Annotated in this window: 106 protein-coding genes, 1 tRNA gene, 1 pseudogene and 1 riboswitch (2 of these 109 cut by a window edge); of the genes and pseudogenes, 50 read left to right on the top strand and 58 right to left on the bottom strand. The window is 40.6% G+C overall.

What is annotated here, in order from left to right:
• On the top strand, positions 1-44 hold the end of the coding sequence (locus IPJ16_05495; GenBank protein MBK7626645.1) for a sulfurtransferase. The gene continues 853 nt to the left of window position 1, outside the view; the window shows 44 of its 897 coding nt (coding positions 854-897); its start codon lies beyond the left edge, outside the window; it ends in the stop codon at positions 42-44.
• Positions 45-54: 10 nt separating this feature from the next.
• On the opposite strand, the gene IPJ16_05490 is transcribed toward IPJ16_05495, so the two are convergent.
• The 3 genes from IPJ16_05490 to IPJ16_05480 all read right to left on the bottom strand — a co-directional run bounded on the left by IPJ16_05490 (position 55) and on the right by IPJ16_05480 (position 3,985).
• A complete protein-coding gene (locus tag IPJ16_05490) occupies positions 55-453 on the bottom strand; it encodes a DUF1987 family protein (protein MBK7626644.1) in 399 nt (132 codons plus the stop codon).
• A gap of 238 nt (positions 454-691) precedes the next feature.
• Positions 692-2,134, bottom strand: coding sequence for a Gfo/Idh/MocA family oxidoreductase (locus IPJ16_05485; protein ID MBK7626643.1), 1,443 nt, complete (start codon positions 2,132-2,134; stop codon positions 692-694).
• Between the two features lie 114 nt (positions 2,135-2,248).
• Positions 2,249-3,985, bottom strand: a complete 1,737-nt coding sequence (locus IPJ16_05480) for a prolipoprotein diacylglyceryl transferase (protein ID MBK7626642.1) — start codon at positions 3,983-3,985, stop codon at positions 2,249-2,251.
• Positions 3,986-4,040: 55 nt separating this feature from the next.
• Between IPJ16_05480 and IPJ16_05475 the strand changes: the two genes are divergently transcribed.
• Genes IPJ16_05475 through IPJ16_05465 form a run of 3 tightly spaced genes read left to right on the top strand, consistent with a single transcriptional unit; the run spans position 4,041 to position 8,568 of the window.
• The gene (locus IPJ16_05475; GenBank protein ID MBK7626641.1) at positions 4,041-6,128 is read left to right on the top strand and encodes a DUF1080 domain-containing protein; all 2,088 of its coding nucleotides are present in this window, start codon (positions 4,041-4,043) and stop codon (positions 6,126-6,128) included.
• A 32-nt stretch (positions 6,129-6,160) separates the two neighbouring features.
• Complete coding sequence (locus IPJ16_05470) at positions 6,161-6,529, top strand: hypothetical protein (protein MBK7626640.1); 369 nt, start codon at positions 6,161-6,163, stop codon at positions 6,527-6,529.
• Complete coding sequence (locus tag IPJ16_05465; protein ID MBK7626639.1) at positions 6,526-8,568, top strand: TonB-dependent receptor; 2,043 nt, start codon at positions 6,526-6,528, stop codon at positions 8,566-8,568. The genes IPJ16_05470 and IPJ16_05465 overlap by 4 nt, the downstream gene beginning before the upstream one ends.
• Positions 8,569-8,612: 44 nt before the next feature.
• Here IPJ16_05465 and IPJ16_05460 read toward each other — a convergent pair whose 3' ends face one another.
• From IPJ16_05460 to IPJ16_05420, 9 genes are all read right to left on the bottom strand, one after another.
• Entirely contained in the window at positions 8,613-9,059 is a 447-nt protein-coding gene (locus IPJ16_05460) for a GatB/YqeY domain-containing protein (protein ID MBK7626638.1), read from the bottom strand.
• A gap of 38 nt (positions 9,060-9,097) precedes the next feature.
• Positions 9,098-9,946: a cation transporter gene (locus tag IPJ16_05455; protein ID MBK7626637.1), complete on the bottom strand. Its 849-nt coding sequence runs from the start codon at positions 9,944-9,946 to the stop codon at positions 9,098-9,100.
• Positions 9,943-11,064: a DUF362 domain-containing protein gene (locus IPJ16_05450; GenBank protein ID MBK7626636.1), complete on the bottom strand. Its 1,122-nt coding sequence runs from the start codon at positions 11,062-11,064 to the stop codon at positions 9,943-9,945. The genes IPJ16_05455 and IPJ16_05450 overlap by 4 nt, the downstream gene beginning before the upstream one ends.
• 12 nt (positions 11,065-11,076) lie before the next feature.
• Positions 11,077-12,057, bottom strand: coding sequence for a 6-phosphofructokinase (pfkA, locus tag IPJ16_05445; protein MBK7626635.1), 981 nt, complete (start codon positions 12,055-12,057; stop codon positions 11,077-11,079).
• A gap of 75 nt (positions 12,058-12,132) precedes the next feature.
• The gene (locus IPJ16_05440) at positions 12,133-13,008 is read right to left on the bottom strand and encodes a 4-hydroxy-3-methylbut-2-enyl diphosphate reductase (GenBank protein ID MBK7626634.1); all 876 of its coding nucleotides are present in this window, start codon (positions 13,006-13,008) and stop codon (positions 12,133-12,135) included.
• A complete protein-coding gene (locus IPJ16_05435; GenBank protein ID MBK7626633.1) occupies positions 12,998-13,693 on the bottom strand; it encodes a (d)CMP kinase in 696 nt (231 codons plus the stop codon). The genes IPJ16_05440 and IPJ16_05435 overlap by 11 nt, the downstream gene beginning before the upstream one ends.
• Complete coding sequence (gene porQ, locus IPJ16_05430; GenBank protein ID MBK7626632.1) at positions 13,690-14,553, bottom strand: type IX secretion system protein PorQ; 864 nt, start codon at positions 14,551-14,553, stop codon at positions 13,690-13,692. The genes IPJ16_05435 and porQ overlap by 4 nt, the downstream gene beginning before the upstream one ends.
• Positions 14,554-14,560: 7 nt before the next feature.
• Complete coding sequence (locus IPJ16_05425) at positions 14,561-14,719, bottom strand: hypothetical protein (GenBank protein MBK7626631.1); 159 nt, start codon at positions 14,717-14,719, stop codon at positions 14,561-14,563.
• A gap of 63 nt (positions 14,720-14,782) precedes the next feature.
• A complete protein-coding gene (locus IPJ16_05420; protein MBK7626630.1) occupies positions 14,783-15,706 on the bottom strand; it encodes a DMT family transporter in 924 nt (307 codons plus the stop codon).
• A gap of 569 nt (positions 15,707-16,275) precedes the next feature.
• Between IPJ16_05420 and IPJ16_05415 the strand changes: the two genes are divergently transcribed.
• From IPJ16_05415 to IPJ16_05390, 6 genes are all read left to right on the top strand, one after another.
• Positions 16,276-17,025 (top strand): electron transfer flavoprotein subunit beta/FixA family protein, encoded by a 750-nt coding sequence (locus IPJ16_05415; GenBank protein ID MBK7626629.1) that lies wholly within the window; start codon positions 16,276-16,278, stop codon positions 17,023-17,025.
• Positions 17,026-17,057: 32 nt separating this feature from the next.
• Positions 17,058-18,023: an electron transfer flavoprotein subunit alpha/FixB family protein gene (locus IPJ16_05410; protein MBK7626628.1), complete on the top strand. Its 966-nt coding sequence runs from the start codon at positions 17,058-17,060 to the stop codon at positions 18,021-18,023.
• Between the two features lies 1 nt (position 18,024).
• Entirely contained in the window at positions 18,025-19,344 is a 1,320-nt protein-coding gene (locus tag IPJ16_05405; GenBank protein MBK7626627.1) for a (Fe-S)-binding protein, read from the top strand.
• 111 nt (positions 19,345-19,455) lie between these two features.
• Complete coding sequence (locus IPJ16_05400) at positions 19,456-20,220, top strand: (Fe-S)-binding protein (GenBank protein ID MBK7626626.1); 765 nt, start codon at positions 19,456-19,458, stop codon at positions 20,218-20,220.
• 131 nt (positions 20,221-20,351) lie between these two features.
• On the top strand, positions 20,352-22,130 hold the full coding sequence (locus IPJ16_05395) for an acyl-CoA dehydrogenase family protein (protein MBK7626625.1): 1,779 nt from the start codon (positions 20,352-20,354) through the stop codon (positions 22,128-22,130).
• A gap of 158 nt (positions 22,131-22,288) precedes the next feature.
• The gene (locus tag IPJ16_05390) at positions 22,289-23,098 is read left to right on the top strand and encodes a M48 family metallopeptidase (GenBank protein MBK7626624.1); all 810 of its coding nucleotides are present in this window, start codon (positions 22,289-22,291) and stop codon (positions 23,096-23,098) included.
• 4 nt (positions 23,099-23,102) lie between these two features.
• Here IPJ16_05390 and IPJ16_05385 read toward each other — a convergent pair whose 3' ends face one another.
• Positions 23,103-23,774, bottom strand: coding sequence for a GPP34 family phosphoprotein (locus IPJ16_05385; GenBank protein ID MBK7626623.1), 672 nt, complete (start codon positions 23,772-23,774; stop codon positions 23,103-23,105).
• A 201-nt stretch (positions 23,775-23,975) separates the two neighbouring features.
• Between IPJ16_05385 and IPJ16_05380 the strand changes: the two genes are divergently transcribed.
• The 7 genes from IPJ16_05380 to IPJ16_05350 are packed head-to-tail and all read left to right on the top strand — an operon-like array spanning position 23,976 to position 30,090.
• Positions 23,976-24,332 (top strand): hypothetical protein, encoded by a 357-nt coding sequence (locus IPJ16_05380; protein MBK7626622.1) that lies wholly within the window; start codon positions 23,976-23,978, stop codon positions 24,330-24,332.
• A 30-nt stretch (positions 24,333-24,362) separates the two neighbouring features.
• Entirely contained in the window at positions 24,363-25,226 is an 864-nt protein-coding gene (locus IPJ16_05375; protein MBK7626621.1) for a hypothetical protein, read from the top strand.
• A gap of 19 nt (positions 25,227-25,245) precedes the next feature.
• Positions 25,246-26,247: a cytochrome c3 family protein gene (locus IPJ16_05370; protein MBK7626620.1), complete on the top strand. Its 1,002-nt coding sequence runs from the start codon at positions 25,246-25,248 to the stop codon at positions 26,245-26,247.
• A 10-nt stretch (positions 26,248-26,257) separates the two neighbouring features.
• Positions 26,258-26,872, top strand: coding sequence for a cytochrome b/b6 domain-containing protein (locus tag IPJ16_05365; GenBank protein ID MBK7626619.1), 615 nt, complete (start codon positions 26,258-26,260; stop codon positions 26,870-26,872).
• A gap of 27 nt (positions 26,873-26,899) precedes the next feature.
• Entirely contained in the window at positions 26,900-27,859 is a 960-nt protein-coding gene (locus IPJ16_05360) for a 4Fe-4S dicluster domain-containing protein (GenBank protein MBK7626618.1), read from the top strand.
• Positions 27,860-27,886: 27 nt separating this feature from the next.
• Complete coding sequence (nrfD, locus tag IPJ16_05355) at positions 27,887-29,194, top strand: polysulfide reductase NrfD (protein MBK7626617.1); 1,308 nt, start codon at positions 27,887-27,889, stop codon at positions 29,192-29,194.
• A gap of 20 nt (positions 29,195-29,214) precedes the next feature.
• The gene (locus tag IPJ16_05350) at positions 29,215-30,090 is read left to right on the top strand and encodes a hypothetical protein (GenBank protein MBK7626616.1); all 876 of its coding nucleotides are present in this window, start codon (positions 29,215-29,217) and stop codon (positions 30,088-30,090) included.
• 300 nt (positions 30,091-30,390) lie between these two features.
• Here the strand turns inward: IPJ16_05350 and IPJ16_05345 are convergent, their stop codons facing one another.
• Positions 30,391-31,557 carry a hypothetical protein gene (locus tag IPJ16_05345; protein MBK7626615.1) on the bottom strand — a complete coding sequence of 389 codons (1,167 nt, stop codon included), beginning with the start codon at positions 31,555-31,557 and terminating at the stop codon, positions 30,391-30,393.
• Between the two features lie 205 nt (positions 31,558-31,762).
• Between IPJ16_05345 and IPJ16_05340 the strand changes: the two genes are divergently transcribed.
• Together IPJ16_05340 and ccsB are read left to right on the top strand one after the other, a co-directional pair.
• Positions 31,763-32,458: a Crp/Fnr family transcriptional regulator gene (locus IPJ16_05340; GenBank protein ID MBK7626614.1), complete on the top strand. Its 696-nt coding sequence runs from the start codon at positions 31,763-31,765 to the stop codon at positions 32,456-32,458.
• 148 nt (positions 32,459-32,606) lie between these two features.
• Positions 32,607-35,333 carry a c-type cytochrome biogenesis protein CcsB gene (gene ccsB / locus IPJ16_05335; GenBank protein MBK7626613.1) on the top strand — a complete coding sequence of 909 codons (2,727 nt, stop codon included), beginning with the start codon at positions 32,607-32,609 and terminating at the stop codon, positions 35,331-35,333.
• A 73-nt stretch (positions 35,334-35,406) separates the two neighbouring features.
• Here the strand turns inward: ccsB and IPJ16_05330 are convergent, their stop codons facing one another.
• Together IPJ16_05330 and lipA are read right to left on the bottom strand one after the other, a co-directional pair.
• The gene (locus tag IPJ16_05330) at positions 35,407-36,411 is read right to left on the bottom strand and encodes a prenyltransferase (protein ID MBK7626612.1); all 1,005 of its coding nucleotides are present in this window, start codon (positions 36,409-36,411) and stop codon (positions 35,407-35,409) included.
• 34 nt (positions 36,412-36,445) lie between these two features.
• The gene (gene lipA / locus IPJ16_05325; GenBank protein ID MBK7626611.1) at positions 36,446-37,306 is read right to left on the bottom strand and encodes a lipoyl synthase; all 861 of its coding nucleotides are present in this window, start codon (positions 37,304-37,306) and stop codon (positions 36,446-36,448) included.
• 110 nt (positions 37,307-37,416) lie between these two features.
• On the opposite strand from lipA, the gene IPJ16_05320 reads away from it, so the two are divergent.
• Positions 37,417-38,100: an oxidoreductase gene (locus IPJ16_05320; GenBank protein MBK7626610.1), complete on the top strand. Its 684-nt coding sequence runs from the start codon at positions 37,417-37,419 to the stop codon at positions 38,098-38,100.
• Here the strand turns inward: IPJ16_05320 and larE are convergent.
• From larE to IPJ16_05275, 9 genes are all read right to left on the bottom strand, one after another.
• Positions 38,081-38,902: an ATP-dependent sacrificial sulfur transferase LarE gene (gene larE / locus IPJ16_05315; protein MBK7626609.1), complete on the bottom strand. Its 822-nt coding sequence runs from the start codon at positions 38,900-38,902 to the stop codon at positions 38,081-38,083. The two genes, IPJ16_05320 and larE, sit on opposite strands and share 20 nt — an antisense overlap.
• Positions 38,903-38,989: 87 nt before the next feature.
• The gene (locus IPJ16_05310; protein ID MBK7626608.1) at positions 38,990-39,913 is read right to left on the bottom strand and encodes a hypothetical protein; all 924 of its coding nucleotides are present in this window, start codon (positions 39,911-39,913) and stop codon (positions 38,990-38,992) included.
• Positions 39,914-39,926: 13 nt separating this feature from the next.
• Positions 39,927-40,976, bottom strand: coding sequence for a diphosphomevalonate decarboxylase (locus tag IPJ16_05305; protein MBK7626607.1), 1,050 nt, complete (start codon positions 40,974-40,976; stop codon positions 39,927-39,929).
• The gene (locus IPJ16_05300) at positions 40,973-41,923 is read right to left on the bottom strand and encodes a hypothetical protein (protein MBK7626606.1); all 951 of its coding nucleotides are present in this window, start codon (positions 41,921-41,923) and stop codon (positions 40,973-40,975) included. Before IPJ16_05300 ends, IPJ16_05305 begins: the two co-directional genes overlap by 4 nt.
• Positions 41,923-43,233: a hydroxymethylglutaryl-CoA reductase, degradative gene (locus IPJ16_05295; GenBank protein MBK7626605.1), complete on the bottom strand. Its 1,311-nt coding sequence runs from the start codon at positions 43,231-43,233 to the stop codon at positions 41,923-41,925. The genes IPJ16_05300 and IPJ16_05295 overlap by 1 nt, the downstream gene beginning before the upstream one ends.
• A 65-nt stretch (positions 43,234-43,298) precedes the next feature.
• Positions 43,299-44,462, bottom strand: a complete 1,164-nt coding sequence (locus IPJ16_05290; GenBank protein MBK7626604.1) for an acyl-CoA dehydrogenase family protein — start codon at positions 44,460-44,462, stop codon at positions 43,299-43,301.
• A 7-nt stretch (positions 44,463-44,469) separates the two neighbouring features.
• On the bottom strand, positions 44,470-45,270 hold the full coding sequence (locus tag IPJ16_05285; protein MBK7626603.1) for an enoyl-CoA hydratase/isomerase family protein: 801 nt from the start codon (positions 45,268-45,270) through the stop codon (positions 44,470-44,472).
• 11 nt (positions 45,271-45,281) lie between these two features.
• Complete coding sequence (locus IPJ16_05280) at positions 45,282-46,880, bottom strand: methylcrotonoyl-CoA carboxylase (GenBank protein ID MBK7626602.1); 1,599 nt, start codon at positions 46,878-46,880, stop codon at positions 45,282-45,284.
• 161 nt (positions 46,881-47,041) lie between these two features.
• Positions 47,042-47,118, bottom strand: a tRNA-His gene (locus IPJ16_05275).
• 175 nt (positions 47,119-47,293) lie between these two features.
• Here IPJ16_05275 and IPJ16_05270 point away from each other — a divergent pair.
• The 5 genes from IPJ16_05270 to coaD all read left to right on the top strand — a co-directional run bounded on the left by IPJ16_05270 (position 47,294) and on the right by coaD (position 53,556).
• The gene (locus tag IPJ16_05270) at positions 47,294-48,643 is read left to right on the top strand and encodes an oligosaccharide flippase family protein (protein ID MBK7626601.1); all 1,350 of its coding nucleotides are present in this window, start codon (positions 47,294-47,296) and stop codon (positions 48,641-48,643) included.
• A 132-nt stretch (positions 48,644-48,775) separates the two neighbouring features.
• Positions 48,776-50,002 carry a GNAT family N-acetyltransferase gene (locus IPJ16_05265; GenBank protein ID MBK7626600.1) on the top strand — a complete coding sequence of 409 codons (1,227 nt, stop codon included), beginning with the start codon at positions 48,776-48,778 and terminating at the stop codon, positions 50,000-50,002.
• A gap of 102 nt (positions 50,003-50,104) precedes the next feature.
• On the top strand, positions 50,105-50,368 hold the full coding sequence (locus IPJ16_05260) for a type B 50S ribosomal protein L31 (GenBank protein MBK7626599.1): 264 nt from the start codon (positions 50,105-50,107) through the stop codon (positions 50,366-50,368).
• A 246-nt stretch (positions 50,369-50,614) separates the two neighbouring features.
• On the top strand, positions 50,615-53,077 hold the full coding sequence (gene lon / locus IPJ16_05255; GenBank protein ID MBK7626598.1) for an endopeptidase La: 2,463 nt from the start codon (positions 50,615-50,617) through the stop codon (positions 53,075-53,077).
• Positions 53,074-53,556 (top strand): pantetheine-phosphate adenylyltransferase, encoded by a 483-nt coding sequence (coaD, locus tag IPJ16_05250; protein ID MBK7626597.1) that lies wholly within the window; start codon positions 53,074-53,076, stop codon positions 53,554-53,556. The genes lon and coaD overlap by 4 nt, the downstream gene beginning before the upstream one ends.
• 4 nt (positions 53,557-53,560) lie before the next feature.
• Here coaD and IPJ16_05245 read toward each other — a convergent pair whose 3' ends face one another.
• On the bottom strand, positions 53,561-54,175 hold the full coding sequence (locus tag IPJ16_05245) for an NUDIX domain-containing protein (GenBank protein MBK7626596.1): 615 nt from the start codon (positions 54,173-54,175) through the stop codon (positions 53,561-53,563).
• Here IPJ16_05245 and IPJ16_05240 point away from each other — a divergent pair, their 5' ends adjacent.
• Complete coding sequence (locus IPJ16_05240) at positions 54,176-54,808, top strand: orotate phosphoribosyltransferase (GenBank protein ID MBK7626595.1); 633 nt, start codon at positions 54,176-54,178, stop codon at positions 54,806-54,808.
• Positions 54,809-54,820: 12 nt separating this feature from the next.
• Positions 54,821-55,240, top strand: a complete 420-nt coding sequence (locus tag IPJ16_05235; protein ID MBK7626594.1) for a hypothetical protein — start codon at positions 54,821-54,823, stop codon at positions 55,238-55,240.
• Positions 55,241-55,578: 338 nt separating this feature from the next.
• On the opposite strand, the gene IPJ16_05230 is transcribed toward IPJ16_05235, so the two are convergent.
• The gene (locus IPJ16_05230) at positions 55,579-56,319 is read right to left on the bottom strand and encodes a biotin--[acetyl-CoA-carboxylase] ligase (protein ID MBK7626593.1); all 741 of its coding nucleotides are present in this window, start codon (positions 56,317-56,319) and stop codon (positions 55,579-55,581) included.
• Between the two features lie 156 nt (positions 56,320-56,475).
• On the opposite strand from IPJ16_05230, the gene rsfS reads away from it, so the two are divergent.
• From rsfS to IPJ16_05205, 5 genes and pseudogenes are all read left to right on the top strand, one after another.
• On the top strand, positions 56,476-56,856 hold the full coding sequence (gene rsfS / locus IPJ16_05225; protein MBK7626592.1) for a ribosome silencing factor: 381 nt from the start codon (positions 56,476-56,478) through the stop codon (positions 56,854-56,856).
• 5 nt (positions 56,857-56,861) lie between these two features.
• Positions 56,862-58,998 (top strand): annotated as a pseudogene (gene ftsH, locus IPJ16_05220) (ATP-dependent zinc metalloprotease FtsH).
• A 12-nt stretch (positions 58,999-59,010) separates the two neighbouring features.
• Complete coding sequence (locus IPJ16_05215) at positions 59,011-59,853, top strand: phosphatidate cytidylyltransferase (GenBank protein MBK7626591.1); 843 nt, start codon at positions 59,011-59,013, stop codon at positions 59,851-59,853.
• A 40-nt stretch (positions 59,854-59,893) separates the two neighbouring features.
• Entirely contained in the window at positions 59,894-60,553 is a 660-nt protein-coding gene (locus IPJ16_05210) for a phosphatidylserine decarboxylase family protein (GenBank protein MBK7626590.1), read from the top strand.
• 12 nt (positions 60,554-60,565) lie between these two features.
• Positions 60,566-61,810 (top strand): FprA family A-type flavoprotein, encoded by a 1,245-nt coding sequence (locus tag IPJ16_05205; protein ID MBK7626589.1) that lies wholly within the window; start codon positions 60,566-60,568, stop codon positions 61,808-61,810.
• A gap of 20 nt (positions 61,811-61,830) precedes the next feature.
• On the opposite strand, the gene IPJ16_05200 is transcribed toward IPJ16_05205, so the two are convergent.
• Entirely contained in the window at positions 61,831-62,256 is a 426-nt protein-coding gene (locus IPJ16_05200; GenBank protein MBK7626588.1) for an Hsp20/alpha crystallin family protein, read from the bottom strand.
• A 298-nt stretch (positions 62,257-62,554) separates the two neighbouring features.
• Here IPJ16_05200 and IPJ16_05195 point away from each other — a divergent pair, with 298 nt between their 5' ends.
• From IPJ16_05195 to cydB, 4 genes are read left to right on the top strand one after another with little or no spacing between them, the layout of a single operon-like run.
• Positions 62,555-63,751 (top strand): AI-2E family transporter, encoded by a 1,197-nt coding sequence (locus IPJ16_05195; GenBank protein ID MBK7626587.1) that lies wholly within the window; start codon positions 62,555-62,557, stop codon positions 63,749-63,751.
• Between the two features lie 39 nt (positions 63,752-63,790).
• Positions 63,791-64,012 carry a DUF4492 domain-containing protein gene (locus IPJ16_05190; GenBank protein MBK7626586.1) on the top strand — a complete coding sequence of 74 codons (222 nt, stop codon included), beginning with the start codon at positions 63,791-63,793 and terminating at the stop codon, positions 64,010-64,012.
• 11 nt (positions 64,013-64,023) lie between these two features.
• Positions 64,024-65,580: a cytochrome ubiquinol oxidase subunit I gene (locus IPJ16_05185; protein MBK7626585.1), complete on the top strand. Its 1,557-nt coding sequence runs from the start codon at positions 64,024-64,026 to the stop codon at positions 65,578-65,580.
• A 12-nt stretch (positions 65,581-65,592) separates the two neighbouring features.
• Entirely contained in the window at positions 65,593-66,723 is a 1,131-nt protein-coding gene (cydB, locus tag IPJ16_05180; GenBank protein ID MBK7626584.1) for a cytochrome d ubiquinol oxidase subunit II, read from the top strand.
• Positions 66,724-66,871: 148 nt separating this feature from the next.
• Here the strand turns inward: cydB and pssA are convergent, their stop codons facing one another.
• A complete protein-coding gene (gene pssA / locus IPJ16_05175) occupies positions 66,872-67,594 on the bottom strand; it encodes a CDP-diacylglycerol--serine O-phosphatidyltransferase (protein MBK7626583.1) in 723 nt (240 codons plus the stop codon).
• Positions 67,595-67,686: 92 nt separating this feature from the next.
• On the opposite strand from pssA, the gene IPJ16_05170 reads away from it, so the two are divergent.
• Entirely contained in the window at positions 67,687-68,139 is a 453-nt protein-coding gene (locus tag IPJ16_05170; GenBank protein ID MBK7626582.1) for a hydrolase, read from the top strand.
• 391 nt (positions 68,140-68,530) lie between these two features.
• Positions 68,531-69,247: a glutaminyl-peptide cyclotransferase gene (locus IPJ16_05165; GenBank protein MBK7626581.1), complete on the top strand. Its 717-nt coding sequence runs from the start codon at positions 68,531-68,533 to the stop codon at positions 69,245-69,247.
• On the opposite strand, the gene IPJ16_05160 is transcribed toward IPJ16_05165, so the two are convergent.
• Complete coding sequence (locus IPJ16_05160) at positions 69,237-70,190, bottom strand: diacylglycerol kinase family lipid kinase (GenBank protein MBK7626580.1); 954 nt, start codon at positions 70,188-70,190, stop codon at positions 69,237-69,239. The genes IPJ16_05165 and IPJ16_05160 overlap by 11 nt on opposite strands.
• Before the next feature lie 199 nt (positions 70,191-70,389).
• Here IPJ16_05160 and IPJ16_05155 point away from each other — a divergent pair, with 199 nt between their 5' ends.
• From IPJ16_05155 to IPJ16_05135, 5 genes are all read left to right on the top strand, one after another.
• The gene (locus tag IPJ16_05155) at positions 70,390-71,169 is read left to right on the top strand and encodes a ParA family protein (protein ID MBK7626579.1); all 780 of its coding nucleotides are present in this window, start codon (positions 70,390-70,392) and stop codon (positions 71,167-71,169) included.
• Between the two features lie 8 nt (positions 71,170-71,177).
• Positions 71,178-72,059 carry a ParB/RepB/Spo0J family partition protein gene (locus tag IPJ16_05150; protein ID MBK7626578.1) on the top strand — a complete coding sequence of 294 codons (882 nt, stop codon included), beginning with the start codon at positions 71,178-71,180 and terminating at the stop codon, positions 72,057-72,059.
• A 166-nt stretch (positions 72,060-72,225) separates the two neighbouring features.
• The gene (locus tag IPJ16_05145; GenBank protein MBK7626577.1) at positions 72,226-72,759 is read left to right on the top strand and encodes a hypothetical protein; all 534 of its coding nucleotides are present in this window, start codon (positions 72,226-72,228) and stop codon (positions 72,757-72,759) included.
• Between the two features lie 15 nt (positions 72,760-72,774).
• Complete coding sequence (locus tag IPJ16_05140) at positions 72,775-74,319, top strand: transglycosylase SLT domain-containing protein (GenBank protein ID MBK7626576.1); 1,545 nt, start codon at positions 72,775-72,777, stop codon at positions 74,317-74,319.
• A gap of 1,502 nt (positions 74,320-75,821) precedes the next feature.
• On the top strand, positions 75,822-77,291 hold the full coding sequence (locus IPJ16_05135; GenBank protein ID MBK7626575.1) for an MBOAT family protein: 1,470 nt from the start codon (positions 75,822-75,824) through the stop codon (positions 77,289-77,291).
• A gap of 1 nt (position 77,292) precedes the next feature.
• Here the strand turns inward: IPJ16_05135 and hydF are convergent, their stop codons facing one another.
• From hydF to IPJ16_05075, 12 genes are all read right to left on the bottom strand, one after another.
• A complete protein-coding gene (gene hydF, locus IPJ16_05130) occupies positions 77,293-78,522 on the bottom strand; it encodes a [FeFe] hydrogenase H-cluster maturation GTPase HydF (GenBank protein ID MBK7626574.1) in 1,230 nt (409 codons plus the stop codon).
• A gap of 161 nt (positions 78,523-78,683) precedes the next feature.
• Positions 78,684-80,120 carry an aspartate ammonia-lyase gene (locus tag IPJ16_05125; protein ID MBK7626573.1) on the bottom strand — a complete coding sequence of 479 codons (1,437 nt, stop codon included), beginning with the start codon at positions 80,118-80,120 and terminating at the stop codon, positions 78,684-78,686.
• 114 nt (positions 80,121-80,234) lie between these two features.
• A complete protein-coding gene (locus IPJ16_05120; GenBank protein ID MBK7626572.1) occupies positions 80,235-81,410 on the bottom strand; it encodes a sigma-54-dependent Fis family transcriptional regulator in 1,176 nt (391 codons plus the stop codon).
• Between the two features lie 99 nt (positions 81,411-81,509).
• Positions 81,510-82,877 (bottom strand): ABC transporter permease, encoded by a 1,368-nt coding sequence (locus IPJ16_05115; GenBank protein ID MBK7626571.1) that lies wholly within the window; start codon positions 82,875-82,877, stop codon positions 81,510-81,512.
• A gap of 30 nt (positions 82,878-82,907) precedes the next feature.
• On the bottom strand, positions 82,908-83,816 hold the full coding sequence (locus tag IPJ16_05110; GenBank protein ID MBK7626570.1) for an ATP-binding cassette domain-containing protein: 909 nt from the start codon (positions 83,814-83,816) through the stop codon (positions 82,908-82,910).
• Between the two features lie 195 nt (positions 83,817-84,011).
• Complete coding sequence (gene dnaJ / locus IPJ16_05105; GenBank protein MBK7626569.1) at positions 84,012-85,163, bottom strand: molecular chaperone DnaJ; 1,152 nt, start codon at positions 85,161-85,163, stop codon at positions 84,012-84,014.
• Positions 85,164-85,205: 42 nt separating this feature from the next.
• Positions 85,206-85,826: a nucleotide exchange factor GrpE gene (locus tag IPJ16_05100; GenBank protein ID MBK7626568.1), complete on the bottom strand. Its 621-nt coding sequence runs from the start codon at positions 85,824-85,826 to the stop codon at positions 85,206-85,208.
• 176 nt (positions 85,827-86,002) lie between these two features.
• A complete protein-coding gene (gene murA, locus IPJ16_05095; protein MBK7626567.1) occupies positions 86,003-87,307 on the bottom strand; it encodes a UDP-N-acetylglucosamine 1-carboxyvinyltransferase in 1,305 nt (434 codons plus the stop codon).
• Complete coding sequence (locus tag IPJ16_05090; GenBank protein ID MBK7626566.1) at positions 87,307-87,954, bottom strand: DUF4290 domain-containing protein; 648 nt, start codon at positions 87,952-87,954, stop codon at positions 87,307-87,309. Before IPJ16_05090 ends, murA begins: the two co-directional genes overlap by 1 nt.
• Before the next feature lie 39 nt (positions 87,955-87,993).
• Positions 87,994-89,283 carry a cyclic nucleotide-binding domain-containing protein gene (locus IPJ16_05085; GenBank protein MBK7626565.1) on the bottom strand — a complete coding sequence of 430 codons (1,290 nt, stop codon included), beginning with the start codon at positions 89,281-89,283 and terminating at the stop codon, positions 87,994-87,996.
• A gap of 42 nt (positions 89,284-89,325) precedes the next feature.
• Entirely contained in the window at positions 89,326-90,036 is a 711-nt protein-coding gene (locus IPJ16_05080) for a sulfite exporter TauE/SafE family protein (GenBank protein MBK7626564.1), read from the bottom strand.
• Between the two features lie 219 nt (positions 90,037-90,255).
• Positions 90,256-91,413: a CapA family protein gene (locus IPJ16_05075; GenBank protein MBK7626563.1), complete on the bottom strand. Its 1,158-nt coding sequence runs from the start codon at positions 91,411-91,413 to the stop codon at positions 90,256-90,258.
• A gap of 199 nt (positions 91,414-91,612) precedes the next feature.
• On the opposite strand from IPJ16_05075, the gene IPJ16_05070 reads away from it, so the two are divergent.
• The 3 genes from IPJ16_05070 (at position 91,613) to IPJ16_05060 (ending at position 96,671) form a co-directional block, all read left to right on the top strand.
• Positions 91,613-92,692 carry a DUF3810 domain-containing protein gene (locus IPJ16_05070; protein MBK7626562.1) on the top strand — a complete coding sequence of 360 codons (1,080 nt, stop codon included), beginning with the start codon at positions 91,613-91,615 and terminating at the stop codon, positions 92,690-92,692.
• Between the two features lie 72 nt (positions 92,693-92,764).
• The gene (locus IPJ16_05065; GenBank protein ID MBK7626561.1) at positions 92,765-94,711 is read left to right on the top strand and encodes a KUP/HAK/KT family potassium transporter; all 1,947 of its coding nucleotides are present in this window, start codon (positions 92,765-92,767) and stop codon (positions 94,709-94,711) included.
• Positions 94,712-94,721: 10 nt separating this feature from the next.
• Positions 94,722-96,671 (top strand): KUP/HAK/KT family potassium transporter, encoded by a 1,950-nt coding sequence (locus IPJ16_05060; protein ID MBK7626560.1) that lies wholly within the window; start codon positions 94,722-94,724, stop codon positions 96,669-96,671.
• Positions 96,672-96,728: 57 nt separating this feature from the next.
• On the opposite strand, the gene IPJ16_05055 is transcribed toward IPJ16_05060, so the two are convergent.
• The 5 genes from IPJ16_05055 to IPJ16_05035 all read right to left on the bottom strand — a co-directional run bounded on the left by IPJ16_05055 (position 96,729) and on the right by IPJ16_05035 (position 104,197).
• Positions 96,729-98,504, bottom strand: a complete 1,776-nt coding sequence (locus IPJ16_05055; GenBank protein ID MBK7626559.1) for a RagB/SusD family nutrient uptake outer membrane protein — start codon at positions 98,502-98,504, stop codon at positions 96,729-96,731.
• A complete protein-coding gene (locus IPJ16_05050; GenBank protein MBK7626558.1) occupies positions 98,494-99,315 on the bottom strand; it encodes a hypothetical protein in 822 nt (273 codons plus the stop codon). The genes IPJ16_05055 and IPJ16_05050 overlap by 11 nt, the downstream gene beginning before the upstream one ends.
• A 67-nt stretch (positions 99,316-99,382) precedes the next feature.
• On the bottom strand, positions 99,383-100,822 hold the full coding sequence (locus tag IPJ16_05045) for an NAD(P)/FAD-dependent oxidoreductase (GenBank protein MBK7626557.1): 1,440 nt from the start codon (positions 100,820-100,822) through the stop codon (positions 99,383-99,385).
• Positions 100,823-100,953: 131 nt separating this feature from the next.
• Entirely contained in the window at positions 100,954-102,123 is a 1,170-nt protein-coding gene (locus tag IPJ16_05040; GenBank protein MBK7626556.1) for a GNAT family N-acetyltransferase, read from the bottom strand.
• A gap of 301 nt (positions 102,124-102,424) precedes the next feature.
• Complete coding sequence (locus tag IPJ16_05035) at positions 102,425-104,197, bottom strand: long-chain fatty acid--CoA ligase (GenBank protein ID MBK7626555.1); 1,773 nt, start codon at positions 104,195-104,197, stop codon at positions 102,425-102,427.
• Between the two features lie 127 nt (positions 104,198-104,324).
• Here IPJ16_05035 and IPJ16_05030 point away from each other — a divergent pair, with 127 nt between their 5' ends.
• From IPJ16_05030 to IPJ16_05020, 3 genes are all read left to right on the top strand, one after another.
• Complete coding sequence (locus IPJ16_05030; protein MBK7626554.1) at positions 104,325-106,133, top strand: carbon starvation protein A; 1,809 nt, start codon at positions 104,325-104,327, stop codon at positions 106,131-106,133.
• Entirely contained in the window at positions 106,130-106,846 is a 717-nt protein-coding gene (locus IPJ16_05025; GenBank protein MBK7626553.1) for a gamma-glutamyl-gamma-aminobutyrate hydrolase family protein, read from the top strand. The genes IPJ16_05030 and IPJ16_05025 overlap by 4 nt, the downstream gene beginning before the upstream one ends.
• Positions 106,847-106,915: 69 nt before the next feature.
• Complete coding sequence (locus IPJ16_05020; protein ID MBK7626552.1) at positions 106,916-107,545, top strand: DedA family protein; 630 nt, start codon at positions 106,916-106,918, stop codon at positions 107,543-107,545.
• Here IPJ16_05020 and IPJ16_05015 read toward each other — a convergent pair.
• The 11 genes from IPJ16_05015 to IPJ16_04965 form a co-directional block, all read right to left on the bottom strand.
• Positions 107,531-108,292: a N(G),N(G)-dimethylarginine dimethylaminohydrolase gene (locus IPJ16_05015; protein ID MBK7626551.1), complete on the bottom strand. Its 762-nt coding sequence runs from the start codon at positions 108,290-108,292 to the stop codon at positions 107,531-107,533. The two genes, IPJ16_05020 and IPJ16_05015, sit on opposite strands and share 15 nt — an antisense overlap.
• A complete protein-coding gene (locus tag IPJ16_05010; protein ID MBK7626550.1) occupies positions 108,292-108,657 on the bottom strand; it encodes a cupin in 366 nt (121 codons plus the stop codon). Before IPJ16_05010 ends, IPJ16_05015 begins: the two co-directional genes overlap by 1 nt.
• Before the next feature lie 202 nt (positions 108,658-108,859).
• Positions 108,860-109,744, bottom strand: coding sequence for a pirin family protein (locus tag IPJ16_05005; GenBank protein MBK7626549.1), 885 nt, complete (start codon positions 109,742-109,744; stop codon positions 108,860-108,862).
• Positions 109,745-109,839: 95 nt separating this feature from the next.
• Entirely contained in the window at positions 109,840-110,802 is a 963-nt protein-coding gene (locus tag IPJ16_05000) for a hypothetical protein (protein MBK7626548.1), read from the bottom strand.
• Between the two features lie 60 nt (positions 110,803-110,862).
• A complete protein-coding gene (locus tag IPJ16_04995; GenBank protein ID MBK7626547.1) occupies positions 110,863-111,684 on the bottom strand; it encodes a 1-acyl-sn-glycerol-3-phosphate acyltransferase in 822 nt (273 codons plus the stop codon).
• A gap of 6 nt (positions 111,685-111,690) precedes the next feature.
• A complete protein-coding gene (locus IPJ16_04990; protein MBK7626546.1) occupies positions 111,691-112,506 on the bottom strand; it encodes an alpha/beta hydrolase in 816 nt (271 codons plus the stop codon).
• A 150-nt stretch (positions 112,507-112,656) separates the two neighbouring features.
• Entirely contained in the window at positions 112,657-113,226 is a 570-nt protein-coding gene (locus tag IPJ16_04985) for an aminodeoxychorismate/anthranilate synthase component II (protein ID MBK7626545.1), read from the bottom strand.
• Between the two features lie 10 nt (positions 113,227-113,236).
• Entirely contained in the window at positions 113,237-113,590 is a 354-nt protein-coding gene (locus IPJ16_04980) for a hypothetical protein (GenBank protein ID MBK7626544.1), read from the bottom strand.
• Positions 113,591-113,625: 35 nt separating this feature from the next.
• A complete protein-coding gene (locus IPJ16_04975; protein MBK7626543.1) occupies positions 113,626-114,162 on the bottom strand; it encodes a methylated-DNA--[protein]-cysteine S-methyltransferase in 537 nt (178 codons plus the stop codon).
• Positions 114,163-114,184: 22 nt separating this feature from the next.
• The gene (locus IPJ16_04970) at positions 114,185-114,382 is read right to left on the bottom strand and encodes a hypothetical protein (GenBank protein MBK7626542.1); all 198 of its coding nucleotides are present in this window, start codon (positions 114,380-114,382) and stop codon (positions 114,185-114,187) included.
• Between the two features lie 27 nt (positions 114,383-114,409).
• Positions 114,410-114,832 carry a hypothetical protein gene (locus tag IPJ16_04965; GenBank protein MBK7626541.1) on the bottom strand — a complete coding sequence of 141 codons (423 nt, stop codon included), beginning with the start codon at positions 114,830-114,832 and terminating at the stop codon, positions 114,410-114,412.
• 68 nt (positions 114,833-114,900) lie between these two features.
• Positions 114,901-114,997: riboswitch (TPP riboswitch) on the top strand.
• Between the two features lie 59 nt (positions 114,998-115,056).
• On the opposite strand from IPJ16_04965, the gene IPJ16_04960 reads away from it, so the two are divergent.
• Positions 115,057-115,343, top strand: partial view of a TonB-dependent receptor gene (locus IPJ16_04960; GenBank protein MBK7626540.1) — the 5' portion only. The gene runs 2,146 nt beyond the window's last position; the window shows 287 of its 2,433 coding nt (coding positions 1-287); it begins with the start codon at positions 115,057-115,059; its stop codon lies beyond the right edge, outside the window.

The raw sequence follows: 115,343 nt of genomic DNA, 5'->3' as shown, positions 1-115,343 counted from the left end.
TGGAGGAGTGGAGCAGTAAATCTGATCTTCCTATGGAAAAGTAAACTGATATTATCAGTAAGAGCTCTTTATCTGATCAGTCTTAATAAATTCAATCGGTATATTAAAAGTCGTTGAGATATATTCTCCCCTTTCGAGAAGATCATCATCATCTTCTTCAACATACCATTTGATTGATATTTTCTTCGATAGCTCATTGAGCTGATATAGCTTTCTGAGTATTGAAGCCATAATAATCGAATTAAAGCTGTTCATGTACTCAAGGGCAATTATAACTTCAGTTGAAACGGCAGGTTTAGTCAGATAATCATCTATCCAGATTAATATCTGTTCTGAAAACTTTGTTCTGCTTTCATCTATTGCCCTACCGATTATCTTAACACTGCCCTCGGGATTAAGAAAGACCTCAGGGGTCTTATTAGTCGGTAAAATATGAACTGCTGCTATACCCATATTGATAGATTAAATATGAATTTTACCTGTGAATACTGAAATGTACAAAATCCTAAGTATCAAATTTCAGCATTAAACTCTAATAAAACAAGTTTTCATTGAACTTACTGTCTAACAATGAGCTTTTATAATTGTTCATTTCCACAAAAACAAAACAGGCAACAAGTTTCCCTGTCGCCTGTCAATGTTCTTTCCATAACCCTAACTACACCCCCTTTAGGGGGCTGGGGGGCACTGGTTATAAATGATACGGTCTTCTGTACTCGTAATTCATAAGTCTGTGTTCAGAAGCCTCTTTATCATTAATAAAGGTATATGTAGCCGGATCCCATTTAACTGGTCTCTTGAGCTCATTTGCAATATTTCCGAGGCAGCAAGTGATTGCAGTACTGCAACCTACTTCAACTGAAGCAATAGGTTTCTGACGTGAACGTACTGAATCGATGAAGTTCTGCATATGTGGTGAACTGATTTCGAACTGCAATCCGGCCTGTGTCGGAGCGGGACGATTTGCAGCGGGAGCCTGTCCCTGTGCGTTTGCCGGACGAGCCTGTCCTGCCGGTCTGGTCTGTCCCGGTACTCTTGGCTGCGGACGGTTACCAGCTATCTCAGCCGGGATGAGTGATGCATCTGAACATGCTATATATCCGCGTGCTACCTCAATCCATCCTTTTGTTCCGATAAACTTAATACCCTGTGCACCTGCATTATCCTCAAGGTAAGGCTGCTCAGTCATAACAACACCTGTCTGATATTTGAAGGTCATGTACTCTGTTCCGTTATATCCTTTAGGTATTATCTCGCAAGGTGCTGAACCATCCATTCCTATTGCAGCCTGTGCAATATCGAACATATGAGCACCCCAGTCAGCTGTATAGCCGTTACCTGTCTCAAGATACCAGCGCCATGCACCCCAGAGGGTTTCATTCTGTACAGGGTCCAGAGTAATCTGAGGAGCGAGATCTGAATTGTAAACAATCTTGCCATCATTGAGCGGACCTAACCAGAGGTTCCAGTTCAGGTTACCCGGAATTGGCTGTGCAGGAAGATCGAGTGGCTTTGGTGGATCACCTACTTTTGCATAGATCTTCTCAATATGTCCAATCTTGCCGGCCCTTACAAGCTCAATAGCTTTCTGGAACTCCTTACTGGAACGCTGCTGACTTCCGACCTGTACGATACGTTTCTTTTCGTTCGCAACCTTTGTCATTGTAAGTGCTTCCTGGATAGTATAGGAAAGCGGTTTCTGAACATACACATCTTTCCCCGCCTGGCATGCATGAATAGACATAAGAGCATGCCAATGATCAGGTGTAACAACTTCAACCACATCTATATCTTTTCTTTCCAATAACTGTTCATACTGCTCATAGGTATCGCAACGTGGAGCAAGGCCTTTTGCCTTCTGCCACTCTTCAACAGTTTTCTTGTAACGTTGTTGTTTAATACTGTCAACATCGCAGCATGCAACTACCTGAAGTCCGGGAACTCCTGCGAATCCTCTGAAATCTGACAATGCCTGACGGCCAAGGCCGATGGTGCCCATTATAACTCTGTCGCTCGGTGCAACGCGGAAACCATTTATCACATAACTTGGAAGTATTGTCAGGCTGGTAACTCCAACAGCTGACAAACCAAGGAAGTTACGGCGGCTCATTCCTTTGTTTGATTTTTCTTTCATTGTACTATAATATTTAGGTTGATTGATTTTTTTAATTTACGAAAAATAGAAATATTATTCTGATTCACAGTACGCTTAGATTTAAAACAGGTGTTAAAAAAACTTAAAATCCTTCTAAGTGCTTGTAAGCCGTGCAAACCTTCTGTTCGATGAAGGGAAATCTACACCTGACGCAAACATTACTATTATTCCCATTAAAACAGCAAGAAAAACCGATTTAATATTGAACTGAAAAGTTATGGTACTTGTATCGTTAATAGTGGTACAGAGTGCTCCCAGCATAATATTTATTATTGCGATCCATTGATATATCCTCATCCCGGCCAGATATGGAGTCTGAGCTTCACCTCTTAGCGATTCCTCAACAAAACGGCCGAGCCCGTTCAGCATAAGATAGATCCCACAAATAAAAACCGCAGGCATTCCTGCATTATATAACCATATAAGAACTGTACCCGATATCAGATTGCAGGTTATTGAATAGAGCTGCGTCGGATGAAGGGCGACACCATTTAAACCGGAGATCTTATTTACTCTCGAGAGGGGATGAGTGAACCGGATCCCAATCGAAGGATCGGATGGTTTACCATGGCAGCAGCCCTGTACCAGGCATCTGAGCCGCCCTGTCGCCTGAATCCATGGCGCAGCCATTGCAAATGACGCCACAAGTTTGAAAAAACTGATTTGAAAGATCAGTGATGCCAGCAGACATGCTGTAAGTCCTCCAATCAATCCTCCATAGTAGCCATACGGCCTCAGTAATTTTGGCGATCCTTCAATGAACTGCGCCCACAATCCGGCTCCGATAATAACAAAAATCATTACTGTGAATCCAATAACAGTATACTCCTGTCCTAAAAAGAAACCTGCAATCAGGGTTCCGGCCAGTCCGGCAGCTCCGCCGTAAAAGCCATGATTTATGATCCTTACAGGTCCGATTCTCCATTCTCGCCAGCTGTTTGCAAGCTTCTCGGTCTGGCGTTTGATCAGATCCCAGATCCAGCCATTCAGCCTTAGACCGGTTGCAAAGTATCCGGCTACCACAAAAGCCCAAACAAGATTAAATGCCTTCATCGCAACCGGAAATGCAAAACATATAAGTCCGGCTATAATTACAGCAGTCCACATGCTGGTTATAAATATCCTGAGAAATACTCTGGTCCTTATGATAACAGGTACTGCCAGAGCAAGAAATAGCTCTACAATGTAGAATGCATTTGATAACTGTCTGATGCTAAGATCCTCTCCAAAAGGTAGTTTTATAACGTCGATCTCACCCGATGCTACTGAAAATGTCCAGGCATTATAAACAATAAGCAATGGTACAAATACAACCAGATATGACGAGATCCTTTCCATAACCGAAGGTTGGTTAGTGTCTTTCACCGGAACCGACAGAAAGGTTTTGTATTCCTGATCTCCAAACACTTCTTTGGTACGCTCATTCTCAAATCCTTCCACCCAGGCTGCTGTCATCAGGGTGAAGAAGGGACTTACCAGCCATAATCCTGAGGATGACTGAAAGCTCACTGATAATCCGAAGCTTACAAGTACTGCACCGGCATAGATCGGATGCTTTGTGAAAGCATATACCCCTCTGGTAACTAGTCTTTCAGGTGGGAAAGCATTCATTGGAAGTCCTTTCCCCAGAAACCATAAATGCAGCATACCTGCAGCGATAAGTGCAATTCCTGTTGCCAATAAGAGATAGCCTGGCCAGGTCTCCTCCAAAACCGGTAGTTTTATTATATCGCCTGACTGTTCTGCCCACAGAACTAAAAGCGAAGGAATTACTGCCACAAAAAGAAATCCATACAGGACTTTACCTGTGAGAACCTTTATTTTTTCCATTGTACGTGAAGATAAGAAAAATTGATAAATTCGGGTAATTAAATTGTCAGGCAATATGAAAAGGATTCAGGCATTAACAGGGGTTCTACTAACTGTAATTTTCCTGTCGTTTTTTACTCAGAAATCTTTGGCACAGGATAAGAAGATTGTTTTCGGGAAAGAGGTTAGTTATGGAAAATATATCTCAGATACAGGAGCAAAGGATGTCCCTGTCAACTGGATAAATGTAAATACTGCGCCCGATACCTGGCATACCGAAAAAGATATTCTGATATGCTCCGGACAGCCCATTGGCGTGATGCGTTCTGAAAAAATGTATGAGAACTTTATCCTTCATGTTGAGTGGAAGCATCTCGAGGCAGGAGGTAACTCCGGGGTATTTGTATGGAGTAACGCTAACCCTCCGGAGGATACACGTTTGCCTGATGGTGTGGAAGTTCAGATGCTCGAACTCGACTGGGTGAACCAGAATGCACGCGATGGCGTGAAACCTCCTGTGGCATATGTTCATGGCGAACTTTTCGGTGTTGGCGGTGTGACAACAGTTCCTGACAATCCGCGTGGCACAAGAAGTAAATCAATTGAAAACAGGTGTAAAGGGAAAGGGGAATGGAATACATACGATGTTGTTTGTATCGATGGTGTTATAAGGCTTTCGGTCAATGGCAAATTTGTAAACGGAATAACAAAGGCTTCCCAGAGGAAGGGATACCTTTGCCTCGAATCGGAAGGCGCTCCGATACATTTCCGTAATATCAGAATTATTGAACTTGCGCCTTCATCAAAGCCATTTTTGAGCCTGCATCCCCAGAATCCTCACTATTTCATGTTCCGTGGCAAACCTGCGATATTGATTGGTTCCACAGAGCATTATGGTGCAGTTATGAACCTCGATTTCGATTATGTTACCTATTTTAAGGAACTTGAAGCATCCGGACTGAATGTTACACGTACTTTTTCGGGCGTTTATGTTGAACCTGCCGGTGCTTTTGGTATTAAAAAGAATACAATGGCTCCCGGACCAAACCGTTTTATCTGTCCATGGGCAAGAAGTAATGAACCGGGCTATGCAAACGGCGGCAATAAGTTCGACCTTTCGCGCTGGGATGAGAATTATTTCAAACGTCTGAAGGACTTTTTAACTGAGGCAGGAAAAAGAAATATTGTTGTTGAACTTGATCTCTTCTCAAATATCTACGATACAATACAATGGAAGTTATCACCGCTCTATTTCAAAAACAACACAAATGGTACCGGTAAGATCAGCGACTGGAAAGAAGTCCTCTCTCTGAGACACCCTGAACTTCTGGCTGTTCAGGAAAGAATGGTAAGGAAGATTGTTTCCGAGCTGAGGGATTTTGATAATCTCTACTATGAAGTCTGCAATGAACCATACTTTGGAGATACCCTGGCGCTGAGGGAGTGGGAGGATTATATGACCAGTATAGTTGCAGATGCTGAAAAAGACTTTGATCAGAAACACCTGATCTCAAATAATGTTGCCAACCATCACCGGCTGGTTTCAAAACCGCGTGAAGGTGTTTCAATATATAATTTTCATTATGTCCGTCCTCCGAAGACTGTTGCGGCAAACTACCACCTCAACAGTGTAATAGGCGATAATGAAACAGGTTTTGATGGAATTAAGGATGCTACATATCGAAGAGAGGCATGGGATTTCATAATGGCAGGAGGGGCAATATTTAACCATCTCGACTATTCGTTTACTACCGATAATGAGGATGGTTCATTCCTGGTTGAGAAAGGTCAGCCCGGAGGGGGCAGCAAGGCTCTCAGGAGTCAGCTTAAGATACTTGCAGAATTTATGAAATCAATCGATTATATCAATATGAAACCTGTTGATGAGTCACAACTCAGGCTCACAGGAGAAGGGAACAAAACCATCAGGGCTCTGGGCAAGGATGGTTTTATTGCTGCTTATGTTTGCAGGAAAGATACTGCTTCTGGTCCTATTGGTATTGAAATAAACCTTCGAAGCGGATCGTATAAAATAACCCTCGCAGAAACAACTGCTCCATCTGAAAATGTGGCACATATCAGGAACCATCCCGGTGGATGGCTGAAGATAGCTTCAGACGGATACTTTGAGGATCTGGCAATAAAGATTGAAAGAGAGAAATAAAATAATACTTTTACGGGGCAAAAAAACTCTTTATGTACCGTTTCTTCTTTCGCTTTGTTGTCACAACACTGACAATTCTGACAGCCAATCTTATTACCACCGCAATCAGCGATTATATGATCACCTATAAAAATCATGTAAAGCCGCTCACTTTTACACTTGCTGCAATGGCAATAATTGTGGTTGTTTTTTATCCTCTCTTTCTCAAGATGGAAGAGTGGCTCAGGAAGATTTCAGTAAAGCTCATTAAATCAGGCAATTCTGTAGCAGGAAGATACATTGGATTATTCCTTACATTCATTGCCGGATTGTTGATCCTGTCATATTTCTATGCCAGAATGTGGTACCACATCGATTTGCTACGAATCATTTTAACTGGTAAAGTCGGGGGTTATATATGATAAGGGTTGTAACATTTTTATTTTGTTTCAGTTTTTACAATGTGGTATACGGATCGGCAAACCAGCAGGATCAGGATACAATCCTTTCAAGAAATTTATCTGAGGTAGTCATCTCTGCAAACAGATTTGGTTCAATACGTCTGAATACCCCTGAAGCTGTAAGAGTAACAGGTACCAACACGGTAATCAGACAACAGCTAAGGTCTGCTCCTGAGGCACTTGTATCAGCATCAGGAGTTTTTGTGCAGAAAACAAACCACGGTGGAGGATCACCGTTTCTCAGAGGATTGACAGGCAATCAGACTCTCCTTCTTATAGATGGCATCAGGCTGAATAATTCAACATACCGCTATGGGCCAAATCAATACTTCAATACTATCGACCTGTTTTCTATTGAAAAGATTGAAGTGTTAAGGGGAAGCGGATCAGTGCAATACGGGTCCGACGCACTCGGAGGCGCTGTTAATGTTTTCACACATGATGTGCGTTTTTCCGGTAATCCGTCGTGGGGATCAACACTATATACCCGTTTAGCAGCAGCCGGAATGGAACAGAGTCTTAACGGATCGCTGAAATTCAGCAGCAGCAGGGTTGCAGTCAGGGGTGGTTTAACCTTGCGAAACTTTGGGGATCTTAAGGGTGGCGACACAACCGGAGTTCAGTCACCGACTGGTTACAGCGAAATAGATTATGATATAAAAGGTAAGTTACTCCTTTCGGAATCCACAGAACTAACTATGTTTTTGCAGAGTGTGCATCAGAGCAATGTACCAGTATTTCATAAGGTAGTACTCGAGAATTATGCTGTAAACAGGATGGATCCTCAAAACAGAAAACTGGGCTATGTAAAAGTCACCCATAAACCTGATGATGGTCTTATCAGATCGCTCTCATTTTCTGCATCTTGGCATGATACTGAAGAGGGCAGAGAAAGCCGGAAAAACAACTCTGACGTGCTTCGTTATGAGAATGATAAGGTAAGAACTCTTGGTTTTATAGCTGAGGCATTCACATCTGATGGCAATAACTGGAGTGCCAGCACAGGTGCTGAGATTTATAATGACCTGGTTGGAAGTACGCGTTACGAAAGGGATCTCACAAGCGGTATTATAACAGATAAGCGCGGGCTCTATCCTGATAATTCCAGAATGACTTCAATTGCAGCATTTTCATTACATACTATTGAATTTCAGAACTGGATTTTTTCAGGAGGTGCAAGATTCAATGCTTTTTTAATCAATGTTCATGATGAGGTACTCGGAGAAACAAGTCTAACACCTTCTGCACTTGTTGGTAACTTTGCAATAATGAGGAAACTAACAGGCAGATCCAGCCTCTTTGTCTCAGCAAATAGCGGTTTCAGGGCCCCTAATGTAGATGACCTTGGTACTCTTGGAATAGTGGATTTCAGGTATGAAACACCAAACTTTAATTTAACCCCGGAACACTCACTGCAATTCCAGACCGGATATAAATACCAGGGTAAAACCTTAAGAGGTGAGATTTTTATTTACCGCAATGAACTCCGTAACCTGATTGTCAGGAATATAGTTGCCGGCGATACTATTGATGGTTACCCGGTATACATAAAAGAAAATGTTGAACGGGCTTTTATCCGGGGAGTGGAAACTGCATGGGAACTGGATCTGGGTAAATCGTGGAATGCAGGTTTTAGTCTCACGTATACTTATGGACAGAATATTACAAAAAATGAACCTGTCCGCCGTATTCCGCCATTGTTTGGCAGGGTAAGTACGGAATACTCACTGAAAAACCTCAGGATAGGTGCAGAATGGCTGGCTGCAGCTAAACAGGAGAGGCTTGCGGCAGGTGACAAATCAGACAACAGGATACCTGCTGGGGGAACTCCGGCATGGAGTATTTTCAATCTGAATGCCGGATACGATATTGATCTTCTGAGTATTGGGTTTTCACTGCAGAATATTCTTAACGAAGACTACAGGTATCATGGTTCAGGAGTAAATGGCCAGGGCAGAACAGCTCTGATCTCTCTCATGATCAATCTGGGTAGCCTGTAAGAATACAGATCCAAATAGCCTTCTAGCCGCAATGCCGTAAAGCCTTACTGAAGCAACTGTTTCACAATAGCAGAAATCTCTTTTCCGTCGGCTTTCCCGGCGAGTTCTTTGGAGGCAACACCCATCACCTTACCCATTTCGGCTGGAGATTTTGCGCCAACCCGTTCTATTATTGCCTTAATTACTTTGTTCAGTTCCTCCTCGCTCATCTTCGCAGGCAGGTACTTCTCCAGAACATCAGCTTCAGTAACCTCTTTCTCATACAGATCTGGCCTGTTCTGTGTCTTATAGATCTCTGCCGACTCCCTCCTCTGCTTTACAAGCTTCTGGATGATCTTCAGCTCCTCGTCGCCTGAGAGAGTGTCGGTTCCTTTCTCTGCCCTGGCGAGTGTAAATGCGGTCTTGGCCGCTCTAATTGCTTCAAGGGCAACCTTATCCTTTGCTTTCATTGCAGTGATAAGATCAGCTGATATTTTTTCGGTAAGTGACATAGTGTATAGTTTTAAATTTACGGAATTCAGGGATGGCTTTAGCTTGGTTCCACGTGAATTGTCACAGTCAGATTATCATACTTCGATGTAAGTTCATTCTCTATCTTGTCACAGTAATCGTGAGCATGTCCTACTGATTCATCCTGCGGTATTTGAATATGCAGGTCCACAAACCGGTAGTTACCTGCAATTCTTGTTCTCAGATCATGATAGTTTACCTCAAGGTCGTTCAGAGTATGTTCCAGGGCAGAAATCTCATTATCTTCCCAGGCTGTATCGAGCAATGGGGTAAAAGCCTTTTTCATAAGATGATATGATTCCCTTATGATGAATAATGCAACAAGGATTGCAACAACAGGGTCAAACCAGTTTATTCCTGTGATCAATATCAGTCCCAATCCAACAGCTACTCCGAGAGAAGTGTATACGTCTGTTTTAAGATGAAGTGCATCCGCTTCAAGGGCTACTGAATTTGTTTCACGGGCTACCTTATATAATCTCCTGGCAACTATTGTATTGACTATAGCAGAAACTACCATAACAGCGGAACCGATAGCTATTGAATCCAGCTCAAAGGTCCCTTCGATGAGTTTTTTAACAGCTTCAAAGATGATCCACAATGCAGCAAGGAATATCAGGAGTGCCTCAATTACACCTGAAATGTTTTCAATCTTCCCGTGTCCGTAGGGATGTCTCGAATCAGGCGGATTATCAGATACACTTACTGAAAAGAATGCAATAAGAGCCGCAACCAGGTCCATTGATGAGTGAATGGCTTCAGAAATGATACTAACTGACCCGCTTAAAATGCCGGCAGCCAGCTTCATTATTATCAGCAGGGTATTAGACAGAATAGAGAGACGGGCAACACTTACTTTTGCATTCATAGGAGATTGATAAGTTCATATTTTCTGGTTCCCAATCCAATCTTTTCACCATGATCAAGTCCTGCTTCCCAGTGAGTTTCAGGATGTGCATTTTTGAATTTGTCTTCTCCCTGCTGATCATGTCCGGTATTATGTTCACAGATCCTGCTTCCCGGAAGAGCCGGAGCTGCTTTTACCATATCTGCACAGGCCTGATCGAGTGCCACAGGATCAAATGAAGCTGCAATACCAAGGTCCGGAACAAGGGGATAATCATTAAAACCCCAGCAGTCGCAGTCGGGAGAAACGTTCATTATAAAGTTAATATGAAATGAGGGTTTATCCTTCACTACTGCATAAGAATACTCAGCAATTCTTTTATTTACTATTTCCGAAGAACCCTGCCATACTACTCTTGCTGAATCGTACTGACATACTGCAACGCACTGTCCGCATCCCACACAGTTTTCATAATTGATCCGGGCAATTTTGTCTTTCCCAACCGCAATAGCATCGTGTGCACAATACTTCTCACACACCTTGCATCCGGTGCAGTTCTCCTCAAATATTTCAGGGGAGGCACCTGAGTGGAGAAAGAGTTTTCCGCCAACAGATGCACATCCCATCCCAAGGTTTTTGAGGGCACCGCCAAACCCCGTCATTTCATGTCCCTTAAAGTGGTTCATCGAGATAAGTACATCTGAATCGGCTATTGCACTTCCTATTTTAGCTGTTGCGCAGCATTCCATTTTCAGTTCAATCTCCCGGAATTCGGTACCTCTTATTCCGTCGCCGATAATCACAGGACAGTTTGTCGCCAGAGGATTATAGCCGTTTTCAAATGCTGCTTCCAGATGCTCGGGTGCATTTGACCTTCTGCCGTAATAGAGTGTATTACAGTCGGTAAGGAAAGGAATAGCCTCTTTCTTTCTCAGATACTTTACAATCCGGGCTGCATAATTCGGTCTGAGGTATGCAAGATTTCCCGGCTCTCCGAAATGGATTTTGATCGCAACAATTTTCCTGTTAAAGTCAATTGTATCTATCCCTGCTTTGACAATCAGGTTATCAAGTTTCTTTAAGAGATTCTGTGAGGGTTTTGCCCTCAGGTTTGTAAAATAGACTTTTGATGGCGGCATATTTAATATTTTCTAAGCTGATAGAATCCTTGCAAGTTCTACCAAGTTATGATTTACATCCTTATGAAGTTTTACAGCTTTACGGAATGATACCAGTACAATTTCACTGTTTGATAATCCGACCATAACACTTTGCTGTCCGTCGAGAAGTGCCTCAACTGCTGCATGCCCCAGACGGCTGGCATTAACCCTGTCGATAGCAGACGGAGAACCACCTCTCTGAAGGTGACCGAGAATTGATACCCTTATATCATATTCGGGGAAATCAGCTTTCACCTGCTCAGCTATTGCAAATGCGCCTCCTCCCTTATCTCCTTCGGCAACAATAATCAGGTTACTTGTTTTTTTCCTTACGTTTCCGGCTTCGATCATCTTTTTGATATCGCGTTCCTCACCAGATAGTTCCGGAATAATGATTGCTTCGGCTCCTGTAGCAATACCGCTGTAAAGAGCAATAAACCCTGCTTCAGCACCCATAACTTCAACAAAGAACATCCGGTTATGTGCACTGGCTGTGTCCCTTATTTTGTCTACTGCTTCTACAACAGTATTAAGAGCTGTATCATAACCTATAGTGTAGTCTGTTCCAAAAATATCATTATCGATTGTCCCGGGAATACCTACTATTGGAATCTCATGCTCCTCATTAAATAGTCTGGCCCCTGTAAATGAACCATCTCCCCCAATTACAACAACACCATCTATGCCTGCCTGCTTAAGGTTATTATAAGCTTTCTGCCGGCCTTCAGGATTCCTGAACTCTTCACATCTTGCGGTTTTAAGTATTGTACCGCCCTTTTGAATAATATCACTCACACTCGATGCTGTCATTGGAATGAAATCTGAATTGATCATTCCCTGATAGCCCTGTTTAATACCCATAACCTCCAATCCTTCATAGATTGCAGTTCTCACCACGCCGCGAATTGCAGCATTCATTCCCGGGGAATCACCTCCTGATGTCAGGACCCCGATTTTCTTAATTTTTCCCATATTTTATTAATAATTACAAGGCGCAAAGGTAATACTAATTATTTTGCCTTACAAATGACGGAAGCTCTCTGTTAATCAGATGTTTGAAATGATATCCCGTATGTTTTCTATAAGCCATTTGGGAGTTGAAGTCGCTCCGCAGATTCCCGCCGATTTTTTCCCTGTGAACCAGGAAAGATCTAACTCCTCCGGCGAAGAAACAAAATGGGAATCAGGATTGACCTCCTTACACACCGAAAACAGCATCTTCCCGTTTGAACTCTCTTTGCCGCTGACAAATATAATTGTATCGTGCGATGCTGCAAATGTCCTCAGATGAGGCTCTCTGTTTGATACCTGCCCGCAAATTGTTTTGTTGACAATCAGGTTTTTATCCGGATCAGCAACTCCTGCTTCAGTCATTTTAGCGAGGAGAGCCTCCTTAAATATGTCATATTCTTTTACTCCCATTGTTGTCTGAGAGAAGAGGTAAACAGGCCTTTTCACATCTATCCTTTCAATATCTGACGGTGAGGAAACCAGTATCCCTTCATTGTTTATCTGTCCGAGGAGTCCTACAACTTCTGCATGCCCTGCTTTTCCGAATATCACAACCTGCCCTTTGCTTTCCCTGATCTTCTGCCACGAATCCTTAATCCTCGACTGAAGCTTCTTTACAATCGGACAGGTAGCCTCAATGATAGTTATATTGTTATTCTCTGCTATCATATAAGTCTCAGGTGGTTCACCATGAGCTCTGATAAGTACTTTGCTGTCGCGCAGATTTCTGAACTGCTCATGGTTGATTGATACAAGTCCGAGAGTTGCCAGTCTTTCAACCTCTTTGTCGTTGTGCACAATAGGGCCAAGTGAAAAAACCTTCTCACCTTTCAGGAGAGCTTCCTCGGCTATTTCAACTGCATTCTGAACTCCGAAGCAGAATCCCGATTTGCTGTCGATCTCAACTACCATTCCTTTTGCTGTCGATTATCTTTTTTATCCATACCATCTGCTCTTCAACAGTCATTCTGCTGTTATCAAGAACGATAGCATCGTCTGCTCTCCTGAGAGGACTTATATCGCGGTTCTCATCGGCAATATCGCGTGCAACAATATTCCTTTTGATCTCTTCAAAATCAACTGTCACACCTGCAGCTTTAAGTTCATCAAACCTTCGTTTAGCCCTTATATCAACCGAAGCCGTCATGAAGATCTTGATATCAGCATCAGGAAACACAACAGTACCGATATCTCTTCCATCCATAACAATCCCCTTTGCGATCCCAATCTCTCTCTGCAGCTCAACAAGTCTGGCCCTTACCTCATAGATCTGACTGATGCGGCTTACATGGGCTGAGACATCCATGCTTCTTATCTCTTTTTCAACATTCTCAGAGTTAAGAAAGGTTTCATATCCTTCTATATCCGGATTATATATAAAATCTATGTAAATATTTTTTACTTCAGCCACTATTGCCGGTACATTTACCTCATTGGAATTGATGTAGTTATGACGCATGCTATAGAGGGTTACTGCCCTGTACATTGCTCCGCTGTCGATAAAAATGTAGTTCAGTTCCTTCGCCACCGATTTGGCAAAAGTGCTCTTCCCGCACGATGAATAACCGTCTATTGCTATTATAAGCCTTTTGTTCATCTTTTTCTATAGATTTTATCTGGTCGTAAAATTAGTGAAAGGTGAGTGGATGAACCTGCAAGGTGATAGGTAGCCCTTCCAAATTCAATATCCATCCACGAGGTGTTGATTCCAAATCCCCACGACAATCCAACAGTTGAAACTTTTGAGTCAACCTGCAATTCTCTCCTTCTCTGATAGTTGTAACCTGCACTGAAATAAAAGTTTTTATGAGGTATCAGTTCAACTCCAACAACTGCATGCCTCATTATGTTCTCTGCTATCTCTGATGATTTTGATTTTTCAGTAACTGTTGCCCCGGGTTCTGTATAATCATGTGTAAGATCATATTTCTCCAGGTGCTTAAGTGTCAGTGAGAACCGGAACGGAGCATGGGCCAGTCTTTGTGAGATCCCTGCCTGAACCTCAAAAGGCAATTTCTGACGCTCCTCGCCGGCATATGATGTCAGCTGCAAACCGGCATTCCTTATTACCATCCCTGCTGAGAAAAGATTACTTGTGTTATGCCAGGAGGCTCCGATATCAAATGCAAATCCAAATGAAGTATAATTTTCAAGATGTGATAGTACAGGTTTAAAATTCACTCCAATTGTAAAAAGTGAATCAATATGCCTCGAGTACATCAGGGAGAAGGCATATTCGGCAGCACTGAAGTCACCGGTAATCACTCCCGACGCATCTGTTTCGGTAAAGGAACCATAGTTAAGGTAGGTCATGCCGGCAGCAAAGTTTCCCACTCCCGGGTATGTATGTGAGTACATTGCCAGACCGAAATTTATCCCGGCAAAATAATTTACATAGTTTAGTGCAAGTGCATTATTCATCTTTGAATTCAGGAGGGCCGGATTATGATAAGCCATATTGAGATTATTCCCTTCTAAGCGAAACATTTGTTCCGCCAAGGGATGATACCAGTCCTGAATGTGTCAGATTGAGAAACTCATAGACATTATCGCCGCCTGTCTGTGAGTAGAGAGGAGAGATAATGAGACTTAAAAATATCAGATTAAGTACTTTCTTTCTCATTTGTTTCAATACACAGCAAATATAGTATGATTTACCTTAACGTGCGATGACTCTTTAATAGTATTAAGCTGTTTTTCCGGTGAGAATCAGGGCCTCGTCAATACTCTTTTTCCTGCCATTCATCTGTGAAAGGAATAGTCCGGTTATAACAATCGCCATCCCTATAATATTCTGAACAGTAAGATTTTCTCCCAGAATAATGAATGAGAACAGTGCTGTGAAAAGTGGTATGCAGTTTGAAAAAACATTGGCTTTTGTGACACCCATATTCTTAACTGAGTAGGCAAAAAGAATGAAAGCGCCGCATGATGCAAAAAGTGCCAGTTCAATTATAGGTCTGAACATTTCAAATGTGAACGGGGTAGTTGTGAAATGTTTAAAGTCGAGAATCAGGAACAAAGGAAGGAAAAGGACAGCCCCGATAATGTTCTGTACATTAACTATATATACAGGAGTATAATAACCAACAAGGCGGCTCAGTGTAAGGTTATACCCTACCGCAGAGATTACTGCAAGAAGGAGCAATCCAAGACCTTTTATATTAAATGAAATGCTGCCGTCGCGGTTAAGAATAAAAACAAGTACTCCTACGAATGAGAGAATAATCCCGGCGTAATTGATTGCCTTCAGCCTCTCTTTAAAGATTAGCCAGGCTCCGATAGTTGCGAAGACTGGTATTGTGGAAATCAGTACAGAGCAGACTGTTGCTGAAACATAAGTGAGTCCGAAACTCTCCCCGAGGAAATAAAAGAAGGGTTCAAACAGTGCCAGCATCAGAAAGAGCTTCCTGTCCTGCTTCCTGATCTTCATAAAGTTTTTTGTGACAATCAGAAAGGTAGTGAGCAGAACTACTGAAAAAACAAGTCTTATAAACACAATTGTGATAGGGTGGAAGGTCTTATTCGCCTCTTTAAACCATATGAATGAAAATGACCAGAAGATCATCGACAGTACAACAGCGCTATATACTTTGAAATTTTTACTCAATTTTTACCTTTCCAAAAGTTGATAATTTATCGAAGTGCGAATTTATATCTAAATAAATTATTGACAGTTATAAAACGAAATATTTTACCTTCTTCAAAACCGGAGTTCCTGCTGAATTCAGGAGATCCTTCGCTATCGCTCAGGATGACAGTCCTTTATGGGGTTTAAAAGGGAAAAGAAATGGCGATTCGCAAGATAAATTCGAAAGGTCTGGTATTTTCAGCGAATCGCCATTTCTTTTCCCCCCGTTCCACCTAAAGCTCTGTCATTCCGAGCGTCAGCGAGGAATCTCATAGATTTTGCAGGGATTCAATTACCACATGTGATTAAAAACCTTTTAACGAGTGTTTCGACCATAGCAAATTCAAATTGTTTCTATTTTTATTATTGTCCTCTATTTAAGGTACATATAATCATATTTGCTTTCGAACATCCTTAAAACATGATATTTTTAAGATTTGATTGTGAATCATAAATTATTATATTTGCCGCCTCATAGGTTCAAATTTGCTATGATTAAATCTGTTAATCCTTTTAGGATAAGTTAAATAACTAATATCAACGATTAGATGAAAATTCTGGTTTGTATCAGTAACGTTCCCGACACAACGACAAAGATCAAATTTGCCGAAGGAAATGCCGCAATCGACACTACCGGTATTCAGTGGGTAATCAACCCATGGGACGAATTGTCTCTTACCCGTGCACTCGAACTAAAAGATGACGCTGCAAGTGGCGTAAAATCTGTCACTGTTGTACATGTTGGTCCTGCTTCTTCAGAACCCACCATCCGTAAAGCTCTTGCTATCGGAGCCGACGATGCGATAAGGGTAAACGGCGAATCAGCTGATGCATGGTATGTCGCTTCCCAGATAGCTGAGGTGGTTAAAAAGGAACAGTTCGATATTATAATGTGCGGTATTGAGTCGAGCGACTATAATGGTTCTGTGGTGGGAGGTATGGTCTCGGAATTCCTGGGAATCCCTTCTGTATCTGCTGTTTCAGGAATTAAAATAGAAAACGGACAACCTGTACTTACCCGCGAGATCGACGGCGGAAAAGAAGTTGTAACTGTACCCGCCCCATTCGTTGCGGTTGTTCAGAAAGGTATCGCCAAAGAACCGAGGATTGCAGCAATGCGCGGAATTATGATGGCCCGTACAAAACCTGTGAAACTGATTGAACCTCTGGCAACTGAGCCTCTTACCCAGGTGGTGGTATTTGAAAAACCCGCCCCGAGAGCTGCCTGTAAGTATATCGATGCTGACAATGCAGCACAACTGATTGAGCTTCTTCAGAATGAGGCTAAAGTTATTTAATCATAAGTTTTAAAACAGAAATTCACTACGATATGTCAGTACTAGTATATACCGAGAATTGGGACGGAAAATTTAAGAAACTATCCTTCGAACTCGTTTCATATGCAGCCGGAATTGCAAAAATGATGGGTTCAGCTGTTACAGCAGTCTCTATAGGAAAGGTTGATGAAACCGAACTTAAGAAACTTGGAAATTATGGCGCAGCCAAAATCATCAGTGTTACCAGCGATCAGCTGGCTTCGCTCGATAACCAGGCTTATACAAGTGTAATCTCCGATATTGCCTCAAAGGAAAATTCCTCAGTAATAGTTATATCAAACAATAACACAGGAAAAGCAATTGCTCCCCGTTTGGCCGTAAGACTTAAAGCAGGTGTGGGTTCAGGTGTAAGCAAGCTGCCTCTGAATCTTAATCCTTTTACTGTATATAAAAGAACTTACTCTGGAAATGCTTACGCTCACCTTGTAATCAAATCTCCTGTTAAAATATTAACACTGGCCCAGAACTCCTTCGATCTGGTTGAGACAGCCAATAACGCCACTGTAGAGAATGTAAATATCGCAATTGACGGTTCGCTTCTTAAAACAGTTGTGAAGGATGTTCAGAAACAGACAGGCAAGATCTTATTGACCGATGCCGACGTAGTTGTATCCGGCGGAAGAGGTATGAAATCGCCCGATAACTGGTCATCACTTGTTGAACTTGCTTCACTTCTTGGAGCTGCAACTGCATGCTCCCGTCCTGTATCAGACGAAGGCTGGAGACCTCATGATGAGCATACTGGTCAGACAGGCAAGATCATTGCACCAAACCTCTATATCGCTCTTGGAATCTCAGGTGCCACACAGCATCTTGCAGGTATAAGCTCTTCCAAATATATTGTCGCAATAAATACAGATAAGGATGCTCCGATATTTGAAGCAGCCCAGTATGGTATTGTCGGCGACGCTATGAAGGTTCTTCCAAAACTTGTTGAAGCTGTAAAAGCTAAAAAATAATATGACTAAGCAGATAATTTTTGCCATTGCACTTCTGATTACCCTGGGAGTTTTTGCTTTTACGGTAAGAAGAATCATAAGCTATTTCAGATTCACCAGACCGGCATTTCCTGTTAAGGATCTTTGGAAAAGATTCGGGGTTATGATGAATGTGGCCTTCGGACAGACAAAGATCTTCCGTATGCCTGTACTTGGATTCATTCATGCACTAGTATTCTGGGGTTTCTGTCTGATAATATTCGGAAGCATCGAAATGGTGATAGATGGCCTTACAGGTACTGAGAGAGTTCTTAAATTCCTCGGACCTGTATATGATTTTCTGATGGCTTCAGGCGATTTATTTGCTTTACTTATTGCAGTCTCAATCTTAATTTTCCTTTCACGCCGTCTCTTCTTTCATATCAGAAGATTTGAAGGAATTGAAATGAAAAAACGGTCGCACCGCGACGCAAATATCTCTCTTTCGCTAATCCTGCTGCTGATGATCTCCCTCCTCACAATGAACCTGGGCTATCTTGGTCATCAGAATGTAACAGGTGAACCTGTCGAAGGCATCTATCCTGTTGCAGGAATCCTGCTCAGCGTGGTGCCTACACTTTCCGAACATGCTTTTAAATTATTATATGAAGCCTCATGGTGGTCACATATTTTGCTGATATTCATATTTGCAAACTACCTGCCTTACTCCAAGCATTTCCATGTCTTCATGTCGGTGCCAAACGTATTTCTTTCCCGTTTGGAACCGCTCGGTAAACTCCCTAACATGGACAGCATTACAAGAGAGGTGAAGCTTATGCTCGATCCCAATACAGCCTTTGCAGCAGCTCCTGCTGATATGCCTGTTGAGCGTTTCGGTGTTAAGGATGCAGAGGACGCTTCGTGGAAAAACTATTTCGATTCTCTGGCCTGCACAGAATGCGGTCGGTGTACTTCTGTCTGTCCTGCCAATCTTACCGGCAAGAAACTATCTCCGCGGAAGATTATGATGGATCTCAGAGCCAGGATGAAGGAAAAAGGACCACTTATGGTTAAGAACGGAAGGGATTTTAATGATAACCGGTCTCTTCTGAGAGATTTCATATCGGAGGAAGAACTCTGGGCATGCACTACATGCAACGCCTGTGCAAAAGAGTGTCCTATAAACATCAATCATCCTACTCTCATTGTTGATATGAGAAGGTACCTCGTAATGGAAGAAGCCTCTGCACCCGGTGAACTCAAAGCTGTTTTTAATAATATTGAGAATAACGGAGCTCCCTGGCAGTACTCCGCTGAGGATAGGTTGAACTGGACTAAGGATTTAGAAATAAATGTTATTTAATCTCTGTGTAACTCTTTGTCAGCCTGAACTAGTCGAAGGCCTCTGTGTAACTCTGTGTAACTAAAGGAAACTAGATTAAAAATGGAAACCCGGAAAATAGAAGTACCTGTAATGTCTGATCTCTTTGCCAAAGGGGTTAAACCCGAATACCTGTTCTGGGTAGGTTGTGCAGGTGCTTTCGACGACAGATATAAAAAGGTTGTCAGGGCTTTTGCAAAGATCCTTGCACATCTGAATGTCAGTTATGCAGTACTAGGTAAGGAAGAGACATGTACCGGCGATCCTGCAAGAAGGGCCGGAAATGAAATGCTCTACCAGATGCAGGCTCTTCAGGTTATTGAGACCTTTAAGATGTATGAAGTAAAGAAGATCATCACAATATGCCCTCATTGCTTTAATATTTTCAAAAACGAATACCCCGATCTTGGCGGTAGCTATGAAGTTATAAACTACCTTCAGTTCATTAACAGGAATATTGAAGAGGGTAAACTGAAGATCGATACAACTTCTCTTAAGAACATCAGGATAACCTACCACGATCCCTGTTACCTGGGAAGAGCAAACGATATCTACGATGAGCCGCGTGCGATACTTAATAAGCTTACCGGCAGTGTGGTTGAGATGCACCGCAATAAAAGCTTTGCTCTCTGCTGCGGCGCAGGTGGTGCTCAGATGTTCAAAGAGGCTGAGAAGGGTGATAAGGAGATCTTCATTGAAAGAACGGAAGATGCCCTTAAAACCGATCCTAAAGTAATTGCCACTGCCTGTCCGTTCTGCATGACAATGCTTACCGACGGACTGAAATATAAAAACAGGGAAGAAGAAATTAAGAATTTAGATATTGCAGAATTAGTTGCACAATCACTTGAATTATGAAAATCAATTTTTTGCCCCGGCCCTAAAGGGTGAAATTGATTTTCTTCGCTCCCTTTAGGGTCAGGGGCGAACGAAGAAAATCAGATGCAGGGCCCGACAACAGAAGATAATTAATAATAAAGATAAATCCCATGGAGACAAGTAAACTATTGAAAAGCGGTGAATTTCTTGTAAGCGAAGTCAATTCAAAAGATGTATTTATTCCTGAGGAATTCAATGAGGAACAGAGAATGATAGCTCAGACCTGCAGCGATTTTCTCGAAGCTGAAGTATATCCAAACCTCGAAAAGGTTGAGAAAAGCGACCGTGAACTCATGAAGAGCATGCTTAAAAAGTCAGGCGAACTTGGATTAATGGGGATCTCAATACCTGAAGAGTTTGGCGGTTTCGGACAGTCATTTGTAACACAGATGCTTGTGGCTGAAACAACAGGTGCCGGATATTCATTTTCTGTTGCTTACATGGCTCATTGCGGTATTGGTACTCTACCTATTATGTATTATGGTAACAAAGATCAGCGGGAGCGGTATGTTACCAAACTTGCCACAGGCGAGTTTATCGGAGCTTACTGTCTTACAGAACCCGGAGCCGGCAGTGATGCCAACTCAGGAAAAACAAACGCTAAACTGAGCGAAGATGGCAAACATTATATACTGAACGGACAGAAAATGTGGATCACAAATGCCGGATTTGCCGACACTCTTGTTGTATTCGCAAAAATTGATACCGACAGGGTACTTAGTGCATTTATTGTTGAAAGCAAATATCCCGGTGTTGTAATTGGTCCGGATGAACATAAAATGGGTATCAAGGGATCATCAACTGCCCAGATATATTTCAACGACGTAAAGGTACCTGTTGAGAATCTTCTCGGAAAAAGGGGAGAAGGATTCAGGATAGCACTCAGCATCCTTCATATGGGCCGTTTGAAACTTGGTGCCAACGTAATTGGTGCTGCTAAAAAGGCAATCAACGATTCTGTAAAATATGCAAATGAAAGAAAACAGTTCGGTGTCCTTATCTCAACATTCGGAGCTCTCAAACATAAAATGGCAGAACAGGTAATCCGTCTTTTTGCTTCGGAATCAGCTGTGTACAGGGTAAGTAACGATATCGATATCCTCATGAAGAAACTTACTGTCGATTGCGGCGATTATGGCAGGGCATCTATCGAAGCTATCAGTCACTACGCAGTTGAGGCAGCGATTCTCAAAGTGGTAGGTTCTGAAATGCTCGATTTTGTTGCCGATGAGGCAGTGCAGATTCACGGCGGAATGGGTTATTCTGCTGAGATGGCAGTTGAAAGAGGCTACCGCGATTCAAGGATAAACAGGATATTTGAGGGTACAAATGAGATAAACAGATTGCTTGTTGTCGACACTGCAATGAAGCGTGCCATGAAGGGTGAGTTCGATCTATATGGTGAGGCAGAGAAGCTTTATTCCGGATTAAACTCGATCACCGACGGCAAGACGGCAGGAGAGACCTACTACCAGGAGAAAACAAGGTATATTAAGAACTTTAAGAAAGCAATCCTGATCTGTATTCACGGAGCATCAAAACGTTTTGAGAAAGGTCTGATCAACGAACAGGAGGTTCTCAATAATATTGCCGAGATGATGATGGAAACTTACATCTCAGAATCGCTGGCTTTAAGAGTTGAAAAGATTGAATCAATTAAGGGAAATGCTGATCTTTATAAAGATATGCTCGACGTAAATCTGTTCGATACAGCTTCAATTGTTCGAAAATCAGCACTGGAAGCAATCAGTACATTCTGCACTCAGGATTCATGCAGCTCTCTGCTCAAGGCAGTTGAGACTCTCACAAAAACAGATTGTGTGAATGTTAAAGATGCGAGAAGAAGAATTGCTGATAAACTAATTGAAGATAACGTTTATAAATTCTGATAATCGTAAGACCTTCAGGACACTCCTTTGTGACCCTGAAATAAAAATATTTAGAATCATAGGGTCATGCGATGGCATGACCCTATTGTTTTTAAACAAAGTAGCCTTAAATAGCGTTAAATATTTTAAATACCTTTGCATTAACAAAACAAACTCATATGAAAAAACTATCAATATCAATTCTTACGTTAGTCTTAACTGCACTTATTTATCAGGCCTGTACTGTCGTTCCTCTTACAGGAAGAAAGCAGCTTAATCTCCTGCCTGAATCTGAAATGATATCGATGTCACTAACCAGTTACAACGATTTTATGAAAGAAAATCCGCCATCAGCTGACAGGAAGAATGCAGATATAGTTAAAGAGGTCGGAACAAATATTGCTGCTGCTGTTACTAAATACTTTACTGACAATAACCTGGCCGACAGGCTTAATGGATATCAGTGGGAATTCAACCTTGTTAAAGACGATGCAACACCAAATGCATGGTGTATGCCAGGCGGAAAGGTTGTTGTATACAGCGGAATACTTCCATATACTGTAGATAAGAATGGCCTGGCAGTAGTTATCAGTCATGAAATAGCTCATGCAGTTGCACGTCATGGAAATGAAAGAATGAGCCAGCAAATGGTTGCACAGTTCGGAAGTGTTGCAATGAATGAGGTGATAAAGGAGAAACCCGAACAGACCAGGACTATCTTCAACGGAGTATATGGACTTGGAGCTCAATATGGTCTTATGCTTCCTTATTCCCGCGATCATGAGCTGGAGGCCGACAAACTGGGACTAATTTTCATGGCAATGGCTGGTTACGACCCTCAGTCTGCAGTCGCTTTCTGGGAAAGAATGGCGTCGATAGGTGGACAGAAACCGCCCGAATTCATGAGCACCCATCCTGCCGACGGAACACGTATAAATAAAATAAAAGCTGCATTGCCTGAAGCTCAGAAGTACTATAACAGGCAGTAAAAAATTAATGTCCGCCCCTTGTTGCAATTATTGCCGCAGCTATTGATGCTGCAATAGCGGCATTTACTTCCTTAACTGTCTGGCTTATCTCAGAAGTTATCTGATCATCTTTTATAATATCTGCGCATTTCCGGCGAATCATTCTGGTTTCACCTCTCTCTCTTGATAATACTTTATGAGCTCCGGCTGCATGCAAAATTGAGATAAGCATTAACTCTTTCCTGGCGGGTTTTTTACCATAAAGTAATATTCCTCTAAGCAGTTCAATAATTTCATTCCTGATACTGTTGTTTGTAAACCAGTACTTTTTATAGGGGATCAGTCCAAGGAATTTTTTTTGTTCAATACGTATAACTCTATCCTTCTCAAGTGATTTTGTCATTTCAACAAGGATGAACCTGTGTTTAAATGTCAGACGACTGATCCAGTAAGAGATCTTTCTGTTTCTTGACGACTTCGTAAACTTGTCTGCAAACATATTATGTATAGCATCGTCATATATCCGCAGTGACGGGATTACTCTCTTTTCCTCAATCCTTAATTCATCACCATCTATATAGTCGAGAAGTATTGCACCTGTAAGTGAATATCTGAAATGTGTGCTGTCAATCATTATCCGTCCTTTTTCCGGGTTCAGGGCCAGGATCAGAAACTGCTTTGCAACTGAATAATCCATTGATGGGTATTTTAGGTACTGTAAATTTAATCAAAAAAACATATATCACCCATTTAAATGATATAGATCAATTTTTAACATGCTAAACAGCAGTGTAAAAGCACCCATTTTAATAGGTTTGGAAACCCATTAATCCCTTTTATAAAATATCTTTGTGAATTAATTAACAATACTAAAAGTATGAATCAGAAATTAAATAGGATGAAACAGATACTTGTTGCACTGGTACTGATTGCAGCGGTTGTAGGGTTTTCTTCGTGTGAAAAGTATTCATATACTCCACCCGCTGTAGACCCTAATACAGCATGGTCGCTTAAGACTGATATCCAGCCGATTTTTAATGCGAATTGTATCGCATGTCATGGCGGAACTACATCACCTGACCTAAGAGACGGTAAGTCATTCAACGCTCTCACAAAAGGAGGATATGTTACAGCTCCTGCTGAAACAAGCAGATTATATGCAAAAATGGTTGACGGAAGTCATGAATCAAGATCAACAGCTGCAGATAAACTTAAAGTACGCTACTGGATTACCCAGGGAGCACAGAATAATTAAAAATAACCAAATCAGATAAAACCTATTGACATGAAAAAGATTTTTATAGTTCTCACTTTGTCATTATTTATTTCTCCATTATTTGCACAGGAATCAACTCCGGCAGAAGGAGGATCCACACCGGTAATGTTTACCTTTGGAACATCAACTCTCGTTGATAACCAGACAGTTGCAACTCCTTTTAAAGGTAGTCTGGAACTTCAGATCCAGCACAGATTCAGTCTTATCGAAAACGTGCATAACCTGTTTGGAATTTATGGAGCAGCCAATACGCGTATGGGTCTCTCCTATGGCGTTACCGACAGACTGATGGTAGGCGCCGGAACTACAAAAGATTATAAATTACAGGATATTCAGTGGAAATACCTTATCCTTCAGCAGACTGAAGACAACAAAATGCCTGTATCTGTTTCCTACTATGGAAATATAGTTGCCGACCTTCAGAAAGAAGAAGTATTCGGACCAACTGCATCTTACAAGGAAATGCACAGGTTATCATACTTCACACAGCTTATAGTAGCCCGTAAGATTAATGATATGTTCTCAGTTCAGGTTGCACCTTCAATGGCATATTTCAATTCTGTTCCTGTATACTCAGATACAACAGGTTATAAGAATATGAACTTCGGTATATCAGCCGGCGCACGTGCTAACCTTTTCGGTTCACATTCTCTTATACTTGAGTATGACCAGCTGCTTACAAAACAGGATCTTGACGACCAGCCAAAACCAAACCTTTCTCTTGGCTGGGAAATAAATTCAGCAACTCACACTTTCCAGATATTTGCTGCCAACTACTCACAGATAATAAGTCAGCGTAATCTTGTCTTCAATAAAAATGATTTAGCAAAAGGCGATTTCCTGATTGGTTTTAATATTACTGTTAGATTCTAATTCAAGATAGGAGTAGGGAATGAATTTTATTAAATCCCGGATTGTAATCCTGCTGGTTCTGGTCTCTTTTAGTTCTATAGCATCAGCCGGAATTTTCCGGACAAAAAACGGAAAATCCGCAACACAGGATACTACATCTTTTGTATCGCCGTATGCAGAGGATAATGACCGTTGTTTTAAGTGTCACGGACAACCTAAATACGAGTATACTAACGTAAACCTGGGAAAACAGGTTAAAGCGCTGATGTGTTCTGAAAGAATCGTCCGAAAGGATGAGTATTACAGATCAAATCACAAGAGTTTCAGTTGTACCGACTGTCATTCTTCAGAATATGAGACATTTCCACATTCAGGGGAACTCAGAATGGAACAGAAACTGACTTGTCTCGATTGTCATGGTGGTGACGAAACATATGCCCAGTACCATTTTGAGGCAGTAGATTCAGCTTATCAGCAGAGCACTCACTTTAAACTTGAAGAGGATGGATTCAGCTGCTGGAAGTGCCATGATCCTCATACATACAAAATATCTGTTCGGAATAAGAATAATCTGAGAGAGACTATTGCATACGATAATGCTATCTGTCTTAACTGTCACTCCGATTTCAACAGGTATCAGCTTCTTTCCGACAAGGAAGAGATAAATATTATTACGAAACATGAATGGCTTCCCAACCAGGCTACACATTTCGCCAACGTACGTTGTATAGAATGCCATACCGCTATTAATAACAAGATCCCTGTTTCGCACCTCATTAAACCTAAAGTAGAAGCAGTCAAACTTTGTAATGAATGCCATTCCCAGAATTCACTGCTTATGGCTTCACTTTATAAATTTGAATCCAGAGCCCAGCGTCGTGATGGCTTTTTTAACGGAATTATTCTGAACGAATCATATGTAATTGGAGCAAACAGAAATGAATATCTGAACCTTCTTAGCCTCTTAATTTTTGGCGGAGTAATTGGTGTAATTATCATTCATATATTCTTCAGGATACGCAAAAATCAAAAAACTAATTAAACAGACAGTAATGTATCTATATCCAAAATGGCTCAGAGCCTGGCATGTATTAAATGCAGTATTGTTTATTATACTTATTGTTACAGGGCTCAGTATGCAATATACTGATAAACAGAACTATGCTATTGTTGTAAAATTTGCTGCAGCTGTTAAGTGGCATAATGCCGCAGCTGTTCTTCTTACAATAAACTATATAATATATGTCGTTGGTAACACCTTCACCCGTAACGGCAGATATTATAAAATCGAAAGAAAAGGACTCGTCAGCGAACTTGTTACACAAATGAAATACTACGCCTGGGGAATGTTCAGGGGTGAAAAACATCCTTTTCCTGTAACAGAGGAAAGAAAGTTTAACCCGCTGCAGAAGTTTTCTTATGTGCTCGCAATGTATGTTGCTCTTCCCCTTGTTATTATATCAGGTTTAGGATTGCTTTTTCCCGAGATAACCGTTGACAGGTTTTTTGGGGTAAGCGGACTGATCTATACTGATATCCTGCATATCACAATGGGATTTTTCTTGTCGGTATTTATGGTAATACATATCTATACCTGTACTCTTGGGGCCAAACCTACCTCGCTCTTCTGGGGTATGATCTCCGGTTATCACCGGGATGAACACTAGATTTTTAATAACTTATTATTGAATGAGATGGTGGAAAACGAAAGCGAAAGCGAAAGATCATCGAGACGAAATTTCCTGAAGAAGGTTGGTGTCGGTGTTGGTGCTGTCTCTGTAGCCGGAATTGCCGGCACTGCTGCTTTGGCAGGCAGCAAGGCAAAATCAGGCGAGAAGATGAAACTTCTTGCTCCTGACGGGACACTCGTAGAGGTTGATAAGGATGATATTAAACCTGCAAAAGAGATTGTCGCAGAACTGAAGGAAGAAGCCAGAATCGGACTTGCAAACAGAAAGTTCGCTATGGTAATTGACCTTGCACGTTGCGCAAATGCCAGGAAATGTGTTGACGCCTGCCAGGAAGGACACTTGCTACCTAAAGATCATGAATGGATGAAGCTTTATCTTCTTCAGGATGATACTACCACTTCAAAGTACTGGTTTCCGCGTCCATGCTTTCATTGCGACAAACCTATGTGCGTAAGCGTATGCCCCGTAGGAGCCACATATAAGCGGGCCGACGGTATAGTTCTTGTTGATAATCAGCGTTGTATCGGATGTAAATTCTGTATGACCGGCTGTCCTTATTCCGCAAGGGTATTTAACTGGAAAGACCCTGAAGTGAAAGTGCCCGACGGACATGTATATGACCCTGAGACAAATATCCCTGCTGTTGAAGGAACAGTAGGTAAATGCGTCTTCTGTGCCGATAAACTTAGGCTTGGCGAACTGCCCCGTTGCGTGAAGGCATGCCCGATGAGTGTCATTTATTTTGGTGATATCCTAGAAGATACCGTAACAAACGGAGTAGAAACAGAACGTTTCAGTAAACTTATGGTCGACAGGGCAGGATATAGATACCGTGAGGAACTGGGAACCCTGCCAAGTGTTTATTATCTGCCTCCGACACAGAGAATGTTTCCGGTCGACAGCGGCCTTGAGGGAGTTGATGATGCTATTAAAGGAAGATATGATAATGCCGGTCCCCGGTAACAGATTCAAATATAATTTTAAAGTTATATGGAAACAGACAGAAAGTTAATCAGCGATCTTACTCCAGAGATCGAGAAAACGGGGATAAGATGGTATTTAACATTTTTTACCCTGCTTCTGTTTTTTGCTGTAGGAATTTATGGACTAATACAGCAGATTGATAAAGGTCATATCGTAACAGGCATGAGGGATAATGTTGTCTGGGGATTCTATATTGTAAATTTTATATTCTTTATGGGATTGAGCTATTCAGGTGCTCTTATCTCGGGAGTTCTTCACCTTTTTCATACAGGCTGGAGAAAACCAATAATAAGGATAGCAGAATTAATAACGATCATCTCCCTTATTATCGGTCCCTTCTTTATCTTTTTCTGTATTGGTCGTCTCGACAGACTTCCTTTTCTCTTTATGTACCCGAGAATACAGTCACCGATAACCTGGGACGTTATTGCAATTATGACTGACCTTGTAGGTTGCTTTCTTTATCTTTATCTCTCTTTCATTGAGGATTTTGCCATACTCCGCGATTATCCCGATCTTAAAGTCGCTCCCTGGAAAAAGAAATTATATAAGGCTCTTTCACTGGGATTTACCGGAACAGAAAAACAACATAAGATCCTTTCGAATGCCAGAACTGTGATGGCAGCAATGGTTATAGCAATTGCAATTATTGTGTATTCAGTTCTTGCCTGGATCTTCGGTGTAACACTTCAGCCTGGCTGGCACTCAACAATCTTCGGCCCGTATTTCGTTATTGCAGCAGTTTTCTCCGGAACAGGATTACTTATAATTCTGATGTGGATCTTCAGAAAGGTTTATCATCTCGAAGAATATATTACAAAACGGCATTTTGTGAATGTGGGAGTCCTGCTTACAGTCATCGCCGCCTTCTACGGATACTTTACTTTCAGCGACTATCTTACCAAATGGTACGGTTCAATAAAAATGGACTCGATACTGATAGATAAACTATTCACTGATTATTATTCGCTGTTTATCTTTGCAAACTACATCGGGATTCTGCTTCCATGTATTATCATAGCTTTTCCGAAATTCAGAACAATACCTAATATAACTGTTGCAGCAGTAATTGCCGTTCTTGCACTTTGGGTAAACCGTTATATTATTGTTATCCCTACTCTTGAAACACCATTTCTTCCAATTCAGGATATAAGGCCTGACTGGATAAACTATTCACCAACCTGGATAGAATGGTCTCTTACTCTGGCAGGAGTATCAATATTTGCGATGCTCTTCATGCTGGTATCGAAAATTGCACCAATAATTTCCATCTCCGAAATGCAGGAGAAGGATAAAAATGAGATCCTGAAGTAATGGATAAAAAGATGTTTGACATGAAGAAAAAAATATTCTGCTCTGTTCTGTCATTGCTGGTTATCACTACCAGTCTCTTCTCACAGGAGAAAGAGATAATAAGTCCTTCTGTTCAGATCTCATATCTCAAAAATACTGAAGGAGTGCGTATTTTAAGGACTTCTCTTACATACTCCGGCGGAGAAGTAGACATTCCATTGCCCGGAATGGAGATCTCCTTCTTCTCTGGATCTGAAAATAAGGAACTGCTGGCAACCACTGTTACTGATAAAAAAGGAATTGCCGTTTTTGAAATTCCTGCAGACAAGATGCTCAGCACCGGTTCGGATGGTGCCTATACCTTCAGTACAGAGTATAAAGGGAATGATACAATTGCCGGAGGAACCTCCGAAACAGCAGTAAAAGATGTAAAACTGGAAATGGTTCTGTCGCTTGTCGACACAGTTAAAACTGTAACAGTTAACGCTTCTGTTGTTGAAAACGGAACCGAAAAACCGGTTGCAGGAGAGACAGTTAAGGTTGTTGTACCAAGGATGTTCAGTAACCTTCTTATCGGAGAACTGACTCTTGATGAATCAGGTGCGGCAACAGTAGAATTTCCCGGCGACATACCGGGTGATAAGGATGGAAATATTACAGTAGTGGCAATGTTTGAGGAGAATGCAACCTTTGGCAATGTGGAAAAGAGAGAGATCCTGAAGTGGGGATTACCTACAGATTATTCTGTACCAAAAACACACAGGGCACTCTGGACAAAGACTGCACCAAAATGGATGATCTATACTTTGTCTATCCTTCTGGCAGGAGTATGGGGCCATTATCTTTTCGCTATTATCAGCCTGATAAGGATCAATATTGATGCAAAACGTAAAGCAAGAGAAGAATATAAAATCTGATTCCGGTATCAGGCAAACGAATTTACCGTCAGACAACACGATCTGTCAGAAAGAAGTACGATATTTCAGACGATCATTAGTAAACTAGAAGAGTACGATTGATTGAACTGAGGAGCTGCCAACACGGGCAGCTCTCTTTGTTTTAGGCATACACTTAATTCCATGTCTAAATTGCCGTCGGCTTCAGCCGACGGATCTCTGATTATTGATAACCCTCATTATCCTGTTTCAGATCTCTTGTATACAAAAAAAAAGGCCGCCATTGCTGGCAGCCCTTTTCTGAATTATCGATCAGGTCTATTAGATAGCTGCGATAGTGTTTTCAAGAAGTTTCTTTACATATGGGTAGTTATGAATACCCTTACTTGCATCTCTTACAACAAGCTGGAAGTTGAGGATTGCTCCGAACTGTGCATTGGTAAGAGCAGGGAATGCTACGTTGCCCTGACTTGGGTTTTTCCAGTAACCTGTTGGGTTTGCACTGGCATCATAAATATCGAAATAACCATGATACTGATTGTCGGTCGGGTCTTTCTGAAGAATATCATGACCATTTCCGATTGCGTTGATCTTTGTTGCAAGTGCTGCAAGTTTTGTATTTACATCAGCAACTGCTGCTGTAAATGTGGTATTTGTTGCACTCATTGTTGTGTGGCAACCTGATACATTACAACCGTTAAAGTTTCCTGCTGCATTGAATGAATGTCCGCCTGCAAGTCCGCTTGGAGTTGCCATATGGCATGATGTACATGATGCTCCGGCAACGTGTGCTGAATTGGTGTAGCCTGTTCCGAATTCAATTGCACCAACACCCGCCGCTATAGCTCCGTGAGCTCCGTAGTGAATACCTGTTCTGTAACTTACTGATGAAAGGTTATAAGTTGTTGTTGGAGCAGAAACCAGTTTGGAATAGTCGATTACGTTACCTGAAGAGGCTGTAACCGGTCTTGGCTGGTGACATTTTGCACAAAGGTTTGAAGTTGTCTTTGTAAAGTTGATCTTTTTTGTTCCTCCCCACATTGTCATTGGAACTTCTGCAACTGTTGAAACAGGAAGGAAATCCTCCTGGGTGTAGCTTGTGTGAAGTGAATCATGACATGTAAAGCAAGTGATACGACCAGGCAGATTCAGAGCTGATGCTTCAGCAACATAATTGTTAATGAACTTTGTTGCATCAGCAGGATTAGGCGTAAAAGTCACAGGTGTGTTTTTTTCTATAACATTAAGGAAACCCTGGTGTGAATGGCAGGGAGCACAGTTTGTCCTGGTACCCTCTTCGAAAGCCTCACCTGAAAAATGTAAAGAATGATCGTACTCAATAACTTTCGCCTCAACAACTTTGCTGTTATGGCAAGTTGTGCAACTTTCATTTGCGTCTTTCCCGGCAGGGCCCATTGGTCCTTCGCAGGAGGTCAGAATGAAGCCTGCAACAGTAAGCATTGATAATAGTCTGATTAGGTTTTTCATATAGTTGTATTTAGGTTTAATATTCATGTGCAAGCTAAGAAAAACCTCTGTTATCTTTTTAACAGCACACCTGCTATATACGATATGGAATGTTGATAGATATTTATTATGGTCGTGATAAATGTCAATTAAGAGAGTGATATTTGTTACCTTTGTTGTTTGTTATCGCTTTTAACCTATTTTTGAAACCCTTAAAAAAGCAGAGATGCCGGAACTTAATCTTATTAATAGCTGTGAGAACTGTTCTATTGGATGGAAGAACTTCAAGCATCTGACAGACAGTGAAGTGAAGTTGATAAATGACAACAGGTATGAGGCTAATTTCAAACCTGGAGAGGTTATGATCAAGCAGGGATCTCCAACATCAAGCGCCCTGTTTATGGCTAGCGGAATGGCCAAGATCTATGTTGAAGGAATCAGAGGTAAAAACTTCATAATTGAAATTGCCCAGCCTGGCGGACTCATCATGGGTCCGGGCGGATGGATAAATTCCCGGCATACTTATTCTGTATCGGCAATTACATCTGTACAGGCCTGCTTCATCAACTTCGATATATTTAAACAACTGGTAAGATCAAATGGTGCTTTTGCTGAAAGCCTCATCGAGGACATAAGTGATAAAGCATTAAGCTATCAGACAAGAATGGTAAGCCAGGCACAAAAAAGAATGTCGGGACGGCTAGCCGAAATTTTACTTTACTTCGCCGATGAAGTTTTTAGGAATGATGAATATGAAATGGTTCTTTCCAGGCAGGAACTTGGCGAAATGACAAGCATGGCAAAGGAGTGCGTTGTGAGAATATTAAAAGAGCTCGAAGATTCCGGACTTATCTATTCAGATTCATCGAAAATAAAAATTCTGGAGAGAGAGAAACTTGTTCAGGTCTCTGAAAAGGGATGAAGAAGTTGGAAGACAGAAGACGGAAGACGGAAGACAGAAGACGGAAGACGGAAGAAAGAATTTCGGATTGCGGATTGAAGGTTTTGACTCCGGACTTCGGTCTTCGGTCTTCAGACCAAAAAAATAATTTTAAAACTATATATATTCTATGAAATACTTAAAATTCCTCATCTCACCCATCTTCATGGGAATTCTGTTTGTTGTGTTTGCACTGGCAATGGCAGTGGCAACATTCCTTGAGAATGATTTTGGCTCTCCTGCAGCATATAGCATGGTTTACAACTCTTTCTGGTTTGAATTGATATTATTGCTTCTTGCTGTAAACCTGGTTGGACAACTAATTGCCTTTAAGCTTTTTAAGAAAAGCAGGATTACCGGAGCCCTCTTTCATCTCGCGTTTGTTGTGATGATAATTGGTGCCGGTATTACAAGGTATTTCGGGTGGGAAGGATCAATACATATAAGGGAAGGAGAGGAACAGAATGTTTGTTACTCGACAGAAAAGTATATAGGATATACTATCAAAGCAAGTGATGGGAAAGTGATTGGAAGCAACCTGCAAAAGTATTCCCTTACTTCAGTTACTGCTGATAACTACAATGAAAAACTTACCATAAATAATAAGGAGTATGAACTGGTACTTTCAAAAGTAATTCCAAATGCCACCGAACCCGGAACCATGAACACTGACGGAATGGGCAGCGGAAAAAACGCTTTCATCTTTATCCTTTCGGATGGTAAGGAATCATCAACAATAAGTATTTACGACAGGAGCTCAGAGAAAGTCTCCACAGGTTCTTTCAATGTTAACGGAACCACAGTCGAAGTCAGCTACGGATCAAAAATGACAACACTGCCATTTCGTATCAGACTAAACGACTTTGTGCTTGAAAGATATCCCGGATCATCAAGCCCCTCGGGTTATAAGAGCGACGTTGTACTTGTTGATAAGGCTGGAAATGTTGAGAAACCTTTCCTGATCTTCATGAATAATATCCTTAAATATAAGGGTTACCGGTTTTACCAGTCGTCATATGATATGGACGAAATGGGTACTATTCTCTCTGTAAATCGCGATATGGCAGGGATGCTTGTGACTTATACCGGATATGCTCTGCTCATAATTTTTATTATTCTGACACTTATTAACAAAAAATCAGTATTCCATAATGTAAATGCCGGTTACTGGCAGTCGAACATAAGAAAATCAATTCCTCTCATTCTTTTGTTCATCTTCCTTTCGGGCCTCTCAACAGTTGACGCTCAGAAACTTGTCCCCGATAAAGCTGTTGCAGAAGAGTTTGGAAAAGTTCTTGTACAGGACCAGAAAGGCAGAACCAAGCCGCTCTTTACCTTAAGCAATGATATCCTTCGCAAGGTTACACGCCAGAACGATTTTGAAGGACTATCCTCAATGCAGGTATTCCTTGGGATCTACCTCGATTTTGACAGATGGAAAGATGTACCAATGATAAGAATCTCAAATTCAGAAATACAAACCAGGCTGCGCTTAAGAGGGAAATATGCTGCTTTCTCAGATCTGGTAGATCTATCAGGTACAGGAAACTACAAGATCTCAATGGAAGTAAATGATGCCTATGCTAAAGCTCCTGGCGAGAGATCCAAACAGGATAAGGAGATAATGAAAATCGATGAAAGGGTGAATATCCTCTACATGATCTCAATGGGCGATTTCATGAAGCTCTTTCCGCTAAAAGACGGGACACACGACTGGGGATCTGCGGAAAAAGCACTCGAAAGAGCTATCAGTAAGGAAGATTCAGTCTATCTGCAAAGCATCATGACCGTCTTGTCGGAAGCCATGCAAACGAATAACATGACAACCACAAAACAGCTCGAGGAATCAATAAACGCATACCAGGAGAGGTTTGCCGGATATGAACTTCCGTCTGATTCGAAAAAGAACTCGGAGTTGTTATATTATAAGATGAGCATATTCGAAAGGCTCTTTCCTTTCTATGCAACGGTCGGCCTCATAATGCTTATCGGCCTCATTACAATGGTTATAAAGGGAAGAAAAGAGACTTCGGTGTTCGTAAAGGTTCTGGGCTGGCTACTTTTTGCCGGATTCCTTTTTCACACTCTTGGTCTGGGATTAAGATGGTATATTGCAGGCCATTCACCAATGAGTAATGGATATGAGTCGATGATATTCATTTCATGGGTTACACTTCTGGCTGGTTTCATCTTCAGCCGCAAGTCAGCTTTTGCATTGTCTGCAACAGCAGTTCTTGCCTCAATGACACTAATGGTTGCCCATCTCAGTTTCATGGATCCTGAGATCACTAACCTTGTCCCGGTTCTGAAATCCTACTGGCTTACATTGCACGTATCAGTGATTACTGGCAGTTACGGCTTTCTGGGTCTGGGTGCCATTCTCGGACTGATAACACTTATCTTACTTGCTCTGTCAAATAATGAGAACAGGGAGAGAATTGCCAAAACAATCGATGAACTCACTGTAATTAACTATAAGACACTTACACTGGGATTATATTTTCTTACAATAGGAACATTCCTTGGTGCTGTGTGGGCAAATGAATCATGGGGACGCTACTGGGGATGGGATCCGAAGGAGACATGGTCGCTGATCACTGTTATTATATATAGTATAGTGATACATGCACGACTTATCCCCGGGATGAAAGATATTTTTACTTTCAACCTTCTGTCGCTATTCGCATTCTCTTCAGTTCTGATGACATACTTCGGTGTTAACTACTATCTCTCAGGTCTGCATTCATATGCAAGCGGAGATTCAGTTCCTGTACCTGCATTTGTATATATCACTGTAATTCTTCTGGCAGCCTTATCATTCATAGCCAGTTCAAAATACAGTAAATACAAAAAATAATAGAAACGTAGAGACGCGATGCTTCGCGTCTCACATAAAAAATAGAGACGCGAAGCATCGCGTCTCTACAATTTTAAATTATTTTGCCAAAAATAACCTGCAGGATCAATCCTGCCAGAAAGAGCATACTGAATCTTTTATTATACACAAAGGCAAAACTTGCGAAATAGAGGGGCCAGGTAGTTTTAACACCGGGCAATGGCTGTTGTGGTTTAGGTTCCAGAAATGTTTTTGATGTCTGGAAGAAGAGGGGAAGAGCCAGGAGAACAACCAGAAAGGACAATCCAAGGATACCTTTGTAAATAAAGAAGCCTGTTAGTATGTACTGTAAAAGCCATATTGTAATGGTAGTATATCTTGATAATTTTTCACCAAGAAGTACCGGAAGTGTATAGACCTTCTTCTCAACGTCTTTATCTGATTTATCTATATGTTTGCCAAATATTACACTTGTTGGACCAATTGCATAGACCAGGCTCAGGTATATCACATCCCAGTTCCACGATCCGTTTGAAGTAACATAATAAGCCCCTCCGATCATCAGTGGACCCCATACCAATACAACTGTCAGTTCACCCAATCCGATGTATTTCAGTGGCCATGTATAGAATACCAGGAACAGGATTCCGGCTGCCATTAAATAGAAAGTGGTAATATCTGTGCGCATGATAAGAAACACTCCGCATGCAAATGCAAGAAAGAGTGAAACTGCGATGTACCCGTAGAAGGTATTCCTTGAGGTATATTCTTTTTCTACAATTTGCGGACCATACAAAGTTCTGTAATAATTATTGTTATCAATACCTTTCTTATAATCAATCAGGTCGTTCAGAAGGTTGTTTGATGCATGAGCAAATACCAGCCCAAGCATACATACAATAAAGTTGGCAGTATTAAACGTATCGGTATAATAATATGCAAGCAAGCCACCAATGGCACTTGATATTGCAGTCATAATAAAAACAGCAGACCTGGTTGCTACAAGCCATTTTGAAATAATATCAAGTGAGATCCATTGCTCTTTTGATACCTGTGGAATAACCGTTAACGATTTTATCCAGAATGATATAGTACTCATAATAATTAAGGTTTAAATTAAACAAATAGAATAATTAGATATGTACATGCTTTTCAGCATGATACGATGACCTGACCAATGGACCGCTTTCAACAAACCGGAACCCTTTTTCAAGACCTGTTTGTTTATAGCGTTCAAATACTTCAGGTTTAATATATTCGACAAGCAGTGTATGACGCTCTGAAGGAGGCAGATACTGCCCGATTGTAAGTACTTTTACACCAACAGCAAGAAGGTCATCCATTGTTTTAAAGACCTCTTCTTCTGTCTCACCTATGCCAACCATAATACCACTCTTAGTTATTATTCCTGATTTTGAGATATAATCCAGCACTTTAATACTTTTTTCATATGTTGCAATACTTCTGATTCTGGGACTGATCCTTTCAACAGTTTCAACATTATGTGAAATAACTTCTGGTTTTTCATTTATCACCAGATCAAGCAGATCCTGATTATTATTAAAATCAGGTATCAGTACTTCCATTGTTATTCCCGGATTAATTTCTTTTATAGTTTTGATTGTTTTTGCCCAGAATGAGGCGCCATGGTCTTTAAGGTCATCTCTGGCTACAGATGTTATTACGCAATGCTTCAGGGCCAGTATCTTTATTGATTCTGCTACACGGTTAGGTTCATCCCAGTCGACAGGATCGGGCATCATGGTCTTTACATAGCAAAATCTGCAGTTTCTGGTACATTTCTCCCCAAGAATCATAAATGTTGCAGTGCCTGCACTCCAGCATTCTCCTTTGTTCGGACAATTGCCGCTGCTGCATATCGTATTTAACCTTTTTTCCTCAATAGTATTTTTAACTCTGGAGTAATTAACTCCATGTGCCAAAGGTACCTTCATCCAGTGTGGCAGGTGAGTTTTATCGGTTTTAATACTCATTATCAGTATTTGCTAACTATGTTTTGAAACTCATTGGCCTTTCTCTTTATTGAACAATTCAGTTATCTCATTGTTTAAAAAAGCCAGGCTTAATTGAAGGTAATTTTTTTATGGGCAGCACAGCTTATCAATCAGATATCAGAACAAATCTCAAAAAGAGGAGAGTCAGAGAGATCCGTTTCCTGACTGAAAATACCTTTGTTTTAAGATTTGATCGTGACAATATTGAATTTAGTGCAGGACAGCATGTTGTTGTCGGAACTGAAGGATCGTTATATAAAAGGGAGTACTCGATTTATAGTGGTGAGAAACAGGATTATCTCGAGATCCTTGTCAGGGAGGTGCTGGATGGTAATGTGTCAAGTCAATTAAGGCGGGTTCAGCAAGGTGATCTGATTGAAGTCAGCGGACCTTTTGGCTCCTTCATTATGGAACCGCGTGAATTATATTCGAGAAACAATTTATTTATTGCATCTGGTACCGGTATTGCTCCATTTCATAGCTTTGTGACTTCCTATCCCGGAATTAACTATAAGATCCTTCATGGTATCCGTAAATGGGAAGATGCCTATGAGAAAAATGAATATGATCCACAGAGATATCTCCCTTGTGTTTCGCAGGATACCGGTAACAGTTTTAACGGAAGAGTAACGGACTTTTTACCTGACTATCCCGATGAACCTGATCTGGATTATTACATTTGCGGAAACAGCAATATGATCCTGGATGTCAATAAAATATTGAAAAACAAAGGAGTAACATCAGGAAGAATATTTATTGAGGTTTATTTCTGATTCTGAATTTCTCATTCATACTGCCTGACCGGTAACCTTCAAGATCGATGGTAATATATGTATATCCGAATCCTTTAAGCATATTAACTATCTCATTCCTGTTTTCTTCAGCATATGCAATCCCAAAATCTTCAGGTAAAATCTCTAATCTGGCTACATTATCGTGTATTCTTAGTCTGAATTGCTTAAAATGATATTTACCCAATTGTATCTCAGCCTGTTCAACTTTGCTCAGATTTTCCCTTATAAGTTCTGTTCCATAAGGAAACCTGGTTGAAAGACATGGATTAGGTTGTTTATTCCATGTTGACAGGTTCATTTCTTTAGAGAGATTACTTATCTCTTCTTTTGTCAGTCCTGCCTCAAGAAGCGGACTTCTTATTTTTAGTTTGGAAGCGGCACTCATTCCAGGACGGAAATCCTTTTTATCATCAGAATTGATCCCATCAACTACCTGATTCAGATTATTTTTTTCTGCGATTTTTATAAACTCACTGTATAACGACAGCTTACAATGGAAGCAGCGATCGGGTGAATTCTTTACAAAGTCCTTGTTGTTTAGCTCATTTGTTTTTACAACAATATGTTTAACGCCAATTTCCACCGCAAACTTCCTCGCAGCCTCTGTCTCAACTGAACTGTAAATTTCAGAATCAGCGGTTACGGCAAGAACATTATCATGCAATACATCTTTGGCAACCTTAAGCAGGAAACTACTGTCCATGCCTCCTGAATGCGCCACCAGCACACTTTTCATTTCTCTCAGTACATTCTGTAATTCAATTAGTTTCGGATTATTCATGGGAGGTAGTCTTTTATATGTCTCATTCATACATAGAAACAAAATGCCAACAGGTTTGTTCTTATCTTATTCCATTCCGGACTGATTTCAATAGACTATAATACTATATCCCATGTCTGCAAAGTAATTATTTGTGGTCTCGATGTTTTTGGTAAAACCGATAAAATGACCTCCTCCTCCTGATCCGCACAGTTTCAGAAAGTACAGGTCGTTCTCCAGTCCGTAATTTACTAATGAGAAAATAGCAGATGGTATCATCTTTTCAAATATTTCAACCTGCAGGCTTATCAGTTTTTTGACTGCCGGGAAAAAATGCAGGGCATTGTAATCATTTAACAATGAAATTATGCACTCATCATTCACGGGGATATATTGTTCCCTGACTTTTCTCAGATACCCGGAATCTGATTTGATTCTGATTTTAAAGTTCTTAATCATCTCGCCGGTGTTCCCGTTTTTTTTACTGTGAACAAGGAACATTCCTGATGTATGAAGGTGATCATCAAGAGGTGAATCGGAGATCATGTATACTTTATGATTTTTGATTAATACAGGCGTTTTAACATAGCTTACAAGAGGATCAACTCCGGAACTTGTCTCATGAAAAAATGATTCAATCAATCCAAGGCACTCCTTTATTACGGGAAGTTCCTTCTCAGACAAACGTACCTTTATATATCTCTCAAAAATCGCCGCTACAACTGCCCCTGAACTTCCAAGTCCTGATTCTTCAGGTATATCTGATCTGAAATAGAGTCCTTTTACAAGATCTTGTTCAAATGTTTTAAAATCAATAGAATATGGTAACATTTTCTTAACCTCCTCCGTTTGGAGATATCTGAATAATTCAAACAGAACCTGATTTGACCTGTGTTCTTTATTGTATTTTTTGTTGGGCTCAGGTTTACTTATAGCCAGTTCCCCTGATAGTTTATTATACGGAATAGCTAAGGCAGACGAACCCAATAGAATCGTATATTCACCAAAAAGAAGAATTTTTGAAGGATACATCTTTCGACTGCTATTAATTGACTAATTCCGGACCTTTTCCTATCCGGTCGTCTATCCAGATACCATTTTCACAAAAAGATATAAGATCAGATTTAATAAATGATACTATTCTTTCCCTGGCAATTGCAGGGTACAACAAATGGATATTGGGACCTGCATCTAGTGTGAAACTGAATTCAAGTCCTGATGATTGTCTGAACTTAGTTAGTCTGTCTATGATTTGAAGAGTCTCTGGCTTAATAAGAACATAAAAAGGATCTGATGTGAGAAACATTGCATGCAGATTCATAGCTTCATTTTCAGCGATAATTCTGAAAAGTTGTTCATCTCCTTCCTTTAATGCATTGACGAGCTTTATTGCATTAAGATTTCCTGTTTTGAATTTTGTATCTTTAAATGGATTCGATTCCATCAATTTATGTCCATCACTGCTTGTTACTTTCTTTATCCCCGAGCTGACAATGAGGATCGCATCATAAAAGTCATTGAAAATATTGTGAGGTTCTTTTGACAATGCAATTGCATAATTATCTGATGAGTCTGGTATCTCATCATTCTTACCCCAGAGTACCCAGCCTCCGTAAACTGATCTGCAGGCACTCCCTGAACCAAGTCTTGCCAAATGGGACGCTCTTCTGAAAAATGCCTTTTCATCCTCCTGCGGATTAGTCACTAATCTGTTGATAGAACAAAAACATAGTGACAGCGCACTTATTGATGAAGCCGATGAGGCGATACCTGCCGAGTGAGGGAATGAATTGGACGATTCAATACTCAGGTGAAGATGTTTCAGTGAGGGCAGCTCTTTTACTGCTGCTTCAAGGAACCTGCCTGCTCTTTCTTCAAAATTTATATTCTTCTCACCATTAAACAAAAAGCTGAATGAAGGAGTTCCTGAATTGACTTTTTGCGAATATTGAATAGTTGTCTCCGTATAACACTTAGACAGGGTCATACTTATCGAAGAATTCGCTGGCAACTGAATTCCTTTCTTCCCCCAGTATTTTACTACTGCAATATTTGATGGACTTCTCCATGTGACTTTTCCTGAATGAGTCATCATATTTCAGTAATCTTGTTTTTAATAATCTCGTCAAATCTGAATAGTATATTCAGATTTTTCTTAATAAAATATTGTTTTACACTTAGTATGTCAAGGGGTGATACAACCATTGCAAAATCACCACCCCATGCACCCAGTGACTTCATCTCACCTTTGAAGTCGGGAAAGTGCAATTCCTTGATTCTTTTCATCTTAAGTACTCCTGAAATAATTTTTTCATGCTCAACCATACACCTTACAAACTCTTCTACATTCTCTTCGGCGGCTATTTTTTCAGTCAGACTTGTTATCAATGGAATCAGAGTATCATTTTTTTTTACTGATTCAAGATTTTTTTCAATACTTGCCTTTGTACTTTGCTTTTGCCCCAGATAGATGAAGCTGATATATTTACTGAATACTGGATTGAAATACACTTGATTCGTTTCCTGGTGACCATTTTTTATCTGGTATATAACCGGAGCAGAGGACAATGAAGCTGCAATATCATATCCTGATCCGTTTGAGATCTGATTATTAAGCATAAACGGATCAATTCCTGCCCATTTCGACAGATTAACAGTTAAAGACGCACTGCTTCCCCATCCCCAATCCATACTGAAATTGACATCACAGGTAATTTCATATGATATTTCCTTATTGAATAATTCAGGTTTATACTTCTTAACAGCTCTGAGTATGCTTTGCAGTTCCCGGACGACTTCAGTATTTGAAGAATTTTTGATATCTAAGGTCTCACAGTTCAGTTCACAGTTAAACCATTGTTTACCAGGCTCATTTGTTTTCCAGATAATAGTATTGTTACCGTTCCTGCTGCTTAATATACTCATCTTCTGGCCATATTTAAGTGGCACAGCAAGAGCTTTTGCCCCGGTAAGCACGAAGTATTCACCCGATAGTATCAGGTTACCATTCGAGAACCATGAGATCTGCTTTTCCGGTTTCATTATTTTTCTCTTATTCTTATCAGGTAATCAGATATTGCTTTGAATGAAACTTGTTTGTCAATAAAGAAAGCTTCTGCTGATTTTTTCTCAGCATCAGTTACATTGAATTGATTAAGAATATTATTGAGATGGAGTTTCATATGGCCTTTCTGAATGCCATCGGTTATGAGTGAACGAACTGCTGAAAAATTATTAGCCAGTCCGGCACTGGCTGCAATTTGCATTAACTCACCCGCCGAAGGATTATGCATTATCTGAAGAGCCAGTCTGGCCATGGGATGTACTGAGGTTGCTCCGCCTACAGTACCCAGCGACAGGGGTACTCTGAGGGAATATATAAATCTGTTTTTATGCAACTCGATACTGGAAAGTGATCGGTATTTTCCTTCTCTTGCAGCATAAGCATGCCCGCAGGCTTCAGCAGCCCTGAAATCATTTGCAGTAGCAAGTAAAACGGCATCAATACCATTGAAGATACCTTTGTTGTGTGTGACTGCCCTTGAGACATTTTCATCAGCGATCTGCACAGCTTTCATGAATTTTAATGCAAATTGCTCAGGTGAAAGATGCCCTGATATCTGTGATAATTGACTGATATCGCATTCTGCTTTGCATTCAACAAGGCAGTCAGGGGTATAATTCGACAATATTGCCATTATTACCTCTGCATTATCTTCTGATTCACTGAAATTACGTCTTATGAAGGAAATTAGTTCCGATCCCATTGTCTCAAGGCACGTATTTATAAGGTTGGCACCCATTGAGTCTGCTGTTTCAAAATCGACATCAATTACATGATAATCATCCGTCCTATACTTGTTTTTATTTAAAGTTATACCGGTAATTCCTCCTCCTCTTTTTTCCATATTCTCTGTGAAATGTTTCACAGAAGCTTTCAGGGTTTCCTTAAGCTGATTAAAAAGTTTTTGCAGCTTTTCTATATCTCCGTGCCATGAAAAGTATATTTGCCCTGATTTTTTTGTTCCCTTAACCTCTGACGTAAATCCACCATTCAGGCTCCAGAATTTTGCAGCAAAAGAAGCGGCTGCCAACACAGAACTCTCTTCTGTCACCATTGGGACAAAATATAGTTTATCGTTTATTCGGAAGTTCGGAGCTATGCCAAACGGCAGTACATAATTTGAGATGTAGTTTTCGCTCAGATCCTGAATGATGCTTCCAAAACCTTTATAGTCTTCTTGAAATGCTTTCAGTATCTCCGTTTGATAACGATCGAGGGGGATATTCTTAACAAGAATGTCAGTTTTCGCTGAAAGACTTAGTTTTGAGAAACCACTTATAACTTGCATTGGATTAATCTATCATGTCACTTCTATTCTAACAACAGGATGAGAAAATTGTTTCATTCTCTGATTTACAGACCCAGATGTCTGGAAATCAAAACCTTCAGAATTTCTGAAGTGCCTTCACCAATCTGAAGTATCCTCTGGTCACGGTAAAACCTCTCTATATCATTGTTTTTCATTAAGCCATAGGCTCCATGTATCTGGACTGCCTCATCTGCTATTTCTTTGGCAATTTCCGAACAGTATAATTTGATTACTGCTGCCTCTTTTGAAAAAGGCAGTTTTGAGTCTTTTTTCCAACATGCATTATAGAGTGTGTTTCGGGCCAGTTCAAGCTTCATTTCCATTTCAGCGAGTTTGAAAGCTATTGATTGGAACTTTCCGATCGGCTGTTCGAACTGGTTTCTTTTTTTCGCATATTCCAATGCCATCTCAAATGCACCCTGTGCCAGACCTAATCCTATTGCAGCAATAGAAAGTCTGCCTGAATCTATTGTTTCAAGCATTATGTGAATGCCTTCACCTCTCTTGCCCAGTAAGTTACCCTCTGGAACCCTGCAATTACTGAATGTTAGTTTCCCTGTATCAACAGCTCTCCATACCATCTTATTGGTGATAGGTTCTGCAAAGTACCCTTCGCTGCCTTTTTCAATCAAAATGGCAGAGAACTCTTTCTTGTTGTTATTCTCTCCTGTAATTGCTAAGACTGTGATCCCGGCTGAGTGTCCTGATGCTGAGTTGGTGATAAACAGTTTTGATCCATTTATATTCCATTTTCCGCTCTCAAGCTCAGCCTTTGTTTTAATCCGTGTTACATCAGATCCGGCCTCAGCTTCAGTTAATCCGAAAGCCCAGAGATTCTCACCGCTGGTTAGACCAGGCAAATACCTGGACTTCTGTTCTGCAGTTCCGTGATTATAAATAGGTGCGATACCAAGTGAGTTATGTGCTGCCACAGTTGCTGCCTGAGAACTGTCAACTCTGGCAAGTTCTTCTACTGCAATAATATATGAAAGAGTATCCAGATTCTGACCACCATATTCCTTTGGGATCGAAATACCTAATAATCCCATTTCTCCAAGACGTCTGGTCAGGTGTGCCGAAAATGAGGCATCCTCATCGAGCTTCGCTGCTAATGGTCTTATCTCATGCTCTGCAAAAGATCTGATCTTTGATCTGAATCCAATATGGTGTTCTGTAAATAGTGGGTGAGAGTATATTTTGTTCTGCATGAATAGGTCATTTAAGTTTAATATTTTTCAAATTTTGTTTTCTGGTTAGAAATGCAGACATCCTTTCCCTCGAATCCTCTGACATCTTTAATCTGGTGATAGTCCTGACTGTATTCTCAATATTTTCAGGATTAATTAGAATCTTGTTAAAATCCCTGAATAAAAGTTTTGCTTCTGTAAGGGCATAAGCTGATACAGAATTTATTTTTTGAATTAAGTCATCAGAACTGATTTCCATTTCAGCGTTACTATTGCACAGGAAATCAATAAATCCTCTGTCATATGCTTCTTCAGCAGTAAATTCTCCGGAAGTGAAAGTCAGGTATTTTAAATCTGAAGGTCTGATTTTGGTAAGCAAATATGGCAGTATAACCGATGGTATTAACCCTAAGCGTAACTCAGGCAAACAGAATCTCGTTCCTCTTACTGCAAAAGTAAAATCAGCCACACCCGTGAATCCAAGTGCCCCTCCAAAAACATTTCCATGAACAAGATTAATGACAACTTTATCAGATTGATAAATAATCTGAAAGCACTCAGCTAGTTTTTCGCTGTCACTATAACAAACCTGATAATCATTTTCTCCTGAATTTATCATCCAGTTTAAATCTGCCCCTGAACAAAATGAATTCCCTTTCCCTCTCAGGATGATTACCATTATATTATCCTGAGTGCTTACCCATTTGAAGACTTTAATTAATTCTTCAATAAGGGGTGGATTGAGTGCATTTCCAATCTCCGGTTGATTTAACCAAACAGTGATTTGTTTCTCCTTTATTTCAGTTTCGATTCTTGTAAAATCAGACATAGTCTTGTAACTTACATTCTGTAAACCCCTGTCTTTGGTTCGGGGAATTGCCTGTTCAGTGACATTGATATAGCTGCAGCCAGAACTTTCCTCGTATCAGCAGGATCAATTATTCCATCGTCCCAGATTCTCGATGTGCTGTATAATGAGGAACTCTCAGTATCAAAATCCTTAAGGATTTTCTGTTTCAGAATTTCATTGTCGTCTGCAGAAAGATTATTATTTCCGTTCTTTAATCTGATACTTTCTAATACATGCGACGCTTGTTCCCCGCCCATTACTGTAATTCTCGAATTCGGCCAGATAAATAGCAGGTTGGAGTTGAATGCCCTTCCCGCCATTGCATAATTTCCGGCACCGGAGGATGTGCCTATGATGATAGTAAATTTTGGTACATTCGCATTCGCAACTGCTTGTATCATTTTTGCACCGTCCTTTGCGATGCCTTTGTGTTCATATTCTTTACCTACCATGAAACCGGCAATATTCTGAAGAAATACTATCGGGATGTTTCTGCTGCAGCACAATTCAATAAAATGAGTTGCCTTCAGAGTTGATTCAGAGAAAAGTATACCATTATTGGCGATGATACCAATATTATACCCCTCTATCCTTGCGAAGCCGGTTACAATTGTTTTTCCATAGTTTGCTTTAAATTCCTGTAATCGGCTGCCGTCAACCAGTCTTGCAATAACTTCATAGATATTTATTGCCTTTTTACTGCTTAAGGGGATAAGTCCATAAATCTCATTAACAGGATATTGTGGTTCCTTGGGATCAATTCTGTCGAGATGCTGTTTTTGAGTTTTATTAAAATGTTGAAAAATGTCCCTGCATAAGGACAGGGCATGTTCTTCATTTTCTGCAAAATGATCGGCTACGCCAGAAATTGATGTATGGACAAATGCCCCGCCCAGTTCCTCAATTGTCACTATTTCGCCGGTGGCGGCCTCTACCAGAGGTGGTCCGGCAAGAAATATTGAACCTGTATCTTTAACAATTATGCTTTCATCACTCATTGCCGGAATATAAGCGCCACCTGCTGTACAGAAGCCCATAACAACAGAGACCTGTGGTATTCGTTCAGCCGATAAAACCGCCTGATTATAAAATATCTTTCCAAAATGATCCTTATCCGGATATACATTCGCCTGTTCAGGTAAGTATATACCACCCGAATCAATCAGATATACAACCGGAATATTGTTCTGCAAAGCAATTTCCTGTGCCCTGAGGTGTTTTTTAATGGTTTCATAAACATATGTTCCTCCTTTAACTGTAGCATCGTTGGCAATAATTATAGTTTCCCGGCCATGTATAATACCCAATCCGGTTATAATACCGGCTCCCGGAAACCGGTTGCTGTATTTCTGATATGCCGCAAGAGGGGAGAATTCCAGAAAATCACTCTCTTTATCAATCAGCAGCTTTATTCTTTCATGAGCCAACAATTTCCCTCTCTTTTTGTGCTGTGCTACTATCTTGTCATCTCTTTTTTCACGAACTGTGTCTGTAATGTCCTGAATATTCTTATATAAAGATTTGTTATACTTATAGTTAGCCTTAAATTCTTCAGAATGATTTTTTACAGAGGATTTTAGTACCAACATAGATTTGTTCTGGTTTAATTAGATATTGATTGATTAACATTTTAAACCTTGAAAAGTTTAATGGAAAATAATCAGAGGGATTCTGAGAGACATTAACTATCACGGGGATTAAACAGACAAAAAATCCCGGAATCTTTTTTAAGATACCCGGGATTTATTTTTGGGGTGGAAGATGGGGCTCGAACCCACGACCTTCGGAACCACAATCCGACGTTCTAACCGACTGAACTACATCCACCGTTTCAGGAGTGCAAAATAAGTTCAAAATTTCTATTTCACAAAATTTATATTTTATTTTCTCATACTATACTCAATTACTATCTTTGCGGGGTTCGAAAAAAATGAACTTCGTCGGACAATTTATTTTGAAATATACTGTTTAGAGGGAGATTCAAATATTCAGTAATCAGGTTTTGAAAAGATTAAAATTTATAGATAACATTTCGGGGCTGCAACTCTATCAGTTGATGAAGCCGGTTATCTTCCTCATTATTAGTATAGTCTTTACAAAAAGCCATCTTACACGGGCTGATATAGGTAAGTGGGAAATGTTCATGTTCATTGCAGGACTGATGACCTTTTTCTGGGTTACAGGAATCATCCAGTCACTTCTTCCGCTCTACCACAGGAATAAAACTTACAGGAAAATTGGCGATAATGGCACTGATAAATCACCTGAGATTTTCAATGCTTTTCTGTTGTTGTGTTTTTTCAGCCTCCTGTTTTTTATCCTGGGGCACTCACTGAAGAATAATTTTTCGGTTTTCCATATATCGGGTAACGTTCCGTATATTAACCTTCTGCTGCTCTATATTCTGCTTAACAGCCCTGTCCAGATAATTGAATATATCTACCTCCTTAATAACAGGGCTTACCGCATATTCCAGTACGGCCTATACACATTTACAGCCCAGCTGTTATTCATAATAATCCCTTTAATACTCGAACAGGATATAATATGGTCGATTTATGGACTGCTGTTAATCACTGTAGCAAGATGGATCTGGCTGATCATCCTTCTCAGAAGGTATACTGAAATGAGAATTTCTGTTGAATTTATGAAGGAGCATCTCTATCTTGCCACCCCTCTGATTCTTACAACTCTGATCAGCGGATCGGCCCAGTATACCGATGGAGTAATTGTCTCAGCCGTGTACCGCGACCCCGCAATGTTTGCATGGTTCCGCTACGGTGCCAAAGAGTTTCCTCTGGTGCTCATGCTTGCAAACGGACTGAGTAATGCTATGCTTCCGGAGTTCTCGACTCGTGAGAGAATGAAAGAGTCGCTTGCCAAAATACGCGCCAAATCGAAGCGCCTGATGCATATACTCTTTCCTGCAGCCATCATGATGATGATCTTTTCGAGATGGCTCTACCCGCGTATGTTCAACTCTGAATTTCATAAGAGCGCCGATATCTTTCTTATCTATTCCCTGCTGATTATACCAAGACTGGTATTTCCGCAGACTATTATTGTCGGCAGGAAGAAAACACACATTACCCTTATAGCTGCAATTCTTGAGCTTGCAATAAATATACCTCTCAGTCTTCTCATGATCAAATGGGGTTATAATATTGTGGGGGTAGCCCTGTCAACACTAATTGTGTATATAATAGGTAAAGCTTTTCTGGTAGGATATCTGTGGTATAAAATGAAAATCAGGCCTTCAGAATATATTCCACTCAGACTTTATGCGATTTATTGTGCTCTGATCTCTATCGTATTTGTCCTTATCGACCACAGGATAATCGACATAAGGTAGCCAACTCCGGTCTTCCGTCTCCTCTCTTCCGTCTTCGGTCTTCGGTCTTCCGTCTTCCGTCTTCTGTCTTCCGTCTTTTTCAAATTTCTGCTATATTTGCACCGGATTATTCAGATTAAAGCGATAATCGCTATGCAGATAGTTGAGGTCTTGTCAAAACACGACAGAAGAGAATTTATTGATTTCCCCAAAAGGTTATATAAGAAAGATCCTTTCTGGGTTTGCCAGCTCGATTCTGCACTTGAATCTGTCTTTGATCCGGCAACGAACTTTACATTTAAACATGGTGAGGCTGTCAGATGGATACTAAGAGATGATAATGGACATGTTATCGGCAGGGTGGCGGCTTTCATCGACAGGGTCAGATCAGCTGCAAACAGTCAGCCTACAGGTGGTCTCGGATACTTTGAAGTGATCGAAAACCGTGATGCCGCTTTTTTACTTTTTGATACTGCCCGCGGTTGGCTGTCAAAACGCGGAATGGCGGCAATGGATGGTCCTGTTAACTTTGGTGAGAACGATAATAACTGGGGACTTCTTGTTGATGGATTCGTGCAGCAGGGTTTTGGAATGCCCTACCACAAAAAGTATTATCGTGCTTTTTTTGAGGAGTATGGATTCAAAAACTATTTTGAACAGTACTCATATCACAGGGAAATAAGAAATGCAGATAAGGAAATAGTGATGTTTCCTGAGAGGATAATGAAAATTGCCGAATGGCTTTCAAAACGCCCGGGCTATTCCTTTCGTCATTTTGAATTCAGAAACAAGGATAAGTATGTAAATGATATAGTTGAAATATACAATTCCACATGGTCGGTCTTTAAGGAAGATTTTACACCTCTTGATCCGGCTTTTCTTGAGGAATCGCTGAAAAAGGCAAAATATGTTGTTGATGAGGATCTCATATGGTTTGCATACTTTAATGACAGACCTATTGCATTTTTTATCCTGTTTCCCGATCTGAATCAGATTCTGAAACATTTCAATGGCAGCATCAATCCGTTTAATATGCTGAGATTCCTCTATTTCAGGGCTGCTCATAAGATGACACGTATGAGGGCAATAGTAGGAGGTGTGCATCCTTCATACCAGAACAGCGGCGTTGAATCAGCAATTTTTTTGCAGCTCTACGGTGAATTTAAGAAGAAACCATGGTTCAAAGAGCTGGAGCTGTCATGGGTTGGAGATTATAATCCCAAAATGATAGCAATCTACGAAGCACTGGGAGCAAAAAAGGCTAAAACACATATTACGTACAGATATTTCATTAATAAAGACCTTCCTTTTAAAAGATATAAGGAGGAGATGTCTGAAAATCAGGGACTTAATTTGGATATTCAACATAATAAGCAATAATTTCATATTTATTTTTGTATTTTGAATAATGTTAATTAATTTTGCAAGCCCTAATACGAGGGAATTTTACACGGGTTTTAAAGGACAAAAAAATATAGAACAATGAAAACTGGTATTCATCCAAGCAATTACAGGTTTGTAGTATTTCAGGATATGTCGAACGGAATCTCATTCCTGACTAAGTCAACTGCACCTTCTAAAGAGAACATTAAATGGGAAGATGGAAACGAGTATCCTCTCCTTAAACTTGAAATTTCAAATACCTCCCACCCATTCTATACAGGTAAAATGAAACTTGTGGATACAGCTGGTAGGGTTGATAAATTCAACACCCGTTACAAAGACAGTCTGGGTAAAAAGAAATAATTATCAGAAGATATTTCCGGGGACATGCCACAGCATGTCCTTTTTTTTTGCATAAATTTTCTGTGGCACAATCATTGCAATGCCCTTATTCAGGACAGTTGTAAAAATTATATGTAATTTTGACATAATTGCAGGAACTTAAGTCCCTCTCCCCCGGGAGAGGGATTTAGGGTGAGGTAGAACGGGGCACAGTTGAAAAGAAAACGTTTAACTTAATTTATAGTAAGGTAAGGAGTCTAGGGATACATGGAAAGAAAATTCAGGAAGTCAGTTGGTGAAATATTGTTGCCGGATATACTTGATGGTGAAGGAGATATAATTCCTATTATTGCCGATGGCGATGATGGTGAACTGGAGGATGTTGAGGTTCCGGAAACAATTCCGATACTCTCTCTCAGGAATACTGTATTGTTTCCCGGAGTGGTTCTTCCTATTTCCATTGGCCGGCCCCGCTCCATCCAGCTTATAAAGGATGCCTATCGTAACGATAAAATTGTTGGTACCGTTGCTCAGAAAGATCCGGATACCGAAAATCCGGAATTCAAGGACCTTCACACAGTGGGAACTATCGGACAGATAGTCAAGCTTCTGGAGATGCCCGACGGATCAACAACTGCCATAATTCAGGGCAGAAAAAGGATGGTTTTGCACGAGCTTGTCTCTGATGATCCCTATTTTATTGCCAGGGTAAAAACTATCCCCGAAGTAAAACCTGACATTATCAGTAAGGATTTTGATGCAATCGTCGGTTCGCTTAAAGATCTGTCACTTAAGATTATAAAGATTAATCCCAATATTAGTCCTGAAGCTTCCTTTGCTATAAAGAACATCGAGAACAACACTTACCTTATTAACTTCATCTGCTCAAATACAGATATTAAAGTTCAGGATAAGCAGAAGCTGCTCGAAATGACCAGTTTGCGCGACAGGGGTTTCATGCTTCTCGAATTTCTTGTTCAGGAGATACAGGTGCTTGAACTTAAAAATGAGCTGCAGTCAAAGGTAAAGAGCGATCTCGACCAGCAGCAGCGGGAGTTCCTTCTGCATCAGCAGATGAAGACTATTCAGAATGAGCTTGGAGGTAACCCGGTTGAAAAAGAGATAGAGGAATACAGGAAGAAAGCTGAAGGCAAAAGCTGGAATGAGGATGTCAGAAAGGTATTCGATAAAGAACTCGATAAGCTTCATCGTCTGAATCCTGCAGCTGCTGAATACTCTGTGCAGGTAAACTATATTCAGACTCTTCTCGATCTTCCCTGGAACTTATATTCCCAGGATAACCTCGATCTCAAAAATGCACGAAAGGTTCTCGATGAAGACCATTTTGGACTCGATGAGGTGAAAGAGAGGATCCTTGAACATTTGGCAGTATTAAAACTTAAAGGCGATCTAAAATCACCGATATTGTGTCTTTATGGACCTCCGGGAGTTGGAAAAACATCACTCGGCAGATCTGTAGCCAAAGCCCTCGACAGAAAGTATGTCAGAATGTCATTAGGCGGTCTGCACGATGAGGCTGAGATCAGGGGGCACAGAAAAACATATATCGGGGCAATGCCCGGACGAATTATTCAAAACATTAAAAGAGCAGGTTCTTCAAACCCTGTTTTTATCCTGGATGAAATTGATAAGGTAGGACAGGATTTCAGGGGCGATCCGTCATCAGCTCTTCTCGAAGTGCTTGATCCTGAGCAAAACAGTACATTTTTCGACAATTTTCTTGAAATGGAATACGATCTGTCGAAAGTTCTGTTCATAGCAACTGCAAATAACCTAGCAACTATTAGTCCTGCCCTCAAAGACAGGATGGAGATGATCGAGATAACAGGATACCTGGTTGAGGAGAAGCTTGAAATAGCAAAACGGCATCTTTTTCCTAAACAACTCGAGAATCACGGTGTAAAAGCTGATCAGGTTACGATCGACAAGAAAGTGATGGAATCTGTTATAGAAAAATATACCAGGGAGTCAGGTGTGAGGGAACTCGATAAAAGACTTGCAAAAATTGTAAGGGTCACAGCCAAAAACATAGCATCCGAAACAGAATACAGCCATGCTCTCACACAGGAGTCTCTGAACGAAGTGCTCGGACCCCCGAAATATACCAGAGATCTCTATGCGGGCAACGATCAGGCTGGTGTTGTGACTGGTCTGGCATGGACTGCAGCAGGAGGGGAGATCCTCTTTGTTGAGACCAGTCTGAGCAGAGGGACAGGCAAGCTCACTCTTACGGGAAATCTTGGGGAGGTTATGAAAGAGTCTGCCATTATTGCCCTTGAGTATCTGAAGTCAAACGCTGAACTGCTTGATCTTCCTGATAATTTCTCGGAGAAGTGGAATATTCATATTCATGTTCCCGAAGGCGCTATACCGAAAGACGGACCGTCGGCTGGTATTACAATGGCGACATCAATCGCATCAGCCTTTACTCAGAGGAAAGTCAAGAAATATCTTGCAATGACCGGCGAGATTACCCTGAGGGGAAAAGTCCTGCCAGTTGGAGGTATCAAGGAAAAAATCCTGGCCGCAAAACGGGCAAGTATTAAGGAAATTATTGTTTCTGAAGAGAACAGAAAAGATGTTGAAAATATTAAAGAAGTATATATCAGAGGATTGAAATTTCATTACGTTGAAACAATTATGGGAGTTCTGGAACTCGCCCTGCTTAACCAGAAAGTTAAGAATCCCAAAAAAATATCATTTGAATGAAAAAGATAGCTGTTTTTCCCGGATCATTCGATCCGTTCACAATTGGTCACGAAGCAATAGTGAGAAGAGCTCTGAGCCTGTTTGATGAAATAATTATTGCTGTAGGGGCAAACGCTTTGAAAAAAAGTTTCTACACTCTTGAGGTAAGAAAAGAGATGATTGCCAAAGTGTTTCATAATGAGCCCAGGATTAAAGTTGATCACTATGAAGGACTTACAGTAGATTATTGCAGGACAAAAGGTGCCGGATTCGTCCTGAGAGGATTAAGAACGGCTGCAGATTTCGAGTTCGAAAGAGCCATCGGTCAGGTAAATAAAGCAATCGCTCCGGGAATTGAATCTGTATTCCTTCTTACAGTACCTGAACACTCTTTTATCAATTCAACTATTGTACGTGATATTATCAGAAGCGGGGGAGATGCTTCCAGGTTCGTTCCGGCTGCTATTAAACTTAAGGATTATAAAGGAAGCGAAGAATAGTAATTTATCTCAGAATAGAATCGTTTATAAGGTCCATCAGCGACAACCAGGCATTTGTCTTAAGTGAATTAAGCTCATCAGGCAGTAGCCATTCAACTTTTGTAATTCCTTCTTCAACCTGAGGTTCGGTAATCATTTCGCCATCGTATTGCATCAGAAACCAGCTTGTCTTTTTCAGGTATGAAATCCCTTCCCAGCTATAGGTATGGTAACTTGGAGTGATGGGTTTTACAATTGTGTGTCCTGAAATCCCGCACTCCTCACTTACTTCCCTGATTGCACACGTTTCAGGTTCTTCCCCAGGCTCCAGATGCCCTTTTGGCAGATCGAGCTTCCCTTTCTTCTCGATAAACAGGTATCTGCCGGATGTGTGTTTCACAAGTCCGCCTGCAGCTCCGACTTCAGTGAAATATATCCTGAAGAGCTTCCAGATGAACTTAATATCGGGTCCATAGATATTTATTGCATGAATGTTCTTATCTGTCTGAAAATCAGATATTAATTTATAAAGTTCGCTTGTGTCATTGAATTTATGGAATAAGCCGTACTTTTGTAACCGGTCAGGTTCAGGGCTTATTGTTATGAATCTGTTTTCGAAATGAACTTTATACATATTCATATGGAGAATTGTGCAAAAAAAACTGCTGAATATCTTTTACAAATTAAAGCAATTAAATTGCAACCGTCAAATCCATTTACATGGGCTTCAGGATGGAAATCACCTATTTATTGCGATAACCGCAAAACATTATCATTTCCCGAAGTTAGGTCTTTTATCCGCGATTCATTCGCAGACATGATCAGCGAACTCTATCCCGGTGCTGAAATGATTGCAGGAGTAGCTACCGGAGCTATTGCCCATGGAGCACTTGCTGCCGATAAACTTGGATTGCCGTTTATCTATGTGCGTTCAGGCGCTAAGGAACATGGCCTTGGGAACCAGATTGAGGGGTATTATGAAAAAGGCCAGAAAGTCGTTGTTATCGAGGATCTGATCTCAACCGGGGGAAGCAGTCTCATCGCTGTTAAGGCCTTGCAGGAAGCTGGTTGTGAAGTACTTGGAATGGTTGCTATTTTTACTTATGAATTTAAAAAAGCCTCCGACGGCTTTGCTTCTGAGCATTGCAAACTTGATACCTTAAGCAATTATACTGCACTAATTGAAACAGCAGTAAAAACAGGATATATTGGTGAAGCGGAGGTTGAAACGCTTAAAAAGTGGAGGGTTGATCCTTCGGTTTGGGGTGTATAAAAAGGGGAGACTATGAGCGATATTTCTTATTTTGAAAGCAGAAAGGGAAACCTTACATGTTCTGCACAGGAGTGTTTTAATTTTACTACCGACTTGCGTCACTTTGAAGGACTCATTCCAAATAACACAATCAATAACTGGAAAGCTGAAAAAGAGTCCTGCAGTTTTACAGTCTCTATGCTGGGTACTGTAAGCGTCAGGCTCACTGATAAGGAGATGTATAAGAGGGTTGTTTATAAAGGCGACGCTCTTAAAAAAAATGATTTCGAGCTTGTGTTAAATATTTCAGGTGATGGTGCTCAACCGGCTGAAGTTAAGGTCATCCTCAATGCTGAGCTTAATCCCATGATGAAGATGATCGCGGCAAAACCAATTGAGCAGTTTCTTGAGATGCTCATAAATGAAATGGAGAAATTTAAGGGCTGGAAGTAAAACCAATAGACTTAATTGTATACCCTGCTAAGTTCCGGGGATCCTTCGCTATCGCTCAGGATGACAGGGCTTTTGGAGACAAGCAGGGGAAAGAAATGGCGATTCGCTGAAAGATATCGAACAGTTCAAATTTTTGTGCGAATCGCCATTTCTTTCCCCCTCAGACCCAGATTCGTCTGTCATCCCGAAGCGCCAGCGAGGGATCTCATGGAATGAGCAGACATTAAATTATACCATAACCCTTAAACCAGACCTGTATAATTAAGAAGCGCCACCGAGGGATCTCCTTGAGCGAGCAGGCGTTTTATTACCAAATTACTTAAGTTGCCACTGCCATTTCAAATGATAAACTCCACCTCTTTGAAAGAGTACTCATTTATTGATCCTGGCTTTGTTTCAACATGAAGCCTGCCATTTTCTGAGACTGAAATTATTCGTCCTGTAAATACCCCGGTGCCATCCCTGTAGCTTGCCCATTCATTCAATCTGAAGAGTTTTGAAGTATACTCTTCCCGCAGCTGAGTAAATTTCTCTGATAAAACCTGTTTATACCGCTTATCGAGGTAAGTTGCCAGTCTTAAAAGTGAATCATTCAGATCATACTCTTTCCCGGTGATCATCTTCAGCGAAACCGGATTAGGTGCATCACTCAGAAATTTAACCTGGTTTAAATTGAGTCCTATACCTGCTACTGAATCTTCAAGCATATTGCCCATTATGGTATTCTCAATTAAAATACCTGCTATTTTGTCATTGTTTACATAAATGTCATTAGGCCATTTCACTCTGCAAACCGGAATATGACTCTCCAGAAAATCACATATTCCAAGTGAAATTGCCATCGAAATTATAAACTGATCTGCCGGATTAACAACAGTTGGATATAGTAAAATGCTGAATAACAGATTTTTACCATCCTCGCTCTCCCAGCCATTGCCTGCATAACCTCGTCCTGCCGACTGGTAATTTGTATAGATAACCGTACCTTCTTTTGAGTTTTTAGCTCTAAGAATCTGACTGGCATACGTATTTGTCGATGGCAGTTTCGCCTTAAAAATTAATTCTGAACCTATTATCATGAATATCAGATATATAAATATAATTTTTTAAAGTATTTTTCAATGCTTTTCTTTGCAGTGAAAGTTGGCATTGAAATTGCAAATCGGGTATACTGTACCAAAAGTACAGATAAAAGTGGTACTTTTGCGGCTAAAATAACGAACTGATAATAATTGATGAAGAAAAGAACGGACGAAACTGAAGTACTTTTAAACAATATAGTAAAGGGGATTTTCGAAAAGAAGGGACATGATGTCCTGAAAATCGACCTAAGGAAGCTTGAGAACAGGATAACAGATTATTTTGTAATATGCCATGCACCCTCGACATCTCAGGTGAGCGCACTTAGCGATTCAGTGGAAGATACAGTAAGGAAAGAGACTGGAGAAAAACCTTTGCACCTTGAGGGTCTCGATAATTGTTACTGGGTGCTGGTAGATTACGGGAATGTAATCGTACATATATTCCTCGAAGAGTACAGAAACTTTTACAGCCTTGAGTCTCTCTGGGCTGATGCCAGAATAGAAAAAATGGAAGATACTTTACAGAAAGCTTAATATCTATGACAGAAAATAATAATAAGGATCAGGGACCGGAGAAAAAACCTGATAAGAATTTAAAGCCCGCGTTTAATACGAACTGGATCTTTGCGATACTGGCTGTGTCGCTTATTGCTTTTTCCCTTTTCAATAATGGGAAAGCTGCCAAAAACGCTACCAAGAACGAAATCAAGCAGATGATCATAAACCACGACATCGATAAGATCGTTGTTGTGAATAAGGAGATTGCTGAAATTTATCTTACAAAAGAGGCTCTGGAGTCAGACCGGTATAAGGATCTGCCTAAACCCGGCACTGGTTTTGGGTTATCAGTTCCTAAACCACATTTTGTTTATAATATTGGCGATATAACCACTTTTGAACCATTCATTGAAAAGGAACAGGAAAATGCAGGTTATACAAAATTTATTAATCTTGAGAACACAAAGAGAAGGAACTATTTTACAGAGATACTCTCATGGCTTCTTTTCCCTCTTCTTCTGATTGGTCTTTGGTTCTTTATGATGAAAAGAATGTCTGGCGGCGGTGCCGGAGGAGCAGGCGGAATTTTCAGCGTTGGCAAGTCACGTGCACAGATCTTTGACAAGGATAATAACGTAAAACTAAATTTCAGCGATGTTGCAGGTCTCGAAGAGGCTAAAACAGAAGTGATGGAGATAGTTGACTTCCTTAAGAATCCAAAAAAATATACAAACCTTGGTGGAAAGATCCCAAAGGGAGCTCTGCTGATAGGTCCTCCGGGAACTGGAAAAACAATGCTTGCAAAAGCAGTGGCAGGCGAGGCTAACGTACCTTTCTTTTCAATATCAGGATCCGATTTCGTTGAAATGTTTGTCGGTGTCGGAGCTTCAAGGGTAAGAGACCTGTTTAAACAGGCTAAGGAGAAAGCCCCGTGTATAGTGTTCATTGATGAGATTGACGCTGTTGGAAGGGCAAGAGGACGCAATGCGAATTATGGTTCAAATGATGAAAGAGAAAAATACTCTGAATCAGCTTCTTACAGAAATGGATGGATTCGGAACCAATATGGGTGTAATAATACTTGCTGCCACTAACAGAGCCGACATTCTCGACAGAGCTCTGATGAGAGCAGGCCGCTTTGACAGGCAGATTCACGTTGAACTGCCCGACATTGTCGAGCGCGAAGCTATCTTCAAGGTACACCTGCGTCCGATTAAACTTGAGAAAAGTTTTGATATAGCCTTCATGGCAAAACAGACTCCAGGTTTTTCTGGTGCCGATATCGCTAACGTCTGTAATGAAGCTGCACTTATTGCAGCCAGAAAAAACAAAACTGTTGTTGAGAAACAGGACTTTCTTGATGCTGTCGACAGAATTGTTGGCGGACTTGAAAGAAAAACCAAAATAATTTCAGCCGTAGAGAAGAAGACGATTGCTTATCATGAAGCCGGACATGCAACTGTAAGCTGGCTGCTGGAACATGCAAGTCCTCTGCTAAAGGTTACAATTATTCCCCGCGGAAGAGCACTTGGTGCTGCATGGTATCTGCCAGAAGAGAGACAGCTTACCACCCGCGAGCAGATACTCGATGAGATGGCTTATGCCCTCGGAGGACGTGCTTCTGAAGAACTTATATTCGGCAAAATCTCAACCGGTGCACTAAGCGACCTTGAGAAGATAACAAAACAGGCCTATGCTATGGTCTCATATTTCGGAATGAGCGAGAAAGTCGGAAACATTAGTTTCTATGATTCATCGGGTCAGTCTGATTTTGGATTCACAAAGCCTTACAGCGAGAAGACCGCAGAACTTATTGATGAGGAGGTAAATCTTATAATCGCTGAATCGTATATAAGGGCTAAAGAGGTTCTTAAGAGTAATATGAAAGGACTTACTGAACTTGCAGAATTGCTTCTGGATAAGGAGGTTATTTTCAGTGAAGACCTTGAAAGGATCTTTGGCAAAAGAAAAGCAGATCTGATTAAGGAGGAAAATGAGGCACTGACAGAAGCCGGCAAAAAGCCTGTGGTAGAACTTCCTGAAAAATCAGAGAAGAAGGAAAAGAAATCCGGCAAATCATCTGTTGATAAGGTGAAGGCTGAGAAGAGTGATGATAACAAAGAAAAAGCAGTTGCAAAAAAACCTGCTAAAAAGTCAAAGACAAAGAGTAAAGAATAATAATCCAAAGAGTTGAATAATTTTTTCAGAAGAACCCTCACCGGAGCATGGATAGTGATATTCATAATGGGAGGGTTCTGGCTTCATCCTGTATCGTTCTTCCTGACCGGGCTTATACTTCTTATCGGAACACAGTATGAGTATTACCTGATGATCAGGAATACCGGTGTAAAACCTCAGATGATACCGGGAATAATAACCGGGACAACAGCATATGTTGTTGCAACATTAATTGCTTCGGAAGTTATTCCAAAGAACTCATTCCTTGTTCTGATTCCAATGATGCTGATCATTATGGTTGTTGAGCTTTACAGGAAGCAGGAAAAGCCTTTTGATTCGCTGGCTCATACTTTTTTTTCAGTACTCTATACGGCGATCCCATTCTCAATGTTTCCGTTTTCAGCATTTCTCCGCACCGGTCTCAATTCAATCCTGCCACATGAGAATATTGTGTTTTCACCTGGCATAATTATTGGATTTTTTCTGCTGTTATGGGCCAATGATACAGGCGCTTATCTTTCAGGTGTATCATTCGGTAAACACAAGCTTATGGAAAGAATTTCTCCCAAGAAAACATGGGAAGGATTCTTCGGCGGAATGATTGCTGCAGCTCTTGTAGCATGGTTTCTTTCAGGCTGGTTAGGTGTAGTTGATAAATTGCACTGGGTAATAATTGCACTGATTATTTCCGTCGCTGGAACATACGGCGATCTAGTTGAGTCAATGTTAAAAAGAAGTCTGGGTGTAAAAGACTCAGGAACAATTATGCCGGGCCATGGAGGATTTCTCGACAGGTTCGATAGTGCGATTATTTCATTCCCTCTGGTATATCTTTTTATTTCGCTGCTTGGATGATTGACCGGACTTGATTAGTTTTGTGCAAATTTTTAATAAAATGAGGATACACAAGGAAGGTTACAAGATATTGGCATTTGGATTCATCCTCTTGCTGGTTCTTAATATTGGTGTAAATATTGTATGGTCTGATTTTACATTGTTGAAATGGGTCTTCGTCTTCTGTTCCTCAATGTTATATGTTTTCCTTTTGTTTTTCTTCAGACTTCCGACCAGGCACCTCGAAGCTGATCCCGGACTCGTTTATGCCCCGGCAGACGGGAAGGTTGTTGTTATTGAGGAGACCATGGAAAATGAATATTTCAAAGATATGAGACTGCAGGTTTCAATATTCATGTCACCTTTTAATGTGCATTGCAACCGTTACCCTGTTTCAGGCAAGGTAAAATATACGTGTTACCATCCCGGACAAAATATGGTTGCCTGGCATCCGAAGTCGTCGGAGCTTAATGAGAGAAGCACTATTGTTGTAGAAACCACCAATGGAATTGAAATAATGATACGTCAGATAGCTGGTGCTATGGCGAGGAGAATTGTTACCTATTCAAAGGATAACCAGGTGATTTCTCAGGGAGATGAACTTGGTTTTATTAAATTCGGATCAAGAGTAGACTTGTTCCTGCCTCTTGGCACTGAGATCGAAATTCCTATTCTTCAGCAGGTTAAGGCAAACAAGACGATTCTTGCCAAAATTTCTTAGAAGATTTTCGAAATGAGAAGTATTGATGACAAAATTATAGATGTAACACCTGATGTCAGGTGGATCGGGATTCTTGACTATGATATTAAGACATTTGATATTGTAATGCATACCGATTATGGTACAACTTATAACTCTTACTTTATTAACGCTGAAAAAAAGACAATTGTTGAGGTTGCCAAAGAGACTTTCAGTGAAACATATCTTAAAAAGCTGAGAGCAGTCACAAAGCCGGAAGAGATTGAATACATTATTTTAGATCATACTGAACCTGACCATTCCGGAAGCCTTAAAACATTGCTCGGGATAGCACCAACAGCTACTGTTGTTGGCAGCGGAAATGCAATCAGATACCTTGAAGACATAGTCAATAAACCATTCAAATCGCTGATTGTCAAGCATGGCGATACTCTGGATCTTGGCAATAAAACTTTGAAATTCATTGCTGCTCCCAACCTGCACTGGCCCGATTCGATCTATACATACCTCGTTGAGGATAAAGTTCTGTTTACCTGCGATTCGTTCGGGGCACATTACTGTTCAGCCGAAATGTTCAGTGAATTCGACGATAAATATACTTCAGCATTTAAGTACTATTTTGATGTGATTATGAGACCTTTCAGCAGATTTATGCTGAGGGCTATTGATCATATTAAACCCCTGGAAATTGATTTTATCTGTCCGGGCCACGGACCGATACATCATAAGAATCTGAAAAAGGCGATTGAATTATCTGAGAAGTATTCATCAGATTATATGAAGGTGGCAACCCCTGCAGGTAACAACAATTTGCTTATCGCTTATATATCAGCTTATGGATACACAAAGCAGGCTGCTGATTTTATAACAAAAGGGATTCTCGAAAACAAAGATATTACAGTTAAGATAGTTGACATTGAGAATATTCAGGAAGAAGAACTTGAATCGGAAATAATAAATTCTGAAGGAATTCTTGTAGGGTCTCCAACAATCAATCAGAACACTCTTCTGCCTGTTTATAAGCTTTTTGCACTTATAAATCCGTTAAGAGACAGGGGAAAGCTTGCTGGTGCATTCGGATCTTATGGCTGGAGCGGAGAAGCCCCGCGGATCATACTTGAAAACCTGCGCCTGCTTAAGCTCAAGACTTATGAAGATACCGGTTTATTCAAATTCTCGCCGGAAGGGAATAAAGAAGAAATACTTATAGAGTTCGGACGGAAATTTGGTCAGGCATTTCTGGAAGAATGCGGAAGAACAAAAAATCCCGGCAATTAGCCGGGATTTTTTTTGCTTAATTATGAAATCTTAACCTCACGTGTGATTTTGTTTTTCTCTTCCTTCATTTTTGGAAGAGATACATTCAGAATACCATCTTTGTAGTTTGCTTCAATTTTATCCCTGTCAACATTTTCAGGAATGTAAAAACTTCTGCAGAAAGAAGTGTAACTGAACTCTTTTCTCTTGTAACCATCTTTGTTCTCCTCCGACTCAGTTTTGCTCTCTGAGGAAATTGTTAATACATCCTCATTGATATCGATCTTCAGATCTTTTTTGTCTATTCCCGGAACTGCAAGCTCGAGTCCGAAATGCTTTTCATCTTCCCTTATGTTAACAGCTGGCATTGAGCTGGTTCTGTTGTTTAGGACCGGGAAAAAATCATCATCAAAAAGATTTGAAAATCCAAACGGTCTGAAACTTCTTGTTGAAATTGTTGGTAACATGGCTTTGTCCTCCTATAATTTAGTTTAACATATTTTTATATTACGATTACCCATTTTCAAACTCTGTTCCAAAATTGCAAAACAGACATAATGACATGAATTTTAAATTTAAAACAGACATAATGGCATATATTGTTTTGTATTACCATTTCACACGATCAATTGATGCAATAATATATCGTTAATATACTCTTAGCGTGCTTCGCGAAAAATCTTAGTGTGCTTTGCGGTAGATGGATTTCTATTTAGCGAATTTCAAAAATTTGGATTAGGTTTGTATATTGAAACCGCACTGATAATGAAAGCAACTTTAAGGAACATTCTTATCTTTTTTGGAATTATACTGCTCCTGGCCTGTGCATGGTATTTCAGGAATATAGTTGTTTACATTCTTGTATCAGGTGTGCTCTCTATAATGGGGAGGCCTCTGGTAGATCTGATGTGCAGGATCAGGATTAAAAAATGGAACTTTCCCCGATCGCTCAGTGCCCTTATAACACTTCTGATTATCTGGGGTTTTATAATTATGTTTTTCGTAATTTTCGTTCCTCTGTTAACAACTCAGCTTAACTATTTCTCAACAATCGACAGTGAGAAGATCGTACAGTTGGTTGCAGAACCTATAAACAAGGTTGAAAACGTCTTCAGGGCATTTAATAAAGATATTACCAGTGAACTTTCAATTCAGGATTATATAATTAAAAAAGTCTCAGGCGTTCTCAGTATCAGTATGATCCAGAACTTTCTGGGATCTATTGTTGGCATAATGGGAAATATCCTTGTTGCCATTTTTTCGATAACATTCATTACTTTTTTCTTCCTTAAAGATCAGCGGCTCTTCTTTGAATCGATACTGATGTGGGTGCCCGATAATTATACAGATAATGTAACGAGGGCGTTGCATTCGATAAAAAACCTCCTTACAAGATATTTCATAGGTATCCTTATCCAGAGTACCTGCATTATGATACTGATTACTATCGGAATGACTATTGTTGGAATTGATTTTCAGCAAGCCCTTGTTATGGGACTAATCCTCGGCATCCTTAATGTTATCCCGTATGTTGGACCATGGCTCGGCTTGTTCATAGCAATTATTATGGGTGTGGCATCTCATATGAATCAGGACTTTACAACTGTTGTTGTTCCACTTGTTTATTATATGATTCTGGTTGAGGCAATTACACATCTAATTGATAACATTGTTTTTCAGCCGGTCATTTTCTCAAATAGTGTTAAAGCACATCCACTCGAAATTTTTGTCGTGGTACTGGCGGCTGGTTTTGCTGCCGGAATACCAGGTATGATTCTCGGCATTCCGGCTTATACAGTTCTCAGGGTTTTTGCCCGTGAGTTCTTCAATAATTTTAAGGCGGTTCAGAGGATAACTTCAAGCCTGTCGCCTGAAAACATGAAAAGGAAACATCACTCTTCTGAAAAAGAAGAGGAAACATCTGTTCAGGATGAAAGTGCTGAAGCAACAAATGAGAAATAGAATACTCTGGTTAGTAAAGTCAAGACAAGTATTACAGAAATGAAACGAATACTTTCATTATTGAACCGGGTCTTCCTCTTTTATTATGAGGGATTCAGGTCCATGTCACAATGGGGAAGGAGAGTCTGGCTGATCATTTTAATCAAGCTTTTCATTATGTTTGCTATATTGAAGATATTTTTCTTCACTGATTTCCTCGACAAGAAATATGATAGTGATAAGGAAAAAAGTGAATATGTTCGGGAACAACTAATTAACTGATTCTATACATGATGATTGAAAATGTTGATCTCTCAGTCGTTGACTGGTCGAGAGCACAATTTGCCCTGACAGCAATTTACCACTGGCTTTTTGTACCGCTTACACTTGGATTGTCATTTATCCTGGCGATAATGGAAACCATTTATGTGCGCACAGGAAATGAAGAGTGGAAGCGGATTACCAGATTCTGGATGACTCTTTTCGGGATCAACTTTGCTATCGGTGTTGCAACCGGGATAATACTCGAGTTTGAATTCGGCACCAACTGGTCAAATTATTCGTGGTTTGTGGGCGATATATTCGGCGCTCCACTTGCTGTAGAAGGAATTCTGGCTTTTTTCCTCGAATCAACATTTGTTGCTGTGATGTTTTTTGGATGGAATAAAGTAAGCAAAAAATTCCACCTTGTTTCAACATGGCTTGTTGCAATAGGGGCGAATCTCTCAGCACTGTGGATACTGGTTGCAAATGGATGGATGCAGAATCCGGTGGGAATGACATTCAATCCTGAAGCTGCAAGAAATGAGATGGTTAGCTTTTGGGCTGTGCTGTTTAACCAGGTAGCTGTGGATAAATTTCTTCATACTATTTCATCAGGATTCCTGCTTGCATCGATGTTTGTTCTAAGTATAAGCTGCTGGTTCCTGCTCAAAAAGAGGGAAGCTCTACTGGCAAAACGAAGCATACTTGTTGCAGGTATTTTCGGACTTCTCTCATCACTTATGGTTGCTTATACCGGCGATGAATCGGCAAGGACTATAGCAAAGGTTCAGCCTGTTAAGTTCGGTGCCATGGAAGCTCTTTACGAAGGAAAAGACAACGCCGGACTGATTGCGATAGGTTTACTGAAAGATTCCGATAATTCAATAGGGAAAACCAAAGAAAAAGAGTTCATTTTTAAGATTGAAATCCCGGGATTGCTGTCGGTACTTACAGGAGGCAACAGGGATGCATATGTTCCCGGGATAAGGGATCATGTTTTAGGTAACCAGGAGAAGGAGATACTTTCAGTTATGGAGAAGAGGGAGAAAGGGATTTTTGCCAGGAATGTTCTCACCGACTACCAGAGAGCAGATTTATTTAAGGATAAAGAACAGGTAGCGAACATCAAAGAGGTTTTCAGAAGTAAGGAATTTAATGATGAGTATTTCAGATATTTCGGCTATGCCACAATCAATTCTCCTGAAGAAGTAATCCCGAATGTCCCCATTGCATTTTATTCATTTCATCTCATGGTAATTCTGGGATTCTCATTTATTATGCTGTTTGCACTTTCCATACACCTGCTGTTCAAAGGTACAATTGAGAAGAACAGATGGTTTCTGTGGATCGCATTTTTTGCGCTGCCTTTACCATATGTGGCAAGTGAACTGGGCTGGATCCTCGTTGAAATGGGTCGTCAGCCATGGATCATTCAGGATTTAATGACTGTCACAAAAGGTGTCTCCAATATCACCTCCGGCTCAGTGATTACAACCTTTATTCTTTTTGCCGTTCTGTTCACTGTACTTCTTGTATCAGAGATCTCAATAATGGTTAAGCAGATAAAAATCGGACCAAAACATTAGAAGAAGACTACTATGACAATACTAATAACACATCTGTTCCTTCAGCAATACTGGTGGATAATTGTATCCCTTCTGGCAAGCCTTCTGGTGTTCCTGATGTTTGTACAGGGCGGACAATCTTTTATTTTTTCGCTGCCTGAAAATGATAACCAGAAAACACTCATTGTCAATGCAATGGGGAGAAAATGGGAATTCACCTTTACCACACTGGTAACCTTCGGGGGTGCATTCTTTGCTTCATTTCCGCTTTTTTATGCAACAAGTTTCGGTGGTGCTTACTGGGTATGGATAGCTATACTCTTCAGCTTCATCATTCAGGCAGTTGCCTATGAATTCAGGTCCAAACCAGATAATATTCTTGGTAAAAAAACATTCGACATCTTCCTGTTTATTAATGGATCACTCGGCCCGCTTCTTATTGGTACTGCTGTTGCCACGTTTTTTACAGGGGCTATGTTTACTCTTAATAATGAGAACCAGGTGCATTGGGAAACTAAATGGTATGGTCTTGAAGCACTGCTGGATATAAGAAATATTGCGCTCGGATTGGCAGTATTGTTTCTTGCCAGGGTGAATGGCTTACTTTACTTTGTCAATACTATTGATGATGAATCATTGAGGAAGAGATCAGTAAAAAGAGTAACATGGAATGCAATTCCGTTTCTCGTCTCTTTTCTCTTTTTTATTGTAGCAATTCTTTTGTCTGACGGCTTAGTAGTTGATCCGGCCACAGGTATTGTCTCAATAGAGAAATACAGGTATTTCCATACATTTCTCCGTATGCCTTTCGTTCTCATCATTTTCCTGATTGGTGTAATAACTGTATTGTATGGTATAGGTGTCACAATAATCAAAGGCGGGATTAAAGGGATCTGGTGTTCAGGTTCAGGTACTGTAATTACTGTTTTTGCATTGTTTATGATTGCCGGAATCAGTGGCAACCCGTTTTATCCCTCACTGTTCGACCTGCAAAGTTCTCTTACAATAACAAACGCTTCCTCAAGCCAGTTCACTCTGAAAACGATGATGTTTGTATCCTTCATGATCCCGTTTATTCTGGGATATATATGGTACGCCTGGAAAGCAATAAATAATACCAAAATGACTGAAGCTGAGATGAATTCAGAAGATCATAAATACTAATTAAGATGTATCTACCGCAAATCCTCCAATACCTTATCTGGCCTGCATTTATAATTTTATGCTGGTTTACAATAAAATTTGCACTCTCACACTACGAGAAGAAATTTCCTGAGAAAGAAGAATAGCATTCTTTTTTCAGACGTTTCGTTCAGAATAGCAGCGAAAGAAGAGAGGCTAAAATATACAGGGGTATAATAAGCGGAAAGGCCATTATACCAATAGAGATGAATCCTGTAATGATAAGTAATACAAGGATATAGCGGCCTTCATTTCCTTTTATTTTAAGATTTTTTACTTTCAGCGAGAGTAAGGGTACTCTGCTGACCATCATAACAGATAGTGTAAATGTAAACAGTAAGAGCAAAGCAGGTGATGATATAAATGAGCTCAAAAATTCTGATTGTGAATATTGTGAGGCTATTATTACAGAGATAACTGCCAGTGCATTTGCAGGCGTGGGAAGACCCTTGAATGTGGTAGCCTGACTTGCATCCAGATTGAAAATTGCAAGACGGAGAGCTGCACAGACAGGCATAACAGCAGGTAAAACCAGAATAAGTGTAGGAATTACACTATTCGAATTTACAAATGATGGAGCATAAATGGCAAGTGATTCATTAAGAAGCTGATAGATAATTATTCCTGGTGCCACACCAAAGCTTACAACATCAGCTAGTGAGTCGAGCTCCTTGCCAATATCTGAATAGGCCTTTAACAAACGGGCAGAAAAACCATCAAGGAAGTCAAAGACCATTGCAGCAAGTATCAGCCATGAGGCTGTTACAAGCTCTCCGGTGGCTGCAAAAATAATAGCTACAAATCCTGAAACCAGATTAAGCGATGTTATTATGTTTGGAATATGTTTCTTCATGTCTGTTGGTATGGTAAAAAAAGAAGTGGAGTAAAATTAAGAAAATCTTCGTCCTTTTATTATTAGATTTGTATCAAATAACTTATTATTTCATGGTTGACTTTAACGGGATAAAGATTGCTGTCGACTTCGATGGTACAATTGTCGAGCACGCTTATCCAGCCATTGGCAAAGAAAAACTATTCGCTTTCCGCACACTTAAGGAGCTGGAAAAAATGGGGGCCAGGCTTATTCTTTGGACCTTCAGGGCCGGTAAAGAACTTGATGAAGCTGTTGAATTTTGCAGGAAGAATGGTATTGAGTTCTATGCTGTAAACAGGAATTATCCTGAGGAGATTTATGATGAAACTGTAAGCCGCAAGATCGATGCTGATATCTATATCGATGATAAAAATGTAGGTGGTTTTCCCGGCTGGAGTGAAATATGGCAGATGCTTAATCCGTTTGAACTTCAGCAGATGGAGGCAGAGAAAAGGATTGCTTCTTCACGCTGGAATATTTTTAAAAGATTATTTAACAGGAAATTAAAACAAGATGAGAACTGATTATCCAAAATATTTTATCTCAGTTTCAGTTTTATTATTACTCACATGGACACTCTCCTGCTCGGGAAGGGCCGGAAAAAATGTTAATGAAACACCGAAAAATACAGCAGCACCTGTAGTAGAAGCTGCAAAAGTGATCAGGATGTTATCTCCCGATGAGAATACCGGCTTTAAATTAAAGGATCCGGTTAAAGTTGTACTTGCAGCCGGGAATAAAGATAAACTGCCTGATTCAGTAACTGTTTATTTCGACAGCAAACACGTAACAACTCTTAAATCAGATCCCTGGGAGTACACTATTCCTTCAGCATTCACTGTTACTACCGGAAGAAAATCATTAAAAGTGACAGCATACAGGGGAGGGAAGTCCCAGAATACAATAACCAGGTTTATGATTATTTATTCTGATGCTGTTCCGAAACGGTATGGCTATAAAGTTATTCATACTTACCCGCATAGCCGTGATGCGTTTACCCAGGGACTCGTATATGATAAGGGAGTGTTATTTGAAGGGACCGGGCAGGAGACAGGCTCCAGCCTGAGGGAAGTAGAGCTCGAAACAGGGAAAGTACTCAGACAGCATAATCTCGATGCAGCCTTATTCGGAGAAGGAATTGCCCTTTACAAAGACCGGATTTACCAGGTTACCTGGGAGAATAAGGTCGGGTTCATATATGATAAATCAACCTTTAATGTTATAAATAAGATCTACTATTCAACACAGGGCTGGGGACTCACTACAATGAATGACCGGATAGTGATGAGCGACGGTACTAATGTTCTTTATTTCTTTGAACCTGATATGTTTACAGTAGTTTCCAGAATTGAGGTTTATGATAATAAGGAGAAGATAGATTCTCTGAATGAACTCGAATTCATCAATGGAGAAATCTGGGCAAATATCTGGATGTCGGACCGTATTGCAAGGATTGATCCGGTGAGCGGCAAGGTAATCGGGTATATCGATCTTAAGGGAATACTATCTGCTTCCGACCGGAATCCTGATACCGATGTTCTGAACGGTATTGCTTATGACAATGACGGCAAAAGGATTTTTGTTACCGGGAAGAGATGGCCTAAACTGTTCGAGATCAGGGTTACTGAATAATTTTTGTACCGTATACAATCTTAATTGCAGATGGGAGAACACTGAATTCTGCAGGAGTGTGCCCAAGTGTTTCCCCATCGGCCTCTGCATAAAGAAGTGATTTCGATTCAACCTTTAGATTTTTAGCCCTGTAACCATCCACTTTCGGGTGACTCAGAATTGTGCCGTCGTATAACAATTTAAGACTCCTTATAATCTCCAGTTTGCCCATATTCTTTATTACAGTGATATCAAGCAGTCCGTCATCAGGCAGAGCATCAGGTGTTTGTCTCATTCCGCCGCCGCAGTACCTCCCATTTCCAACATTAATTGAAAACACTTTAGCCGTGGTCTTCTTTCCATCAATGATAATATCTGCCTCAGTATTCTTATACGACAACAGACTTGTTAACAGGTTATAGAAATAAATTGCCTTATTGCTTCTTCCCTTGTCTTTTTGTTTGTTCGTTTTTCTTACTACAATTGCTTCAAAACCCAGTCCGGCAATATTTATAAAATAGTTTTTATGTTGCTCATTATCTGTGTAATAACTCACCGTGCCAATATCATGTGGCATCACTTTACACTCTTTAATAGCGGCAACGGCTCCTTCATACATTAGTGATATTCCGAACATCCGGCCCCAGTCGTTACCGGTTCCGACAGGTATCAATCCAAGTGTAAATTCAGACGGAGAACAATGATCCTGCGAGAAGATCCCGTTTACGACTTCATTCAGAGTACCGTCACCGCCGACAGAGATGATTTTTCTGAAGCCTTCCTTTGCAGCAACCTGTGCCATCTCTTTTGCAGCTCCCTTTTTTTCAGTGAAATGAGGAACAATTGGAATATTATGCTTTGTAAATATTTCTGCAATACGTTCCCAGTCTTTCTTCCCTTTGCCATTGCCGGCATTCGGGTTTACTATTACTAGCCATTTATCTGAATTGGAAGGCTGATTCATTTGCTGATGTGGTTTGGTAGGAGACAAAGATGGAAATTTATTGGATATAATTGCAAAATATGACTTATTATCACTGTTAATAACATGTTGAAAACCCCGAAAAAAATGTTTACAATTACATGTTTGACTTCCGGTGGTAGCAGAGCATAAATTGTAAATTTGAAGCTCAAAATATTATTCAATTTATTAAGGGAAAATAATGGGAAGGATTATAGCAATAGCGAATCAGAAGGGTGGGGTTGGGAAGACAACTACAGCTATTAACCTGGCAGCAAGTCTTGCGGCTCTGGAACAAAAAGTACTGATAGTTGATGGAGATCCTCAGGCTAATGCCACTTCAGGAATTGGAATTGATACACGACAGATCAGAAGTACAATATACGATTGCCTTATTGACGGCAAGGAGCCTTCTGATGCTTTAATGGCATGCCAGGTCGATAATCTTTCTATTCTTCCATCAAACATTGACCTTGTTGGTGCTGAAATAGAAATGCTTGAGCGTCCGGAAAGAGAAAAGATCCTCAAAAAGGTGCTTCAAAAAATTGAAGGTGATTATGACTATATTCTTATTGACTGTTCACCATCGCTGGGATTGCTCACTGTAAATGCCCTGACCGCATCACACTCTGTAATTATACCGGTTCAGTGCGAGTATTTTGCACTGGAAGGGCTTGGCAAACTCTTAAACACAATAAAAATAATTCAGAATAATCTTAATCCTGAACTTGAAATCGAAGGATTCCTTCTTACAATGTACGACTCCCGTCTCAGGTTATCAAACCAGGTTGCCGATGAGGTGAACAAGCATTTTCAGCAGATGGTTTTCAAAACAATCATTCAGAGGAATGTAAAACTGTCTGAAGCACCAAGCTTTGGCCAGCCGGCAATTCTGTATGATGCTGATTCGAGAGGTACTGTCAATTATCTCAATCTGGCCAAGGAGCTTATAGAGAAACAAGAAGCAAGAGTTAAAAAGTAGTTATGAATATGATAAAGAAAAATGCGTTGGGAAGAGGTCTTGGTGCATTGATTGATGGTGTTGAGAAAGAGGTTCTTGAAAAAAAGGTAGAAGCAAACCTTGATATCTCAGTTGATTCTATTGAAGCAAACCCTTTTCAGCCCCGTACAACTTTCGACGAACAGTCGCTGGAAGAATTGTCTGTTTCTATTAAGAAACTGGGTATTGTCCAGCCACTTACAGTTCGTGAAGTAGGTCAGGGCAGGTACCAGCTCATTGCAGGTGAAAGACGCCTGAGAGCAGCACGTCTTGCAGGCCTTACTCACGTCCCTGCATATGTCAGAACTGCCGACGATCAGGCAATGCTTGAGCTTGCCCTGGTTGAGAATATTCAGCGCGAGGATCTTGATGCTGTTGAGGTGGCAATAAGCTTTCAGAGGCTGATAGAAGAGTGCAAACTCACACAGGAACAGCTGAGCGACAGGGTTGGAAAACAGAGATCAACAGTTGCCAATTATCTGCGCCTGCTGAAGCTTCCTGCTGAGATACAGCTAGGGATAAAGAATAAACATCTGATGATGGGGCATGCCCGTACACTGGTTAATATAGATGATCCTAAAAAGCAGATTAATATTTATTATAAGATCATCGATGGTGACCTTTCAGTGCGCCAGGCGGAAGATCTTGTGAGACAATTGCAGACCGAAAAGGCAAAAGATCCTGAAAAAACAGAGAAGAAAAAGAAGCTCAACGCAGATTTTACACAGCTATCTGACCACCTTAATAAGATATTTGCAGCCAAAGTAAACTTCAGAATAAATGAAAAGGGGAAGGGTAAAATTGTGATCCCGTTTGAGACCCCTGAAGAGATGGAGCGCATTTTAGGAGTATTTGACCGACTGAACTCCTGAAAATAATTATCTTTATCGCGCGTTATTTGTTCCGGAAGATCAATACCGGTCTGAATTTGTTTTGAAGACATTTAAGAATATACTGATTATTTTGATCCTGCTTCTGATTTGTTCACCGCAAATCATTATAGCTCAGGACACTATTCCGTCTGCTAAAGCCAAACCTTTGAAAATCAAGTTTCAGGCTGAACCGATGAAAGCAACAATGATGGCTGTGGTATTCCCGGGTCTTGGACAAATCTATAACAGAAAATACTGGAAGATACCTCTTGTATATGCAGGTTTTGGCGGGATGTTTTTCAGTGCAGGATTTAACGGAAAGAAGTATAATCAGTATATGGAAGCTTACCAGGATTTTACAGATGGTGTACCGCAGACTAAATCTTATCTAGATATAATTCCCGGTTCGGTAGATAATGCCACAAAGGATCCTGTACTGAATTACAGTGCCGCCGACAAGGCACACTGGGATGAGAGACTTCTTAAGGGAGTCGATTATTATAAAAGATATCGCGATCTTTCGTATATTGGCATCGCAGGCTGGTACTTAATAACCATACTTGATGCTAATGTCGATGCGAGTTTGTTTAATTATGACATAAGCAATAACCTTGATATTGCTGTTTATCCTTCAGCCGTGCCTCTGCCCGGTGGTTTTACAGGTGCCGGTGTGAATGTTGGTGTAACAGTAACTTTTTAACTGATAAAACTAATTATGAGAATTGCTACTTTATTGATTACTATTTTATTAACAGGTCTGAATATAAATGCCGCTGTGCTTTCAGACACAATAATAGTAAAATCAGATAACAGTGCAGATCGTATCTCCCGCGACCTCGACAGCCTGGTGAGTACCTGGTATGTAAGGATGAACAGGAGTGTCAATCCGGTTGAATACAGAGGTGATACGGCAATATTGCAGTATTCTGACTCAACATACAGAACAAGACTCAGTAAGATAAATTCAATCATTAGTCTGCCATATGGTCCTATTATAAGGAACCATATTCATGTCTACACAATCAAACAGAGGGAGAAATTCGCTGCAGTATTGGCCCTGAAAGACTACTATTTCCCAATGATTGAGGATGTCTTTGATTCCTACGGATTGCCGGCTGAACTCAAATACATGGCTGTTATTGAATCTGCACTCAATCCAAATGCAGTGTCGAGGATGGGAGCAACAGGTCTCTGGCAGTTTATGTATAGTACCGGACGTATGTACGGACTTACAATAAATTCAATAGTTGATGAAAGAAGGGATCCGCTTAAGGCAACTCATGCTGCAGCAAAATATCTCAAGGATCTCTACAAAATATATGATGACTGGATTCTTGTTATTGCTGCTTATAACTGCGGACCGGGAAACGTAAACAAAGCAATAAGGAGATCAGGTAACAAGAAAGATTACTGGGATATTTATTACAGACTGCCAAGAGAAACCAGAGGGTATATACCTCAGTATGTTGCAGCTGCATATGCAATTACTTATTATCCGGAACATAATATTCAGCCGATGCAATTGAATATCCCCGTTGCTGTCGATACAATTATGATCAATAAAGATATCCATCTCACCCAGATCTCCGAGGTAATGAAAATTCCTTTGGGTGAACTTAAAGCATTGAATCCTCAGTATCGTACCGGTCTAATCCCGGGATCATCTAAACAGCAGATTCTTACCCTTCCGTTGAATCATCTGGGAGATTTTATTGATCTGAATGACACAATCAGAAGTTATAAATCAGATGTGTATCTTAATAAAGCTAACCTGTCTGTCAATCCGACACGCTCCACTAATGTTCCGGTTGATATCAAAGGCAAAACAAAGCTTTTTTATACTGTAAATGATGGCGATAACCTTGGTTATATTTCTGAATGGTACAGAGTTGGTTTATCAGACCTCAGATACTGGAATAACATCTATAAAAATACGATAAGGGTGGGTCAGAAACTGGTTGTCTATGTCGATCCTGCAAAATCAGAATATTACTCAAAAGTAAACTCCATGTCATTTGCTGATAAGCAGGCAATGGTAGGAAAAACTGTTCCTGCCAATACTCAGCAATCAGTCGCAAGTTTCATTCCTGAAACTGAAGGGGATTTTATAACATATACCGTTAGATACGGAGATACAATATGGGACATTGTGAAGATGTTTGAGAATGTATCTACAAGTGAGGTGCTTACATTGAATAATATTTCAGATCCCAGTAAGATACAGGTCGGACAGAAGCTGAAGATCAAGAAGAAAAGCTGATTCTTTTCTAATATATGCGCCCCTTAAGGTCATTTTTGCTATTACTGATCTTTCTGGCCTGTTTTACCGGTCTCAGCTATTTCATTCCGGTCACCGGAATCTTTCCTTCAATTTATGAGTTTATACCTGAAAAAGTCATCAGCAGTGTATTTCTCGCTGCAGATAATCAGGATACCAGCAATACATCAGGTCCTGAAATAAAGGTAATTAATTCAGATAGATCTTCCGCATTACCAGCTGATTCTTCCACATCTGCTTTAACAGCAGATTTCTCTGCTGACCTTGCAGGTTTTCTCGACACCCTTAAGTACTCAAAAAGACAGGTGCGTATTATGTATTATGGTGATTCTCAGATTGAAGGAGACAGAATCACTTCGTATCTTCGTCAGGAACTGAGAAAGGGAAGCGGAGGAGCGGGACCCGGATTACTTCTGCCTCTCATGCCTGTTATGTATACCAAAACTGTCTGGATGAGATCTTCTTCAAACTGGAAGAAGTACAATTACCTTTCATTCAAAACCGGGGAGATAGATCATAATGAACTTGGCCCATTCATGGCTGTCTGCAGATTCCTGCCGGAAGGTTCAGTTGCCGGTGAACTGCAAACTGCAACTGTCAGGATACGGCCGTCAAACCTTGCCGACAGTGCATCTTCTCGTTATGATCTTTTAAGAATTTTTTATGGTAATACTCAAGGCACTGTTAGTGTTACAGTTATAGCAGATGATAATGAGGTATTTACAGGATTGCTCAACAAAGGTACAGGTTTTAATGAGGTAAATTGCAGACTGAACGGAGCTACTGACCTGCTTATTGAGTTTACAGGAAAAGTCAGTCCTGATATTTATGGAATCAGCATTGAAAGCAACACCGGATTGATTTTAGACAACATTCCTCAGCGAGGCAGTGCCGGACTGGAATTTACGATGGTTGATAAGCAAAATCTAAGGGACGCTTACAATTTACTATCACCTGATCTGATTATACTGCATTACGGACTTAATATAGTTAAGAATGTCAGGAACGATTATTCTTACTTCAGAAAAGGGCTGACACGACAGCTTAATCTTCTTAAAGAGATTGTACCTTCAGGCAGGATACTGGTAATCAGTCTTACTGACATGGCTGCGAAAGAAGGCGACAGTATAAGACCATATAGTAATATCCCATCTATAATTGCTGCACAAAAAAGCGCTTCAATTGATGCAGGAGTGGCTTTTTGGGATTCATATGAAGCAATGGGAGGAGGTTCTTCAATAATCAGTTGGGCTGAAAGGAAACCGGCACTTGCCCAGAAAGATTATGTCCATTTAACATATCACGGAGCTGATACTCTTTCCAAAATTCTTGCAGCATCGCTTTTCTCAGTCTCTGATACAATTCCTGTTTTAACAAGTTCTGTCCCGGCTGAATATTCTGATACACTTAATACTGTGTTTAAGGCTGATAATCCGGCAATTGTCATTGTCAGGTCTGTTTTAAGATATGATCCTGACCAGCCAATGATTTTTTCCACTGCTGCATTCTGGCTCTTTTTCTTGTTGCTGCTGGCCGGCTATAGCATCATTTATAAGAAACTGTTTGTCAGGAATTTATATCTGTTCATTTTAAGTCTGTTCTTCTATTATAAATCAGGCGGATTGTTTCTTTCACTTCTTTTATTCGTAACACTAATAGATTATACCTGTGGTTTGCTGATTTACAGATCGGGCACTAAATCTGTGAAAAGGTTTTTTATTCTGCTGAGCATAATTTCAAACCTGGGTATCCTGGCATACTTCAAGTATACCGGCTTCTTTGTAAACACAATAAATGATCTTTTTGGCACTGATTACAGGGTTTATGATTTACTGGCAGCATTCTCAAATTCAAATCTTGGCACATCATTTAGTACCGGCGATATTCTGCTTCCGGTTGGTATTTCTTTCTTCACTTTTCAATCGCTCAGCTATACATTCGACGTTTACAGGAATAAGATCCAGCCAGTCCGCAATATTCTGGATTTTGGTTTTTATGTATCCTTCTTTCCTCAGCTTGTTGCCGGACCAATCGTCAGGGCTTCAGAATTTATCCCTCAGCTCTACACTGAATTTCATCTGGCAAAACGGGAATTCAGTCATGCATTGTTCCTCATATCCAAAGGCCTGATAAAGAAGATTATAATCTCTGATTTTATTGCCACTAATTTTGTTGACAGGGTTTTTGAGGCTCCATCGGTTTACTCAGGTTTTGAAAACCTGATGGCTGTCTATGGTTATGGATTGCAGATCTATTGCGATTTCTCCGGTTATACAGATATTGCTATTGGAGTTGCGCTAATACTGGGTTTCAGGCTGCCAATGAATTTTAATTCTCCGTATAAGGCTGCAGGCATGGCTGACTTCTGGAAGAGGTGGCATATTTCATTGTCACGGTGGTTAAAGGATTACCTCTATATTCCTCTGGGCGGAAACAGGAAAGGTAAGTTCAGAACAAATATTAATCTGCTTATAACGATGTTATTAGGAGGATTATGGCATGGAGCGAGCCTGAGGTTTATTATCTGGGGTTTGTTGCATGGGTTCGGACTTGTTGCCGGAAGAATATGGAATGCAGTTTTTGGAGAAAGGTTAAAACAGGGTAAGGTTGGCAGGGCGCTGGTTGTGTTTATCACTTTTCAGTTCGTAAGTTTCTGCTGGATCTTCTTCAGAGCCCCTGATGGAGAGAGCATAAAGATGATGTTCTCGCAGATCTTCAATAGTTTTTCTCCGGGCTCCTATTTCACTGTTCTGCCGGCATACAGCAGCGTCTTTTTACTGATGGTGGTCGGATATACTATCCATTTTCTTCCAGAAAGTTTCAAAGAGTCTTACAGAGGACTCTTTATAAAGATCCCGCTTGTATTTCAACTTTTGCTTGTAATGGCTGTGGCAATACTCCTGTTTCAGATGAGATCAACTGATACTATGCCATTCATTTATTTCAGATTCTGAATCAGAGGTACACCGAACTATCCCTTTTGGATTTGGTAAACGGCTCTACTGCTCTGTTATATATACCCTGAACATAGGCGATAGCCATACCGTAATTTGTGACAGGAACACCTGCTCTGATCGCGGACTGAAGTCTGTTGTGCAGTTGTTTCCGTGTGATCATACAACCTCCGCACTGTATTATAAGCGAGTAATCCGTAACTGGTCTTGGAAGAATATCCAGTCCTGCAACTACATCATATTCAATTTTCTTACCTGTAAATCCGGTTATCCATCGGGGAATCTTCGTTCTGCCTATATCATCGCATGAAACATGATGTGTGCATGATTCAAGAAGAAGTACTCTGTCGCCATCTTTCAGTTCGGAAATTTTTGGAGTGCCTTTCAGATAGTTATCGAAGTCTCCCTTGAACCTTGCCAGCATTATGCTGAAGCTTGTAAGAGGAATATCCTTTGGAACAGAGGCATCGGCCTTCACGAATACCTGCGAATCGGTGACTGCAAGGGCTGGTCTGATCTTTGTTTTTTTCAGGAAGACATCGACTTCCCTTTCTTTCAATACTATAGCAACGGCATCATTATCAAGTATATCTCTTATTGCCTGAACCTGCGGCAGTATAAGTCGGCCTTCGGGAGCCTCCACATCGATGGGAGTGATAAGGAGAACTATGTCTCCATAGTTAATCAGATCGCCCAGTAATGTTGGTGTTTTCATCGAGTGCTCAGGGATTGAATCCTTAATCAGAGTTATGAGCTCCTCATAATTGCGTTTATCTTCCGATGAAAACTCAAACAGAGGTGTTCCTGTTTTTGATAATACTCCGGCACTGAAATCTGCTGATGGTGCCTCAAGATCTGATTTGCTGTGTATTACGACGACAGGAATGTCTTTCTCATTGAACTTAACGATCAGATCATCCTCATATTCACCCCATGAATTATTTGTGACTACAAGCAGAGCCAGATCAATAATATCCAGAGTCCTCAGAGTGCGGTCTATCCTTTTTTGACCCAGGTCACCGGAATCATCAATGCCCGCGGTATCAACAAGTATTACAGGACCAAAACCGGTTATCTCAAATGATTTTTTTACAGGATCAGTAGTGGTACCTGCATGATCTGATACTATGGCAATGTCCTGTCCGGCCAGACAATTGATCAGGCTGCTTTTACCGTTATTCCTTCGCCCGTAAATTCCTATATGTGGTTTCGACTCCCTTCCTTTAGACATCTGTAAAAGAATTTAAATCAAAATTAGCAAAATTTAGATCAGATTGGATTTCTCAGTGTAACTCTGTGTCTCCTCTGTGTACCTCGGTGTTTAAAAAAAAGAACTTACACAGAGAGCCACAGAGGAAACACAGAGAGCCACTGAGAAAAAACGGGAGTAGTTTAAAGGTCATCAAGTGAGAAACCAAGTTTCAGCAGATTACCGGGCTGAAGGATTGTTCTTAGTTTAGATTCTTCCATTATTTTCAGAATACCGTTAGCTTCAAATATGTCTATTTTATTGGTTTTCATCAGTGAAGCTATCTCCGCAGCTTTGTGGTAACCAATATGCGGAGTAAGAGCTGTTGTTAATGAAGGGCTGAAGATAAGGGCATTATATCCTGCTGATTCATTTATGATTAATCCCGAAAGAAGGTTGTTGTTCAAAGTGATATTACATGAAATAAGCAGATTTATGCTCTCAATAATGGCAGTACCTATAACCGGAATATATGGATTGAGTTCCAATACTCCCTGTCCGCATAAAGAGCTAATGAGTACATCATTTGAATATATTTTGTGCGCTGCCGAAATAACAAATTCAGGAATAACGGGATTGATCTTCCCCGGCATTATTGAGCTGCCAACCTGCCGCTCTGGTATTGATAGGGTCTTAAGAGCCGCAATGTCGGAAGACAGAAGACGGAAGTCCGAAGATATTTTTTCGAGATTAGCCGCATGTGCTTTCAACGTAGCATGAATCTCGACCCATTTATCCATGTTAGAGGTTGCATCTGAAAGATTCTCAGAGTGGGCGAGTGGCAAGCCTGTAAGAGCGCGCAGTTCAGGTACAACTTCCATTATGAAAAATCGTGGGAGTGATAATCCGGTACCAATAGCCCCTCCGCCAAGATTTACCTGTTTTATACGCTCAGAACATTTGGAAACTCTCCACCAGTCGCGAGATAGCGCTTCATTATATGTACTGAATAATAATCCGAAAGAGGAGGGTACTGCTTCCTGCATCTGGGTATATCCCGGACGTAGTTTCTCCCTGTTGTTTTTCTCAAGCTCTTCAGTTTTCTGCCTGAGTATATTTATGTTTTCTTCTAGTGTCTGCAGCAGCCTCATAACGGTTAAAGTCAGGGCTGTGGGTATTACATCATTTGTCGACTGGAAGATATTTGCATGTTCTGTAGGGTCAATTAAAGTGTATTCCCCACACTTATTCCCGGTCTTAAGAAGAGCAGCATTTGCTATTATTTCATTGATATTCATGTTGATACTTGTTCCTGCGCCACCCTGTACACCCGGGACAATGAACTGATCAAAGTATTTCCCTTCAGACACTTCATTTGCAGAATCAATCAGGGCGTTAAGAATATCATCATTTATGTTTTTAACAGGAAGATTATTTCCAAGTTTTCCAAGGGCTGCATCGCGGAATTTTCTGTAGGTTTTATAACATGCCAGCTTTGTAACACCCACGGCTGAATACCATTCAACCGGGAATAGAGTATTGCCCGGGAAGTTCTCCTTTGCCCTTACGGCATGAATGCCATAGAGTGCATCAGATGGGATCTGTTTCTGACCTAAAGAATCTTTTTCTAGTCGGAACATATTATGGTTCTTTTCTCTGTGGCTCTCTGTGTCTCCTCCTGATTTTCTCTGTGTTATAAAGAATAAGAACTGACACAGAGTTACACAGAGGAGTCACAGAGTTACACTGAGGTGTTAAGTGTTGCTTCCCGAAACTGGTAAAGCATATGCAATAACATCATTACCGGTTATCTCATTCGGGCAGAGAATGATCAGTCTTTCAAGTACATTTCTGAATTCCCTGATATTTCCTGTCCACTGAATTTTCTGAAGTTCTTTGATGGCATCCTTCTTTATAATCTTCTTGCTCATACCATATTCATTGCATATGAGAGTGTTGAAATGTTCGGCCAGCAATGGTATATCTTCCGATCTGTCGTTGAGCGACGGGACATGTATCAGAATAACACTCAGACGGTGATAAAGGTCCTCCCTGAAATTATTATTCTCTATCTCTTTCTTTATGTTTTTATTTGTGGCGGTTATTACCCTGACATTTACATGAATATCTTTATCCGAGCCTACCCTTGTAATTTTGTTTTCCTGCAGTGCTCTTAGCACTTTAGCCTGTGCAGATAAGCTCATGTCGCCTATTTCATCGAGAAAGAGTGTCCCGCCGTTAGCCTGTTCAAATTTTCCGATTCTTTGTTTAATTGCTGAGGTAAAGGATCCTTTCTCATGTCCGAACAGCTCACTTTCAATAAGTTCCGAAGGTATTGCCGCGCAGTTGACTTCAACAAAAGGGCCTTTGGCTCTGCTGCTTTTTTCGTGAATCTGGTGGGCTACCAGTTCCTTCCCTGTGCCATTTGAACCGGTAATGAGTACTCTGGCTTCGGTAGGAGCTACCTTGTCGATCATGTTCTTTACCATCTCTATAGGTTCGGATGTACCAACAATTTCGTACATCTTGCTCACCTTGTTTTTAAGTACCTGTGTCTGGGTTATCAGGGTTGACTTATCCATCGCATTACGGATAGTGATGAGCAGCCTGTTGAGGTCGAGCGGTTTCTCGAGAAAGTCGTAAGCACCTTTTTTTATTGCTTCCACTGCGGTGTCGATATTGCCATGACCTGAGATCATTACAACAGGTATCTCCGGTGATGTCTCCGATATCTTCTCAAGCACCTCAATACCGTCCATCTTGGCCATTTTTATGTCGCATAGTACAATATCATATGCATTGGCAGCAAATAATTCGAGGCCTTTCGGACCATCCTCAGCAGCATCGACCTCGTGCTTTTCATATTCAAGAACCTCTTTCAGAGTGCTCCTTATGGCACGTTCGTCGTCAATAACCAGAATTTTTGACATAACTGTATTTATAAAATTTACCACGGAGACACAGATTACACGGAGTCGTACGGAGTTACCCGGATTTCCCCTGTGCCCTGCGCCCTTAGCCCTGCGCCATTATCCGCTGTACCTCAGCCATTTCCACATCTCTTTCCACGAAGTTTTTTTACCATACATCAGGATGCCGGTGCGGTATACCTTGGCTGCCATCCATACAAATGCTGCAAATGTAACAAGCATCAGTAACATTGAAACACCTATCTGCCAGAGCGGTACGCCAAACGGAATACGTGCCATCATAACGATAGGAGAGGTGAGCGGGATCATTGAGAACCAGAAAGAGATTGAGCTTTCCGGATTCTGCATTGTACCCATTGCCACCATAAGAGCAAGTATTATCGGTATTGTTACAGGAAGCATGAATTGTTGTGTTTCTGTTTCATTATCCACAGCAGATCCTATTGCAGCAAAAACAGAGGCATAAAGAAGGTAACCTGTAATAAAATAGAAAATAAATGATACAATAATCAGTAACCACGGCTGATTCATTGCACTGTCGAACATTTTTGAAAACTCGAGCAGTTGAGGAGAAACCGATGCCTGGGCTACTGCTTCTGATGCAGCTGCCTGATTATCACCACTTGCCATCATATTCTGTGGTGCCGACTGTGAGATCTCGGACAGGTTGACATTTGAAAGCATTGTTGACTTCAATACTCCGGCTATGCTGCCTGTAAGGACTATCCATATCAGGAATTGAGTTAGTCCGACAAGAGCGATTCCGACAATTTTACCCATCATTAGCTGTACAGGCTTGACAGATGAAATAATTACCTCAACGACTCTGCTTGTTTTTTCTTCAATTACACCCCGCATAACCTGTGCACCGAAAATGAATACCAGCATATACATCAGGAATCCAAGTATATATGCGAGAGCCATTGCAATTCCGGTACTTGTTTTTTTCGCTACCCCTGAAGAGTCTATATTGATTGTCTGTATCGATACATTAGTATCTATGGTCTTCATTATTTCGTCGAGATTCTCAATTTTGAAAGCCAGTAATTTTTGTCTTTCAATCTCTTTTTCAAGTGAGTTTTCAATATGCTGCAACAATCCAATTGGCGGTTGTTTCTTTGATATAAGCTCAATAGCATTAGGAGTATTGACCAGCTCGGGTGAAATATAGAGGACCCCATAATAACCTGCTGATTCGAATGAGGATTTCAGATCTTCAATCTTAGTGTTCTCGAGGTATACAAATTCAGCATCTTTCGTATTCTTGATGACACCTTTAAATAAATCGGATTTGTCCTCAATAACTGCAATCTTCTTGAAGTCACCATCCTGATTCATCATAAGGGCTGTAGGCAGGATAATAATAGCTGCCATGAGAATAGGTGCCAGAATTGTCATTATAATGAATGATTTCTTCCTGACCCTTGTTATATATTCTCTTTTAATAATAACAGATATCTTGTTCATAATTATATGTTTTCGATGATTTTGCAGTGATTAGTTACGGGTTTCAATTACCCTTATAAATATCTCATTCATAGATGGCATGGCCGGATTAAATGAGATTACGTTCCCCGATTTCATGACATTCTGAAGTATATCATTACTGCTGATGTCTGATGTGGTCTTCAGCCTGACAATACTTTTGTTGTTCTCAGTTTCCTGTTTCAGAATTGTGTAATGTCCGTTTCCCTCAATCTTTACATTTCCGCTTAAAGTAAGATCATATTCATTTGCCGCCCACTTACTGCGGATCTCAGAGACACTTCCTTCCAGTATTGTTTTTGCTTTATCGATGAGGGTAATGTTATCGCACAACTCCTCAACTGATCCCATATTATGTGTTGAAAAGATTATTGTAGCTCCTCTCTCCCTCAGAAACAGTATTTCATTTTTTATGATATTGGCATTCAGTGGGTCGAATCCTGTGAAAGGTTCATCAAATATCAAAAGCTTTGGTTCATGAAGTACAGTTGTAACAAACTGAACCTTTTGTGCCATACCCTTGGAAAGTTCTTCGACTTTTTTACCCCACCAGTCGAGAATGTCAAGTTTTTTAAACCAGTATTTTAGCCTCTTCATAGCTTCAGCTTTCGAGAGTCCTTTAAGCTGAGCAAAATAGAGAGCCTGTTCGCCTACTTTCATTTTTTTATAAAGTCCTCTTTCTTCAGGAAGATAACCGATAAACTGCACATCATCAGGCATAAGTTTTTTGCCATTCAGGAATAATTCACCTGAATCCGGCCCGGTAATCTGGTTGATTATTCGTATAAGTGTTGTTTTTCCTGCACCATTGGGTCCAAGCAGACCATAGATGCATTGTTCAGGGACAGAGATGCTTACGTTGTCGAGAGCAAGCTGGTCCCCGTACTGTTTAGTGACATTCTTTGCTTCAAAAAGTGCCATAGGGAATATATTAAGATATTAAAATGAAGTGTAAATATAGAAATTCTCAGGGAATGTTCATTAATCTAAAAGACCTTCTTCTTTAATGCCTCATCCCCTTGCCCCCTTCTCCCGGGAGAGAAGGGGGTTAGCCAGATTCATGTAGTAGCTTAAGTCCCTCCCTCCTGGGGGAGGGATTTAGGGAGAGGTATTGCACTATTCGAAATATCCTTTCATCCTCTCGAAGAAGCCCCTGTCGTTTTTGTCAGGATTGGGTGTAAAGGAATCCGAGTCTTTGAATTTCTCAAAGATCTTCATCTCATCCTTATTTACATTCTTTGGGATCCAGACATTTACATTAACAAGCAGATCGCCTCTGCCATAACCATTAACTTCAGGCAATCCTTTTCCTCTGAGACGAAGTATTTTGCCGGGTTGAGTGCCCGGTTCTATCTTGATCTTTACATTATTGTCAACTGTTGGTACTTCAACATGTGTTCCTAGTACTGCGTCAGGTATGCTTACAAATAAATTATAAATTAAGTCATTACCTTCTCTTATCAGTTCGGGGTGTTCCTCTTCATCAATTACCACAAGAAGGTCGCCATCAACACCACCCCTTCTGGGAGCATTTCCTTTGCCGCCGACGGTCATCTGCATTCCTTTGCCAACACCGGCAGGGATATTGATTTTAATAATCTCTTCTTTTTGTACAACACCTTCTCCATAGCAGGCAGTACATTTCTTGGTTATAGTCTTGCCATCACCTCCGCATGAAGGACAAACAGAAGATGTCTGCATCTGTCCAAGCATCGTATTTGTTATCCGGGTAACATGTCCGGAGCCATGGCAGGTAGGGCATGATGAAATACTGGAAGCATCTGCAGCACCTGATCCGCCGCATTTATCGCAGTTTACATATTTGTTTACCTTTATTTTTTTCTCTGTTCCATTGGCAATCTCCTGGAGATTAAGCTTTACTTTAACCCGGAGGTTACTTCCTTTATTTACCCTTCTTCCTCCGCCGCGTCTGCTTCCTCCGAAACCACCGAAACCGCCGAACGCATCACCAAAAATATCACCGAACGATGAGAAAATATCATCCATTGTCATATTCTGGCCGCTGAACCCGCCTCCTGAGTTACCCATTCCTGCATGCCCGTAGCGATCGTAACGTGCTTTCTTCTCATCATTACTAAGCACCTCATAAGCTTCAGCTGCTTCCTTGAAATTCTCCTCCGACTTCTTATCTCCCGGATTCTTATCTGGATGATATTTAAGAGCCTGCTTTCTGTATGCCTTTTTTATCTCCTCTTTTGTGGCCTCTTTGGAAACACCAAGCACCTCATAATAATCCCTTTTTCCCATCCTTTATTTATTTGAAATTTGCCACTTAACAGTTATCTTATATTATTCTCCGACTACAACCTTTGAAAATCTTAAAACCTTGTCCTGCAGGTAGTATCCTTTCAGAACAACATCCACAACTTTCCCTTTTTTGTCTTTGTCTTCAACATGCACCTTAGCTACAGCTTCATGAAGGTCAACGTTGAAGTTTCCGTTCAGTGATTCAATCTCTTTAATCCCGTTCTGTTTCAGGAATTCACCGAACTTGGTGTAGATGATATCTATTCCGTTTTTTACGGCAGTTATATCTGAATCTGAATCCATATGCTGCTTAGCTCTCTCAAAATCATCCATTAAAGGAATTATCTTAAGAAGAAGGTTTTCTTCAGCATATTTCGATAAATCCATCTTCTCGCGAAGTGTTCTTTTTCTGTAATTATCAAATTCAGCCGACAGCCTGATATATTTATCCTGCATCTCTGCCAGTTTTTCTTCAACAGCCCTGACTTCAGCTATCACTTTGTCAGCACCTGAAGTGGCACCCGTCTCACCATTTGTTGGTGTTTTTGAAGTTTCAGATGATGACTGAGTCTCCTTGTTTTCTGTATTGTCTTTATTATCAGTTGTTTTATGACCGGTGTTGTCTTTAATTTCTTCCTTCTCGTGTGTCTTTCTTTTCATCATCGCTCACTCTTTTTCATTTACAGTAGTATTATTAACAAATTACCTGCCAAGCCAGTTAAATTGACAAATTGACAGGAGACTTACAGCACAAAGGCATAATGGCACAAAGGCACAAGGGCTCACGAGTTTTGACACCTTTGCGCCATTACGCCGTTGAGCCATTGCGCCATGTTTTTTCAGATTCTTTGGATATCCGCCCCCAGTGCATTAAGCCGCTTGTCGATATTCTGGTAGCCTCTGTCGATCTGTTCGATATTGTGAATTGTGCTTTTTCCGTCAGCGGAAAGTGCTGCAATAAGAAGTGCTACCCCGGCTCTTATATCAGGCGATGACATTACTGTGCCTTTAAGACGGAATCTCTTATCCTGACCAATCACAGTTGCCCGGTGAGGGTCGCAAAGAATTATCTGAGCCCCCATATCAATCAGTTTATCGACAAAAAAGAGGCGGCTTTCAAACATTTTCTGATGTATAAGCACAGCCCCTTTTGCCTGTGTTGCTGTTACAAGGAATACGCTCAGAAGGTCGGGAGTTAGTCCGGGCCATATAGCATCAGCAATAGTCATTATCGATCCGTCGATAAACGTTTCAATCTCATAATGATCCTGGTGAGGAATGAATATATCATCACCTCTTCTTTCAACTTTTATTCCAAGCCTGCGGAATGCGTCGGGTATAATACCCAGACTATCATATGATGTATCCTTAATCGTAATTTCCGAAGATGTCATTGCTGCCAGACCGATAAATGATCCTATCTCAATCATATCGGGAAGAATGGTATGAGTGCAGCCGGTAAGACTTGTAACTCCGTCAATATAAAGAAGGTTTGAACCTATTCCTTCAATCCTGGCACCCATAGAAACAAGCATTCTGCATAACTGCTGAATATAAGGTTCGCAGGCAGCATTGTAAATGGTGGTGCGTCCCTGTGCCAGAACTGCAGCCATAATTATGTTGGCAGTACCCGTCACGGATGCTTCATCGAGATGCATGTAAGTCCCGGTTAAAGAAGGAGCTTCAACCTTAAAGAACGGATCAGCTGAATCAAATTCAAATTTCGCCCCAAGTTTCTGGAAACCAATAAAATGGGTGTCTACTCTTCTTCGTCCGATCTTATCACCGCCGGGTTTTGGAATGAAGGCTTTTCCGTACCGGGCCAGTAGCGGACCCACTATCATTAATGATCCTCTCAGGCTGGAGCTCTGCGCCCTGAATTCACTGGTCTGCAGATAGTCGAGGTTCACATCTATTGCTTCAAAACTGCAGATGGAATCTGATTCCCTGTTGACTTTTACACCCATAGAACCTATCAGTTCAATAAGTTTATTGACATCAACGATATCGGGAATATTTTTAATTGTTATTTTTCCGGATGTCAGCAGAACAGCACATATCACCTGCAACGCTTCATTTTTTGCACCTTGTGGAGTAATCTCTCCATGAAGGGGATGTCCGCCGTGTACAATAAAAGTACCCATTAATGCCTGCTATATCCTTTTTTCTTATTGTAAGGTTTATTCTGCTGTTTTCCGTGAGGCTTGTTGCCGGTAGGCTTTCTTTTGACAGGAGGTATCAGCTCCCTGATTTCAAGAATCCTTACACCCTCTGTCATCTTCAGCCTTCCGCGCGATAATAATTTCATATCATTAATAATCACTTCATCGGCAACCTGACCCCTGTTCCATGTTATGTAAGATTTCTTCATCTGATTGACTATCAGAGTGGTAAAGTATTCTTTTTCTTCCCCGTCAGCCATGTCAGCTGCAGCATCGATCATCAGTTCGATAATGCGGCCATAGTGAAGAAACCTGATATCTTTCTGTTTATATGGTACCTGACTTGGTTTTTCAACAAATTTCTCCGGTTCAGGAACAGGATAAGGAGAATCTATGTCAAGTTCAAAATTGGCAATCAGTGCGAGATGATCCCAGAGCTTATGCTTGAAATCGCCAACATCGCGAAGGTGAGTATTGAGGTTACCCATGATCTGGATGATCGTTTTGGCAGCACGGTTCCTTTCATCCCTGTCTTCAATTGTCTTGATATGGTCAACCATCTTCTGGACATTCCTTCCGTACTCAGGCAATGCCATCCTTTTCCTTTGTGTATTATAATCGTAATTCATCACCGGCTGATAATTTTATGCAAAGCTAACAATTTAAAGTCAGATTACCTTGAATAACAATGTTGCAAGAAATCCTGCAAGTGCGGAAAGACCTGTAACTGTTCCACCGATATGAAATGCCTCCGGAAGCATAGTCTCTGCTATCATTGTTAGCATAGCGCCTGCAGCCATCCCGTCAACAAGTGCGAATACGGAGGGTGATACATTCTCAAAAAAGACGTTACCGAAAAATGCTCCCAAACCTGTTACAATCATAATTGATGTCCACATCATAATGATCTTCATGTTTGACATCTTCTGCTTTTTCATTCCAACCGAGCTCGATAATGCTTCAGGGAAGTTTGATAGAAACAGACCTGCCAGAAGTGACAGGCTCATGGTAGGATGGAGGAGAAGACTTGAACCGATTACTATTGATTCGGGGATACCATCGAGCATGATACCCATCCATATGGCCATCGAAGGATTACCATGTTCGGCAACTTCTTCGTTGACATCAGACTGTGTTACTGCAGATTTCTTTTCTTCAAAATGTTCCAGAGCGCCATTATACCAGGCGATAGCTTTCTCCTGGGGTATTGTATTTGTAATCTCAAGCAGATGTATCTTTTCAGTCACCAGTGATTTAATCTCCCTGGCAAGCATGGGATTGAGCGCGATGATTCTGTCGAGAGATTCTTTGTTAATTACCCAGGCATGCATATCTTCCTTTACCACGACATTATAGTTATGTGATATGTTGGTCATTAATTCCACTATCCCATAGGTGTCATTTGCCGAAAGAATTGTAACGACAGAATTAGTGTTGTCATCCATTACAATTGCAGATCCGTTTTCAATTATAAAGAAAAGGTCACCCGGATCACCTTCATGTACCATCACCTTGCCCTGTCTGTACTTGTACCGGTGCAGATAGGGAATTATGAGCTGAGCCTGTTCAGGAGTCAGGTTATGAAAAAACTTCACATTACTGAGCTGTTTGAAAAGTTGTTTCTGGCGTGTATTCTGTTTTTTAGTAATGTGAGTAAGAATTGTGGCTGTCTTCCTTAGAAAACCGCCCTTGCTGTTTACAATCTTATTCAGAAAAACAAAAAATAATCCTCCCGTGATCATACCCACTGCAAGCGGATAAAAGTGTCCCTTATCAACAGAAACAGCTACCAGGTCAATTGTCAGAGCTGCCAGCAGAGCTCCGGCTCCGATTGCCATCATTGATGCCAGGACTCTTGGCTTAGGACTCCATTTTAATGCGAGCATTGCACCCAGAGGCAGAGATACTGCACTTATTATGCCGAACAGGAAGGCATCAAGCTCAATAATTCCAGTCATAGTCAGGTGTTTATTAAAGTGAAAAACTCAGAATATCAGTTGTTATAGTCCCAGAAATTGTATCGCCAGACCTGAAAACAATATCATTGCACCTGCAATAAGGTGACTGTATTTCTCAACAGGTTTAAGATTGATCTTGCTCAGGCCCAGTTTAAAGGCAAGCACTACCGACATCATTGTGCCTATTGTAACAACTGAGAAAAGTACTGAAACAATTACAGCACCCTGAATATTGTTTTCTGCTGCCGGATACATAAGAATGGGAATCAGCGGTTCGCATGGACCGAAAACAAAGATTAGAAAAAGGATCCATGGTGTGGTTTTGACAGGATCTTCCTGGTGAATATGAGTATGTTCGTTATTATGATCGTGTTCATGAACGTGCTTTTCTCCATCGATATGAAAATGGGTGTGGGTATGTTTCTTTTTCCTCATCAGGTTTCTGATACTGATAATCATGTAAACAAGTCCGAATGCGATAAAAAGCCATGCCGCTATATTTCCCCTGAAAGATTCTACAGATACCAGTTTTGTTACAGATATTCCTACAGCGATGCCTACCAGGCCAAGTACAACAGAACTCAATACATGACCAAGTCCGCACAGGAATGTTATTATCATCGTTTTTCTGAGGGTCCATTTTTTAGCCTGGCTAAGCAGGATAAATGGGAGATAATGATCAGGACCGAGGATTGTATGAACAAATCCCAGTGATATTGCAGTTGCTGAAAGAAGTACTATCGAATCATTCATCAGGAAAAATGAGAATTAAAACAATTGTTATGCAATAATATTTATAAAAAATGAGATATATAAGTATGAATATAATTTAATTTTCTCTGTTTTTGCCCCCCAACCCCCCTAAAGGGGGGCTAATTAATTGTATAATAGTGAAATATAGTCAAAATTTGGTGAGTTAGTCCCCCTTTAGGGGGATGGCCACTTTGTGGCCAGGGGGCATCCGGGTTTGTGTTAATTATTTAACAGCCAGGTTCCTCCATTGTAAATATACTCTTTAATTCCCAGGTTTTGTTCGTTCAGGAGTTTTCTTGATTCATTCTGGAATTTTTTCATCTGGAGCCAGTCAGCCGGAGTTTTAAAGAATGCAAAATTACTTTCAAACTCAGAGCAGGGAAGTATGAAGAATTTCTTTCTGTAATTTTCAATAGGAGTATATACCCAGGTCAGATAATACCCTGCATTTGAGATCTTATAAGATTCATTATCCCTGGTAAATTCAATGCTTACAATCGATCCTCCGTCAGTCTTAGGTTTACGCTGATTTGAAACAAAATTACCAAGAGAATACACCACAATCCCGTCTTTACCTGATAACTGGTCTTTCAGCCAGACCATTTTCTGAAGCACATGAGGATGTGATCCGATTACAAGATCAGCTCCGGCAGAAAGTAAAGTTGCAGCAAGATCACTCTGGTTCTTCGAGGGTACAGTGTCATATTCGGTACCCCAGTGCAGGAAAAGAACAACTATATCGGGTTCTTTGTTTTTGGCTTTTTTAATATCATTTGTAATTATTTCTTTATCAAGCATATTTACAACAACAGGTTCCGGCACTTTTATCCCGTTTGTACTGAAAGTATAACTCAGAACCGCCGCGGAAACCCCATTTCGATGAATCATCAGAGGCGATAGCGTATCGCGGCTGATCCTGTTCAGAAATGTACCGGTATGCGGCATTCCAATACTATCCAGTTTGTTTATGGTACTGATTATGCCCTGTTTACCCCTGTCAGCCGCATGGTTATTGGCGGTAACAAGACAATCAAATCCGGCATTACGGCAGGCAACTGCCAGCTCTGCAGGGGAGCTGAACTGCGGGTATCCTTTGTATGGCTTTCCGGCCAGGGTTACCTCAAGGTTTGCAACAGCTATATCAGCTTTGCTTATAACCGGACTGATGTATCTGAAAACATCATCATAATTAAAGGTGCGTGTCTCCCTGTTCTCAGCCGACCAGATCTGCTCATCATGGCCCATAATATCGCCGGCAAACATAAAGGTGATTTTTTCTGGTTTAGTCGTCAGCTCCTGTGCTGATGCTGAAATACAGACAGAAGAAAATAGTATTGTGATGAACATCATGTATCCAGATTTGTATAACATGTTCATATTCAGTCTTTATAATAGATTTAATAGTTCATTTTGAGTTTTCTAAAGATACATTTATTATGTAAAATGTTACTAATTAAATACCTGCATGGATCAGGGGATTCCTCGCTGACACTCGGGATCTCCGGGAATGAGCAGGAACCATTTGAAAATAATTGATACTTTTGTCGGATTAAGTGCTAAAGTTGAAATCTTAAATATGGAGAAAAACAAAAAAAATCTAAGGAAGATTTTGGTTGATTTTTTGCCGGTTCTTATTGCAGTCCTGGTTTTTATCAGCACCAGGATAGCTGCCAGAAATCCCGGGTTTGTAGAGAAGTATTATTCGGATGGAATATACCCGTTTGTGGCTGTGGCACTCTCATCATTCAGTTCGATATTCAGTTTGTCGGTATGGGATCTCTTCTGGGCAGCAGCAATATTACTTTTAATAACAGGAATATTTCTTACAATATTCAGGAAAATAAAACCCGGAATATTCTTTTTGAGATTTATCCAGATAGTATCTGTTTTATATGTATGGCTTTATATATCATGGGGTTATAATTATTTCAGACCCGATATTCACACCCGGTTAGGCTGGAAAGCTCCAAATACAGACGAAGCAGAGTTCAGAACGGTATTCGATACTATTATCTCAAGGGCTAATGCAAATTACATGAAATTTGATTCATCCGGGTTTTCCGTTATCGATTCGCTTGTGGAATTATCATATAAAAAGAACAGCATCAATCTGGGAATAAATTATCCAAACGGATCAAGAAGAAACAAGAAAATGGTTTTCAATTCAATAATGGATAAATCGGGAGTTTTCGGTTATTACGGACCATTCTTCAGTGAAATACATCTTACTTCAAACGGACTCCCGTTTGATTATCCGGCTGCCCTGGCGCACGAGAAGGCGCACCAGTTCGGTGTAACAAATGAAGCCGAAGCTAACCTGTTCTCATTTGTTATCTGTACAACCTCCGAAGATAAGAGACTGCTCTATTCTGGTTATATGATATTTCTTGCATATTTTATTAATGATGCTTCGCAACTCAGCGATTATCATACTTATCTTAAAAAGATAGATAAGCGTGTAATGGATGATTTATATTACAGGAAGGACTATTATAACAGTCTTCAGAATAAGACAATGGACAAGGTACAGTCAGTAGCTTACGATGCTTACCTGAAAACAAACAATATTAAGGCGGGAATTAAAAATTATAATCAGGTTGTAGCACTGGTAATAAGTTGGTTTAATAATCAGGAACAGGTTCCACTTAAGAATTAGAAAATATTTCCTCTTAAGCCGGCTCATAAACTCTTAATAATTATTAACTTTGCGCTTTTTGTTTCTAAATTTATGGATACAACCGGTAAGCATCTGGATATTAAGAAACTCTCTTTTGCAGGCGTACTGGTTACTCTTGGAATAGTATTCGGTGATCTTGGCACGAGTCCCCTTTATGTAATGAAGGCGATTGTGCGTGGAGGTTCAGAATTCAACGAACTTCTTGTTTTCGGTTCTCTTTCCCTGATATTCTGGACACTAACTCTTCAGACAACAACAAAATATATAATTATTGCTCTCAGAGCCGATAATAATGGCGAAGGCGGTATTCTGGCACTGTTTGCCCTTATAAGGAAAAAATCCTCCTGGGCTGCCCTGCTTACAATGATTGGGGCCGCTGCCCTGCTTGCCGATGGTGTTATTACACCAGCTATTACTGTTACTTCTTCAATTGAGGGATTGCGACTGCTAAATCCGGAGATTCCTGTAGTCCTTATCGTTTTGTTGATTTTTGCAGTACTATTCTTTATTCAACAGTTCGGTACTAACCTGGTTGGCAGCTCATTTGGTCCGATAATGGTACTCTGGTTCCTTATGCTTGGTATTCTGGGGTTCTCACAGTTGGTACTTCATCCTGAGATCTTACAGGCCCTAAGTCCTGTTTATGCAATCAGTTTCTTAAGAGAGTATCCGGGTGGTTTTATATTACTTGGTGCAGTTTTTCTCTGTACAACCGGTGCAGAGGCTCTTTATGCCGACCTTGGACATTGCGGAAGAAAAAATATACAGGTATCATGGATATTTGTAAAGGTATCCCTGATGATAAACTATCTTGGTCAGGGCGCATGGCTGATGGTTAACGGTGCACCGGAAGCGGGCACTAATCCATTTTACGCCATTATGCCAAAATGGTTCCTGCTTCCGGGTATTCTTATTGCAACGGCAGCTTCTATTATTGCAAGTCAGGCAATCATAAGCGGTTCATTTACAATTGTTAAGGAGGCCGTTTCTCTTAATTTCTGGCCTAAAGTAAGAGTCCTTAATCCGACATTTGTCAGAGGCCAGGTCTATCTTCCTTTTGTAAACTGGTACCTATGGCTTTCCTGCAGTCTCGTTGTTATTTTCTTCAGAGCATCGGCGAACATGGAAGCTGCTTATGGTCTGGCAATTACGATAACAGAGATGATGACCACCTGCCTTCTTACGTACTATCTGTTTGTGAAAGGAGTAAATCACAGGATCGTATTACTTGTGTTCATGGGATTCCTTACAATAGAAAGCAGTTTCCTTATTGCCAACCTTCACAAATTCAACGATGGCGGCTGGTTTACCATCCTTCTTGCTTCATTTTTCTTTACAATAATGTATGGGTGGTATTTCGGAAGAAAGCTAAAGAACAGATATGTTACTTTTACAAATCTTGAGAAATACATTCAGTTGTTTAAAGAGTTATCGAAGGATGATTCTGTTCCAAAAACTGCCACAAACCTTGTTTATATTATAAGGGCGAACAGGATCGATCAGGTCGAATCAAAAGTAATCTTTTCCATATTCAGGAAACAGCCGAAACGTGCTGATACATACTGGTTTTTACATGTTGATAAGGTAGATGAGCCCGACAGGTTTGATTATCAGGTTACTCAGTTAATACCCGGTGTTCTGATCAGAGTCGATTTCCACATAGGATTTAAAGTAGAACCCAAGATAAATCTCTATTTCAGGGAGGTGCTTGAAGATCTGACAGCATCAGGTGAAATAAAGCTCGAGAGCAGTTTTGATTCGCTCAGAAAACACTCTCTTCCTGCAGATTTTATTTATGTTCTGATTGACAGGGTAATGCCACGTGACTTTAAACTCTCGAGTATAGAGAATTTCACTCTTACATTACACGGATTGTCCAGATTATTCTGCATCTCCGATGTTAAAGCTCTTCAGCTCGATGCATGTAACACGATTGAAGAACAGGTCCCGATAACAATTGATCAGCCTTTAGACATTAGGATCAAACGAATTGAGTAGTGTGCCGGATATGAAAGAATCGGAACACCATATTGATATTAAGAAGGTCTCTTTTGCGGGTCTCCTTGTAACACTTGGTATTGTCTTCGGCGATATAGGTACAAGTCCGCTTTATACGGTAAAAGCAATTCTTCTGGGCGGAGAAGAAAATTTCAGTGAACTTCTTGTCTATGGTGCTCTTTCATGTGTATTCTGGACCCTTACGCTTCAGACCACTGTTAAATATATTCTTATTACCCTTCGCGCCGACAACAAGGGCGAAGGCGGCATTTTTGCCCTTTTTGCCCTTATTAGAAAGAAAACAACCTGGGCTGCTATCCTGACTATGATAGGAGGGGCCGCTTTGCTGGCTGATGGTGTTATAACTCCGGCTATCACAGTAACTTCATCAATTGAAGGGTTGAAACTTTTTAATCCCGAAATTCCTGTAATTCCGATAGTCCTCATCATTTTTGGCGTGATATTCTTTCTTCAGCAATTCGGTACGAATTTTATGGGTGTATCATTCGGCCCAATTATGGTTTTATGGTTTCTGATGCTTGCTATACTCGGTTTTTCGCAGGTAATACTTTTTCCTGATATACTGAGAGCTCTCAACCCCGTCTTCGCTGTAAGATTTCTGGGTGAGTTCCCTGGAGGATTTATCCTTCTTGGAGCTGTCTTTCTTTGTACAACAGGAGCGGAAGCCCTCTACTCCGACCTTGGGCACTGCGGAAAAGGAAATATCCGGATCTCGTGGATTTTCGTAAAGACAACCCTGATTTTAAGTTATTTCGGACAGGGAGCCTGGGTGATGATGAATTATGTTCCCGGATCGGAAGTTAATCCTTTCTTTGCCATAATGCCGCGGTGGTTCCTTTTAGCTGGCATCATAATCTCAACGCTGGCTTCAATAATTGCCAGCCAGGCCCTTATTAGCGGCTCATTCACACTCCTTAGTGAGGCGGTATCCCTTAATTTCTGGCCGAAAATAAGAATACTGAATCCTACATTTGTCAGGGGACAGGTCTATCTACCGTTTGTCAACTGGTCATTGTGGTTTATGTGCAGTCTTGTTGTGATCTTCTTTAAGGAATCGGCAAATATGGAAGCGGCATACGGACTGGCAATAACCATTACGATGATTATGACGACTTTATTGCTTTCATACTATTTATATCAGACCGGAATTCATTATAGCCTGGTTATATTCATGTCGATTGTTTTCCTTACAATTGAGACCAGTTTTCTTGTAGCCAACCTTCATAAATTCAGGTATGGAGGCTGGTTCACACTGATGCTCGCTTCTCTCTATTTCCTGATTATGTTTGGCTGGTATTTTGGAAGGAAAATAAAAAACAGACGTATAACATTCTCAAACATTGCAGATTATATTGAAATGTTTAAGGATCTGAAAAAGGATTTATCTGTTCCCAAAGTAGCCACTAACCTGGTTTATATAATTAAGGCGAACAGGATAGAACAGATTGAATCAAAAATTATCTATTCAATTTTTAATAAACGCCCAAAACGTGCTGATACCTACTGGTTGCTGCATATCGACAGGGTGGATGAACCAAACCGCTTTGATTATAAAGTAACACATATTATTCCGGGAGTACTTATCAGAATTGATTTTCATCTGGGTTTCAAGGTTGATCCAAAAATTAACCTCTATTTTAAGGAAGTCCTTGAGGATATGGTGAATGCAGGAGAGATAAAGCTTGAAAGCAGTTATGATTCGCTGAGAAAACATGGATTCCCCGGTGATTTTAAATTTGTTCTGATTAACCGGATTATGCCCCGCGATTTTGAACTTACCAACACAGAAAACTTTATTCTGATGCTGCAGCGAATAGCAGGTAATCTTAGCATTTCAGATGTCAGGTCATTTAACCTCGACTCTTCCAATACTGTTGTTGAACAGGTGCCGATTGAATTCAAACAGAGGATCGAGAGACGTATTAACCGCAAAAAATAATTTGCCGCCTATATGAACATATATTCGGAGTGTTGGGGTAAATCTAATTTCTGAGATTTAATACTTATAATTCAGATAGGAAGAATCCTGCTTTAAAATCCCTTTCTGTAAATCAACCTGATCCTTGGGCAGCGGCCAGAAGTCGTCCTGTTCTGGATTATAGACTGCTCCTCTCATAAAAGATCTGAACTTCGTATCACGCTGGATATAGTCATTAAGAACCTCATTGGCAATTCCCCAGCGGCGCAGGTCGAAGAAACGGTGCCCTTCAGTTGCAAATTCGAGCCTTATCTCCATTCTCACGGCTTTTCTTGCTTCACTTTTTGATGCGAAAGCAGGATGCCCTGCCGGATAGGGCTCTACCTTATAATTGGCTGCAGGTTTGCTCCAGTCAACTACCGGATTTGTTGCCGGACTTATATAAGTTGTACAAAGTCCCATTACAGGATTGCTGTTTTTTGCCCTGTTCCTTATCTGGTTTACAAGATTCCTTGCAAGTTCAAAATCACCCTCTTCTACAGCTACCTCTGCTCTCCAAAGCAGTACATTTGCCAGACGGTACATCCTGTAATTCTTCCCGTTGGAGAACCCGGTACCATACAGATTCAAAGCCTGTTCATTTTTAAAGTGCATGTACTTTTTCGTCATGTAAGGGCCGCCGTTATTCTGCTCCCGGATCCAGTCATTCCCGGGGTGTATTCCCCATCCCAGAAAATCTATTCCCCTGCGTGCTATTGTCCAGTCAACCCGAAGATCAAGCTGGTGATCTGTCGGAATAAATGTTTTGCTGCTTCCAATCCCCATGTCGTTTGCCAGTGGTTCGCGATTTTCAATATCAAGTACCGGTAACCCTTCGGGTGTAACCTGAAACGCCTCGAACAGGCATTGCGATGGCTGAAAGAAACCCCATCCTCCGCAGCTGGCTGGTCCTTTCTGATGAAAAACAGCACCCGATACCAGTATTGAAGTAGAAGCCGTTGATGTAGTGAATGATTGTATTTCGAAAATTGACTCCCTGTTGTTTTCGTGGGTCATGTCGTAGTTATCATAGAAATTATCAACCAGGGAAAACCCTCCGTTGTTTATGATATCGTCAAGAAGCACTTTGGCCTTGCTGAATTCATTCTGGTACATATGTGCATGAGCCTTAACAGCTTCTGCTGCATATTTGTAGATCCGGCCCGGTTCTCCTGCAGGCCGCGCAACAGGAAGATAATCAATTGCAAACTGCAGGTCAGCTTCAATTTCTTTCCATGCCGGATCTGAATTGGGAACCTGTTCAGGTAACAATGGGGCCAGTTCAGCATTTGTTTTAATGTATGGGATCTTTTCGAAGACCTTGTTTGCCTGAAAATGAAACCAGGCTCTCAGGAATTTGGCTTCAGCCTCTATCTGCAATGCTCTGGGTTCCGGAATTGGATTTTCCCCTTTTTGGTTGGCAGCCAGACAATCAAGAACGGAATTTGCACGTGCTACCCCATTGTAGCAGTCACTCCACCTGCCCCTTATATATGGATCTACTGCTACATCTTCATATCTCTCAATGAGGTTAAAGGTAGTCCCGTCTCCTGCTGAAGTCCCTTTATAACAGTCGTCTGATGTGATGCTCCCATATGTCCAGTCAGTACCCATCGCACCTCCAAACATATCTTTACCTCTCATGGCTGCATACGTACCAATCAGGACTTTCTCCACCCCTTCAGGAGATGTAACAACAGAACCTGCAGCAACACCAAGTGGTTCTCTTGTCAGGAATTCTTCACTGCATGAAAGGAGAGTTGCTGAGCTGATAAGCAGCAGAGACAATGCTATGTGCCTGATTCTATCTGTCATAGATAAATTCTTCCCCGTTTATTACCCTTTCCGGATATCTTGTTATGTGGTTATATTGATACTCAATAGTAGTTTCATTTATATCATCAATCCCTGGAGTGTTCAATAGGTTATAAGTTCTTATTTTAATTATATTATTAGGATTTGTGTTAATCCCCGGCCATCCCGACTGATAAAAAACTGCGTATGGGTTATTATAAGAATCATACTCAAACTCAGCTCTGCTTAAATGTGTTGGACTGGTCCCGGCAGGTATGAACAAGTATGAGTATGAGTTATGTTCGATTACATTGCCGTTACTGTCGTAGATATAAGTCTGATATTGTGTCAGCACTTCTTTGCCATCGTGTAGCAGGACTTTAGAAATTCGGTTGTTTTGATCATACTCAAAGGTCATAATTGATCTTAACTCATCCTGCCGCACTGATGGAACATAATTAAGCTGTTTGATCAGCCTGCCATCGGTATCATACTCAAAGACGGAGTACATTGAGATCCCTGTCTTTTCGGGGTCCACAAACTCATGAGAAAATCCGCCGGCAGGCATCATTGAACTATAGCTATCGGGAGAAATTGCAACTTCTTCTTTTATAAGTTTGCCCTTACTGTTGTAATGGAATTTCCTGTAGAAAGATGTGCTGTTTACTTCATCGATAAGGTTATCCTGATTGTAAGAATACTGCGCAGTGATATACTCATCGTTCCTGGTCTTTTTCAAATAATCATTAATGGTACGACCATTATAGTCACTGTTTTTTTCACACCCGGATAAGAGAACAGCTAATAACAAAATGAGCAATTTGCTTTTCATCGGGTCAGGTTATCAGGTTTTATTGTTATAATATTAACAGCAAAAATTATACCAGCTTCAGTCGTTTTTATTTTTTTCTGAGAATATTATAAGCGCATAAGAAACCGCTGTAAATAGCACCGGAGAATCCGCCTCCTGTTTTCCCCCAGGCTGATGCAAAGTGCAGGTTACCAATTATATCTGAGGTTTCAATTTGTCCCTTGCCCGGAGTCTGTGCAAATCCGTACACTGCGCCGCCCGGATTAAGCGTATATCTTTTCACAGTGTAAGGTGTTCCGACTTCATAGTATTCAATGGCTCCGGCGATACCTGGAATCAGTTTTCCGAGTCTGTCTATAAAAATGTTTGCCACCTCTTCCTTTTTAGCCTCATATTGCTCTTCGGTAAGTTTATCCCAGTCTTTAAGATAATCTATGCAACAGATGGCGCCTACTGATTTTCCTTCAGGGGCGAGACCGGAATCTATCTGTCCGTAATCAATAAATGTGAAACTTCTGGTTGCAAACGGACCTGAATTGTTACTTAGAATATCAGCCTGAGTTTTTACGGAGCCATCATATATAAATGTTGAATAGTGCTGATGGCCAAGTGATTTGAGCGATTTATTAAATCCGAAATAGACAGTTAGAAGTGATGCCCCGGGTCTTTGGTTTTTGATTTTATTTTTCAGACTATTGCCATACTCAGCAGGTAATAATTCAGCTATCTCCGGCATAGCGGCATTTGCTATTATTTCGTCTGCATAAGCTGTCAAAGTTTCAGAAGAGGGAGCTTTCTTTTTACTGAATTTAATCCCTTGAATTTTATCATTCTCAATAATAAAACCGGTAGCGAGGTGGCTAAGCAGGACTTCACCTCCGTGATTTTTTATGAAAGCTGCAAGATGATCTGATAATTTCTGTGAGCCACCTTTAATGAAGCTTGCTCCGCCTGTAAAATAACTGCCCTGAGCAACTGAATAGTAAGTCAGTGAAATTGAATACGGATCATCATGGAAGTAGCCCAGGTTTCCCAGAAGAACGAGTTTAAGATCGTCATTATGGATTATTGAATCGAGGAATTCACCAAGACTGATATCTTTTACTGATTCATTGGCGGCCGGTTTCCTTTTGGGGTTCAGGATCTGATTAAAAAAGGCATCAATTCCTGCAGACTCCTCAGGAAATTTTTCTTTGAGAACTGAGATCGCTGCTGCCGAATCATGAGGGATCGTAATCTCTAGATGACTACTTACAAAATGATAAAATTCAGGAACTTTAATGAATTCAACATTATTAAACACCTCCAGCTCGGTGAAAATCCTGTTTTTCATATCACGCGGTGATGGTCCGTCCATCTCATGCAAACCAACTTCCAGTGTGTAGTTCTTACGTTTAAATGTTGTTGCACATCCTCCGGGCTGACTGTGTTGTTCTATCAGCAGGACTTTCTTGCCCTCTTTTGCAAGTTTTGCTCCGGCTGTAAGTCCGCCCAATCCGGCTCCGATAATTATAACATCATATTTCATAATCATTTTTTTAAGCTGACACTGTTTTTTCCTTTGTGTTCCTTCGTGTTATCCTTTGTGTTCTTTGTGGTTAAATTTTTTTTACCACAAAGGTCACGAAGGCATGCACAAAGGACACAAAGCTTTCCAGATCATTTTGATTCCGGAATAGGATATCTTTTAAATTCTTTTGTTCTGTCGAAAAGATACCTGTAAGTTATATAATTCTTAGCAGGAACACTTCCGACTGAGATAAAGATCTTTCTCATCTTGGGATTGAAATCAGCCACCCACGAGAATTCAACTTCTGTATAATGAGGTTTCTTTGCAAATACTTCACGTACTTTCAGGATAAATGCCGATTCTATCCCATGGTTTTGATACTTCGGTATTACGCCCATCAGCAGCCCTTTGGCACGTGTCATTGTGTTACGCTTCTTCAGGTAAAGGAACTTAATCATACTGAACAGATCGAGTTTTCCGTTCAGATGCTTTAATATCATATTCAGATCGGGAAACATCAGATAGATTGCAATTGGTTTACCTTCAAAATATGCGAGCCAGATAAACTCTTCGTCGATTATTGCTTTTGCTTTTTTAAGAACGGTGTTTATGTAATCGGCCTGCAAGGGTTCAAAATTGGTTTTGAAAGATGCCCAGGCTTCATTAAAAACAAGGGCGAAATCCTGAGTGAATTTTTTCTGGTCTTTCCATGTGAAATGCCTGAATTCGTAACCGGGTTTCTTTGACACCCACTCTGCAATTTTCATGAATCTTTCGTCGAGTGGTTTTGTTATATCAAGGTGGAACCCTTCCATTTTATAATAGGTCTGAAACCCGTATGATTCAAAGAGCTCCTGGTAGTATGGAGGATTATAGGGTACTTCAAACGAAGGGTGTGTGAAGCCTCCGACAAGGAGACCCCAGTATTTGTCTGTCTCCCCGAAGTTTATTGGTCCGTCCATTGCCTCCATTCCCCGTTCCCTCAGCCACTCCCTGGCAGTATCGAAAAGGAGAAAGGCAGAGTTCTTATCATTTATGCATTCGAAAAACCCCATTCCGCCAGTAGGCTGGTCGTAGGTAAACGCAAGGTTTTTATCGATGAATGCAGCTATTCTTCCTGTCAGATTGTTGCTGTCGTCAAGCAGGATCCATCTTTCTACCTCACCATGTTTGAAATACGGGTTTTTTTCAGGATCAAAAATCGCCTCTATCTCATTATCAAAAGGGCACACCCATACCTTGTCGTCCCTGTAAATTATTCTCGCAGCATCGAGGAATTGTTTTCTTGTTTTTTTGTCGGAGACTTTGGTGATCTGCATTTTTAACAAAGTGATGGATTATAAATAAAAATATTCTATAAAAGTGTCCCTCAGGATAAAGTCCGGTAAAAAAGCTCTCCCCTCCTTTTGAAGGAGGGGTGGCCGCAGTAAAATGCTGGTTTGTTTATTGCAAAGTTAATTTGCGGCCGGGGTGGTTGATTAGTAATCCATCTTTTCATCTTTTTGTATTTTATAATATTCCTCAAAAATCAACCACCCCGGTCGGGAAACAAACCTATGTACACATCTGACAATTAGTACTCCCGACCACCCCTCCTTCAAAAGGAGGGGAAAGCTATTCCTACTTCATATAAACCTGATCCAGCAGCTTTTTATACTTGTCAGAAATGAATTTCCTCTTCAGTTTAAGGGTAGGAGAGAGCTCACCTGTTGCCGGACTCCATTCATCAGGCACTAACCTGAACCTGTTTATTCTTTCTGGCGGACTTAGTTTTTTGTTGATCTTTTCGATTTCGGAATTAAAGTAAGACTGGATTTCTGGCAAGCCAATTAACTCCTCTGAATCTGAAAATGAGATCTTTTTCAAGGTTTTCCACTCGTCAAAGTATTTGAAATTAGGTGATATTAAGGCACTTGCAAATTTCTCATGTTCCCCGACTACCATAATCTGGTCTATAACATTAGATTCTTTGAACATATTCTCAATGAGCTGGGGAGCAATAAACTTACCGTTCGAAAGTTTGAAGATCTCCTTTTTCCTGTCGGTGACCATAAGGAATTTACCTTCCTCAAGATATCCTATATCGCCGGTGTGAAACCACCCTTCTTCATCTATTGCTGACTTTGTAAGCTCAGGGTCGTTATAATAGCCCAGCATGACATTGGGACCCTTGCAAAGAATTTCGCCATCCTCAGCAATTTTCACTTCAACGCCCTCAATGGTGATTCCTACTGAGCCCAGCTTTACACCTCCTTTATATGTCCTGTTAATAGTAATAATAGGCGATGTTTCTGTGAGGCCATACATATTAATAATCTTAATTCCGGCAGCCCAGAAGATCCTTTCAAGCCGCGACTGAAGGCTTGCACCGCCACAGCCGACGATTCTTACATTGCCGCCAAGGGCAGCTCTCCACTTGCTGAAAATGAGCTTATCTGCAATACTTAGTTTTTTCTCATATAACCATCCGTTTTCACCGAATGGCTTATATTTTAATCCCAGTTTAACAGCCCAGAAGAAGAGTCTTTTTTTAATTCCTGTAAGTTTCTTCCCTTTTGAAATAATAACATCATAGAATTTCTCAAGAACCCTCGGAACTGCATCAAAACCGTCAGGTTTTATCTCACCCATGTTAACAGCTATTGTGCCCATGCTTTCGGCATAATAAATGCTTGCTCCGCTATATTGTGTCTGGTAATTTCCCATTCTTCCGCCGACATGACATAATGGTAATATACTCAGGTATTTATCAGATGGTTTCAGGTTGAACACAGTTGCTGCTGAGACGAAATTGCTGACGAGATTTTTCTGGGCAAGCATTACACCTTTTGGTTTACCTGTTGTTCCGGAGGTATAGATAAGTGTTGCAAAAGTCTCAGGATCAATCCCTCTCTTTCCTTCCTCCACAGCATTTTTTGTTTCCGCGGAAGCTTCCTTTCCTGAGTTGACTATCTCCATCCAGTTGACAATTCCCGGGATCTTATCGAAAGAATAGACTTTTACGGATTTGCTGATGGCCATAGATAACGGGCTCATGCATTTAAGTAATTTTGCATCAGACACTACTATCATTTTCGCCCCGGAGTCTTTGATAATATACTCATATTCAGCTGTATTAAGAGAAGTAAATACCGGTACATGGACGACCCCGATCATTGCCATACCCATATCGATGAAATTCCATTCGGGACGATTAGTGGAAACAGTTACAATTTTGTCTCCTTTTCTAAGTCCGAGTTCATATAAACCATAACAGAAGTTATATGAATACTCTATATATTCCTTTGAACTGAATTTCAGCCATTTCCCATCATGCTTAAAGCACAATGCATCATCCTTTTCCGGATTCTCCCTGTATCTTTCAAGAAGATCAAATGTTCTTGTTACTTCCATACCTCTTCATTTTCTGTTTATGAGTCGTTTAGTACTGCAATTTAATAATAAATAGCAAATATTGGAATTGCAAAGAAATCAGGAATTGACTATTTTGCTGACTCAATTATTCTATTAAAACAGGTATATGAATGCCATGCCTTTTGTAATCGGAACTGTTGCAATATTTGCTATCGCATACAGGCTCTATTTTAGTTTCGTCGCGGCAAAAGTGGCAGTAAAAAATGATCTGGCTCTTACTCCGGCACACAGATTATACGACAAACAGAACTACTACCCAATGAATAAATGGGTACTGTTTGGGCATCATTTTGCTGCAATTGCCGGAGCGGGACCATTGGTGGGACCAGTTCTGGCTGCACAATTTGGCTTTATGCCCGGATTTCTATGGATGCTTATAGGGTCAGTAATGGCAGGTGCGGTTCATGACTTTGTGATTCTCACTGCATCGGTACAGCATGATGGCAAATCGCTGGCATTTATTGCTAAAGAAGAAATCAATAAGGTGAGTGGAGGTACAACAACATTTGCAATCATATTGATCATAGTAGTGGCCATGGCTGGTCTGGGACTCGTTGTTGTGAATGCTCTGGCAGAAAGCTCCTGGGGTACATTTACAATAGCTTCTACAATTCCGATAGCCATTATCATGGGTTTGTGGATGTTTAAGGTCAGAAAAGGCAAAACACTTGAAGCTACAATTTTTGGAGTTATTATGCTGATTCTGGCTGTTGTTGCAGGAAGATATGTCCCTGATTCTCAATTTGCTTCCTGGTTTACATTTAAACACGATACCCTTACTATACTTCTCGCCGTTTATGGCTTTTTTGCTTCTGTACTGCCAGTATGGCTGCTTCTTTCACCGCGCGATTACCTGAGTTCTATTATGAAAATATCGGTTATCGCACTTCTTGCTGTTGGATTAATTATTGTGGCTCCGGAGATAAAAATGCCGGCATTCACTGAATTCATTCATGGAGGAGGACCCATCATCCCTGGAAAACTATTCCCATATCTTTTCATTACAATTGCATGCGGAGCCATCTCCGGTTTTCATGCACTTGTGGGTTCGGGCACAACCCCGAAGATGATTATGAAAGAGTCTCATATTAAGACAATAGCCGTCGGTTCAATGTTGACTGAAGGCGCTGTTTCTATCATGGCCCTGATCGCAGCCACAAGTCTTCTGCCTCTCGATTATTTTCAGATAAATGTTCCCGTTGAAAAGTTTCAGGCTATCCTGCCAAAGCTTCAGGCAATGGGATTTACAGAATCAAACATCGACCAGCTCTCTGCAAGTGTCGGTGAGAAGATTGCCGGCAGAACAGGTGGTGCTGTTTCCCTTGGAGTCGGTATGGCTTATATTTTTTCATCTATCCCTGGAATGAAACATCTGATGTCGTACTGGTACCATTTTGCCATTATGTTCGAGGCTCTTTTCATACTTACAACGATTGATGCCGGTACAAGAATAGGAAGGTTTCTGTTGCAGGAAGCTTTCGGGAAAGTATATAAGCCATTTCAGCAGACAAACTGGCTGCCGGGAAATCTGATTACAAGCGGGCTGATTGTTTTTGCCTGGGCTTATTTCATTTATACAGGTACAGTATCTACAATCTGGCCAATGTTCGGGACTGCAAATCAGCTTCTTGCAACAATAGCCCTGGCAATAGGTACTTCATTTATTATCAACAGGGGAAGAGCAAAATATGCCTGGGTGACTATCCTGCCAATGCTTTTTGTAGGAGTAACTACGGTTACAGCAGCATTTCTTAATATAAAAAATATCTATATACCTCAGGCCAGGGAAGCTTCAACTTTGGTGCCCGGTCTGATAAATCTTATCCTGACACTGTCGATTCTGGTATGTGTTTTCATAATCTTCTATAATGCAGTACCAAAATGGATTGCAGGTATTAAAGGAATTCAAAGATGACAATAGGGTTTTCAAAAGCCTCTGATAAGGGGAAATATCAGCTCTATGTGAGCTGGCTCAGGAGCATTGATCCTTCATTTGAGTATATAAACTTTTATGGGATGGATGTGTCGCTGGCATTAATGGAATTGGAGAAATGTTCCGGACTGGTTCTTACCGGAGGGGTTGATGTCCATCCCTCATATTATGGAAGGGAAGGGGAAAAGGATCGTTGTGAGATTGATCAGTCGCGGGATATTCTTGAATTCGCACTCATTGAGAAAGCTTTGTTATTAAAGCTTCCGGTACTTGCTATCTGTCGCGGCGAGCAAATTCTAAATGTGAGTCAGGGAGGTGATCTGATTGTTGATATACCTTCAGATCACGGAAACAGCGTAAAGCATAGTTCTGATACCGATGAGCTGATGTATCATACAGTAGATATTGATGTCAATTCTAACCTTTACAGATTTTTCGGCAAGACTTCTTTCGACATTGTATCTGTTCATCATCAGGCAGTTAGAACACTGGCTCCCTGTTTTCGTCCAACCTCATTTGCCAAAGACGGGATTATTGAGTCTTTTGAATGGTTAAGTCCTGAGGGGAAAGGTTATTTACATGCCGTTCAGTGGCACCCGGAGAAGGGCGATTATCATAATGTTTTAAGTCAGGCAATAGGACGAGATTTTATTGAGGCCGCTTACAGAAAACCGAAAATTGGCAGAGACATCTAAAAAGCTTAATATTGCGGACGATTATTTTAAAATTGAATATTATCAATCTGAATTTCAAAAAAATATAAAATGGAATTTTTTCAGTCACTCTTTGATTGGTACATGGCCAATCTGAATTATTTTACAGTAGCCCTTCTTATGACAATAGAAAGTACATTTATCCCTTTGCCATCGGAAGTTGTTGTGCCATTTGCCGCATATAAAGCAGCCCAGGGTGATCTGAATGTCTTCCTTGTGGTATTATTCGGAACCATTGGAGCTTTAACAGGTTCGCTGATTAACTATACTCTTTCGTATTATCTCGGTCGTCCGATTGTCTATGCATTTGCAGAATCCAAAGCAGGTAAGATCTTCCTTCTTTCAAAAGAAAAGGTGCAGCATGCTGAGAATTATTTTCTGAAGAATGGAAAAACATCAACTTTTATCGGCAGGCTGATACCGGGTGTACGACATCTTATTTCTATTCCGGCAGGGCTTGCAAAAATGAATCTCCGCGACTTTATGTTATTTACATTTGTGGGAGCAGGAATCTGGAATATAATTCTCGCAGTTATCGGGTACTATCTTTATGAAATGCGGGAACAGATTTTCCCCTATATGGAGTATATCCTATATCTGATTGGTGTTGTATTTGTAATTTATCTGATCATAAAAATCAGAAAAAACGGCAAGAAAGGTAATACTTTAGAACCGAAGTGACAGACAGCTCAGTCCACCGTCAACTTTCCGGAATTCAGAAACATCAAGGGTAATGGTTTCATAACCTGCCCTTTCTATTTTTTCTCTTGTTTTCGGATAACCTTTCGGGACAATCACTTTGCCGTTTATCCATAATGAATTCGCCGCATAGCTTTCATCGCTGTCAACCTCAATTCGGTTATATTTTTTAAAAGCTTCATTATCTGCGAATTCTCCGCAAACAAGCATGGTGTTGTTTTCAAGATATGATGCTCCTGATTTGAGATGTAACATCTTTTTTAATGCGACCTTTGATCCTGTCATCCCGTATTTATTCAGGATCTTAATCATCTGATCGGCCCCATTATTATTGGTTCTCTCTGAAATACCAATATAAAAATGATCACCGGCCATCATAATATCTCCCGCCTCAATAGTCCCGGGAAGGGAAATGCTCTCAATATTTTCATAGTAACCCGACAGAACCATACGAATGCCCTCCGTTTCACCTCTCCGCGTCACGGCACCAGGACTGGTAATCGCAGCACATTGCTTTGTACAGAGTGCCACATCTTCAATGAAGGTTGAATCAGGATATTGATCGTTACCAGGCAACACTTCAACAGTTAAACCCAGTTTCCTGAGGAGGTCTGTATACAGGGAATGTTGTTTTAATGCTTTTACATAATCAGGTTTCCCAAGATCGGCAGATGTCAGGCCATTCACGATGGAAGCTACAGGTAATCTGACTATTGCATTTCTGAACATCATTCTTCGTCTCTTTTTACCAGATCGGGGGAGAAAGCCGGCAGGCATACTGCAATATAATCGGCACCACCTTCAAAAGGAGTGCTGTATTGAACCCACTCATCCTTCGACGTCATTATTCCCTGTCCCTCGGTCACAATAAATTCCTGAGTTTTTGTTGTAATCTTAAGTTTTCCCTTTAATACAACAGTGTACTCATTGAATTTCGGGCACTGGCCCGGTTCAAGCCAGCCTTCAGGACTTGTCATATGGGCTATGCTAACCTCTGATGTTTTACTGTTTACATGTCCGAAAATCTCCCGGATTATTTTCTCCTTATTTCCGGCTGCTTTAATTATTGAGGGTGATTTAATATGCTGTGCCATGATTACTATGAAGTATTTAATTTGAGATAAAAATAATTTATTTTATTCACATATGAATCAGCCCCTAAATCCCCTAAAGGGGACTTTCTGATTCTCTAAAATATTATGATACATGATGATTTTAAGCCCCCTTTAGGGGGTTTGGGGGCAGTTCTCTGCATGATGATTTTAAGCCCCCTTCAGGGGGCCAGGGGGCGGTTATTCAATCTTCAAGATACCCGAATTTACCGTCATAATAGTCCTTGTATGCTTGTTTTATTTCTGCTTCGGTATTCATCACAAACGGACCATATGAAGCAATGGGCTCATTAAGAGGCTCTCCGCTCAATACAAGAACAATGCTGTCATTAATTGCTTCGATTAAAATATCTTCTCCTTCATGCCCGAATAAAACAAAATTATTCTCAGGTGCTGTTTTTGATTCATTTATTTTAATCTCTCCTTCAATTACCAGCATCCCCGTGTTGAATTTCGGGCTGAAACTGAATTCAGCTTTCCCACCTGATGACATTTTTGCGTTGAAAAGATTAACTGGAGAGAATGTGAATGCCGGACCTTTTTTCCCGTTATATTCCCCGGCAATAAGTTCCACAAAGCCCTTTCCATCACTCAGGTTTACCCGGGGCATGTCTTTATTTTCAATAGCCTGGTATTTTGCCGGTGTCATTTTAACCTTTGCGGGAAGATTTACCCAAAGCTGCACCATCTGGAAGACTCCGCCTTTTTTACTAAATTCTTTTTCATGGTACTCTTTGTGGAGAACACCTTCTCCGGCAGTCATCCATTGAACATCTCCTTCTCCAATTACACCACTGTTTCCAGCACTATCGTGGTGAGCTACCTTGCCTTTATAGGCAATAGTCACTGTTTCAAAGCCCCTGTGAGGATGAACTCCGACTCCTTTAGGCCTGTCAGAAGGAGGCACAACCCATTTTGATCCGTAATCCATAAGGAAGAACGGGCTCATGCCATCGAGTCCAACCTGCGACTGGGAAGGAAAGAAATTGTGTACCCTGAAGCCATCACCAACCATATGAAAAGCAGGTGGCGGCATAATTGCTTTAATGCTTTTATAATTCGGTTTCATTATCTTTTGTTCTATAGTTTTTACTTCAATTTTTTTATTCCTGTTCAACTCTAAGTACTCTAGTCACTCCAAACTCTAGTCACTCAGTACTTCTCCTACAAGTACTCAAATATTTTATCGATAACCTCAAGTCCGGCCCTTTTGCCTGTATCAGAATATAGAATGTTGTTATTCAGATCGTAGAGAGTCAGAGTTAAATCTGAATCCACACTTTCCTTAATTCTCCTCGACATATTGCCCGATGCAGGGGCTTTCAGTTCTCCGAACGTCTTTTTTACAGCTCTTACCTTCAAAATGAATTTTTTATTCCTGAGTGTCATTGAAACAGAGTTTTCATCATGCACCAGATCAGTAAGATAAGATTTGTTGTAAGTGCTGAACACAATAAACTCTCTGTTATAGAACAGGAAGGAGATGAACCCGATAAAAAATTTCCCTATCCACGGGATCTTTGCCACTGAGAATGTGAATGAGGTACCGGAATTTGAGAAATTATTTGACTGCATCCAGATCCATGCTTCAGGAAAAGAAGTGCCCCAGTCTTTTTCGATATAACCTTTTCCTCCTGTGAAATCAATAACAGTATCTTCAGCACTTATACTTCCTTTCAGTGAGTGATTTACAGATATTATTCCATGCTTGCATTCCATGTATGGCACAAATGAATACCAGCCCATTATCCCGGGCGAAAAAAGGGTTTTGGGATAATTCACGCAGTTGATGAAATCAATATGTCCTTCAATATTTATACTGCCGGATTTGATTTTAAGATCGATGTAACTATCTGTGAAAACGGAGTCCCCTATTTTTATAAAGACCTTTTGTTTATCCCATATAAAGCTTTCTACAGGATAACTGATATACTCTGATTTACCTGTTATCCCATTTATCACCTGGATAAATGAATGCGGCTCATTATCGTTTATCGATATTCCGGGAATGAATGACCAAACATGTTTCAGATCTGAAGAAACATGTTTAAAATACCAGCCCTCGAAGTACCTTTTGTTTTTCAGGCTGCCCTGAAAAACTTCCGGTTTGTAAATACTGAAACTCATTGTCGGAACATTTCAATGATTAGAACAATTCAGATGAACTAAAGTTTAATCTTCCAAAACTCAGATTATGTCTTTGTTGTATACGGCTTCTCTAACATATAATGCCCAATCAGCATGTGTTTTATCTGCTGAGAATGTCTTGCAGGGAATTGGTTTTTTGAAATTCAGGGTAACTGTTGAGTTCCTTTGTTTATGCATCTCACGGGGCAGAAGAATTATTTCCAGCGACATCTTTATTCCAATGAATTTCCTGAACCTGTCAACAGAATAGAACAGGTTTGAATTTCTTCCTTCAATAAAAACCGGAATAACATCGCGGTTAAACTGAATAGCTTTTGTGATAAAGGTTTTTTGCCAGGCCGGATCGGAAATCACCCCTTTTTTTCTTCGCGAAACAATTCCGGCAGGGAATATCATAATCTGGTTATCTGATTCGAACAGCTGATTAAATTTTTCGACTGTATCCCGTGTATTTGTGCCGAATACGTTTACTCCGAGAATCACAGGATGCAGGTTAGGTATATAGTTGAAGAGCTCATTCGACGGAGAGATCACATCAGGAAAAAACCGGTGGATCGCACTTAGAAAAGACAAAGCATCCATTCCACCTACAGGGTGATTAGCGACAAAAACGAATCTTCCGGCTGCAGGTATGTTTTCACTTCCTTTTACCTCAACATTAACATTCCAGTCTTTCAGAACAGCATTTACAAACGGGACTCCATTCTTGTCGCGGTTCCGGAATATTGTTTCGTTCATCTCATCCTGCCTGACAAGCTTTTCAATCATCCTTATTACAAAGCGGGGAAGGGATCTCACAAATTTCGATTTGCTGCTTCTGATAGCCTTCTCTAAATCAATTGTTTTTGTGATCTCTTCCATATAGTCTTATTTCTTATCAGACAGGGTACCTGCAAGCCATTTTTCGGCAAGCAGAGGCCATGTTTCAGCAGCATTTACACCTTTCCGCAAACCATATCCGTGTCCTCCTGAAGCTAAAAGATGCAATTCAGCAGGCTGTTTCGCATCCCTTAAAGCTGAAGCCATTACAAGTGCACTGTTGCCATGAGTATCATCGGCTGTCTGAAATATGAAGAAAGGAGGAGTCTCCTTTGTAATCTGCAGTTCCGGGGTGAGGCTCTTCCCTTCTCCCTGATCGAGATATGCAGGATATATTAACATAACAAAAGATGGTCTGCATGAGAGGCTGTCAATTTTATCAATGATTGGGTAACTCTTTGTGCTGAAGAGTGTCCCGGCTCTTGCGCCCAGACTTCCGCCGGCTGAAAAGCCAATTACACCTATTTTTTCCGGATCAAGTTTCCATGTTACAGCATTTTCCCTTACAATTCTTATTGCACGCTGTATATCCTGAAGAGCACCTGCCTTTTTATCCGGGACCCTGTACTGGAGCACAAATGCAGAGTAGCCAAGATTATTGAGCCATTCAGCTATCTCAGTTCCTTCTTTATCCCAGGCAAGGATATTATATCCGCCTCCGGGGCAAATAATAACTCCTGCACCATTACGTTTCTGAGAATCCGGAAGCCTTATAAGAATTGCAGGATCAGTAATTTCTGCAATCCTTATAACATTATCGTTTCTTGATGGGGCAAAGACAGGTTCGTTTTTTTCTTTGTTTTCTCCGGGGACTTTCCCGGGCCACAGATAGATTAAATCTTTTTTTTGCGAAAACAGGTTCATCGAAATGATAATAATGATTGCAGAAAGTGATAATTTTTTCATCACGGAAATATTTTAAAACTCTTAATTTTTAGCCCTTATAGATTGTACAAAGTTATTGATTTTATGAGGCAATGATCAATCATAATTAACAGGCGGGTAATTGTATACTCATATCTTAAGCCAGTTTTTAACGATCTGCATGCCATATTTTGTCATAATTGATTCCGGATGGAATTGTACACCCCTCACATCCAGTGTTTTGTGAGATATAGCCATTATGTTTCCTTCTTCATCCCCTGCTGTAATTGTTATGTCGGGAGGAAGTTTTTTTTCATCTAATACCCAGGAGTGATATCTTCCTGCAGTAAATGTCTCCGGAATCTCAGAAAAGAGTTTTTCATCCCTGTCAAGTACAAAGATCTTTGTCTCCACACCATGGTATACAGTGTTAAGATTTATCAGGCCTCCGCCGAAAGCTTCTCCAATGGCCTGACATCCGAGGCATACTCCAAAAATGCTTTTGGAAGGCGCAAAACGGGTAATCATCTTTTTTGTTATTCCCGCATGATCAGGTAAACCGGGTCCCGGTGATATTAAGATCTTATCATAATTTTCTATCTGTTCAAGAGCTATCTCATCGTTCCGGAAAACATCGATATCCCCTGAAGTCAGTTCCCTGAGCAGATGAACGAGATTGTATGTAAATGAATCGTAATTATCGAGAACCAGAATCTTCATTTATTTATTTTCACTCCACTATTTCTGCGTGGTCAAACTTCTGGGACTGGAAGTTTACTTTACCCTTTCTGACTCTTGTTGCTCCCTTGCTGCTGAAGAATCCCCATCCACCGCTACCCAGTAGAAAGCCAAGTGCGTACAGGCCTCCGTTGTTGTTCTGGGCATACAGGGTTATTTCTTTGTTGAACAGCATTCCTATAAAGTCGAAGGGGGCAATAAACCCATGCCATAAACCACCAAAAAAACCATATTGATGTCCGGTCAGACAAGCTTCAACGGATTCATTCTGAGCACATCCTGAGAGGATTATTACTGCCAGCAGCAGGGTAAACCAGAGATATTTCCTAGATGTGAGAGTTTTCATTCGATTCAAGATTTTGTTTATAATGATATTAATACTTATTCTCCAAACAATGTAAGGTCAACAGATTGTCCTGAATGCTTTCTTTCATGGTCAAGCAGCCACCTTTTTCTTTTCAATCCCCCGCCATAGCCGGTGAGGCTTCCGTCGGATCCTATAACTCTGTGACAAGGAATAATTATAGCTATCCTGTTCATTCCGTTTGCATTTGCAACCGCCCTTATAGACTCAGGATTGCCAAGGGCTATTGATTGTTCCATGTATGAACGTGTGGTGCCATAACTGATATTCATTAATTCTTTCCATACAGCCTGCTGAAATGGGGTACCGGGCGTTACCAGCGCGAGAGAGAACTCTTTTCTTAAACCTTTGAAATATTCATCCAGCTGCAATCTTAAGTCGTGAAAATGGATGCTTTCTCCAGCTTCAATATTTGTTTTCAGATACCGTGAAAGATCTTTATACTCTGTATTCAGCATTTTTCTGTCGCTGAATTCCAGAAGGCAGATACCATCTTCAACAGCACCGGCAATCATGGTCCCGAGTTCCGTTTCAATATTTGCAGTGATAATCATAGGGGGACCGCGAATGATTAAATTACTTCTTTTTCCCTGCCAGTAATGCTGTAAGCAATCCGGCAACGAAAACAGCCAGGCCGCTTGTAACCAGCACTTTTTTCCTCTTCTGTTCCTCTTCAGTCATTTGGTTCCATGGCTTCTGTTTATTGCTGAAAAGAAGAAATGCCACCATTAGAAGGGCCAGAGCGGCAACTACAATTGCTATAATTCGTATCATAGACTTTGTTTTAAGTATTTTTAATTATCAGCCGGGAAGTTTATCCCTGGTTGACTTTATAAACTTTGCATTCCTGAACCTCAACGCCGACCAGTCATCATCTATTGAAATCATCCTGATCCCATGAAAACCTGAATTGTTCAGTATACTCCATCCATGGTCGCGGTCGAGATCTGATTTGTATTTCTTTGAACTCTTTTTAGGATAGCAAAACCAAAGTACACCATCCGCTATAAGGTTGTGCAGAGCAATACATGTTATATGATTTACTTCTGATGTGTTCTTAACAAAAACCATTATGAAACCATAGGGATACCTTGGATCAATCTCCCTGTCAACAGTCACATTACTGAGATCATTTGAAAGTACTGAGGCAAAACTCTCATCGGAGTTTATTAATGCAATTCTCTCCTGACCTTTGTAATTGAGTTTTTCTACCAGCTTCTGCATTTTATACTCCTGATTTGGCGGCTAAATTACAATAAATATATTTATCCGCTAAAAAGAGTTATCTTTACAGAGTCAAAATGGGGTGCCTTAATACTACGGGCTGAGATCATACCCTTAAACCTGATCCGGGTAATGCCGGCGGAGGGAAGAGAGAGTATCATATAAATCAGCCTTCAACAACCGCCTCATTTACTTGATGTTAATTGTTATTAATATTAGATGTAATGAAGAAATTGTTATATATTTTAATACTCATTCTCCAACCTCTGATCTCTGAGGCAGCAGGGTTCCAGGATCAGCTGTGGGAAATAAGGGGGAAAGTCACGGATACAGGTTCTGCTGTTCTGACAGGAGCAAGTGTAACTATTGAAAACTCGAATCTGGGTGTTTATACCGACTCTGAGGGAAGGTACTCCCTCACCGGATTAAAGCCCGGTTTATACCAGCTCAGGTTCTCATTTCTCGGATATGAAACAGTTGTGAAAGAAGTTGTTCTGAAAGACAATCTTAC

It is taken from the genome of Bacteroidales bacterium (assembly GCA_016709865.1).
Classification (GTDB): Bacteria; Bacteroidota; Bacteroidia; order Bacteroidales; family VadinHA17; genus LD21.
Note: the sequence above shows the minus strand (reverse complement) of the source record. Positions and strands in the feature narration are given on the sequence as shown.

Excerpts from the sequence above, each read along its gene's own strand:
- IPJ16_05370 (MBK7626620.1), top strand. The coding sequence starts at position 25,246 with ATGAATTTTATTAAATCCCGGATTGTAATCCTGCTGGTTCTGGTCTCT.
- IPJ16_05125 (MBK7626573.1), bottom strand. The coding sequence starts at position 80,120 with ATGTTCCGACTAGAAAAAGATTCTTTAGGTCAGAAACAGATCCCATCT.
- IPJ16_05460 (MBK7626638.1), bottom strand. The coding sequence starts at position 9,059 with ATGTCACTTACCGAAAAAATATCAGCTGATCTTATCACTGCAATGAAA.
- coaD (MBK7626597.1), top strand. The coding sequence starts at position 53,074 with ATGAAAAAGATAGCTGTTTTTCCCGGATCATTCGATCCGTTCACAATT.
- IPJ16_05380 (MBK7626622.1), top strand. The coding sequence starts at position 23,976 with ATGAAACAGATACTTGTTGCACTGGTACTGATTGCAGCGGTTGTAGGG.
- IPJ16_05455 (MBK7626637.1), bottom strand. The coding sequence starts at position 9,946 with ATGAATGCAAAAGTAAGTGTTGCCCGTCTCTCTATTCTGTCTAATACC.
- IPJ16_05290 (MBK7626604.1), bottom strand. The coding sequence starts at position 44,462 with ATGCAGAACAAAATATACTCTCACCCACTATTTACAGAACACCATATT.
- IPJ16_05170 (MBK7626582.1), top strand. The coding sequence starts at position 67,687 with ATGGTTGACTTTAACGGGATAAAGATTGCTGTCGACTTCGATGGTACA.
- murA (MBK7626567.1), bottom strand. The coding sequence starts at position 87,307 with ATGGGTACTTTTATTGTACACGGCGGACATCCCCTTCATGGAGAGATT.
- IPJ16_05440 (MBK7626634.1), bottom strand. The coding sequence starts at position 13,008 with ATGGTAGTTGAGATCGACAGCAAATCGGGATTCTGCTTCGGAGTTCAG.
- IPJ16_05260 (MBK7626599.1), top strand. The coding sequence starts at position 50,105 with ATGAAAACTGGTATTCATCCAAGCAATTACAGGTTTGTAGTATTTCAG.
- IPJ16_05395 (MBK7626625.1), top strand. The coding sequence starts at position 20,352 with ATGGAGACAAGTAAACTATTGAAAAGCGGTGAATTTCTTGTAAGCGAA.
- IPJ16_05135 (MBK7626575.1), top strand. The coding sequence starts at position 75,822 with ATGATTTTTTCCACTGCTGCATTCTGGCTCTTTTTCTTGTTGCTGCTG.
- IPJ16_05235 (MBK7626594.1), top strand. The coding sequence starts at position 54,821 with ATGAGCGATATTTCTTATTTTGAAAGCAGAAAGGGAAACCTTACATGT.
- IPJ16_05240 (MBK7626595.1), top strand. The coding sequence starts at position 54,176 with ATGGAGAATTGTGCAAAAAAAACTGCTGAATATCTTTTACAAATTAAA.
- pfkA (MBK7626635.1), bottom strand. The coding sequence starts at position 12,057 with ATGGGAAAAATTAAGAAAATCGGGGTCCTGACATCAGGAGGTGATTCC.
- IPJ16_05300 (MBK7626606.1), bottom strand. The coding sequence starts at position 41,923 with ATGAAACCGGAAAAGCAGATCTCATGGTTCTCGAATGGTAACCTGATA.
- IPJ16_05035 (MBK7626555.1), bottom strand. The coding sequence starts at position 104,197 with ATGGAAGTAACAAGAACATTTGATCTTCTTGAAAGATACAGGGAGAAT.
- IPJ16_05085 (MBK7626565.1), bottom strand. The coding sequence starts at position 89,283 with ATGACTGGAATTATTGAGCTTGATGCCTTCCTGTTCGGCATAATAAGT.
- IPJ16_05065 (MBK7626561.1), top strand. The coding sequence starts at position 92,765 with ATGGATACAACCGGTAAGCATCTGGATATTAAGAAACTCTCTTTTGCA.
- IPJ16_05030 (MBK7626554.1), top strand. The coding sequence starts at position 104,325 with ATGAATGCCATGCCTTTTGTAATCGGAACTGTTGCAATATTTGCTATC.
- IPJ16_04980 (MBK7626544.1), bottom strand. The coding sequence starts at position 113,590 with ATGAAAACTCTCACATCTAGGAAATATCTCTGGTTTACCCTGCTGCTG.
- IPJ16_04990 (MBK7626546.1), bottom strand. The coding sequence starts at position 112,506 with ATGAACCTGTTTTCGCAAAAAAAAGATTTAATCTATCTGTGGCCCGGG.
- IPJ16_05155 (MBK7626579.1), top strand. The coding sequence starts at position 70,390 with ATGGGAAGGATTATAGCAATAGCGAATCAGAAGGGTGGGGTTGGGAAG.
- IPJ16_05375 (MBK7626621.1), top strand. The coding sequence starts at position 24,363 with ATGAAAAAGATTTTTATAGTTCTCACTTTGTCATTATTTATTTCTCCA.
- IPJ16_05410 (MBK7626628.1), top strand. The coding sequence starts at position 17,058 with ATGTCAGTACTAGTATATACCGAGAATTGGGACGGAAAATTTAAGAAA.
- IPJ16_05245 (MBK7626596.1), bottom strand. The coding sequence starts at position 54,175 with ATGAATATGTATAAAGTTCATTTCGAAAACAGATTCATAACAATAAGC.
- IPJ16_05400 (MBK7626626.1), top strand. The coding sequence starts at position 19,456 with ATGTCTGATCTCTTTGCCAAAGGGGTTAAACCCGAATACCTGTTCTGG.
- IPJ16_05055 (MBK7626559.1), bottom strand. The coding sequence starts at position 98,504 with ATGACAGATAGAATCAGGCACATAGCATTGTCTCTGCTGCTTATCAGC.
- cydB (MBK7626584.1), top strand. The coding sequence starts at position 65,593 with ATGACAATACTAATAACACATCTGTTCCTTCAGCAATACTGGTGGATA.
- IPJ16_05025 (MBK7626553.1), top strand. The coding sequence starts at position 106,130 with ATGACAATAGGGTTTTCAAAAGCCTCTGATAAGGGGAAATATCAGCTC.
- IPJ16_05305 (MBK7626607.1), bottom strand. The coding sequence starts at position 40,976 with ATGATGACTCATTCAGGAAAAGTCACATGGAGAAGTCCATCAAATATT.
- IPJ16_05045 (MBK7626557.1), bottom strand. The coding sequence starts at position 100,822 with ATGAAATATGATGTTATAATTATCGGAGCCGGATTGGGCGGACTTACA.
- IPJ16_05020 (MBK7626552.1), top strand. The coding sequence starts at position 106,916 with ATGGAATTTTTTCAGTCACTCTTTGATTGGTACATGGCCAATCTGAAT.
- IPJ16_05350 (MBK7626616.1), top strand. The coding sequence starts at position 29,215 with ATGAAGAAAAAAATATTCTGCTCTGTTCTGTCATTGCTGGTTATCACT.
- IPJ16_04965 (MBK7626541.1), bottom strand. The coding sequence starts at position 114,832 with ATGCAGAAGCTGGTAGAAAAACTCAATTACAAAGGTCAGGAGAGAATT.
- IPJ16_05340 (MBK7626614.1), top strand. The coding sequence starts at position 31,763 with ATGCCGGAACTTAATCTTATTAATAGCTGTGAGAACTGTTCTATTGGA.
- IPJ16_05490 (MBK7626644.1), bottom strand. The coding sequence starts at position 453 with ATGGGTATAGCAGCAGTTCATATTTTACCGACTAATAAGACCCCTGAG.
- porQ (MBK7626632.1), bottom strand. The coding sequence starts at position 14,553 with ATGGCTTATCATAATCCGGCCCTCCTGAATTCAAAGATGAATAATGCA.
- rsfS (MBK7626592.1), top strand. The coding sequence starts at position 56,476 with ATGAAGAAAAGAACGGACGAAACTGAAGTACTTTTAAACAATATAGTA.
- IPJ16_05090 (MBK7626566.1), bottom strand. The coding sequence starts at position 87,954 with ATGAATTACGATTATAATACACAAAGGAAAAGGATGGCATTGCCTGAG.
- IPJ16_05310 (MBK7626608.1), bottom strand. The coding sequence starts at position 39,913 with ATGTATCCTTCAAAAATTCTTCTTTTTGGTGAATATACGATTCTATTG.
- IPJ16_05450 (MBK7626636.1), bottom strand. The coding sequence starts at position 11,064 with ATGCCGCCATCAAAAGTCTATTTTACAAACCTGAGGGCAAAACCCTCA.
- IPJ16_04985 (MBK7626545.1), bottom strand. The coding sequence starts at position 113,226 with ATGAAGATTCTGGTTCTCGATAATTACGATTCATTTACATACAATCTC.
- IPJ16_05000 (MBK7626548.1), bottom strand. The coding sequence starts at position 110,802 with ATGAGTTTCAGTATTTACAAACCGGAAGTTTTTCAGGGCAGCCTGAAA.
- IPJ16_05080 (MBK7626564.1), bottom strand. The coding sequence starts at position 90,036 with ATGAATGATTCGATAGTACTTCTTTCAGCAACTGCAATATCACTGGGA.
- lipA (MBK7626611.1), bottom strand. The coding sequence starts at position 37,306 with ATGAGTATTAAAACCGATAAAACTCACCTGCCACACTGGATGAAGGTA.
- IPJ16_05475 (MBK7626641.1), top strand. The coding sequence starts at position 4,041 with ATGAAAAGGATTCAGGCATTAACAGGGGTTCTACTAACTGTAATTTTC.
- IPJ16_05330 (MBK7626612.1), bottom strand. The coding sequence starts at position 36,411 with ATGAGTACTATATCATTCTGGATAAAATCGTTAACGGTTATTCCACAG.
- IPJ16_04970 (MBK7626542.1), bottom strand. The coding sequence starts at position 114,382 with ATGATACGAATTATAGCAATTGTAGTTGCCGCTCTGGCCCTTCTAATG.
- IPJ16_05320 (MBK7626610.1), top strand. The coding sequence starts at position 37,417 with ATGGGCAGCACAGCTTATCAATCAGATATCAGAACAAATCTCAAAAAG.
- IPJ16_05120 (MBK7626572.1), bottom strand. The coding sequence starts at position 81,410 with ATGTCAAAAATTCTGGTTATTGACGACGAACGTGCCATAAGGAGCACT.
- IPJ16_05390 (MBK7626624.1), top strand. The coding sequence starts at position 22,289 with ATGAAAAAACTATCAATATCAATTCTTACGTTAGTCTTAACTGCACTT.
- IPJ16_05010 (MBK7626550.1), bottom strand. The coding sequence starts at position 108,657 with ATGGCACAGCATATTAAATCACCCTCAATAATTAAAGCAGCCGGAAAT.
- lon (MBK7626598.1), top strand. The coding sequence starts at position 50,615 with ATGGAAAGAAAATTCAGGAAGTCAGTTGGTGAAATATTGTTGCCGGAT.
- IPJ16_05190 (MBK7626586.1), top strand. The coding sequence starts at position 63,791 with ATGAAACGAATACTTTCATTATTGAACCGGGTCTTCCTCTTTTATTAT.
- IPJ16_05465 (MBK7626639.1), top strand. The coding sequence starts at position 6,526 with ATGATAAGGGTTGTAACATTTTTATTTTGTTTCAGTTTTTACAATGTG.
- IPJ16_05385 (MBK7626623.1), bottom strand. The coding sequence starts at position 23,774 with ATGGATTATTCAGTTGCAAAGCAGTTTCTGATCCTGGCCCTGAACCCG.
- IPJ16_05005 (MBK7626549.1), bottom strand. The coding sequence starts at position 109,744 with ATGAAACCGAATTATAAAAGCATTAAAGCAATTATGCCGCCACCTGCT.
- IPJ16_05425 (MBK7626631.1), bottom strand. The coding sequence starts at position 14,719 with ATGAGAAAGAAAGTACTTAATCTGATATTTTTAAGTCTCATTATCTCT.
- larE (MBK7626609.1), bottom strand. The coding sequence starts at position 38,902 with ATGAATAATCCGAAACTAATTGAATTACAGAATGTACTGAGAGAAATG.
- IPJ16_05165 (MBK7626581.1), top strand. The coding sequence starts at position 68,531 with ATGATTATTTATTCTGATGCTGTTCCGAAACGGTATGGCTATAAAGTT.
- hydF (MBK7626574.1), bottom strand. The coding sequence starts at position 78,522 with ATGTCTAAAGGAAGGGAGTCGAAACCACATATAGGAATTTACGGGCGA.
- nrfD (MBK7626617.1), top strand. The coding sequence starts at position 27,887 with ATGGAAACAGACAGAAAGTTAATCAGCGATCTTACTCCAGAGATCGAG.
- IPJ16_05140 (MBK7626576.1), top strand. The coding sequence starts at position 72,775 with ATGAGAATTGCTACTTTATTGATTACTATTTTATTAACAGGTCTGAAT.
- IPJ16_05365 (MBK7626619.1), top strand. The coding sequence starts at position 26,258 with ATGTATCTATATCCAAAATGGCTCAGAGCCTGGCATGTATTAAATGCA.
- IPJ16_04975 (MBK7626543.1), bottom strand. The coding sequence starts at position 114,162 with ATGATTATCACTGCAAATATTGAAACGGAACTCGGGACCATGATTGCC.
- IPJ16_05150 (MBK7626578.1), top strand. The coding sequence starts at position 71,178 with ATGATAAAGAAAAATGCGTTGGGAAGAGGTCTTGGTGCATTGATTGAT.
- IPJ16_05185 (MBK7626585.1), top strand. The coding sequence starts at position 64,024 with ATGATTGAAAATGTTGATCTCTCAGTCGTTGACTGGTCGAGAGCACAA.
- IPJ16_05110 (MBK7626570.1), bottom strand. The coding sequence starts at position 83,816 with ATGGCACTTTTTGAAGCAAAGAATGTCACTAAACAGTACGGGGACCAG.
- IPJ16_05360 (MBK7626618.1), top strand. The coding sequence starts at position 26,900 with ATGGTGGAAAACGAAAGCGAAAGCGAAAGATCATCGAGACGAAATTTC.
- IPJ16_05200 (MBK7626588.1), bottom strand. The coding sequence starts at position 62,256 with ATGTTACCAACAATTTCAACAAGAAGTTTCAGACCGTTTGGATTTTCA.
- IPJ16_05265 (MBK7626600.1), top strand. The coding sequence starts at position 48,776 with ATGCAGATAGTTGAGGTCTTGTCAAAACACGACAGAAGAGAATTTATT.
- IPJ16_05195 (MBK7626587.1), top strand. The coding sequence starts at position 62,555 with ATGAAAGCAACTTTAAGGAACATTCTTATCTTTTTTGGAATTATACTG.
- IPJ16_05100 (MBK7626568.1), bottom strand. The coding sequence starts at position 85,826 with ATGATGAAAAGAAAGACACACGAGAAGGAAGAAATTAAAGACAACACC.
- IPJ16_05040 (MBK7626556.1), bottom strand. The coding sequence starts at position 102,123 with ATGCAGATCACCAAAGTCTCCGACAAAAAAACAAGAAAACAATTCCTC.
- IPJ16_04995 (MBK7626547.1), bottom strand. The coding sequence starts at position 111,684 with ATGGAAGAGATCACAAAAACAATTGATTTAGAGAAGGCTATCAGAAGC.
- IPJ16_05470 (MBK7626640.1), top strand. The coding sequence starts at position 6,161 with ATGTACCGTTTCTTCTTTCGCTTTGTTGTCACAACACTGACAATTCTG.
- IPJ16_05485 (MBK7626643.1), bottom strand. The coding sequence starts at position 2,134 with ATGAAAGAAAAATCAAACAAAGGAATGAGCCGCCGTAACTTCCTTGGT.
- IPJ16_05075 (MBK7626563.1), bottom strand. The coding sequence starts at position 91,413 with ATGAACATGTTATACAAATCTGGATACATGATGTTCATCACAATACTA.
- IPJ16_05205 (MBK7626589.1), top strand. The coding sequence starts at position 60,566 with ATGAGAAGTATTGATGACAAAATTATAGATGTAACACCTGATGTCAGG.
- IPJ16_05345 (MBK7626615.1), bottom strand. The coding sequence starts at position 31,557 with ATGAAAAACCTAATCAGACTATTATCAATGCTTACTGTTGCAGGCTTC.
- IPJ16_05230 (MBK7626593.1), bottom strand. The coding sequence starts at position 56,319 with ATGATAATAGGTTCAGAATTAATTTTTAAGGCGAAACTGCCATCGACA.
- IPJ16_05415 (MBK7626629.1), top strand. The coding sequence starts at position 16,276 with ATGAAAATTCTGGTTTGTATCAGTAACGTTCCCGACACAACGACAAAG.
- IPJ16_05060 (MBK7626560.1), top strand. The coding sequence starts at position 94,722 with ATGAAAGAATCGGAACACCATATTGATATTAAGAAGGTCTCTTTTGCG.
- IPJ16_05210 (MBK7626590.1), top strand. The coding sequence starts at position 59,894 with ATGAGGATACACAAGGAAGGTTACAAGATATTGGCATTTGGATTCATC.
- IPJ16_05280 (MBK7626602.1), bottom strand. The coding sequence starts at position 46,880 with ATGTTGGTACTAAAATCCTCTGTAAAAAATCATTCTGAAGAATTTAAG.
- dnaJ (MBK7626569.1), bottom strand. The coding sequence starts at position 85,163 with ATGGGAAAAAGGGATTATTATGAGGTGCTTGGTGTTTCCAAAGAGGCC.
- IPJ16_05480 (MBK7626642.1), bottom strand. The coding sequence starts at position 3,985 with ATGGAAAAAATAAAGGTTCTCACAGGTAAAGTCCTGTATGGATTTCTT.
- IPJ16_05050 (MBK7626558.1), bottom strand. The coding sequence starts at position 99,315 with ATGAAAAGCAAATTGCTCATTTTGTTATTAGCTGTTCTCTTATCCGGG.
- IPJ16_05435 (MBK7626633.1), bottom strand. The coding sequence starts at position 13,693 with ATGAACAAAAGGCTTATAATAGCAATAGACGGTTATTCATCGTGCGGG.
- IPJ16_05160 (MBK7626580.1), bottom strand. The coding sequence starts at position 70,190 with ATGAATCAGCCTTCCAATTCAGATAAATGGCTAGTAATAGTAAACCCG.
- IPJ16_05285 (MBK7626603.1), bottom strand. The coding sequence starts at position 45,270 with ATGTCTGATTTTACAAGAATCGAAACTGAAATAAAGGAGAAACAAATC.
- IPJ16_05115 (MBK7626571.1), bottom strand. The coding sequence starts at position 82,877 with ATGAACAAGATATCTGTTATTATTAAAAGAGAATATATAACAAGGGTC.
- pssA (MBK7626583.1), bottom strand. The coding sequence starts at position 67,594 with ATGAAGAAACATATTCCAAACATAATAACATCGCTTAATCTGGTTTCA.
- ccsB (MBK7626613.1), top strand. The coding sequence starts at position 32,607 with ATGAAATACTTAAAATTCCTCATCTCACCCATCTTCATGGGAATTCTG.
- IPJ16_05405 (MBK7626627.1), top strand. The coding sequence starts at position 18,025 with ATGACTAAGCAGATAATTTTTGCCATTGCACTTCTGATTACCCTGGGA.
- IPJ16_05070 (MBK7626562.1), top strand. The coding sequence starts at position 91,613 with ATGGAGAAAAACAAAAAAAATCTAAGGAAGATTTTGGTTGATTTTTTG.
- IPJ16_05015 (MBK7626551.1), bottom strand. The coding sequence starts at position 108,292 with ATGTTCAGAAATGCAATAGTCAGATTACCTGTAGCTTCCATCGTGAAT.
- IPJ16_05295 (MBK7626605.1), bottom strand. The coding sequence starts at position 43,233 with ATGCAAGTTATAAGTGGTTTCTCAAAACTAAGTCTTTCAGCGAAAACT.